The organism is Agarivorans albus (genome assembly GCF_019670105.1).
Lineage (GTDB): Bacteria > Pseudomonadota > Gammaproteobacteria > Enterobacterales > Celerinatantimonadaceae > Agarivorans > Agarivorans albus.
The window spans coordinates 2916767-3032109 of record NZ_AP023032.1 but is presented as its reverse complement, the minus strand read 5'-3'; the positions used below and the strand labels follow the sequence as shown (position 1 = coordinate 3032109).

General features: G+C 42.6%; 104 protein-coding genes and 2 tRNA genes (1 of these 106 cut by a window edge). 95 read left to right on the top strand and 11 right to left on the bottom strand.

Going from position 1 to position 115343, the window contains the following annotated elements:
• Window positions 1-79: 79 nt before the first annotated feature.
• The 6 genes from K5620_RS13665 to ubiG all read right to left on the bottom strand — a co-directional run bounded on the left by K5620_RS13665 (window position 80) and on the right by ubiG (window position 6519).
• The gene (locus K5620_RS13665; protein ID WP_016401729.1) at window positions 80-952 is read right to left on the bottom strand and encodes a hypothetical protein; all 873 of its coding nucleotides are present in this window, start codon (window positions 950-952) and stop codon (window positions 80-82) included.
• Between the two features lie 126 nt (window positions 953-1078).
• Window positions 1079-1366, bottom strand: coding sequence for a class I ribonucleotide reductase maintenance protein YfaE (yfaE, locus tag K5620_RS13660; RefSeq protein WP_016401728.1), 288 nt, complete (start codon window positions 1364-1366; stop codon window positions 1079-1081).
• Window positions 1366-2496 carry a class Ia ribonucleoside-diphosphate reductase subunit beta gene (nrdB, locus tag K5620_RS13655; RefSeq protein WP_016401727.1) on the bottom strand — a complete coding sequence of 377 codons (1131 nt, stop codon included), beginning with the start codon at window positions 2494-2496 and terminating at the stop codon, window positions 1366-1368. The genes yfaE and nrdB overlap by 1 nt, the downstream gene beginning before the upstream one ends.
• Window positions 2497-2546: 50 nt before the next feature.
• The gene (gene nrdA, locus K5620_RS13650) at window positions 2547-4832 is read right to left on the bottom strand and encodes a class 1a ribonucleoside-diphosphate reductase subunit alpha (RefSeq protein WP_016401726.1); all 2286 of its coding nucleotides are present in this window, start codon (window positions 4830-4832) and stop codon (window positions 2547-2549) included.
• A 290-nt stretch (window positions 4833-5122) separates the two neighbouring features.
• Window positions 5123-5797 (bottom strand): HAD family hydrolase, encoded by a 675-nt coding sequence (locus tag K5620_RS13645; protein ID WP_016401725.1) that lies wholly within the window; start codon window positions 5795-5797, stop codon window positions 5123-5125.
• Entirely contained in the window at window positions 5797-6519 is a 723-nt protein-coding gene (gene ubiG / locus K5620_RS13640) for a bifunctional 2-polyprenyl-6-hydroxyphenol methylase/3-demethylubiquinol 3-O-methyltransferase UbiG (RefSeq protein ID WP_016401724.1), read from the bottom strand. The genes K5620_RS13645 and ubiG overlap by 1 nt, the downstream gene beginning before the upstream one ends.
• 205 nt (window positions 6520-6724) lie before the next feature.
• Between ubiG and gyrA the strand changes: the two genes are divergently transcribed.
• The 80 genes from gyrA (at window position 6725) to ppiC (ending at window position 94768) form a co-directional block, all read left to right on the top strand.
• Window positions 6725-9430, top strand: coding sequence for a DNA topoisomerase (ATP-hydrolyzing) subunit A (gene gyrA / locus K5620_RS13635; RefSeq protein WP_016401723.1), 2706 nt, complete (start codon window positions 6725-6727; stop codon window positions 9428-9430).
• Window positions 9431-9536: 106 nt separating this feature from the next.
• Window positions 9537-10625, top strand: coding sequence for a 3-phosphoserine/phosphohydroxythreonine transaminase (gene serC, locus K5620_RS13630; protein ID WP_016401722.1), 1089 nt, complete (start codon window positions 9537-9539; stop codon window positions 10623-10625).
• A 9-nt stretch (window positions 10626-10634) separates the two neighbouring features.
• On the top strand, window positions 10635-11744 hold the full coding sequence (gene hisC / locus K5620_RS13625; protein ID WP_016401721.1) for a histidinol-phosphate transaminase: 1110 nt from the start codon (window positions 10635-10637) through the stop codon (window positions 11742-11744).
• 16 nt (window positions 11745-11760) lie between these two features.
• Window positions 11761-13041, top strand: coding sequence for a 3-phosphoshikimate 1-carboxyvinyltransferase (aroA, locus tag K5620_RS13620; protein ID WP_016401720.1), 1281 nt, complete (start codon window positions 11761-11763; stop codon window positions 13039-13041).
• A gap of 50 nt (window positions 13042-13091) precedes the next feature.
• Entirely contained in the window at window positions 13092-14426 is a 1335-nt protein-coding gene (locus K5620_RS13615; RefSeq protein WP_016401719.1) for an EAL and HDOD domain-containing protein, read from the top strand.
• 223 nt (window positions 14427-14649) lie between these two features.
• A complete protein-coding gene (locus tag K5620_RS13610) occupies window positions 14650-16863 on the top strand; it encodes an EAL domain-containing protein (protein WP_281423314.1) in 2214 nt (737 codons plus the stop codon).
• Window positions 16864-16935: 72 nt separating this feature from the next.
• Window positions 16936-17280 carry a flagellar hook-basal body complex protein FliE gene (fliE, locus tag K5620_RS13605; protein ID WP_016401716.1) on the top strand — a complete coding sequence of 115 codons (345 nt, stop codon included), beginning with the start codon at window positions 16936-16938 and terminating at the stop codon, window positions 17278-17280.
• A gap of 42 nt (window positions 17281-17322) precedes the next feature.
• A complete protein-coding gene (gene fliF, locus K5620_RS13600; protein WP_040307164.1) occupies window positions 17323-19017 on the top strand; it encodes a flagellar basal-body MS-ring/collar protein FliF in 1695 nt (564 codons plus the stop codon).
• Complete coding sequence (gene fliG, locus K5620_RS13595) at window positions 19007-20041, top strand: flagellar motor switch protein FliG (RefSeq protein ID WP_040307146.1); 1035 nt, start codon at window positions 19007-19009, stop codon at window positions 20039-20041. The genes fliF and fliG overlap by 11 nt, the downstream gene beginning before the upstream one ends.
• A gap of 2 nt (window positions 20042-20043) precedes the next feature.
• Window positions 20044-21105: a flagellar assembly protein FliH gene (gene fliH / locus K5620_RS13590; protein ID WP_016401713.1), complete on the top strand. Its 1062-nt coding sequence runs from the start codon at window positions 20044-20046 to the stop codon at window positions 21103-21105.
• The gene (fliI, locus tag K5620_RS13585; RefSeq protein WP_016401712.1) at window positions 21083-22426 is read left to right on the top strand and encodes a flagellar protein export ATPase FliI; all 1344 of its coding nucleotides are present in this window, start codon (window positions 21083-21085) and stop codon (window positions 22424-22426) included. The genes fliH and fliI overlap by 23 nt, the downstream gene beginning before the upstream one ends.
• A gap of 32 nt (window positions 22427-22458) precedes the next feature.
• Window positions 22459-22902, top strand: coding sequence for a flagellar export protein FliJ (gene fliJ, locus K5620_RS13580; protein ID WP_016401711.1), 444 nt, complete (start codon window positions 22459-22461; stop codon window positions 22900-22902).
• Between the two features lie 97 nt (window positions 22903-22999).
• Window positions 23000-25072, top strand: coding sequence for a flagellar hook-length control protein FliK (locus tag K5620_RS13575; protein ID WP_016401710.1), 2073 nt, complete (start codon window positions 23000-23002; stop codon window positions 25070-25072).
• A gap of 83 nt (window positions 25073-25155) precedes the next feature.
• Window positions 25156-25665 carry a flagellar basal body-associated protein FliL gene (gene fliL, locus K5620_RS13570; RefSeq protein WP_016401709.1) on the top strand — a complete coding sequence of 170 codons (510 nt, stop codon included), beginning with the start codon at window positions 25156-25158 and terminating at the stop codon, window positions 25663-25665.
• A 9-nt stretch (window positions 25666-25674) separates the two neighbouring features.
• On the top strand, window positions 25675-26703 hold the full coding sequence (fliM, locus tag K5620_RS13565; RefSeq protein WP_016401708.1) for a flagellar motor switch protein FliM: 1029 nt from the start codon (window positions 25675-25677) through the stop codon (window positions 26701-26703).
• 17 nt (window positions 26704-26720) lie between these two features.
• Window positions 26721-27092: a flagellar motor switch protein FliN gene (fliN, locus tag K5620_RS13560; protein WP_016401707.1), complete on the top strand. Its 372-nt coding sequence runs from the start codon at window positions 26721-26723 to the stop codon at window positions 27090-27092.
• Complete coding sequence (fliO, locus tag K5620_RS13555) at window positions 27092-27496, top strand: flagellar biosynthetic protein FliO (protein ID WP_016401706.1); 405 nt, start codon at window positions 27092-27094, stop codon at window positions 27494-27496. The genes fliN and fliO overlap by 1 nt, the downstream gene beginning before the upstream one ends.
• Window positions 27486-28229: a flagellar type III secretion system pore protein FliP gene (gene fliP / locus K5620_RS13550; protein WP_016401705.1), complete on the top strand. Its 744-nt coding sequence runs from the start codon at window positions 27486-27488 to the stop codon at window positions 28227-28229. The genes fliO and fliP overlap by 11 nt, the downstream gene beginning before the upstream one ends.
• 16 nt (window positions 28230-28245) lie before the next feature.
• Window positions 28246-28515 (top strand): flagellar biosynthetic protein FliQ, encoded by a 270-nt coding sequence (locus tag K5620_RS13545; protein WP_016401704.1) that lies wholly within the window; start codon window positions 28246-28248, stop codon window positions 28513-28515.
• Window positions 28515-29294 (top strand): flagellar biosynthetic protein FliR, encoded by a 780-nt coding sequence (gene fliR, locus K5620_RS13540; RefSeq protein WP_016401703.1) that lies wholly within the window; start codon window positions 28515-28517, stop codon window positions 29292-29294. The genes K5620_RS13545 and fliR overlap by 1 nt, the downstream gene beginning before the upstream one ends.
• Before the next feature lie 18 nt (window positions 29295-29312).
• Complete coding sequence (flhB, locus tag K5620_RS13535) at window positions 29313-30440, top strand: flagellar biosynthesis protein FlhB (RefSeq protein WP_016401702.1); 1128 nt, start codon at window positions 29313-29315, stop codon at window positions 30438-30440.
• A gap of 98 nt (window positions 30441-30538) precedes the next feature.
• On the top strand, window positions 30539-32650 hold the full coding sequence (gene flhA / locus K5620_RS13530; protein WP_016401701.1) for a flagellar biosynthesis protein FlhA: 2112 nt from the start codon (window positions 30539-30541) through the stop codon (window positions 32648-32650).
• A gap of 37 nt (window positions 32651-32687) precedes the next feature.
• Entirely contained in the window at window positions 32688-34115 is a 1428-nt protein-coding gene (flhF, locus tag K5620_RS13525; RefSeq protein ID WP_152781316.1) for a flagellar biosynthesis GTPase FlhF, read from the top strand.
• Window positions 34105-34998: a MinD/ParA family protein gene (locus K5620_RS13520; protein ID WP_016401699.1), complete on the top strand. Its 894-nt coding sequence runs from the start codon at window positions 34105-34107 to the stop codon at window positions 34996-34998. The genes flhF and K5620_RS13520 overlap by 11 nt, the downstream gene beginning before the upstream one ends.
• Window positions 34991-35710: an RNA polymerase sigma factor FliA gene (locus tag K5620_RS13515; RefSeq protein WP_016401698.1), complete on the top strand. Its 720-nt coding sequence runs from the start codon at window positions 34991-34993 to the stop codon at window positions 35708-35710. The genes K5620_RS13520 and K5620_RS13515 overlap by 8 nt, the downstream gene beginning before the upstream one ends.
• Window positions 35711-35837: 127 nt before the next feature.
• Complete coding sequence (gene cheY, locus K5620_RS13510) at window positions 35838-36221, top strand: chemotaxis response regulator CheY (RefSeq protein ID WP_084681816.1); 384 nt, start codon at window positions 35838-35840, stop codon at window positions 36219-36221.
• Between the two features lie 13 nt (window positions 36222-36234).
• The gene (locus K5620_RS13505; RefSeq protein WP_016401696.1) at window positions 36235-36975 is read left to right on the top strand and encodes a protein phosphatase CheZ; all 741 of its coding nucleotides are present in this window, start codon (window positions 36235-36237) and stop codon (window positions 36973-36975) included.
• 11 nt (window positions 36976-36986) lie between these two features.
• Window positions 36987-39158: a chemotaxis protein CheA gene (locus K5620_RS13500; protein ID WP_016401695.1), complete on the top strand. Its 2172-nt coding sequence runs from the start codon at window positions 36987-36989 to the stop codon at window positions 39156-39158.
• 25 nt (window positions 39159-39183) lie between these two features.
• Window positions 39184-40308, top strand: a complete 1125-nt coding sequence (locus K5620_RS13495) for a protein-glutamate methylesterase/protein-glutamine glutaminase (RefSeq protein ID WP_016401694.1) — start codon at window positions 39184-39186, stop codon at window positions 40306-40308.
• Entirely contained in the window at window positions 40301-41047 is a 747-nt protein-coding gene (locus K5620_RS13490) for a flagellar motor protein (protein WP_152781310.1), read from the top strand. The genes K5620_RS13495 and K5620_RS13490 overlap by 8 nt, the downstream gene beginning before the upstream one ends.
• A gap of 1 nt (window position 41048) precedes the next feature.
• The gene (locus K5620_RS13485; RefSeq protein WP_221077383.1) at window positions 41049-41972 is read left to right on the top strand and encodes a flagellar motor protein MotB; all 924 of its coding nucleotides are present in this window, start codon (window positions 41049-41051) and stop codon (window positions 41970-41972) included.
• Entirely contained in the window at window positions 41972-42757 is a 786-nt protein-coding gene (locus tag K5620_RS13480; RefSeq protein WP_016401691.1) for a ParA family protein, read from the top strand. The genes K5620_RS13485 and K5620_RS13480 overlap by 1 nt, the downstream gene beginning before the upstream one ends.
• Window positions 42754-43584, top strand: a complete 831-nt coding sequence (locus K5620_RS13475) for a chemotaxis protein CheW (RefSeq protein WP_016401690.1) — start codon at window positions 42754-42756, stop codon at window positions 43582-43584. Before K5620_RS13480 ends, K5620_RS13475 begins: the two co-directional genes overlap by 4 nt.
• Before the next feature lie 138 nt (window positions 43585-43722).
• Window positions 43723-44211 carry a chemotaxis protein CheW gene (locus tag K5620_RS13470; protein WP_016401689.1) on the top strand — a complete coding sequence of 163 codons (489 nt, stop codon included), beginning with the start codon at window positions 43723-43725 and terminating at the stop codon, window positions 44209-44211.
• Complete coding sequence (locus K5620_RS13465) at window positions 44212-44637, top strand: DUF2802 domain-containing protein (protein WP_016401688.1); 426 nt, start codon at window positions 44212-44214, stop codon at window positions 44635-44637. It abuts the gene before it with no gap.
• 315 nt (window positions 44638-44952) lie between these two features.
• Entirely contained in the window at window positions 44953-45588 is a 636-nt protein-coding gene (gene ccmA, locus K5620_RS13460) for a cytochrome c biogenesis heme-transporting ATPase CcmA (RefSeq protein WP_016401687.1), read from the top strand.
• Entirely contained in the window at window positions 45588-46253 is a 666-nt protein-coding gene (gene ccmB, locus K5620_RS13455) for a heme exporter protein CcmB (RefSeq protein ID WP_016401686.1), read from the top strand. The genes ccmA and ccmB overlap by 1 nt, the downstream gene beginning before the upstream one ends.
• Before the next feature lie 33 nt (window positions 46254-46286).
• A complete protein-coding gene (locus K5620_RS13450) occupies window positions 46287-47039 on the top strand; it encodes a heme ABC transporter permease (RefSeq protein ID WP_016401685.1) in 753 nt (250 codons plus the stop codon).
• A 4-nt stretch (window positions 47040-47043) separates the two neighbouring features.
• Window positions 47044-47250: a heme exporter protein CcmD gene (ccmD, locus tag K5620_RS13445; protein WP_016401684.1), complete on the top strand. Its 207-nt coding sequence runs from the start codon at window positions 47044-47046 to the stop codon at window positions 47248-47250.
• A complete protein-coding gene (ccmE, locus tag K5620_RS13440) occupies window positions 47247-47741 on the top strand; it encodes a cytochrome c maturation protein CcmE (RefSeq protein ID WP_016401683.1) in 495 nt (164 codons plus the stop codon). Before ccmD ends, ccmE begins: the two co-directional genes overlap by 4 nt.
• An 11-nt stretch (window positions 47742-47752) precedes the next feature.
• Complete coding sequence (locus tag K5620_RS13435) at window positions 47753-49762, top strand: heme lyase CcmF/NrfE family subunit (protein ID WP_051147611.1); 2010 nt, start codon at window positions 47753-47755, stop codon at window positions 49760-49762.
• Window positions 49763-50293: a DsbE family thiol:disulfide interchange protein gene (locus K5620_RS13430; RefSeq protein ID WP_016401681.1), complete on the top strand. Its 531-nt coding sequence runs from the start codon at window positions 49763-49765 to the stop codon at window positions 50291-50293.
• 2 nt (window positions 50294-50295) lie between these two features.
• Window positions 50296-50766 (top strand): cytochrome c-type biogenesis protein, encoded by a 471-nt coding sequence (locus K5620_RS13425; RefSeq protein ID WP_016401680.1) that lies wholly within the window; start codon window positions 50296-50298, stop codon window positions 50764-50766.
• Complete coding sequence (gene ccmI, locus K5620_RS13420; RefSeq protein ID WP_016401679.1) at window positions 50766-52037, top strand: c-type cytochrome biogenesis protein CcmI; 1272 nt, start codon at window positions 50766-50768, stop codon at window positions 52035-52037. Before K5620_RS13425 ends, ccmI begins: the two co-directional genes overlap by 1 nt.
• A 161-nt stretch (window positions 52038-52198) precedes the next feature.
• Window positions 52199-52972, top strand: a complete 774-nt coding sequence (locus K5620_RS13415; RefSeq protein WP_016401678.1) for an MlaA family lipoprotein — start codon at window positions 52199-52201, stop codon at window positions 52970-52972.
• Window positions 52973-53192: 220 nt separating this feature from the next.
• Window positions 53193-54194, top strand: coding sequence for a response regulator (locus tag K5620_RS13410; RefSeq protein WP_016401677.1), 1002 nt, complete (start codon window positions 53193-53195; stop codon window positions 54192-54194).
• Window positions 54195-54410: 216 nt separating this feature from the next.
• On the top strand, window positions 54411-55316 hold the full coding sequence (gene cysD, locus K5620_RS13405) for a sulfate adenylyltransferase subunit CysD (protein WP_016401676.1): 906 nt from the start codon (window positions 54411-54413) through the stop codon (window positions 55314-55316).
• Window positions 55317-55418: 102 nt separating this feature from the next.
• Window positions 55419-56840, top strand: coding sequence for a sulfate adenylyltransferase subunit CysN (cysN, locus tag K5620_RS13400; RefSeq protein WP_016401675.1), 1422 nt, complete (start codon window positions 55419-55421; stop codon window positions 56838-56840).
• Window positions 56840-58567 (top strand): SLC13 family permease, encoded by a 1728-nt coding sequence (locus K5620_RS13395; protein ID WP_221077382.1) that lies wholly within the window; start codon window positions 56840-56842, stop codon window positions 58565-58567. The genes cysN and K5620_RS13395 overlap by 1 nt, the downstream gene beginning before the upstream one ends.
• A 32-nt stretch (window positions 58568-58599) precedes the next feature.
• A complete protein-coding gene (cysC, locus tag K5620_RS13390) occupies window positions 58600-59208 on the top strand; it encodes an adenylyl-sulfate kinase (RefSeq protein ID WP_016402541.1) in 609 nt (202 codons plus the stop codon).
• Between the two features lie 14 nt (window positions 59209-59222).
• A complete protein-coding gene (locus tag K5620_RS13385; protein WP_016402540.1) occupies window positions 59223-60182 on the top strand; it encodes a hypothetical protein in 960 nt (319 codons plus the stop codon).
• 262 nt (window positions 60183-60444) lie between these two features.
• Entirely contained in the window at window positions 60445-60954 is a 510-nt protein-coding gene (locus tag K5620_RS13380) for an outer membrane beta-barrel protein (RefSeq protein ID WP_215426438.1), read from the top strand.
• A gap of 199 nt (window positions 60955-61153) precedes the next feature.
• Window positions 61154-63949, top strand: a complete 2796-nt coding sequence (locus K5620_RS13375) for an SLBB domain-containing protein (protein WP_040307346.1) — start codon at window positions 61154-61156, stop codon at window positions 63947-63949.
• 59 nt (window positions 63950-64008) lie between these two features.
• Window positions 64009-64983, top strand: a complete 975-nt coding sequence (locus K5620_RS13370) for a Wzz/FepE/Etk N-terminal domain-containing protein (RefSeq protein WP_016402537.1) — start codon at window positions 64009-64011, stop codon at window positions 64981-64983.
• Window positions 64984-65019: 36 nt separating this feature from the next.
• Entirely contained in the window at window positions 65020-66141 is a 1122-nt protein-coding gene (gene wecA / locus K5620_RS13365) for a UDP-N-acetylglucosamine--undecaprenyl-phosphate N-acetylglucosaminephosphotransferase (protein ID WP_016402536.1), read from the top strand.
• 302 nt (window positions 66142-66443) lie between these two features.
• Window positions 66444-66914 carry a GDP-mannose mannosyl hydrolase gene (locus K5620_RS13360; protein WP_016402534.1) on the top strand — a complete coding sequence of 157 codons (471 nt, stop codon included), beginning with the start codon at window positions 66444-66446 and terminating at the stop codon, window positions 66912-66914.
• A 57-nt stretch (window positions 66915-66971) separates the two neighbouring features.
• Window positions 66972-68372, top strand: coding sequence for a mannose-1-phosphate guanylyltransferase/mannose-6-phosphate isomerase (locus tag K5620_RS13355; RefSeq protein WP_016402533.1), 1401 nt, complete (start codon window positions 66972-66974; stop codon window positions 68370-68372).
• A gap of 16 nt (window positions 68373-68388) precedes the next feature.
• Complete coding sequence (locus K5620_RS13350; RefSeq protein WP_016402532.1) at window positions 68389-69816, top strand: phosphomannomutase; 1428 nt, start codon at window positions 68389-68391, stop codon at window positions 69814-69816.
• Window positions 69817-69868: 52 nt separating this feature from the next.
• The gene (gene gmd / locus K5620_RS13345) at window positions 69869-71002 is read left to right on the top strand and encodes a GDP-mannose 4,6-dehydratase (protein ID WP_016402531.1); all 1134 of its coding nucleotides are present in this window, start codon (window positions 69869-69871) and stop codon (window positions 71000-71002) included.
• Between the two features lie 4 nt (window positions 71003-71006).
• Window positions 71007-71978, top strand: coding sequence for a GDP-L-fucose synthase (fcl, locus tag K5620_RS13340; protein WP_016402530.1), 972 nt, complete (start codon window positions 71007-71009; stop codon window positions 71976-71978).
• A gap of 8 nt (window positions 71979-71986) precedes the next feature.
• Window positions 71987-72997 (top strand): N-acetylneuraminate synthase family protein, encoded by a 1011-nt coding sequence (locus K5620_RS13335; protein WP_016402529.1) that lies wholly within the window; start codon window positions 71987-71989, stop codon window positions 72995-72997.
• Window positions 72990-73631, top strand: coding sequence for an acetyltransferase (locus tag K5620_RS13330; protein ID WP_215426437.1), 642 nt, complete (start codon window positions 72990-72992; stop codon window positions 73629-73631). Before K5620_RS13335 ends, K5620_RS13330 begins: the two co-directional genes overlap by 8 nt.
• Window positions 73628-74473 (top strand): TIM barrel protein, encoded by an 846-nt coding sequence (locus K5620_RS13325; protein WP_016402527.1) that lies wholly within the window; start codon window positions 73628-73630, stop codon window positions 74471-74473. The genes K5620_RS13330 and K5620_RS13325 overlap by 4 nt, the downstream gene beginning before the upstream one ends.
• A gap of 2 nt (window positions 74474-74475) precedes the next feature.
• Window positions 74476-75945 (top strand): aminotransferase class I/II-fold pyridoxal phosphate-dependent enzyme, encoded by a 1470-nt coding sequence (locus K5620_RS13320; RefSeq protein WP_016402526.1) that lies wholly within the window; start codon window positions 74476-74478, stop codon window positions 75943-75945.
• Window positions 75938-76633, top strand: coding sequence for an acylneuraminate cytidylyltransferase family protein (locus tag K5620_RS13315; protein WP_016402525.1), 696 nt, complete (start codon window positions 75938-75940; stop codon window positions 76631-76633). The genes K5620_RS13320 and K5620_RS13315 overlap by 8 nt, the downstream gene beginning before the upstream one ends.
• A gap of 1155 nt (window positions 76634-77788) precedes the next feature.
• Window positions 77789-78535: a glycosyltransferase family 2 protein gene (locus K5620_RS13305; RefSeq protein ID WP_016402523.1), complete on the top strand. Its 747-nt coding sequence runs from the start codon at window positions 77789-77791 to the stop codon at window positions 78533-78535.
• A 458-nt stretch (window positions 78536-78993) separates the two neighbouring features.
• Window positions 78994-80232 carry a lipopolysaccharide biosynthesis protein gene (locus tag K5620_RS13300; RefSeq protein WP_016402520.1) on the top strand — a complete coding sequence of 413 codons (1239 nt, stop codon included), beginning with the start codon at window positions 78994-78996 and terminating at the stop codon, window positions 80230-80232.
• Window positions 80233-80387: 155 nt separating this feature from the next.
• Window positions 80388-81491, top strand: coding sequence for a TDP-N-acetylfucosamine:lipid II N-acetylfucosaminyltransferase family protein (locus tag K5620_RS13295; RefSeq protein WP_016402519.1), 1104 nt, complete (start codon window positions 80388-80390; stop codon window positions 81489-81491).
• A 1-nt stretch (window position 81492) separates the two neighbouring features.
• A complete protein-coding gene (locus tag K5620_RS13290) occupies window positions 81493-82065 on the top strand; it encodes an acyltransferase (RefSeq protein ID WP_221077381.1) in 573 nt (190 codons plus the stop codon).
• A complete protein-coding gene (gene rffA / locus K5620_RS13285; RefSeq protein ID WP_016402518.1) occupies window positions 82052-83188 on the top strand; it encodes a dTDP-4-amino-4,6-dideoxygalactose transaminase in 1137 nt (378 codons plus the stop codon). The genes K5620_RS13290 and rffA overlap by 14 nt, the downstream gene beginning before the upstream one ends.
• Window positions 83154-83777 (top strand): serine acetyltransferase, encoded by a 624-nt coding sequence (locus K5620_RS13280; protein WP_221077380.1) that lies wholly within the window; start codon window positions 83154-83156, stop codon window positions 83775-83777. The genes rffA and K5620_RS13280 overlap by 35 nt, the downstream gene beginning before the upstream one ends.
• 3 nt (window positions 83778-83780) lie before the next feature.
• A complete protein-coding gene (locus K5620_RS13275) occupies window positions 83781-85367 on the top strand; it encodes a capsular polysaccharide export protein, LipB/KpsS family (protein ID WP_016402517.1) in 1587 nt (528 codons plus the stop codon).
• Between the two features lie 44 nt (window positions 85368-85411).
• Complete coding sequence (locus tag K5620_RS13270; protein WP_215426436.1) at window positions 85412-86281, top strand: glycosyltransferase family 2 protein; 870 nt, start codon at window positions 85412-85414, stop codon at window positions 86279-86281.
• A gap of 1969 nt (window positions 86282-88250) precedes the next feature.
• Window positions 88251-88943: a glycosyltransferase family 2 protein gene (locus K5620_RS13265; RefSeq protein WP_016402514.1), complete on the top strand. Its 693-nt coding sequence runs from the start codon at window positions 88251-88253 to the stop codon at window positions 88941-88943.
• A gap of 758 nt (window positions 88944-89701) precedes the next feature.
• Window positions 89702-90778, top strand: a complete 1077-nt coding sequence (rfbB, locus tag K5620_RS13260; RefSeq protein ID WP_016402513.1) for a dTDP-glucose 4,6-dehydratase — start codon at window positions 89702-89704, stop codon at window positions 90776-90778.
• An 8-nt stretch (window positions 90779-90786) separates the two neighbouring features.
• Window positions 90787-91701: a glucose-1-phosphate thymidylyltransferase RfbA gene (gene rfbA, locus K5620_RS13255; RefSeq protein ID WP_221077379.1), complete on the top strand. Its 915-nt coding sequence runs from the start codon at window positions 90787-90789 to the stop codon at window positions 91699-91701.
• Window positions 91702-91720: 19 nt separating this feature from the next.
• Entirely contained in the window at window positions 91721-92260 is a 540-nt protein-coding gene (gene rfbC / locus K5620_RS13250; protein ID WP_221077378.1) for a dTDP-4-dehydrorhamnose 3,5-epimerase, read from the top strand.
• Window positions 92257-93132: a dTDP-4-dehydrorhamnose reductase gene (rfbD, locus tag K5620_RS13245; RefSeq protein WP_016402509.1), complete on the top strand. Its 876-nt coding sequence runs from the start codon at window positions 92257-92259 to the stop codon at window positions 93130-93132. Before rfbC ends, rfbD begins: the two co-directional genes overlap by 4 nt.
• Before the next feature lie 81 nt (window positions 93133-93213).
• Window positions 93214-94380: a nucleotide sugar dehydrogenase gene (locus K5620_RS13240; protein WP_016402508.1), complete on the top strand. Its 1167-nt coding sequence runs from the start codon at window positions 93214-93216 to the stop codon at window positions 94378-94380.
• A gap of 109 nt (window positions 94381-94489) precedes the next feature.
• Window positions 94490-94768, top strand: a complete 279-nt coding sequence (gene ppiC, locus K5620_RS13235; RefSeq protein ID WP_016402507.1) for a peptidylprolyl isomerase PpiC — start codon at window positions 94490-94492, stop codon at window positions 94766-94768.
• Between the two features lie 106 nt (window positions 94769-94874).
• Here ppiC and K5620_RS13230 read toward each other — a convergent pair whose 3' ends face one another.
• Complete coding sequence (locus K5620_RS13230) at window positions 94875-95531, bottom strand: glycine zipper family protein (RefSeq protein ID WP_016402506.1); 657 nt, start codon at window positions 95529-95531, stop codon at window positions 94875-94877.
• Between the two features lie 309 nt (window positions 95532-95840).
• On the opposite strand from K5620_RS13230, the gene K5620_RS13225 reads away from it, so the two are divergent.
• The 10 genes from K5620_RS13225 (at window position 95841) to K5620_RS13180 (ending at window position 106365) form a co-directional block, all read left to right on the top strand.
• Window positions 95841-97148 carry a flippase gene (locus K5620_RS13225; RefSeq protein ID WP_215426435.1) on the top strand — a complete coding sequence of 436 codons (1308 nt, stop codon included), beginning with the start codon at window positions 95841-95843 and terminating at the stop codon, window positions 97146-97148.
• Window positions 97138-98349, top strand: a complete 1212-nt coding sequence (locus K5620_RS13220) for an O-antigen polymerase (protein ID WP_221077377.1) — start codon at window positions 97138-97140, stop codon at window positions 98347-98349. The genes K5620_RS13225 and K5620_RS13220 overlap by 11 nt, the downstream gene beginning before the upstream one ends.
• 9 nt (window positions 98350-98358) lie before the next feature.
• Complete coding sequence (locus K5620_RS13215) at window positions 98359-99273, top strand: glycosyltransferase family 2 protein (protein ID WP_016402502.1); 915 nt, start codon at window positions 98359-98361, stop codon at window positions 99271-99273.
• Complete coding sequence (locus K5620_RS13210; RefSeq protein WP_016402501.1) at window positions 99266-100366, top strand: glycosyltransferase; 1101 nt, start codon at window positions 99266-99268, stop codon at window positions 100364-100366. Before K5620_RS13215 ends, K5620_RS13210 begins: the two co-directional genes overlap by 8 nt.
• Window positions 100367-101572 (top strand): glycosyltransferase family 4 protein, encoded by a 1206-nt coding sequence (locus K5620_RS13205; protein WP_016402500.1) that lies wholly within the window; start codon window positions 100367-100369, stop codon window positions 101570-101572.
• Window positions 101573-102184 carry a sugar transferase gene (locus K5620_RS13200; RefSeq protein ID WP_016402499.1) on the top strand — a complete coding sequence of 204 codons (612 nt, stop codon included), beginning with the start codon at window positions 101573-101575 and terminating at the stop codon, window positions 102182-102184.
• Window positions 102181-102801, top strand: coding sequence for an acetyltransferase (locus tag K5620_RS13195; protein WP_016402498.1), 621 nt, complete (start codon window positions 102181-102183; stop codon window positions 102799-102801). Before K5620_RS13200 ends, K5620_RS13195 begins: the two co-directional genes overlap by 4 nt.
• 79 nt (window positions 102802-102880) lie before the next feature.
• Entirely contained in the window at window positions 102881-104056 is a 1176-nt protein-coding gene (locus K5620_RS13190; protein ID WP_016402497.1) for a DegT/DnrJ/EryC1/StrS family aminotransferase, read from the top strand.
• 26 nt (window positions 104057-104082) lie between these two features.
• Complete coding sequence (locus K5620_RS13185) at window positions 104083-105981, top strand: nucleoside-diphosphate sugar epimerase/dehydratase (RefSeq protein ID WP_016402496.1); 1899 nt, start codon at window positions 104083-104085, stop codon at window positions 105979-105981.
• On the top strand, window positions 105982-106365 hold the full coding sequence (locus K5620_RS13180; RefSeq protein WP_016402495.1) for an AAA family ATPase: 384 nt from the start codon (window positions 105982-105984) through the stop codon (window positions 106363-106365).
• Between the two features lie 42 nt (window positions 106366-106407).
• Here K5620_RS13180 and K5620_RS13175 read toward each other — a convergent pair whose 3' ends face one another.
• The gene (locus K5620_RS13175; protein WP_016402494.1) at window positions 106408-108189 is read right to left on the bottom strand and encodes an AMP-dependent synthetase/ligase; all 1782 of its coding nucleotides are present in this window, start codon (window positions 108187-108189) and stop codon (window positions 106408-106410) included.
• Window positions 108190-108805: 616 nt separating this feature from the next.
• Between K5620_RS13175 and galE the strand changes: the two genes are divergently transcribed.
• The 4 genes from galE to K5620_RS13155 all read left to right on the top strand — a co-directional run bounded on the left by galE (window position 108806) and on the right by K5620_RS13155 (window position 112317).
• Window positions 108806-109825 (top strand): UDP-glucose 4-epimerase GalE, encoded by a 1020-nt coding sequence (gene galE / locus K5620_RS13170; RefSeq protein WP_016402493.1) that lies wholly within the window; start codon window positions 108806-108808, stop codon window positions 109823-109825.
• Window positions 109826-109882: 57 nt separating this feature from the next.
• Window positions 109883-110944, top strand: coding sequence for a UDP-glucose--hexose-1-phosphate uridylyltransferase (locus tag K5620_RS13165; RefSeq protein ID WP_221077376.1), 1062 nt, complete (start codon window positions 109883-109885; stop codon window positions 110942-110944).
• An 11-nt stretch (window positions 110945-110955) separates the two neighbouring features.
• A complete protein-coding gene (gene galK, locus K5620_RS13160) occupies window positions 110956-112119 on the top strand; it encodes a galactokinase (RefSeq protein WP_016402490.1) in 1164 nt (387 codons plus the stop codon).
• Between the two features lie 122 nt (window positions 112120-112241).
• Window positions 112242-112317: transfer RNA gene (locus tag K5620_RS13155), tRNA-Arg, on the top strand.
• A 267-nt stretch (window positions 112318-112584) separates the two neighbouring features.
• Here the strand turns inward: K5620_RS13155 and K5620_RS13150 are convergent.
• The 3 genes from K5620_RS13150 to K5620_RS13135 all read right to left on the bottom strand — a co-directional run bounded on the left by K5620_RS13150 (window position 112585) and on the right by K5620_RS13135 (window position 115193).
• Window positions 112585-112938: an HNH endonuclease gene (locus K5620_RS13150; protein WP_016402489.1), complete on the bottom strand. Its 354-nt coding sequence runs from the start codon at window positions 112936-112938 to the stop codon at window positions 112585-112587.
• Window positions 112939-113899: 961 nt separating this feature from the next.
• A tRNA-Arg gene (locus tag K5620_RS13140) sits at window positions 113900-113975 on the bottom strand.
• 75 nt (window positions 113976-114050) lie between these two features.
• Window positions 114051-115193 carry a flagellar assembly protein T N-terminal domain-containing protein gene (locus K5620_RS13135; protein WP_016402488.1) on the bottom strand — a complete coding sequence of 381 codons (1143 nt, stop codon included), beginning with the start codon at window positions 115191-115193 and terminating at the stop codon, window positions 114051-114053.
• A 108-nt stretch (window positions 115194-115301) separates the two neighbouring features.
• Here K5620_RS13135 and K5620_RS13130 point away from each other — a divergent pair, with 108 nt between their 5' ends.
• Window positions 115302-115343, top strand: the 5' portion of a protein-coding gene (locus K5620_RS13130; RefSeq protein WP_016402487.1) for a FlgO family outer membrane protein. Its footprint extends 543 nt past the window's final position; only the first 42 of its 585 coding nucleotides appear in the window; the start codon lies at window positions 115302-115304; the stop codon falls past the right edge of the window.

Here is a 115343-nt window from a genome sequence, read left to right as displayed (position 1 = left end):
TCCTCTCTCAAAAGTATTAGCCCTAGTGTATAACGAATATGCTCGAATACAACATGCGCTAAGACACATTTGTTAACACTTATAGGGTTTGGGTTAGCTCCGCTGAGTGAATGTAAGCCTGCAAGCAGTTACTTGGCAAATATAAGCGCGGATTGGCACGGCGTAAGTCGCGCAAATGATAATCTAATAGGCGTTTATCTATTGGTGTATTGCTTTCGGTTTGTTGTAACCACTGTACCAAGCTTTGAGTATTTTGTTGGAAGCCCTGTTCTAAGCCAGCAATTTGTTGTTTGGTTTTAAGCATTTCTTCAACATTAAGCGGCGAGCGTTGCACCATATTTATGAGATAAGGCGTAAGTATACTTGCTTGTTTCATGTAGCTATCGTTTACCGGTACCGGTGATAACCTTAAGTTTTGTTGGCGTTCTAGTTGGCCGCAGATATGGTTGGCTTTAAGCAGCGCCACAGTTTGCTGAATAATTTGGTTGGTATCAAAACCTTCACCATACATCTCATGAATGCCAGTAGCTAAATCGTGCTTAGCTAACCGTACTTTGTGAAAGGTGAGTTGCTCTCGGGTAAATAGCCTAACTCGGCTAGGTGCTGCTGGTCGCGGCACAATAATCGCAATCTGATTACGTTTTTGCTCAAAGTACAAATTGGCTATCGCATGTTGTTGCTCGCTAATGCTGATGAGTTGGCCGCTAATTTGGCAGCCCACTGATTTAGGAACATCTCCTAAATGGCTGGCACTGACATATTGATGCGGGTAGTCGGGTAGTGCTTGAATTTGTCCTAGTTGGCGCTGCATAAAGTGAGTCGCGATAGCCGCGCGACATATCGCGTTTTCACCAATCGCAGGCGGATTCAATACCTTCCAGCCAATCAACACAGCGGTAAGCAGCAACAAGCTGCTACTAATTGCTATTAAGGGTTGACGCCGAATGATCATGTTGGCCTCACAAGACAAAGAAAAACACAGATAGTTAAGTTATCTGTTAGTTGCCGAAAAACTAAAGAGATTATTGAAAGTATAGTCCATACATCGCGTAGTTAAGGAGCAATGTAAGGACTACTTTTAGGCAATTTGGCGCTTGAACGGAGGTTGTTCGGCTAACTCAACAATGCCTTTGGGCTTGCTACAACAGCTAAGAATTTGCCCTTTAGGAATGTTAGCTAAAGGCGTGTGGCTATATTCCACTTCGCCTTTTACTAGGGTGGTTCTGCAGGCGCCGCATACACCTTCGCGGCAATGATACTCCGGCGTAAAGCCAGCTTGTTCATACGCTTCTAAGATGCTTTTGTGGTGGCTATCAACCACCACTTCTATTCCGCCTGCAATAACGCGGCCTTCTTTTTGAGACATTACAGCTCAAAGTCCTCGAAGTCGTCGATATCAATACTAGAGTCAATTTGCCCTACTAAGTAAGAGCTGATCTCTGCTTCTTGTGGTGCCACTTGCACGTTGTCTGATACCAACCAAGAGTTAATCCAAGGGATAGGATTGCTGCGATCTTCAAAGCAAGGTAACAAACCAACTGCTTGCATGCGGGTATTGGTAATGTATTCAACGTATTGGCATAGAATGTCTTCATTTAACCCAATCATCGAGCCATCTTTGAACAGGTATTTTGCCCATTCTTTTTCTTGCTCTGCGGCATCGGTAAACATGCGCCATGCGTCTACTTCACACTCGGCAGCAATTTCGGCCATTTCTGGATCGTCTTTGCCTTCGCGCATTAGGTTAATCATGTGCTGAGTACCGGTTAAATGCAGTGCTTCGTCACGGGCAATTAGCTTGATGATTTTGGCGTTACCTTCCATTAACTCGCGCTCTGCAAAGGCAAATGAACAGGCAAAGCTTACGTAGAAGCGAATCGCTTCAAGTACGTTTACCGACATTAAGCAAAGGTATAACTTTTTCTTAAGCTCTCGCACAGTGATGTCATGAACAACACCATCAACCTCATGCTCTCCTTCACCATGCAGGTGGTAAATAGAGGTGGCTTGAATCAGATCGTCGTAGTAGCCGGCAATGTCGTTAGCGCGTTTGATGATCTCTTCATTTTCCATGATGTCATCAAATACTTCACCTGGATTGCCCATTACATTACGGATAATGTGGGTGTATGAGCGAGAGTGAATGGTTTCACTAAAGGCCCAAGTTTCAATCCAGGTTTCTAACTCTGGCAAACTAACTAATGGTAACAACGCCACGTTAGGCGAGCGGCCTTGAATACTATCAAGCAGTGTTTGGTACTTAAGGTTACTAATAAAAATATGCTGTTCGTGAGCCGGCAGCTTGTTGTAGTCAATACGGTCACGGCTTACGTCTACTTCTTCTGGTCGCCAGAAGAAAGACAGTTGTTTTTCGATTAGTTTTTCAAAAATCTCATGACGTTGTTGGTCATATCGGGCCACGTTTACAGGCTGACCAAAGAACATGGGTTCTTTGGTAGCATCGTTGGCATTTTGAGTAAAAATTGAGTAGCTCATCTACATTTTTCCTAAAAATTTCTTAATGCGCTTTAGCGCGTAAACTTGGCTTAAATCTTACATGCTCCGCCAGCGCAATCATCATCTTCTGGCTCTGGCTTCAGGTCGTCTTGTTGGTCGCTAGCACCGTCGCGGGTGTTATGGTAGTACAGCGTTTTAACCCCATATTTGTAGGCGGTTAGCAAGTCGGCAATTAATGCTTTCATTGGAACGCGGTTACCTTCATAACGGCTTGGGTCGTAGTTAGTGTTGGCCGAGATACTTTGGTCAACAAACTTCTGCATTAGGCCAACTAGCTGCAAGTAACCTTCGTTACTAGGAATGTCCCACAGTAATTCGTAGTTGTCTTTAAGTGCTTCAAACTCTGGCACAACTTGTTTCAAAATACCGTCTTTACTGGCTTTAACGCTAATAAAACCGCGAGGTGGCTCAATACCGTTAGTGGCATTTGAAATCTGGCTAGAAGTCTCTGACGGCATTAAGGCAGAAAGCGTTGAGTTACGTAAGCCGTGAGTCACAATCTCTTCACGTAGCTCTTCCCAGTCGTAATGCAAAGGCTCATCGCTAAGCTTGTCTAACGACTGTTTGTAAGTATCGATAGGCAATACACCTTTCGAGTAGGTCGTCTCGTTAAACATTGGGCAAGCGCCTTGCTCTTTGGCTAAGCGCATAGAGGCCTTAAGCAACCAGTATTGAATCGCTTCAAAGGTGCGGTGAGTCAGGTTGTTGGCACTGCCATCGCTGTACTTAGTGCCATTTTTAGCTAGGTAGTAGGCGTAGTTGATAACACCTATCCCTAAGGTACGACGGCCATCAGAGCCCTTCTTAGCGGCTTTGATAGGGTAGTCTTGATAATCTAGCAGGCTATCTAGAGCACGAACAGCAAGGTCAGACAGCTCTTCTAACTCATTTAAGTCTTCAATAGCGCCTAAGTTAAAGGCCGAAAGTGTACAAAGGGCAATTTCGCCATTTTCATCATGTACGTGTTGTAGCGGCTTAGTTGGTAAGGCAATTTCTAAACATAGGTTAGATTGGCGAACCGGTGCTTGTGCTGGGTCAAATGGGCTGTGAGTATTACAGTGGTCTACGTTTTGAATGTAGATACGACCCGTTGAGGCGCGCTCTTGCATTAGCAACGAGAATAGGTCAACAGCCTTAATTTGCTCTTTACGGATGCTTGGGTCTTGCTCGTATTTCACATACAAGCTTTCAAACTTGTCTTGATCTTCAAAGAAGGCATCGTAAAGCCCTGGTGCATCACTTGGCGAGAATAGGGTGATGTTTTCACCTTTTACCAAGCGTTGGTACATCAGCTTGTTAAGCTGCACACCGTAGTCCATGTGACGAACTCGGTTATCGTCTACACCACGGTTGTTTTTAAGTACTAAGAGTGATTCTACTTCTAAGTGCCAAAACGGGTAGAAAATAGTGGCTGCACCGCCGCGAACGCCGCCTTGAGAACAACATTTAACTGCTGTTTGGAAATACTTATAAAACGGAATACAACCAGTGTGGAAGGCTTCACCACCGCGAATTTCACTGCCTAGGGCGCGAATACGACCTGCGTTAATACCAATACCTGCACGTTGAGAAACGTAAGTTACGATTGAAGAAGCAGTGGCATTAATTGATTCTAAGCTGTCGCCACACTCAATCAATACACAAGAGCTAAACTGGCGAGTTGGGGTACGTACCCCCGACATGATTGGCGTAGGTAAAGAGATCTTAAATTTAGACGTCGCATCATAGAAGCGACGAATGTAATCAAGGCGAACCGACTTGTCGTAGTGAGCAAATAAACAGGCTGCTACCAAAATATACAAGAACTGGGCACTCTCGAAAATCTCACCAGTAACACGGTTTTGTACTAGGTATTTCCCTTCAAGTTGCTTAACTGCCCCGTATGAGAAGTCCATGTCGCGCCAATGGTCGATAAAGTCGTCCATTTGGGCAAATTCTTCAGGGCTGTAGTCTTTAAGCAAATGCATGTCGTAGCGGCCAGCTTCACACTGTTTTACTACGTGGTCGTAAAGCTTAGGTGGTTCAAATTGACCATAGGCTTTTTTGCGTAAATGGAATACTGCTAAACGCGCCGCCAAAAATTGGTAATCTGGCGTTTCTTGAGAGATTAAATCTGCCGCAGCCTTAATTATGGTTTCATGAATATCTTTAGTGGCCATGCCATCGTAGAACTGGATATGAGACTTAAGTTCTACCTGCGATACCGAGACATTTTTAAGGCCTTTAGCGGCCCAAGTTATCACTCGGTGAATCTTGTCTAAGTTGATCGCTTCTTGTTTACCGCTGCGTTTGGTTATCAGAAGATCTTTATTCATGAAGGGGAGGCCCTGTTATCCTAATTTCGCTACTGCTGATCTAGTACTGCTATTTTTCCTTAGCCACTAGATATAGTGTTTTCAAATTTTATGGATACAAGATAATGAGGTTTTGGCTTTTTCGCAAGTCTTGGCAAAGTTGAAGATATTGTGTATAACTTGCAAATAACTCGGCTATGTTAGTAGTTACTAACTAGCTATCTATATAAGCTGACTAAGCTTGCATTAATGCAAGTTTTTTTTCGTAAAATTTTACTCAAAAAATTTATTTTTATAAAACTTGAACTTGCTTACAAATCGCCCAGCCAGTCGATTATTGTTTGTTCGAGCTGTTCACTTTTTTGGCAGTGAATATTTGCAGCCCATTGCTCAACTTTGTCTTCTTTAGAGAGATAACCCCAAAGGGCCAATAGGGTAGTCATATTGGTATTATTGCCCGCCTGAATATCGCGTTCAGCATCGCCCACATATAAGCAGTTCTCTGGCTTAACCTTTATGATTTGGCAAGCCAATAGCATTGGGGCAGGATCGGGCTTACGCAGTGGCAGTGTATCGCCGCCAACCAATACGCCAGACTGTTCAAACTCGGGGAAGAAGCGAAGTAACTGCTTACTTAAACCCTCGGGTTTATTGGTAATAACTCCCCAAGGAATCTGGTGTTGGTTAAGCCATTGTAATGTTTGTTTAATACCGGGAAAAAAGTCGGTGCCTTGGCAGATGTTTTGCTCATAGTAGTCAAGCAATTGTTGGCGTAATTCAGCTTGGGGCTGCTGCTCCCAAGTGCTGCCAAAGCCTGCTTTTAGCAAACCGATAGCGCCGTGAGAGCTAAGCTGGCGCGCTTGGGCTAAGCTGAGCGGCGCTTGTTGGTGTTGTTCAAGCACATAGTTAGCAGCAGCGCCTAAGTCTGGTGCAGTATCAAGTAAGGTACCATCAAGGTCGAACAATACCGCCGCTTGCTTATTCATTATTGCTCCGGTTTAGCTAGTTGCACCATGTAGTTAACATCTACGTTTCGACTTAAGCGAAAGCTTTCAATAATAGGGGTAAATTGCACACCACTAATGGCTTCACTACGTAAGTTGCTTTGGTCGGCCCATGCTAGTAGCTCGGACGGGCGAATGAATTTGTCATGCTGGTGAGTGCCATCGGGAACAATTTTTAGTAACTTCTCGGCAGCCAGAATCATATAAAGGTAGGCTTTTGGCGTTCGGTTAATAGTAGAGACAAATACTTTACCGCCCGGTTTAACCATGCTGGCACAAGCCGCAATCACTGAGCCTGGGTCCGGTACGTGCTCTATCATCTCCATGCAGGTTACTACATCGTAGTGCGCTTGATGGGCTTCGGCATGCGCTTCTGCAGTGGTTTGTAAGTAGTTAAGTTGGCTACCGGTTTCTAAAGCATGTAGCTTGGCAACTTCAATTTGTTCTTTGCCCATATCAATAGCAGTAACGTCTGCACCACGAACCGCCATGCTTTCGGCTAAAATGCCGCCACCGCAGCCCACATCGAGTACTTTTTTGCCAAATAAGCCTGCCGCGCCGCGCTCAATATAATCTAAACGCAGTGGATTGATTTGGTGAAGGGTTTTGAATTCCCCTTGTTTATCCCACCAACGTGAGGCTAAGCCTGCAAAATGTGCAATTTCTTGATGGTCAACATTTTCGTTGCTTTGAGGGTGTTCCATAAACTTGTCAATCCACGTCAGTATTTGTAGGCATTATAAGAACTTGTTCATTGCAGTCACTAGCTTTTGTTCAATTCTTGAGTTTTTTCATTTTTCTAACTGAAAAGAGCGACATCAAGCCTGTTAAGGCCGTTATTTTATGGTAAAGTTTGCGATTACGCTGAGTAATTGTAAAAAGCAATAAAAACGAAGGATTTTGTCGTCTATGAGCGATCTTGCAAAAGAGATTACGCCGGTCAATATTGAGGATGAGCTAAAGAGCTCATATCTTGATTACGCCATGAGCGTTATTGTGGGGCGCGCCTTGCCAGATGTACGTGATGGTTTAAAACCAGTACATCGCCGGGTGCTTTACGCAATGAATGTTTTGGGTAACGACTGGAATAAACCCTATAAAAAATCTGCCCGTGTGGTAGGTGACGTAATTGGTAAATATCACCCACATGGTGATAGTGCTGTTTACGATACGATTGTTCGCATGGCGCAGCCATTTTCGCTGCGTTACATGTTGGTAGACGGTCAAGGTAACTTTGGTTCGGTGGACGGCGATTCTGCGGCGGCCATGCGTTATACCGAAATCCGTATGGATAAGTTAGCCCACTCTTTACTGGCCGACTTAGAAAAAGAAACCGTAGACTTCGTACCTAACTACGATGGTACAGAGCAAATCCCTGAAGTACTGCCAACTCGAGTTCCTAACCTATTGGTTAATGGTTCTTCTGGTATTGCGGTAGGTATGGCGACCAACATTCCACCACACAACTTAACCGAAGTGGTTAACGGTTGTTTGGCAATGATTGAAAACCCAGACATCACTATTGATGAGCTGATGGAATTTATTCCAGCGCCAGATTTCCCTACTGCCGGTATCATTAACGGCCGTGCTGGTGTTATTCAAGCTTACCGCACTGGTCGTGGCAAAGTTTCTATTCGTGCTAAAGCCGAAGTAGTTACCGAGAAAAATGGTAAAGAAACCATTATTGTTCACGAAATCCCTTACCAGGTGAACAAAGCTCGCTTAATCGAGAAGATGGCCGAGCTGGTTAAAGATAAAAAGCTAGAAGGTATTTCTGCTCTACGTGATGAGTCTGATAAAGACGGTATGCGTATTGTGGTTGAGCTTAAGCGTGATGCTGTGGGCGAAGTTGTACTAAACAACTTGTATTCACAAACGCAAATGCAGGTATCTTTTGGTATGAATATGGTGGCCTTGGATAACGGCCAGCCTAAGATATTCAACCTGCAAGAAATGATCGAGTGTTTCATTCGCCACCGCCGCGAAGTAGTTACACGTCGAACCGTATTTGAATTGCGCAAAGCGCGCGATCGCGCCCACATCCTTGAAGGCTTAGCCATTGCGCTAGCTAATATCGATGAGATTATTGAGCTAATCAAAACCTCACCAACGCCTGCTGAAGCAAAAGCTGCATTAGTGGCTAAAGGTTGGGATTTAGGCGCAGTATCAGCAATGTTAGAGCGTGCTGGTGATGACGCGGCTCGCCCAGATTGGTTAGAAGCTGAATTTGGTATTCGTGATGGCCAATACTTCATCACACCAATTCAAGCTCAAGCAATTCTAGACTTACGTTTACACAAGTTAACCGGTCTAGAACATGAAAAAATCATTGGCGAATACAAAGACCTGTTGGAACTTATCGCCGAATTACTGCACATCTTAAATAGCCCTGAGCGTTTGATGGAAGTAATTCGTGACGAACTTATCGAAGTGCGTGAGCAGTTTGGTGATGAGCGTCGCACCGAGATTTCTGCCAACAGTGCTGATATTTCTCTAGAAGACTTAATTAACGAAGAAGACGTGGTAGTAACCCTATCTCACGAAGGCTACGTTAAGTACCAACCATTGACTGAGTACGAATCTCAGCGCCGTGGTGGTAAAGGTAAAGCAGCAACTAAGATGAAGAATGAAGATTTCATCGAGAAATTGCTGGTTGCCAATACTCACGACACCGTACTGTGTTTCTCAACGGTAGGTAAAGTTTACTGGATGAAGGTTTACCAGCTGCCGCTGGCGAGTCGCCAAGCACGTGGTAAGCCAATTGTTAACTTACTTCCGTTAACCGAAGATGAGCGCATCACCGCTATCTTGCCAGTACGTGAGTACGAAGAAGACAAGTTCATCTTGTTTGCTACCGCTAACGGTACCGTTAAGAAAACTCCGCTAACAGCATTTAAACGTCCGTTATCAAGTGGTATTCGTGCTATTAACCTTAATGATGATGACAAGCTAATTGGCGTAGATATTACCAACGGTAATAACGAAATCATGCTGTTCTCTGATGCAGGTAAAGTGGTTCGCTTTAACGAGAAGCAACGTGATAGTGAAACTGGCGCGGTGAAGCTGGACCCAGAAACTGGCGAAGAGCTATTGGCATTGCGTCCAATGGGTCGTACCGCTGCTGGTGTTCGTGGTATTTCACTTGATGCTGGCCAGAAAGTGGTATCGTTGATTGTGCCAACCGGTGACGGTGATATTCTTACCGCTACAGAAAATGGTTACGGTAAGCGTACCAAGCTTGATGAGTACCCAGCTAAGAGCCGTGCAACTAAAGGTGTTGTTTCTATTAAGGTGAGCGAGCGTAACGGCCTAGTGGTTGGTGCGGTTCAGGTAACCGAAGCGCAAGAAATGATGCTAATTACTAACGGTGGCACCTTGGTGCGTACTCGAGTAAATGAAGTTTCTCTAGTTGGTCGTAATACGCAAGGTGTTACTTTAATCCGTACTTCTGAAGATGAGAAAGTGGTAGGCCTTCAGCGTATCGATGAAATTGAAGAAGACGAGTTAGAAGAGCTAGCCGAAGGCGAGCAGGCGGCTGAGGTAAGTGATGCAGCACCAAGCGAGGATGCACCAAGTGCAGACGATGCTGGTGAGGCAGAGCCCGATCAGCAGTAAGCTAAAAATATAAAACAACGGGCGGCTTTTAGCCGCTCGTTTTAGTTTAAATAGATTATATGAACCACTTAAGTGGTCGCACACAACATAGAGTAAGAGATGTAGCATGGACAAAATCTATAACTTTTGTGCTGGTCCTGCGATGTTACCTGAAGCGGTAATGAAGCAGGCGCAAGCCGAGTTTTGTAACTGGCAAGGTCTAGGTGTATCGGTGATGGAAGTTAGTCACCGTGGTAAAGAATATATCGCTATGGCCGCCGAGGCCGAGCAAGATCTCCGCGATTTATTAAATATTCCAGATAACTACAAAGTGCTGTTTTGCCAAGGTGGTGGACGTGGTCAATTTGCTGCTGCGCCGCTAAACCTATTAGGTGATAAAAAGTCAATCAGCTTTATTACTACTGGCCAGTGGTCTAAAGGTGCAGTAGCTGAGGGTGAAAAGCACGCCCAAGCGAGTGTATTTGACGCGCTAAGTAGCAATGAGCAAGGACAAATCAGCGTAAAGCCAAGCGCTGAGTGGCAATTAGATAAAGATGCCGCTTATGTTCATTACTGCCCAAATGAAACCATCGAGGGCATTGCCATTGATGACATCCCCGATGTGGGAGACATGGTATTAGTCGGCGATTTCTCTTCAACGATTTTGTCGCAACCTATTGATGTGAGTAAGTTCGGTTTAATTTACGCTGGCGCGCAAAAGAATATTGGCCCTTCGGGTTTAGCGATTGCTATTGTGCGTGACGATTTACTGGATAACGCTCACCCATTAACACCAAATATCTTTAACTACAGCTTATTAGCGGGCAGTGATTCCATGTTTAATACCCCGCCTACCTATTCATGGTATTTAGCTGGCTTGGTGTTTAAATGGTTAAAGCAACAGGGTGGATTAACTGCAATGGCTGAGAAAAATGCAGCTAAAGCCGAGTTACTTTACTCATATATTGATAGTAGTGATTTCTACCAAAATAATGTTGCTCCTGAAAACCGTTCCAAAATGAATGTGCCTTTTCAGTTAGCGAATAGCGAGCTGGATGCCGCCTTTTTAGCCGAGTCTGCAGCCGCTGGATTGGTGACTTTAAAAGGTCACCGAATTGTTGGTGGTATGCGTGCAAGCATTTACAATGCAATGCCAATTGAAGGCGTGCAAGCCTTAGTAGACTTTATGGCTGACTTTGCCCAGCGCAATCGCTAAGGAATTTTCATGACGTGTGATTTTCATGCTTTAGCCAATCAAGGCATACAAGGTTTACACCCTTATCAAGCAGGTAAACCAACCGACGAGCTAGAACGTGAGTTGGGCATTAGTAACATTGTTAAGCTCGCCTCTAACGAAAACCCTTTGGGCATGAGCCCACTGGCCTTGGCCGCAATTGAAAAAGCCACCAGTGAACTAACTCGTTATCCAGATTCAAATGGCTTTTATCTAAAACAAGCGCTGGCTGATAAATACGGCTTGACTGCTGAGCAATTTACCTTAGGCAATGGCTCAAATGATGTATTGGACTTAATTGCTAGAGTATTTGTGAGCAGCGAGCACGAAGTGGTGTTCTCACAACATGCTTTTGTTGTTTACCCAATTGTGACACAAGCAATAGGCGCAAAAGCAGTAGTTGTTCCAGCCAAAGACTGGGGGCACGATTTAGATGCCATGGCCGAAGCGATTACTGATAAGACCCGTTTGGTGTTTATCGCTAATCCGAATAACCCAACAGGTACTTTTCTTAGCAGTGATGCACTATATGGCTTTATGCAAAAGGTGCCAGAAAATGTAGTGGTGGTTTTAGACGAGGCTTATTACGAGTACTTGTCTGAAGACGAGCAGGCACCTTCAACAAGCTGGTTAGCGCAGTTTAGCAACCTAGTGATTACTCGCACCTTTTCTAAGGCTTATGGTTTAGCTGGCTTGCGCGTTGGTTACGCTATTTCTAGCCCTGAGATTGCAGATTTGCTAAACCGCTTACGTCAGCCGTTTAACGTGAATAGCCTTAGCTTGGTGGCGGCAGTGGCGGCGCTAAAAGATCAGCAATATTTACAGCAAAGTATCGCGTTGAATCAGCAAGGTTTGCTGCTGTTAAGCCAGTTCTTTAAGCAAAATGCTATTAGCTATATTCCTTCAAAAGGGAATTTTATTAGCTTTTTAGCGCCAAGTGGCGATGCTCAAGAGCTTTATCAGCAGTTACTCCATAAAGGCGTGATAGTTAGGCCGGTGGGCCCATATCAGATGCCTGGTTATCTGCGTGTAAGCATCGGTACCGAACAAGAAAACCAAACTTTTATTAAAGCTTTAAGCCAGCTAATTGGCTCAATTTAAGTAGAGATTTCGATTCATGGAACAATTAACTTTACAGCCTATTTCTCGTATTAACGGTGAAATTAATTTACCTGGCTCAAAAAGCGTATCAAATCGTGCATTGTTATTAGCTGCACTGGCTGAAGGCGAAACCGTATTAAGTAACCTGCTCGACAGTGACGACATTCGCCACATGCTAAATGCACTTAAAAAGCTTGGTGTAGATTATCAGCTTTCTGAAGATCGTAGCCGTTGCACAGTAACTGGTTTAGGCAGAGCTTTTAAGGTTGCTCAAGCCGAAGAATTATTCTTAGGCAATGCTGGAACGGCAATGCGTCCTTTGTGTGCCGCCCTATGTTTGAGCCAAGGTGAGTTTACCTTAACCGGTGAACCGCGCATGGAAGAGCGCCCAATTGGCGCCTTAGTTGATGCCTTACGCCAAGTGGGAGCCGACGTCACTTACCTAAAGAATGAAAACTACCCTCCTTTAAGTATTAAAGGCACTGGCTTAGCTGGCGGCAAGGTCGACATCGACGGTTCTGTATCTAGTCAGTTCTTAACGGCCTTTTTAATGGCTGCACCTTATGCCCAACAAGACACTGAAATTAGTATTGTTGGTGAACTAGTATCAAAGCCTTATATCGATATCACCCTTAAGATGATGGCTGCCTTCGGTGTCGAAGTTGAAAACGATAACTACCAACGCTTTATCGTTAAAGGTCAGCAAATCTATCAAGGAGCTGGCGAGTTTTTGGTTGAAGGTGATGCGTCTTCGGCTTCTTACTTCCTTGCCGCTGGTGCAATTAAAGGCGGTGAAGTAAAAGTGACTGGCGTAGGCAAAAAGTCTATGCAGGGCGATGTATTATTTGCTGATGTATTGGCTGCAATGGGCGCCGATATCGAGTGGGGCGACGATTACATTATCGCTCGTAGCGGCGAGCTAAGCGCGGTAGATATGGACATGAACCATATTCCTGATGCTGCGATGACTATTGCTACCACTGCATTGTTTGCCAAAGGCACTACCGCCATTCGCAATGTATATAACTGGCGAGTAAAAGAAACCGACCGATTAGCTGCTATGGCCACCGAGCTTAAAAAAGTGGGTGCAACAGTAACTGAAGGGCACGACTTTATCGAAGTTACTCCTCCTGCGAGTTTGAATCACGCAGCGATTGATACCTACGACGACCACCGCATGGCTATGTGTTTTTCTTTGGTTGCCTTAAGCGATACACCTGTAACAATTAACGATCCAAAGTGTACTTCTAAAACATTTCCTGATTATTTTGAGCGCTTGCAGCAACTTAGCGAATAAAACTATCGAAATGTGTTGGTAACTTAGTTAGTCTTAAAAGAGTCACTTTTGTGACTCTTTTTTTACGTCCGTACTTTGGCTCAAGCAAAAAGTTTGAGTTTATTAATATAAAGGCAAAAAGCCACATCATAAAGTACGGCAGAAACGGTAACTGGACTATGAATGTTTATACTGCGCGGCAGGCGATCCTCGATCGCCGGCAGCGGGTGGTAGCCTATGAGCTACTTTTTAGGGATGGACCAGACAATGTCTTTCCCGACATTGATCCACATGAAGCGACCTCCAAGCTGATTATCCGCACTCAGCTAAATGACGGCTTGAATGCGATCACTCAAGGCAAACCAGCCTTAATCAATTTCCCTGAAGAAAGCCTCCATTCTGAAATGATAAAGTTGCTACCCAATAAGCAGGTAGTGATAGAAATTTTAGAAGATGTCAAACCCAGCGACAAGCTATATAAGCGTTGTCAGTCCTTGTTTCATCGTGGTTATAGATTGGCTTTTGACGACTTCATTTATCGGCCTGAATGGGAGCCTTACTTAAAGTTTGTTCGGCTTATAAAGGTTGATATACAGCGTACGCCATTTGATCAACTAGAATCGCTTTTTAGGGCCGTAAAATCACGTAAAAACATCAAATTATTGGCCGAAAAGGTAGAAACGCAAGCGGAATATCAACAAGCTAAAGAAATGGGCTTTAACTTCTTTCAAGGTTACTACTTTTGTCAGCCCGAAATGCAAGTGGCTAAAGACATTGATGCTAGCTATTTGATGATATCCCGTTTGTTCTATGCCGCGACTCGTGAAGACGTAAACATTAATGAAGTTGTACGCTATTTTGAACGTGATACGGGATTAACCTACAAGCTACTGCGTTTTGTTAATTCTGGAAGTTTGCCAATTGTCGAAGACATCGCATCAATTAAGCAAGCCGTGGTGTATATCGGCAATAATCAGTTGCGAAAGTTGGTGGCATTGTTAGCCAATGCCATGACCGTAAGCCACAAGCCGCGTGAGCTGGTGCGTATGTCGGTGCATCGGGCTAGGTTCTGTGAACTAGTAGCGATGCGCAAATCGCCGAGCATGCAAGAAACGGCGTTTTTATGTGGATTGTTTTCCTTGCTTGATGCCATTTTAGATAAACCTCTAACAGATGTTCTGTATAGCTTACCGCTCGATCAAGACATTCGTGACGCCTTGTGTTCAGAACAGCCGTCGATGTTGAGAGCCATGTTACTGACCATAAAATCTTATGAGGAAGGGCATTGGTATAAAACTGAGCGTTTGGCTGAACAACTGCGCATGGACTACACCCAAGTAGAGCAGTTAAATCTTCAAGCGCTGCTTTGGAGTGAGCAATATCAGTCGTTGATTGGGCAAAATTGAGCTAGCTCAATATATGATTTTGCTTACTTTCTTGAAAATTGTGACTCAAGAGCTTAATAAACTAAGTTTTAGTGAATTAAGTTGCACTCAGGTCAACTATTTTTCTTAGCTTTTTGGTATGCTGTCACGACTATGAACTTGGTGCAACGAATGCCAGGTCAGAGCGTTTTTTTAGGAGCTAAATAGTTTGCGGTTGTGCCTCGTTAGATTCTTAACGTTGCTAGTGGTAGGTTGTTGTTGGTCGTTAGGCGCGAACGCCTATATAGTCAATGCGAGTGAATATCAATGGCTCGAAGATAATCCAGAAATCAGGGTTGCTGTTGTGGCAGACCGTTTGCCGCTGGAGACTATTGATCAGGCTGGTACTCCTCAAGGCTACGCGGTAGAAGCGCTAAATCAGCTGGCTTTTCAAACCCGTTTAAAACTCAAGTACACCGCTTATCCTAATATCACTGATGCGATAATGGCCTTACAACATGGCCAAGTGGACATGCTTAGCAGCGCCAGTTCGCACCGCCGTCTTAGCCCTTTTGTTCATTACACCTTAACCACTTGGGTTCAACCACTAGCGTTATTTCATCCGCTAGAGCAAGCGCGTTTCGCTAATATGAAACAATTAGCTGGTAAGAACGTAGCAACGGTTGCAGGGAGTAGTGCTCACGAAGCCTTATTAAGCAAATACCCCGATGTAAACATCATCGTCTATGCAAGCTTGGTTGAAGCCTTGCAATCGGTGGTGGAGCAGCAAAGTGTTGCTTTGCTTGCGGGCAGTGATGAAGTGGCCGCTAACTTACGTGCCCATCCTCAATGGCGCTTACAGCAAGCGTTTCAGCTTGAACATGGCGTGCTGCACCGCTTTGCTATTCGAGAAGATTGGCAGCCTTTAGTGGATTTAATGAACCGCGGCATTCTGTCTTTTGAGGCCGATTATAGCGAACAGACTTATCGACGCTGGCAGGCTTACGCGGCCAATAGCGGCCAAACAGGGCAGTTTTCTTACTGGTGGCTTCTCGGTGTATCGTTGTTGCTTTCGATAGTGACCTCCGCCTTTGTATTAGTAAGGCAGCATCTTAAAAAAGCCAATAACAAAACCTTACAGCTGCGCGAGCAACTTGATTATTGGAAAAACCATGATGAAGTAACCAGCTTGCCTAATCGTCGCCATATTACCCGCTTACTGACCAACTGGTTAGATGATGCAACCCCGTTATCGGTATTAATGTTTGATTTCCCAAGGCAAAATGAAGTATTTGAAAACTTCGGTCAGCGCTTAGGCGAAGTCACTAAAGAAGCCTATGCCAAGCGCGTACAAAAAAGCCTACGTAAGCATTACCCTGAAGCACAATTAGCCTACTGGTATCACCATTACTTTGTAGTGGTTGTGCCAAATGTGAATAAAGACAAAGAAGTCATCGAAATCGCTAAGCAAATTGTGCAAAGCTGTCGCGGTTGGTTGCGTTTAGAACAACTTCAATTGCTGACTCGCTGTCATGTGGGTTACTGCAGTTACCATCCAAGGCGTGAAGCCTTGCATAGCGATACTTTGTTAGCTAATACCTTTACCGCGTTAAATCACGCGGTTAAAACGGGTGTAAGTGTTTGCCGTTACCGACCGGATTTAAGCCAAGCGGGTTTAGTAAAACTCACCTTAGAATCTAAGTTGCGTCGCGCTATTGGCAATAACGAATTAGATTTATTCTTTCAGCCGCAATACTGTTTAAAAACCAATAAAGTGATTGGTGCCGAAGTATTGTTGCGTTGGTTTACCGAAGACGGAGCCATCTCACCCGATGAGTTTGTACCGGTTGCCGAAGAAACCGGTTTGGTACTGCAGCTAGATAAGTGGGTGTTCCAAAATGCTATGCGCTTTATGGCGCGCTTCTCTAGCCAACTACCTGAAGGCTTTAAGCTATCGGTAAACTTTTCTGCTGCCACAGTGTCGCTGGGTCATGCAGAGAAAATTGCGATCAACTATGCCAAACAGTGGCAGGTTAATCCACAGCGTATCTGTATCGAGATCACCGAGTCGGCTATGATGGAACAACCAACAGAAGCTAAAGCCAGTATTCAGCGAATGCGTGATGCAGGCTTTGGTATTGCCATTGACGACTTTGGTACCGGTTATTCTTCAATGGCTTATCTTAAGCATTTGCCAGTAACGGTACTTAAAATTGACCGCGCCTTTGTTAGCGGCTTAGAAGATAATTTATCGGATCAACACATTGTTAAAGCGATGGTGATGATCGCCCGCAGTATGAAGTATCAAGTACTCATCGAGGGTATTGAAACTCAAGTTCAAGCCAACCTTGCTTCGGTAATGGGTTGTGAGCAAGCGCAAGGCTATTTCTTTGCGAGACCTCAGCCAGAAGCTGACTTTGTGAAGAACTATCTGCCTAAAACATCTACAAAAGAGAACCTTCGATTAGTTGTTAATTAATCTTGGCGCGGCTTTTGCTTTTCCCTGTATATCTTAAGAACAATGCCATTTATCTGGCGGTAGAGGGAAATCATGAGAGTAGATTCGGCAAACCTATTTAGCGAACTGCAATCAATGGCTGGCGAAATGAAAACAGGCGGTATCGCCAACGACATTGCTACGCCAAGCAGCCAGATAACGACCTCTTCGGTAAACAGCGATTTTGGTAACCTGCTAAAAGACGCGATAAATAATGTTAATGGCTTGCAATCTAATGCCAATGACTTGCGAACCCGCTTTGATTTAGGCGACCGCAGTGTGGGCATTGGTGATGTAATGATTGCCGCTCAAAAATCTAGCATCGCTTTTGATGCAACGGTTCAAGTAAGAAATAAGCTAGTTGATGCTTATAAAGAAATCATGTCCATGCCGGTTTAATGTGGCTAGGAGAATATTGTGGCTAGCGAAGGAAGTAACGCAATGAGTCAAGAACCGGCACTACTAGGTTCAGATAGCGAAGGTGATAGCTTAGAGGCTACCGAGCAGCAAAGCTCTGCCTTATCATTTTTAAGCAATGGTGACGTGCTGCGTCAAATCATCATGATTTTGGCTTTGGCTATTTGTTTGGCAATGGCTGTCTTCCTATTGATGTGGGCTAAAGAGCCCGAGATGCGTCCGCTGGGTAATATGAATACTAGCGAGTTGGTGGAGACACTCGACTTCTTAGACGCCCAAAAAATTCCTTATACTATTGAAGGCAACACTGTATTAGTGAATGCCGAGCAATATCAAGATATTAAACTTAAACTACGCCGCTCTGGACTAACCGAAGCAGCGCCTGCTGGTGAGCAAATTTTACTAAACGATATGGGCTTTGGTGTTAGCCAACGCTTAGAAGGGGAGCGACTAAAGCTTAGTCGTGAGCGTCAGTTAGCTACCGCCATCGAGCAAATGAAATCGGTGAATAAAGCGCAAGTACTGCTCGCCATTCCTAAAAGCAACGTATTTGCCCGCCGTGAGCAAAAGCCATCAGCTACCGTGGTGGTTAACTTGCGTGGCGGAAATGGCCTTAAGCAGGAAGAAATTGACTCGATCGTCGATATTGTTGCTTCCGCAGTTCAAGGCTTAGTGCCTACTCGCGTTACGGTGACCGATCAAAACGGCCGCTTATTAAACTCGGGTAGCCAAGACCCGCTATCTTCACGCACTCGCAAAGAATTTGAGATGGAGCGTAAGCGCGAAGAAGAATATAAAGACAAAATTGACGCCATCATGATCCCAATCGTGGGCGTGGGCAACTACACAGCTGAAGTAGATGTAACACTTGATTTTACTGCCGTTGAACAAACTCAAAAACGCTTTAACCCAGATTTACCTGCTGTTCGCAGCGAATACACTATTGAAGATAACAATGTTGGTGCCGGCGCTATTGGCATCCCAGGTGCGTTAACTAATCAACCTCCACTGCCAGCAGAAATTCCAGAGCAAGCGGGAGCTGCCAATAACCAAGTTCAATCAGGCAGCAGCCATAAAGAATCTACCCGTAACTATGAGCTAGATACCACCATCAGCCATACTCGCTCTCAAGTGGGAACCTTGAGACGCTTGAGTGTATCGGTGGCCTTGGATTACAACAGTCAAGTTTCTGACAGTGGCGAAACAACCCGCGAGCCGCGCTCGGCTGAACAAATGGCCAGCATTCGCCGTTTATTGCAAGGCGGTGTAGGTTTTAACCTAAGCCGCGGCGATACCTTAGAGGTGGTAAGTGTACCGTTTTCTCGCCCAGAAATTTTCACCGAAGCTGATTTACCCGTTTGGGAGCAAGCTTGGTTCTGGCGAGCGATGCGGATAGCAGGCAGCGTACTGGTATTAATTGTATTGATTGTTGCTGTGGTTCGCCCAATGCTGAATCGCATTCTATCTAGCGGTGAAGAAGACGAGCAGGCCGAAACTGATTTAGATGCAGCATTAGCCGCTTACGAAAATGACGATGATTTACAGCTTATCTCGGCAGATAATACTGAAGTAGACTTTGGTATTCGCGATGGTCAGCTTAAACTGCCAGACTTACATAAAGATGAAGACATGCTAAAAGCGGTTCGTGCGCTAGTAGCAAATGAGCCAGACCTAGCGGCGATGGTGATTAAAGATTGGGTAATTAACGATGCCAAATGAAGATGAAGTAAATCCAGAGGAAGTCCTCGGTGATATGAGTGGTATTGAGCGCGCAGCGATTTTGATGCTGAGCCTCAATGAAGACGATGCCGCTACTATTTTCCGCCACCTTGAGCCAAAGCAGGTTCAGCGTTTAGGTATGGCGATGGCATCATTAGAAGACTTTTCTCACGACCGAGTGGTTGCGGTTCATCGTTTGTTTATTGATGACATCCAAAAATACACCAATATTGGTATTGGTAGTCAAGACTTTGTTCGTAATGCCTTAACCGCAGCATTGGGTGAAGACCGTGCGTCTAGCCTAGTTGACCAAATCATCATGGGTAGTGGTGCTAAAGGCCTTGATTCCTTGAAATGGATGGATGCGCGCCAGGTGGCTAACATCATTCAAAACGAACACCCGCAAATCCAAACCATTGTATTGTCTTATTTAGAAGCTGAGCAATCTGCTGAGATTATGTCGCAATTCCAAGATAAAGTGCGCTTAGACTTAATGATGCGTATTGCCAATCTTGAAGAAGTTCAGCCTGCGGCACTAACCGAATTAAATGAAATTATGGAGAAACAGTTTGCTGGTCAAGCTGGTGCACAAGCTGCAAAGATGGGCGGCCTGAAAGCTGCAGCAAACATCATGAACTTCTTAGATACCAACATGGAAGGCATGTTGATGGACTCTATTCGCGAAAGCGACGAAGAGATGGCCCAACAAATTCAAGATCTTATGTTTGTATTCGAAAACTTGGTGGATATCGACGACCGTGGTATCCAAACCTTGCTGCGTGATGTTCCGGGCGAGTTACTGCAAAAAGCACTTAAAGGTGCTGACGATTCACTGAAAGACAAGATCTTCAATAACATGTCTAAACGTGCTGCAGAAATGCTTAAAGATGACCTTGAAGCCATGGGACCAATCAAGGTTAGTGAAGTTGAAACTGCCCAGAAAGAAATTCTGTCGATTGCTCGACGCCTCTCAGAAGCCGGTGAAATTATGATTGGCGGCGGCGGTGGAGATGAGTTCTTATAAACATGAGCGACCAAGATAAAACGCCAGAACAAGAGAGCGAAGATCTCGCGCAAGACGCTCCAATTGAAGCGTCCAGCGAGATGATGGATGAAGATGAGATAGCTGCGCTTTTAGAGCAAAATGACGCTTCACCAGCCAGTGAAGCGCCAGCAACAGAAGAGCAAAGTAGCGATGTAAGCGACGAACAAGCGGCGATTGACGCGATGTTAGCCGATGCAGCAGAACAGCAAAATATAGCGGCTGAACAGCTAAATAATGAACTACCAAATAATGAACAGGCTGAATCTGAGCCAGAAGACGATATAGCGTGGCCTCTCCCTGACTTCACCGATCCCCACCATGTTGAAGAAGAGCCTACTAGCAACGTATTCAATATGAAGCCAGCGTGGTTCAACGAAGAGCCCGTTGAAGAAGAGCCTGAAATTCAATTTGAGCCGATGACAATTGAAGAGCTTGAAGCGCTTCGACAGTCTGCTTATGAAGAGGGCAAAGCTGAAGGTAAAGCGGAAGGTCACAAAGAAGGTTTGCTAACCGGCCACGAAGAAGGCTTGGAACAAGGCAAGGCACAAGGCCATCAAGAGGGCTTAAGCCAAGGTTTAAGCGAAGGACAGCAACAAATTGATCAGTTAAGCAGCCGTTGGCAAGGGCTTATTGATCAGCTTCATCAGCCCAATAAACAGATTGATGAAGAGGTTGAGCAACAAGTGGTAGAGCTAGCCACTAAACTAGCGGCAGAGATTGTCCAAGTAGAGCTGGTGACTAACCCGAGCATAATCGCCAAAACCGTTAAGCAAGCAGTAGCTGCGCTGCCTTTGCAAAAACAACATATTCGCATTCATCTACACCCAGAAGACATGGCGGTGATTCAAGCTGTGTTTCCTCCAGAAACCCAAGCAAAGAAAAACTGGCAATTATTAGCAGATGGTAGCCTAACGCAAGGTGACTGTTTAATTGAAAACGACCTTTCTTCAGTATCTGTAGATATGAATGAAGTGATTAAACAAAGCCTACAGTCTTTTATTCGCCAAAATGGTCAAGACGATGACGCTGAGCCAACGACTTAAAGCTTATAACACTGAGCATGTTCGCAACGCACCAACGGTTGCGGGTAAATTGACTCGGGTGGTTGGCTTAACCTTAGAAGCCGTTGGCTGTCGCGCGCCAGTAGGCTCGCTTTGTTCAGTAGAAACGCTTGACGGTTTTTTAGAAGCTGAAGTGGTTGGTTTTTCTGGCGATAAGCTTTTCCTGATGCCCAGTGAACAGCTTACTGGAGTGCTGCCTGGCGCTCGAGTTATTCCAATGCATGAACACCACGGTATTCCAGTAGGTATGGAGTTACTTGGTCGAGTAATTGACGGCGTAGGCAAACCACTCGATGGATTGGGTGATATTAATTGCAAGCAAACCACTAACCTTAGCTCCGCGCGTTTAAACCCCATGGCAAGAAAGCCAATTAAACAACCATTGGATGTTGGGGTTCGTTCGATTAATTCGGTACTTACCGTAGGTCAGGGGCAGCGAATGGGCCTATTTGCCGGCTCTGGTGTGGGTAAAAGTGTACTCATGGGCATGATGACGCGAGGAACTACTGCTGATGTAGTCGTAGTGGGGTTGATTGGTGAACGTGGCCGAGAAGTAAAAGAGTTTATTGACGACATTTTAGGTGAAGAAGGCCGCCAACGGGCGGTTGTGGTGGCTGCGCCTGCCGATGCTTCACCGCTTATGCGTTTGAAGGGCTGTGACACTACTTTAACCATTGCCGAGTACTTCCGCGATCAAGGCTTAAATGTTTTACTGCTAATGGACTCTTTAACTCGCTACGCCCAAGCCCAGCGTGAAATAGCATTAGCCATTGGTGAGCCGCCAGCTACCAAAGGTTATCCACCATCGGTTTTTGCCAAGCTACCTCGTCTGGTAGAGCGCGCCGGTAATGGCGGAGAAGGGCAAGGTTCTATCACCGCCTTTTTTACCGTGCTTACCGAAGGTGACGATTTACAGGATCCGATTGCCGATGCCGCCCGAGCTATTCTTGACGGACATATAGTATTGTCGCGCGAGTTAGCCGACTCTGGCCATTACCCCGCGGTTGATATTGAAAAGTCAATCAGTCGGGTAATGCCTGCAGTAACGAGTGAGGGGCATCAGCAACTGGCTCGCCAGCTAAAATCGCTCAATGCTTCTTACCAGCAAAACCAAGACCTTATCGCTATTGGCGCCTACCAACGCGGCGCAGATAAACGCATTGATTTAGCCATCGCTATGAAGCCGCATATGGATCAGTTCTTGCAGCAAGAAATGAAAGAAGTAGTAGCTTATGACGAAAGTCTGACGCGGATGGAACGCACCATGCAAATGGCTAACATCAACGCGCAAGGCCCATTATAAGCAACTAAGATTTAGTTGAGTAGGAGATGGGCATGGCAAGGCGAGCTTTATATTTAATGGTGGAACGCTTGCAAGAACAAGAGCAAGACGCCGCCCGAGACATGGCCGAAGCACAACAGCAACTTAGCGAATTTGAAGCACAACTTGCGCATCTCGAAGACTACCGACGTTCCTATCTCGAGCAAGCCTTAGCTAAGGGAGTTGACGGCTTTTATGCGGATAGTTTTCACCAATATCAATTGTTTATTCAAAAGCTTGAACAAGCCAGCGTTCAGCAGGGGAAAAGCATTGAACAGGTGAAAAAGAACGTGTTGTTGAAGCGCAAGCAATGGCTAGATGTACAAGCAAAGCGCAAAGCTATGGAGCTGCTGATTGATAAACAAGTAAAACAAAAACAGAATAAACAAGCACGTGAAGAGCAAAAACTATTAGATGAATATGCGCTATATGCACATCTTCGAGGTCAAGCGAGCTAATCGGCACGTTTAATGCTTTGAATTTTAGATAATGCTAGCGCGCCTTCAATATGTGGGTCGCGAAACAAATATTTTTATCGCAAGGGTAAGCAAATATATGGAATTACTGTTAACCGACACAGCCAATGCCAAACAGTTTTCTTCACTAGGAAGTGCAGCGCTTAGTCCCTCTGAGAAAAGTGACGATTTTGCTAAATTAGTCAAAGAGTTAGAGCATCTCCCAAAAGCTGATAGCCCAGTAAAGCAAGCGATTGAAAAGCAGCTTTCCGGCTCGAAAAATAATGTGAGTGACGATGCTGAAGCTGGTAAAGCTCAAAGTCCTAGTGATTTATTAAAACAGTTGGATAATGCCAAGCAAGCGGCCGAAGGTATAGATAAAAACCAAGGTGAAACTAATAAAACTGCTGAGACAGAGCTAGTTAACGGTAGTAAAACCCCTGATAGTAAAGACATTACCAGTAGTGAAGAGTCTAGTAATGAGGAATCCGTTGACACTGAAACTCCTAGTAAAAATCTACAAAAACAGTCGCTTGTTGATAGTGACTCTTCCTTAAAACAAGAGAAAACAGCCGTTGGCGATGAAAAACTAGCAGCCGATAAGCAAACGTTAGTTAATCAAACAACACAAAGCGGCAGAGAGTTGCCGCCTACTCAAGCAGAAGCAACCAAAGCGCATTCGAGCGATGCTAAAGACAGTAGCCAAGTGAGCGATGGGAAAGATGCTGCAGCTAAACCCGTTAAAGTAGATATCGCAGCAACTGCTGGTTCACAAAACGCTCAAACAGCTATCTCAAAAGAAGCCGCAGTAGAAGGTCTGAACTCTACAAAGTCAGAAACAACTGATAAAACCACCGCTGGCCAAGAGCAAAGCAGCAATAAACAACAGCTCGCTGGTGAACCAGTGGAACCCAAAAAAGTTGCTGATAAAGACCCAAAGCTTGACCCAAGCAATGAGCGAATTATCAAAGAAAATGCACCAGCTTTAGCGGGTGAGCATAACAAAACCTTAAGTGCTAAAGAGGGTGAGCGTTTGACTTCAAGCGCTAATGAAAAAGCGCCATTAGACAAAGTTGTTGCTACTGTTAGTCGAAGTGATGAGCAAAAAGCGCTTAAGGCTAAAGAGTCCGAAGCCTTAGCTTCTAGCACTACAGAAAAAGCTCTCGCGGATAAATCCCTAAGTGCTGCCCAAGACAAAGCTTCTGAAAAGCCTTTATCTTTAGCAGAGCAAAACCGCTTAAAACAACAGGGTGAAGCTCAAGCTAATCATTCAATGGCTAAACCTCATTTAGACCAAGAGGAAACAAGGGCGAAAGAGCTGAATGCTAAATTAAGCGGCGAAGCTGTGGCTGCTCAGCAAACCAATAAAGTAAGCGACGAGCCTAAAGCTGGCGTCGCTGTTCAGCAGGGCACTAACACTACGGTTAACAGTAAAGTTAGCGCTGCAGATGTTGCCCAGCAAAGCGATAAACTTGCGAGCGCAAGTATTACTGCTGCGAGTAGCAAGCAATCGAGCGGTGAAAATGGTTCCGAGCATAAGGAACAGCAATCATCACAGACCCAACAACAGGGATTACCTAACCAAGCTGAAGCTACTCGACCACAAGAGCACCACAGTCTTTTTAGAGCTGCTTCGGGCGCCGACGTGGTGGCTCGGGCAGAGCAAGGAAGTAATGAAGCTGTACTAAAACAAGCTCAGCAAGCTAATCAAGTTAATGACAAAGCAACGCAGTTCAATGAGCGTTTGAACCCTGCGCAATACCAAGCGCCAGCTGAGTTAAACCAACGGGTACAATACATGTTAAGCCAAGGCATGCAAAAGGCTGAAATTCGTTTAGACCCTGCGGAGCTAGGAAGCATGCAAATTCGCTTGCAAATGAATCAAGACCAACAAGTCTCGGTACAAATTCAAGTACAAAATCCGCAAGCGCGTGAAGCTTTGGAACAAACAATGCCACGTTTACGAGAAATGCTGCAGCAACAGGGAATCGAACTGGGGCAAAATCAGGTTAGCCAACAAAATCAAGGCAGCGCTTCTCAACAAGGTGGAGGCCAAACAACGGCTGGTGGACAATCGACCAACGGCGAACTGGTTGATGATACTACTGAGCAAGACATGAGCGCATTGCTGGCGAATCATGCAAACAGTGATGGCATTGACTTTTATGCCTAGTTTATTTCTATGAGATGCTGTTGAAGCGCCTCTTAACTATGTAATAATAAAAGCAGTTTAGCGATAATTTCATGGAAACGTAGATGGCTGAAGAATCAGAATTAAAAGTAGAAGATGGTGAAGGTAGCAGTAAAAAGAAGCTAATTATCATCATCGCTATTGTAGCCGTATTGGTGATTGGTGGTGTGGTTGGCTTTTTGTTAATGGGCGGCGACTCAGATGAAGCCCCAGCTGCAGCAGAACCAGCAGAGGAAGCAACGTCTTCAGTTACTCATACAGCCTTATATGTAGGTATGCCTAGACCATTCGTATTTAATATTGTGGGCGACCACCGAGATCGCTTAGTACAAATTAAAGTACAATTATTGGTTCGTGGTACTGCCAATGAAGAAGCCGCCAAGCTTCATATTCCATTGATTGAAGGGACCTTATTGAGTGTATTTAGCTCTGCAACCGTAGAAGACTTATCAACTCAAGAAGGCAAAGACAAAATTCGCGAGAATTCGTTAACTGAGACACAAAAAGCATTAAAAGAGATAACCGGTAAAGTAGTGGTAGAAAAAATCCTATTCACCGGCTTTGTAATGCAATAAAGGACCAACGTGAGCGATTTATTAAGCCAAGACGAGATCGATGCGCTATTACATGGTGTTGATGACATAGAAGAGGACATCATAGAGCCAGAAATGTCTGGCAGTGTGGTGGAGTTTGACTTCTCTTCTCAAGATCGAATCGTTCGTGGACGAATGCCAACTCTTGAGTTGGTTAATGAACGATTTGCTAGGCATATGCGAATTAGCCTATTTAATATGATGCGCCGCACAGCGGAAGTATCTATTAATGGCGTGCAAATGATTAAGTTTGGCGAATACGTTCACACGCTATTTGTTCCTACCAGTTTAAACATGGTTCGTTTTCGACCTTTAAAAGGTACTGCTTTAGTAACCATGGAAGCACGTTTGGTGTTCATTTTGGTAGAGAACTTCTTCGGTGGAGATGGGCGTTATCATGCCAAAATTGAAGGCCGCGAGTTTACACCTACCGAGCGCCGCATTATTCAAATGCTGCTTAAAATTATTTTTGAAGACTATGTAGAAGCTTGGGCGCCAGTAATGGACGTTGGCTTCGATTATTTGGACTCAGAAGTAAACCCTGCAATGGCCAATATCGTGAGTCCCACCGAAGTGATTGTTGTTAGCTCATTTCATATTGAGCTGGATGGCGGCGGTGGCGACTTCCATATATCTATGCCGTATTCAATGTTGGAACCGATTCGAGAGCTTTTAGATGCGGGTGTGCAAAGTGATAAACAAGACACTGACCAGCGTTGGAGCTCAGCACTAAGTGATGAAATCATGGATGTGCCAGTGGGTTTACATACCAAATTGTTAGAAACTGACGTAACGCTGCGTCAGTTAATGGATCTTAAAGCAGGTGATATTATCCCGGTTGAGATGCCTGAAACTGCTATGTTATATGTAGAAGATTTACCTAGTTACCGAGTTAAACTTGGTAGACAGAAAGAAAAAATGGCACTGAAAATTGATACTCAGTTAAAACGTCCAGACACTGTGAAGAGTGACCTTGAAATGGTGGTAAGTAGCCGCCGTTCATCACCGGGCGACGAGTAAAGTAATAAGGATAAAATATGAGTGATCAAGATGATATGGCTGATGAGTGGGCAGCAGCAATGGCCGAAGCCGAGCCTGCTCCGCTTGAAGACTTTGTCGATGAATCAAAACCCATAACCGAAGAAGAGCAACGTAAGCTTGATTCGATTATGGACATTCCTGTAACTATTTCCATGGAAGTAGGCCGCAGCAATATTAGCATCCGTAACCTGTTACAACTTAACCAAGGCTCAGTGGTAGAACTAGATAGGGTTGCCGGCGAACCGTTGGATGTTCTTGTTAATGGAACACTGATTGCGCATGGTGAAGTGGTTGTTGTAAATGATAAGTTTGGTATTCGCCTTACCGACGTTATTAGCCAAACCGAACGTATTAAAAAGCTCAAGTAATGCAACAAGTCCTCGCATTCATCATTGCAGCCGGCATTAGTTTGCCAGCTTTAGCTGAACAAGAAACCACTACTCCTCCCAATAGCCAAGTTGAACTGCTTTCGTGGGTAATGTCTTTGGCTTTAGTCTTAGTCACTATTTTTGTTTGTGCATGGGTACTAAAGAAGACTCGGCTTAGCCAGTTTGCTGGTGGCCAGTCTAGAGTGGTCACTAACTTAGCTTTAGGTACGCGAGAGCGGGTGATGGTGGTAGAAATTGGTGAACAGCAGTACTTAATTGGTGTTACTACTCAATCTATAAACCTTTTGGATAAGTTAGATAAACCGATTGTTGCCAAGCCGAAAAAGATGAGTGGCTCATTTACTAAACAGTTACAAGGATTGTTGGCTAAAAATGAAAAGTAAGCTGTTTATTTGCCTAAGTTTGTTGCTAGGTGTTGTTGCCCCTAGTGTTGCTCAAGAAGGTATTTTACCGGCCATCACTATGACCACTAATCCAGATGGTGGACAAGAGTATTCGGTGACCTTGCAAGTCTTGGCCTTGATGACTGCGCTGTCATTTTTGCCTGCATTAGTGATTATGATGACATCCTTCACCCGCATCGTGGTGGTGATGTCTATTTTAAGGCAAGCCATGGGTTTGCAACAAAGCCCGTCAAATCAAGTAATTATTGGCATCGCTTTATTTTTGACCTTTTTCATTATGTCGCCGGTAATCGATGAAGTGAATACTCAGGCTGTTCAGCCATATTTAAGTGAAGATCTTACTTCGATGCAGGCTTTCGAAAAAGCCAAAGAGCCGCTCAAAGAGTTCATGTTGGCGCAAACCCGGCTAACGGATTTGGAAACCTTTGTTAAAATTGCCAAAGTGGAAGTGGGCTCGCCGGAAGAGGTACCTTTCAATGTACTTATTCCTGCCTTTATAACCTCAGAGCTTAAAACCGCTTTCCAAATTGGTTTCATGTTGTTTATTCCCTTCTTGGTTATCGACTTAGTGGTGGCCAGTATCTTGATGGCAATGGGTATGATGATGCTGTCGCCAATGATTGTATCTTTGCCATTTAAGCTAATGCTGTTTGTGTTGGTAGATGGATGGAGCTTGGTGATGGGCACGCTTGCAAATAGTTTTGGCGTATAGACGTAGGAGCCTTTAGATGGAACCGGAAGTCTTTGTTGATGTATTTCGCCTTGCTTTAGGCCAAGTGATGCTATTGGTGTCTGCTGCCATTGTTCCTAGTTTGTTGGTTGGACTAATCGTTGCTATTTTCCAAGCCGCTACCTCAATTAATGAACAAACCTTAAGTTTTTTACCTCGCCTACTGGTTACCTTAGGTGCGCTTATTGTCGCTGGTCATTGGTTTACCGAGAAACTAATGGAGTTGTTTTTTACCATGGTGGATATGATTCCTCAGGTTGTTGGCTAATGGAGTTTCCTGCCAGCGTAGTGATGGCTTGGATTGGTCAGTATCTATGGGCGCTTACTCGAGTAGCTGCGATGCTGATGGTATTAGCAAGTTTTGGAGGTAAATCAGTACCAACTCGGGTGCGATTGTTACTAGCTTTAGCCATCACTTTTGCTTTAGTGCCTATTTTGCCGGAAGTAACTGGAATAGAAGTTTTCTCTTTTCAAGCTGTTATCGTTATTTTGCAGCAGGTACTTATTGGCGCTGCTATTGGATTTATTTCACAGTTATTGATGCAAACCTTTGTTGTTGGCGGACAAATTATTGCTATGCAAACCAGTTTGGGTTTTGCCTCCATGGTCGATCCGAATAACGGCCAAAGTACGCCGGTTGTCGGTCAATTCTATTTGCTTTTGGCAACCTTATTGTTTCTGGCCATCGACGGCCATTTGCAGTTGATTACTTTAATTGCTATGAGTTTTGAAACCCTGCCGGTGGGTATGAACGGCTTAAGCAGTTTGGATTATCAATTACTGGCAGGCTGGTATTCACAATTATTTTTGGCTGCTTTGGCGCTATCTATATCATCTGTAGTTGCAATGTTACTGGTAAACTTTTCTTTCGGTATTATGACGCGAGCAGCCCCGCAGCTGAATATTTTTAGTATTGGTTTTGCGGTAAGTATGTTGTTTGGTTTATTCATTCTTTGGCTCACCATTGGTGGGTTTCTAGCGCATTTTGAACGTCAGTGGGAGGTTGGCCGCAGCTTGGCATGTGACATGCTGCTGATTGGTTGTTAAACCAAGGGTCGAGTTACTATGGCAGACGACGATCAAGAAAAAACGGAAGACCCCACGGGGAAAAAACTCGAAGACGCCCGTAATAAAGGGCAGGTAGCGCGTTCTAAAGAGTTAGGTACCGCTGCGGTACTGATTAGTGCAGCCTTAGCCATCATGGCTTTTGGCGGTATGTTGGCGGAATCCATGGTCAAGGTTTTCCAAACCGCTTTTGTGATGAGCCGAGAAGAAGTTTTTGACGTAAACCTAATGCTAAAAAACTTAGGCATTATGGGCTGGTTATTGTTTAAACCAATGATATGGATCATGGGCTTTATTACTTTAGCCGCGCTTATTGGCAATACTCTATTAGGAGGCATGCCATTTAGCTGGGAGGCTGCTAGGCCAAAAGCCAGTAAAATGTCGCCCATTCAAGGCTTTAAACGAATGTTGGGCATTCAAGCTTTTGTAGAGTTCATAAAAAGCGTCGCTAAAGTGTTGGTCATTGCCGGGGTAGTCTGGTTTGTCCTGCAATGGAAGTTTGCTGAAATTCTTACGCTTAGCATGCAGTCTATTCCTGGTTCAATTGTTAATGCCTTGGATATGCTGCAATGGATGCTGTTAGCTTTAGTATGTAGCTTGATTATTATTGTGATCATTGATGTGCCTTATCAAATTTGGAATCACAACAAGCAGCTTAAAATGTCTAAGCAAGAAGTAAAAGACGAGCATAAAAACATGGAGGGTAGCCCTGAAGTAAAAGGGCGTATTCGCCGCTTACAAATGGAAATGGCTGCTCGTCGAATGATGGCCGACGTACCTCAGGCGGACGTTGTTGTTACCAACCCAACACATTTTTCTGTAGCGCTAAAATACGACAGCAATGGCAGTGGAGCGCCAAAAGTAGTGGCTAAAGGGGTAGATGAAGTCGCCATGAAAATTCGCGAAATTGCACGTCACTATGATGTACCAGTGATGCAAGCGCCTGCTTTAACTCGTTCCTTGTATCACACAACTAAACTTGGCCACGATATTCCTGAAGGCTTGTACGTTGCTGTGGCACAAGTACTTGCTTTTGTTTTCCAGCTTGAGCAATACCGCAAAGGTAAAGGTAAGCGTCCTAAACCGGTTGTGGATGATCTACCTATTCCAGATGATTTGAGATATTAACCTCAGTTTCAGCACTTACTTGGAGTGTTTTATGTGGTTGGCTCAGTTATTGCTTTTCTCGTTTCATCAGTTGTTAGGAAGTCAGTATTTCGTCATTTATGGAAATCATCAATCGCCTCACCAGCTTTAAGCTTCAAGATCTAAAAAAAGTTGATGTCAATGTTATAAAGGGCTTTGGCACGCCTATGGTAGTGCTAGCTACTTTAGGCATGGTGGTTTTACCAATGGCCGCGTGGCTATTGGATATTCTGTTTGCTTTCAATATCTCTCTTGCCTTAGTGGTGTTATTGGTTGCTGTTTATACCAAGCGCCCGCTAGATTTTGCGGTGTTTCCTACCGTGTTGTTAATCGCTACTTTATTACGTTTGGCCTTGAACGTTGCCTCTACTCGAGTCGTTTTGTTAGAAGGGCATAACGGTGGGAATGCTGCTGGTAATGTAATTGAAGCTTTTGGTTCAGTGGTTATTGGCGGGAACTACGCTGTTGGTTTGGTGGTATTCCTGATCTTGATGATTATCAACTTTGTAGTAGTAACAAAAGGTGCAGGCCGTATCGCAGAAGTAAGCGCGCGCTTTACCTTGGATGCCATGCCCGGTAAGCAAATGGCGATTGATGCTGATTTAAATGCTGGCATTATCGACCAAGAACAAGCCCGTGAACGCCGCGCTGACGTAACCAACGAAGCTGATTTTTATGGTTCAATGGATGGTGCTAGTAAGTTTGTTAAAGGTGATGCCATAGCCGGCATATTGATTCTATTCATCAATATCTTAGGCGGTTTCATTATTGGTGTGGCCCAGCATGACCTAACCTTCGCTCAAGCTGCAGAGGTATACACCTTACTGACCATTGGTGATGGCTTAGTTGCGCAAATCCCGTCTTTACTATTGTCTATCGCTGCTGCCTTAGTGGTTACTCGCCAAAATACCGAAGCGGATATGGGTGAGCAAGTAAGCTTACAAATGTTCAAAGATCCACGAGTAATGATTATTTGTGGCTCGATTCTTTTCATTATGGGCATTGTGCCTGGCATGCCTCATTTGGCTTTTCTGAGCTGTGCAGCGGTTTGTTTGGGTGCTGCCTGGATGCGACATAAAGGCGATGCTAAGAAAGCCGCCGAGACTGCATTACAGCCTGCTTCTTCCAGTTCTAATGTTAGCAGTGAGCCAAAAGAGCTAGGTTGGGATGATGTTCAACCGGTTGATGTGATTGGTCTTGAAGTAGGTTATCGCTTAATTCCATTGGTGGATAAATCTCAAGGCGGCGAATTATTGGCGCGTATTAAAGGCGTGCGTAAGAAGCTATCTCAAGATTTAGGCTTTCTTGTGCCTGCCGTGCATATTCGAGATAACCTAGATTTAGGCCCAAACCAGTATCGAATAACCTTAATGGGCGTAACTTACGGTGAGTCGGAAGTGTTCCACGACCGCGAAATGGCGATTAACCCAGGTCAGGTATTTGGTAAAATCGAAGGCCAAGCCACCACAGATCCCGCCTTTGGTTTAGAAGCAGCTTGGGTTGCTACCGAGCAGCGCGAACATGCGCAAACATTGGGTTACACGGTAGTTGATTCTGCCACGGTTGTTGCAACCCACTTAAGTCAGCTTCTTACTAACAATGCGGCCAGCCTACTTGGCCACGAAGAAGTTCAAAACCTACTTGATATGCTAGGTGGCAGTTTGCCTAAATTGGTTGAAGGCCTAGTGCCAGACACTATGACTTTGTCTACGGTAGTTAAGGTACTGCAAAACCTACTGAATGAAGGCGTGCCTATTCGTGATGTTCGCAGCATTGTTCAAACCTTGGTTGAATATGGGCCTAAGAGCCAAGACCCCGATATTCTTACCGCTGCCTGTCGTATTTCGTTAAAACGTTTAATCGTTCAAGAGTTGATTGGCAGCGAGGCAGAACTTCCAGTAATTACTTTGTCTCCAGACTTGGAGCAGATATTGCATCAGTCGATGCAAGCGGCAGGAAACGATGGCGCAGGTATGGAGCCAGGTTTGGCAGAGAAACTCCAAGTATCATTAACGGAGGCGTGTCAAAACCAAGAAATGGCCGGTCAACCCGCTATCTTGTTAACCTCGGGCATACTGCGTTCAAGCATGTCTCGATTTGTTAAAACAGCAATGCCTGCATTAAGGGTTCTGTCTTATCAAGAAGTGCCAGAAGATAAACAAATACGAATTGTGAGTTCAGTGGGGCAGTAGCTTCAGCGAATTAGCAAAAGGAAGGTGAACAGTGAAAATGAAACGCTTTTTTGCAAAAGATATGCGAACCGCACTAGCCGAAGTGAAGGAAACACTTGGCAGCGATGCAGTTATCATGTCTAACAAAAAGGTAACCGGTGGCATCGAGATTGTTGCTGCGGTTGAACCTTCTAGCGCTAAACAAGCTGCACCTAAAAGCGATAGAGAATTGCCTGAAGATAGCGTCAATTTGTCGTCTATGAATGCAGGCGCTGCCAAAAAAGCGCCAACAAAACAGCATCCAAGTCATGATTTTGACGAAAATGCTAGTTTGAAAGATAACCTAACCAACTTTATGCAGCGCCATCAAAAGCGTCAGCAAGAAAACTTGCAACAGTCTCAGCAAAAGCAGCAACAGCAGCGCCCTCGCACCGTTCAAGCGCCACGCTCTTTAGCTCAACAACAAGGTTGGGCGCAGCAAGGCTCCATATCAAATAAACCAACAAATACGTCTCTTGGTGGACAACCAGCTAGCTCAGCATCAGCTGCTGCAGGCAACGAAGTTGGTGAGCTTAAAAAAGAAATGGCCGCCATGCGCAAGTTGCTTGAACATCAAGTATCTGGACTAATGTGGCAGGAAGTAGAGCGCCAAGAGCCGGTACGCGCGATGTTAATTAAGCAGTTGCAGCTAGTTGGTTTTGATGAAGATATGGCTGACCAAATAGCTGGATACATTCCCGAAGAACTCGGCGTTCAAGAAGGCTGGCAGCATTTACGTGAACTATTAGTCAATCAACTACCGGTTGGCCAAGATGAGATTTTGTTAAAGGGTGGGGCTATTGCGTTGCTTGGCCCAACGGGTGTAGGAAAAACAACCACCATCGCCAAGTTAGCAGCACAGTTTGCAATGCGCCATGGCGCCGAAAGTGTGGCGATGATTACTACAGATACCTACCGTATTGGTGCTCATGAACAACTTGCTACTTACGGCAAAATTATGGGCTGCGCCGTACGCGTCGCCAATGATGAAGAAGAGCTTTCACAGTTGCTTTATCAGTTTAAAGACAAAAAGTTGGTACTTATTGATACCGCTGGCATGAGCCAACGAGATCTTCGCTTACACGAACAATTAGATAAGCTAGTAAAAAACAGCCGCGTGAACATTCGCAACTATTTGGTGATGTCGGCCAACGCGCAGCGTCGGGTAATTGAAGAAACTGTGAACCAATTTCAGCGAATTCCCTTAGCTGGTACCATACTTACCAAATTAGATGAAAGTTTGGCTTTAGGCGAAGTGTTAAATGTAACCTTGCGCCATGCCTTACCAATAAGTTACGTTACTCACGGCCAACAAGTGCCTGAAGATATTGCGGTAGCTGCGCCTACCCAATTAATAGAACAAGCATTATCGGTTATCGATAAGCAAAGCCAGCAACATTTCTGGTTTAGTGAAACCGAACAACAAAAGGTTTCAGATGTATTCTAAAGATAATGAATTTGACCAAGCTAGCGGCTTAAGAATGATGCAACAAAAAAACAATGTGAAAGTCATCGCTGTAACTGGCGGCAAAGGGGGCGTAGGTAAAACTAACGTTACTCTTAACATGGGTATAGCCATGGCTGCGCAAGGTAAGCGCGTAATGGTATTGGATGCCGACTTAGGCCTAGCAAATGTAGATGTGCTGCTTGGCTTACGTGTAACTAAAAACCTCTCTCACGTTTTATCCGGTGAATGCACCTTAGATGAAGTATTAGTTAAAGGGCCTAATGGGATCTTAATTGCACCAGCTACTTCTGGTACTCAATCAATGGTGGAACTTAGTCCTGCGGAACACGCCGGACTTATTCGTGCTTTTAGCAGCATGAAAACACCTATTGATGTGTTGCTAGTTGATACTGCAGCGGGCATCTCCGACATGGTGCTAAGTTTTGCCAAAGCGTCACAAGACATATTAGTGGTGGTGTGTGATGAGCCAACCTCTATTACCGATGCTTATGCGCTAATAAAGCTGCTTTCAAACCAGCACGGTGTCTACAAATTTAAAGTGGTGGCAAATATGGTGCGTAGCTTACGCGAAGGCCAAGAATTATTTGCTAAGCTTACTCGAGTTACCGATCGCTTCTTGGATGCTACACTCGAATTGGTATCTTGTATTCCTTATGACAATAACGTGCGCTTAGCCGTAAGAAAGCAGCGAGTAGTGGTAGAAGCCTATCCTAAGTCTCCTGCTTCTTTGGCATTTCGCTCATTAGCAAGTAAAGCTTCTACTTGGCCAATTCCTGAACAAGCAGGTGGACATTTAGAATTTTTCATCGAGAACCTTCTCGAGTTTGGACAACGTAAAAATAGAGAACAGCTTAGTGAATAAAGTTGCCGCTTATGCCAGCGCTAATGACACTAATGTTTTGGTGGAGCGCCATGCAAACTTGGTCAAACGGATAGCCCATCACCTAATGGCTAGGCTTCCGGCTAGCGTGATTGTTGATGACTTGATCCAATCAGGAATGATTGGCTTAATCGAAGCCGCACGTAACTTTGATGGCTCAAAAGGCGCTAGCTTCGAAACCTACGCCGGCATCCGCATTCGTGGCTCTATGCTTGACGAAATTCGTCGTGGCGATTGGGTCCCACGCTCGGTACATAAAAACAGCCGCGCCATTAGTGATGCAATCGCTGAGGTTGAGAAAGAAAAAAACGGTGACGCAAAAGACGCCGAGGTTGCAGCAAAGCTTGGCGTAAGCTTAAGTGAGTATCACTCTATGTTGTCTGATGTAAATTGCGGACGCATTTTAGGTATCGATGATCTAGGTGTGAGTGAAGACGTCATATCAAGTGAAGAAAGTCGAGAGCTAAACCGACCCTTTGAAGGTTTTGCCAATCAACGCTTTCAACAATCTCTTGCCGAATGTATTAAAGGTCTTCCAGAGAGAGAAGCACTGGTTTTGTCCCTCTATTATGATGAAGAACTTAACCTAAAAGAAATTGGTGAAGTATTGAGCGTAAGCGAGTCCCGAGTCAGTCAAATTCATAGTCAAGCGCTTGCTCGAGTTAAAACTCGAATGCGAGATTGGACACAATAGAGAAATTCATCCTTACATTTCTTGTAAAAGATGGACTAAAATTGTGTTTATTAAGGCATAATATCTATATTACATAAATTTTTGGCCTATTTAGTGGCTTGTAAAACATCCTGTTGGGGGACGTACCTTGGATAAAAATATGAAAATTCTGGTTGTTGATGATTTTTCAACGATGAGAAGGATTATTAAAAACCTACTTAGAGATCTTGGCTTCAACAATACTCATGAAGCCGATGACGGAAATACCGCATTACCTATGCTTAAAGGCGGCGATTTCGAATTTGTAGTAACTGATTGGAATATGCCTGGAATGGAAGGCATCGACCTGCTGAAAAATATTCGTGCCGACGAAAGTTTGTCTCACTTACCTGTTTTAATGGTAACTGCCGAAGCAAAACGTGAACAGATTATCGAAGCTGCTCAAGCCGGCGTAAATGGATATATTGTTAAACCTTTCACTGCAGCCACGCTAAAAGAGAAGCTAGATAAGATTTTCGAAAGACTACAATAAGAAAGGAAGATGCGTGAGCACAGATACTCCGATTATTTCATTAGCCGACGCCAAATCTTTGGTTGCGCTACTTGAAGAAGGAAATGTCGCCGAGGCGAATCAACTTGTTAGTGAGCTTTGTGCTCCAAAAGCTAACCTGCTATTTGATAAGGTTGGGCAGCTCACTCGTCAGCTTCATGACTCTTTAAATGAATTTAAACTCGATATTCGAATTAACGAGTTAGCTAATCAAGAAATACCAGACGCTAAAGAGCGGTTAAACTATGTGATAGAGATGACCGATCAAGCGGCCAATAAAACCATGGACGCAGTAGAGTCTGGCCTTCCAATTGCCGATCAATTAACTAACGAAATCAACAGTATCATGCCTATATGGCAAAGTTTGATGGAACGAAGAATTGAAATCGGCCAATTTAAGGCGCTATGTCACCAAATCGATATTTTCCTTAATAGTTCTTCAGCAAATGCCGATAAACTACGTAGCATGTTAACCGAAATATTGATGGCTCAAGATTTCCAAGATTTAACCGGTCAGATGATTCGTAAGGTAATCACCTTGGTGCAAGAGGTGGAAGAAAGTCTGGTTGAAATGCTTACCTTGTTTGGAAATGAGAATGCCGAAGTAGTAGAAAATAAAAAAGTGACTAAATCTGCTATCGAAGCCGAAGGGCCAATATTAAATAAAGAGCAAAGGGACGACGTTGTTAACGACCAAGATGATGTTGATGACTTGTTGTCTAGTTTAGGATTTTAAGGGAGTAGCGCATGTCGTTTGATGTAGATGAAGACATCTTACAAGACTTTCTCGTAGAAGCGGCGGAGATCCTTGAGCAGCTGTCTGAACAGCTGGTTGATTTAGAAAAACGTCCAGATGACAGTGACTTGTTAAATGCCATATTTCGTGGTTTCCATACAGTTAAAGGTGGAGCAGGCTTCTTGTCATTGACCGAACTGGTTGATGTTTGTCACGGAGCTGAGAATATTTTTGACACCTTGCGCAACGGTGGAAGGAGTGTATCGCCTGAGCTAATGGATGTGATTCTTGAAGCGCTAGATTCAGTTAATGATATGTTCGCTCAAGTTCAAGCACGCGAGCCTTTAACACCTGCGTCTCCTGAATTAATTGAAAGCTTACATCAGTTGTCTCGCCCAGAATCTGCTGACGAAGTGGCTGCAGAGCCAGAGCCAGAGCCAGAGCCAGAGCCAGAGCCAGAGCCAGAGCCAGAGCCAGAGCCAGAGCCAGAGCCAGTAGCTCCGAGCGCCGATGCCGGCAACATTGACGAAATTACCGACGACGAGTTTGAGCGTTTGCTTGATGAGCTGCATGGCTCAGCTGCACCTGCTGCTGCCGCAACACCAAAACCTACTCCCGCAGCTCCAGCTGAAAAAGCTGCCAGTGATGGTGATATTTCAGATGATGAATTTGAAAAACTGTTGGATGAACTGCATGGTTCTAAGGCGCCAGGTGCTGGACAAGCGGCTGCCCCTAAAACGCCAGAAGTAACGAAGCCTAGTTCAAATGCTGATGAAATTGGTGATGATGAATTTGAGAAACTGCTAGACCAATTACATGGTGCAGGCAAAGCACCTGACACTAAAGCCGCTCCAGCTAAGCCCGCAGCTAAAGCTGCGCCTAAGCCTGCTGCAAAAATTGAAGCTAGCCCTAAAGCGCCTGCTAAACCAGCGGCACCGGCCAAACCTGCTGCTAAGGCCGCTCCAGCTAAACAAGAGCCTGCAAAAGCGCCAGCCAAGCAAGCTGTACCTCAAGGCGAAACCACCGTTCGCGTAGATACCCGCACTCTAGACGATATTATGAATATGGTGGGCGAGTTGGTATTGGTACGTAACCGCTTAGTGAGTTTGGGCCTTAATAGCAATGATGAGGATATGTCTAAAGCCACTGCTAACTTGGATGTGGTGACTGCTGATCTTCAAGGTGCGGTAATGAAAACCCGCATGCAGCCAATCAAAAAAGTGTTTGGCCGTTTCCCTCGAGTGGTTCGAGATTTAGCGCGAAGCTTGAAAAAAGACATTAACCTTGAGTTGGTGGGTGAAGATACCGACTTAGATAAAAACTTAGTTGAAGCGCTGGCTGATCCTTTGGTTCACTTAGTTCGAAACTCTGTTGACCATGGTATTGAGATGCCAGATGATCGAGTTGCTTCGGGTAAACCTCGTACCGGTGTTATTCGCCTTTCTGCCTCACAAGAAGGTGATCATATCTTGCTTAAAATCGAGGATGATGGCGCTGGTATGAATGCCGATAAGCTAAAATCTATTGCGATTGAGCGCGGCGTGCTTGATGCCGATGCCGCTGCTCGCATGCCAGATAAAGATGCTTATAGTCTTATTTTTGCGCCAGGGTTCTCTACTAAGACTGAGATTTCAGACATCTCCGGTCGAGGTGTGGGTATGGACGTGGTGAAAACTAGCATTACCCAACTTAATGGTTCCGTTGATATTGATTCACAGTTGGGGCAAGGCACTACATTACAGATTAAAGTACCGCTAACCTTGGCTATTTTGCCAACCTTGATGGTCGACGTTGGCAAGCAGACTTTTGCCTTACCACTGACTAGCGTGAATGAAATTTTCCACCTAGACCTTACCAAAACTAATGTAGTTGATGGTCAAGAAACTGTGATTGTTCGTGATAAGGCAATTCCACTGTTTTACTTACAAGATTGGTTAATTAGAAATGGCCAATCTGGAGAGCGTAGTTCTCAAGGGCACGTGGTTATCGTACAAATTGGCCCACAACAAGTCGGTTTTGTTGTTGATAATCTGATTGGCCAAGAAGAAGTGGTGATCAAAGCACTAGACCAATTATTGCAAGGTACTCCAGGTATGGCTGGTGCAACAATCACTAGTGATGGCCGTATTGCTTTAATTCTTGATATTCCAAGCCTGTTGAAACGCTACGCTCGTAAGATGTAAGCCTAGCCTTTAAGAAGAATCTAACATGGCAATAAAAGTACTTGTAGTTGATGATTCGAGCTTTTTCCGACGCCGGGTAAGCGAGATCATCAACGCGGACCCTTCTTTAGAAGTGGTCGATACCGCAAAAAATGGCCGTGAAGCCATCGACATGGTCGCTCGTCTAAAACCTGATGTAGTGACCATGGATATCGAAATGCCGATAATGGATGGTATTACTGCCGTTCGTGAAATTATGGCGAAGAATCCCACCCCAGTGCTTATGTTTTCTTCGCTAACTCACGAAGGCGCAAAGGCCACTCTTGATGCCCTAGAAGCTGGCGCTCTCGATTTTATTCCTAAAAAGTTTGAAGACATAGCTCGTGATAGAGAAGAAGCCGTTAGCCTTCTTCAGCAGCGGGTTAAAGCTATTGCTCGCCGTCGCGTTAGTGCTCGTCGTAGTGTTAGCGCACCGGCTCCAAGCACTCCTGTTCGGCCAAGCGCAGCTACAAGACCTGCAGTAAAAGCTTCGCCAACTACTTCAGCCCCACAACCAAAAGAGCGTGCTACCGCCCGTTTTAAGCCTTCTGGCAAACGCTATAAGTTAGTGGCTATCGGCACTTCCACTGGTGGCCCCGTTGCGCTACAAACTATTCTTACTCAAATACCTGCTGGGTTTTCTAAACCGATTCTATTGGTTCAACATATGCCGGCTACTTTTACTGCGGCTTTTGCTCAGCGACTCAATAGCTTGTCGAGAATCAATGTTAAACAAGCTGAGGACGGTGACGAGTTACGCCCTGGTTGGGCTTATTTAGCACCAGGTGGTAAGCAAATGTTGGTGGAAGGTCGAGGATCTTACGGTCGTCTACGGGTCATTGATGGTAACGATAAAGTAAATTACAAACCATGTGTTGATATTACTTTTGCCTCACTAGCAAAGAGCCACCAGTCTAATGTATTAGCGATGATACTAACTGGTATGGGGGCCGATGGCAGAGATGGCTCTCGCTTATTAAAAGAGCAGGGCTCTACCATTTGGGCGCAAGATGAAGCCAGTTGCGTGGTGTATGGTATGCCTCAAGCGGTTGCTAGTGCTGGTTTAGCGTCAGAACAACTACCTCTTGATCGCTTTTGTGAAGCGATTGTAGCGGAAATAGGGAATGGATAAACTTAGCATTGCTGGCGTGTTTATCGCCTTCTCTGCTGTTGGTTTAGGTCATTCTTTAGCGGGTGGTAGCTTTTCAGATCTGGTTAATTTGCACGCCTTTATTATCGTTGTAGGTGGCACGGTTGGCGCAGTCATGCTGCAAACGCCAGCTTCTCAATTTGTTCAAGCTATAAAATCCATTCCGCGAGTTTGGCAAACTCAACAACTAGATGTTAAAAAGCAAACTCAACTAATTTTAAGTTGGTCTCATACAGTTCGGAAAGATGGTTATCTGGTATTAGAAAAACATCGACAACAAGCCGATGCCTTTAGTGTACTAGGTTTAGAAATGTTGATAGATGGAGCTGAAACCGAGCAGTTAAAACAGTCGCTAGAAGATATAATCGATCTTGAGCAAAACCGCTTAGAAAAACAAGCAGGGGTATTTGAAGCAATGGGTGGGTATTGCCCAACCGTTGGCATTCTCGGGGCGGTATTGGGGCTAATTCAAGCCATGGACTTTTTAACTAGCCCTGAGCAATTGGGTCAAGGAATTGCCGTGGCATTTGTTGCCACCATTTATGGGGTAGGGTTTGCTAACTTTGTGTTTTTGCCTATTGCCAACAAACTTCGTGCTTTAGCAGGAGAGCGAGCAATATACCAAGAAATGACTCTCGCCGGCTTAGTCTCTATTGCAGAGGGTGCCAATAGTATGGAAGTGCAACGACGCTTGCATAGCTTTAATACGGAACTCAGCTAATATGCGTCATCGCTACGCCACGCAGGCTAAGCGTAACGCAAGTACCGAACGTTGGCTGGTGTCTTACGCTGATTATATGACGCTAATGTTTGCCTTGTTTGTTGTTTTGTATGCCATGGCCATTGCTAATGAAAATGAATATCCCGAATTACAAACCCGATTGCAGCAAGCTATTTCACTTTTCGAAACTGATAAAGTCTCAAATCAAGAAATTGTTGCTATCGAGTTAGAAGGTTCCTCAGAGGCCGGCATTTTATCTGGCGGACAATCTATATTAGATGGGGGAGTCTTTAAACGTGTCGAAGAGACTCCAGCAACTAGCGATTATAAAAGCAATGCTGACGATGAAGGATTTATTCAGCTGGCTGAACAACTGGCAACAGAGTTTAAAGATTTTCTAAAAACCGACGATATAGTAATAAGTTATGATGAACAATGGCTCACTATAGAGCTAGATAGTCGACTGTTTTTTGCTAGTGGCAGCGCGTACTTACTCAAACCTGCTGCCCAGGTTATTGATGTGTTGGCAGAAAAGTTACGTCAAGTTGATAACTATATTCGAGTTCGTGGTTACACTGATGAAGACAGCATTGATAGCGAACTTTACCCTAGCAACTGGGAGTTATCTGCAGCGCGGGCAACACGGGTCTTAAGAGAGTTGCAAGTTAGGGGAGTAGCGCCTGCTAGAATGGCATTAGAAGCTTACGCTGAGTTTGCTCCCGATGAATCGAGTACGAGTCATCGCAAAAACCGACGAGTCGTTATCGCCTTAGCGAAAACTTTATGGCAGCCAAAGGCTGAAGTAAGTCCTGAAGAACCAGATAAAGCGGAAGCAGAACCGAAAAAACAACCAGACAGTGAAACCATGTTAGCTGTGCCCTTAGAAGGCGGCGGGGTACGTTTTACAACAAGGCAGGAAGAATAGTGAAAGTTTGGACAGTAGCCAATCAAAAAGGTGGCGTAGGTAAAACCACTACGGTAATTTCGCTTGCCGGTTTGTTGGCGCAGCAGGGTAAACGCGTTCTGTTGTTAGATACCGATCCGCATGCTTCGTTAACCAGTTATTTGGGTTTTGATGTTGATAGTGTGCAAGGCACCCTATACGAGCTTTATCAAAACAGCCAAATTGATGATGCGATGGTTACCCATAGTATTCAGGCCACAGCATTTGATAACCTCGACCTTATCCCCGCCAGTATGGCTTTAGCAACGTTAGATAAAGTGCTAGGTCAACGTGAAGGTATGGGGCTAATTCTCAAACGCATCTTATCTCGCGTTGAAGATAAATATGACCATGTGTTAATTGATTGCCCGCCAGTATTAGGGGTAATGATGGTCAACGCTTTAGCTGCTAGCAATAGGGTGTTAGTGCCAGTACAAACCGAGTTCTTAGCAATTAAAGGCTTGGAGCGAATGGTTAAAACCTTAGCGATTATGCAGCGCTCTTGTCCCGGCCCCTTGCGCTACACTGTGGTTCCAACCATGTATGACAAGCGCACCAGAGCGTCATTAGCAGCGCTTAAAGAACTACAAGAAACTTACCCTAAAAATATTTGGAATTCGGTTATCCCCATCGACACTAAGTTTCGCGACGCTAGCCTTCGTCACACTCCGCCTTCTTATCATATTAAGAACTGTCGCGGAGTTTTTGCTTATCAAACATTATTAGCACATTTACTGCAAATGACAGATGAGCAGGGGCTATTATGAACAGTGACAAGTTGATGGAAGAAGCACTAGGCGACTACTTTGATTCATTACTTACTGAATCTGTGCCCGAGCCAGAAAAACGTCCCGAAGTAAAACCAGCAGCTCAAGAAAAAGCAGCACAACACCTGGAGCCGCAAAGCAAGCCATTGGAAGAGTTGTTTGCAGAAGCCGAGCAGCGCGTGGCTGCAGTCGCAGAAGCGCAACCGGTATTGCTGCCCATAAAAGAGTTGCCGGAACAAGCGCCTGAGGTTGAAGTTGAGGTAAAGGTTGAGGAACTAGAGCAGCAGGTAGAAGAGCAAGAAGTTGAGGTCGAAACCGAAACCGAAACCGAAACCGAAACATCCCTTGCTCCACAAGAAGAGCCAACTGCCGCCGAATGGCAAAATATCGACACTGATAACGACTTTCAGGTGCTATTTTTTGAAGTGGCAGGGGTAACTTTTGGTGTGCCGCTTACTCAGCTTGGAGGTATTCACCGAATCTCCGAAGTGAGCCCGTTGTTTGGTAAGCCTCCATGGTTTTCCGGGATTATGATCGAACGTGAAGAAAAGCTCAGTGTGGTTGATACCGCTAAATGGGTGATGCCAAATCAGCCCTTTGAGCCAGACTATAAGTATTTAGTGATGTTAGGTGAAAGTGCTTGGGGCTTAAGCTGTGAAAAACTATTTGGCACTGAGAGACTTAACCGAGATGACGTTAAATGGCGTTCAACGCCTGGTCAAAGACCTTGGTTAGCCGGAATGGTAAAGCAAAAAATGTGTGCCTTGTTGCATGTTGAAGAACTACAACAAATGCTCGCAGATGGCGTAGATATCGAAGGACATTAAAAATCTGAGAGCCCGATAGGCTTCTCAAGTTGAAAAGGTAGGAAAATCTGCCATTTAGTTTTATAACATATGATATATACTGAATAATATGAGTTGCGAGATCCGATAGGACTCACGAATACTAAAAAGGACACGCAGATGAGCGAGCAGCGTAACATCGCAGAAAATATTGCCGAAGATGAAGTATTACAATGGGTGACTTTTCAGCTAGAAAGTGAAACCTATGGCATCAACGTAATGCAGGTACAAGAAGTATTGCGTTATACCGAAATTGCCCCAGTACCAGGTGCGCCAAATTATGTACTAGGTATTATTAACTTGCGCGGCAATGTAGTTACGGTTATTGATACCCGTTCACGTTTTGGGTTGCCTTCTTCTGATATCACAGAAAATTCTCGAATTGTTATTATCGAAGCAGAATCTCAAGTGATTGGCATCTTGGTTGATAGTGTTGCAGAAGTGGTTTACTTGCGCTCGTCTGAGATTGATATCGCGCCTAATGTGGGTACTGAAGAAAGCGCTAAGTTTATCCAAGGTGTGAGTAATCGCGACGGACAATTACTCATTTTAGTTGATCTAAATAAACTGCTTTCTGATGAAGAGTGGGACGAAGTAAGCTCACTATAAATGGATTGGATTAATCTGATTGCCCTAGTGGCAACCGTTGTTTGCCTTGTTGGTGCTATTTGGTTCAGCAACAAGGCGCAACAGCAATTGAAAGCCAATGAGCAAAAAATGCAAAGCTTAGAGGTAGTCACCAAAAATCTTCTTCAGTCACATCGAGTGGTTGAAAAGCAACTGCAAGAAATTCATCAAGCCAATGCCTCTTTGGTGGGTGAGTTAGAACGGCAAAGTGAACAAGTAGAGCAGGCTTTTCTTCGTACCTCTCAAATTCAATCGCAAGATCCCGACAGCAAATTGTATACTCGAGCGGTAAAGCTGGTTGAATTAGGTGCAGATTTAGATGAAGTTATGCGCGAGTGTGAGCTGCCAAAAGCTGAAGCTGAATTGCTACTAAGTTTACGCAATAAAATGAAAGGGCAAGTGAGTTAAGCTGGTTATAACTAGAGAATGCTTTTGTTTAGCTGTCCGTGTATATACTTAATGGTTTAGACTCCTTAGCCCGATTCAAATTCTTGGTTTTTTCCTCGCTTCTTTTACATTTCTATTTATGGCTTCATCAATTCAAATAAACTGCGAGAGCATGTTAGCGCTCAACTGAAATACCGCTATATACAAACAGGCTATGTTTTTGTTACTTGTATTGCAAAGCGCTGTAAACATGGCGTTAATCCTTATGCTCAATCTAGTTTTTAGGCTTAGCTGTGTTAACATCCTAGCCTGTGTGTTGGGCAAGAAAATAGTTGAATGTTAAAGGTTAATGGACTGTGTTGTGTACGTGAAGAACGAGTATTGTTCGACGACTTGTCTTTCACATTATCACCGGGTGAAATTTTGCAAGTTGCCGGGCCAAATGGCGCCGGTAAAACCAGTTTATTGCGATTGATTTCCGGTTTGTCACGCCCCGAAAGCGGAGAGATTTTTTGGCAAGAAGAAGCCATTTCTCAGCAGGCTGAGCAATACCATCAACAGTGTCTTTATCTAGGCCATCATGCTGGGGTAAAGGCTGAACTAAGTGCAGTAGAAAACTTACGTTTTTATCTAGGATTGGCTGGCGAAAGCATGGAACAAGAACAGCTTTACGCTTTGTTAACCCGTGTAGGTTTAGCAGGATTAGAAGAAGAAGCTGTTGCTCATCTTTCAGCAGGTCAGCAGCGCCGAGTCGGGCTGGCTAGGTTGTGGCTGGTTGCGCGCAAATTGTGGATCCTTGATGAACCATTTACCGCGATAGATAAACAAGGCGTCGCGTATTTGGAACAAGTTATTTTGTCTCATGCTCAAAAAGGAGGAATGGTGTTGTTAACGACTCATCAAGAGTTAAATATTCCTACTTCCGATTATCGAATCTTAGAGATTAAACCGGCCTTTGAGGAAGCGCTTTAATGCATGCGTTTACTACTGTTGTTAAGCGCGAGCTTCTAGCCGCTTTTCGGCAAAAGTCAGATGTGCTTAACCCGCTGTGGTTTATTCTCATCGTTATTACCTTATTCCCCATCGCAGTAGGGCCGGAGCCCTTGTTATTGGCCAAAATAGCGCCGGGTATTTTGTGGGTGGCTGCGCTGTTATCTTCGTTATTGTCTTTGGAGCGTTTATTTCGAGATGATTTTGCAGATGGGTCTTTAGAGCAAATGCTGATGAGTGGCTCATCGCTAGCCTTGATAGCCTTGGCTAAAATCGTGGCTCATTGGCTGATAACAGGTGTGCCTATCTTATTGCTTTCGCCTCTTTTGGCAGTGTTACTGTCTTTAGAATGGCAAAGTTTCCAAGCTACCTTTTACACCTTAGTACTAGGGACCCCAGTATTGAGTTTAATTGGTTCTGTAGGGGTCGCCTTAACTGTTGGTTTACGCAAAGGGGGCGTTTTACTTAGCTTGTTAGTTTTGCCTTTGTATATTCCAGTGTTGATTTTTGCGACATCTGCGATTGAAGCTGCGTCATTAAGCTTGCCCTATGCCGGGCATTTAGCGATCATGGGCGCCATAAGCTTACTTGCTCTCACCTTGGCTCCTTTTGCCACGGCTGCAGCGCTAAGAGTAAGCATTAACTAAATTTAGAATAAGACCGAGAGAGTAAATACCATTATGTGGAAATGGTTACATCCATACGCAAAACCTGAGGCGAGTTACACCCTAGCAGGAAAATTTGTGCCTTGGTTTAGTATTTTTGCCATTGTGTGTTTTTCTGTAGGTTTAGTGTGGGGCCTTTTATTTGCACCTGCCGATTACCAACAAGGCGACAGTTTTAGAATTATCTATATTCATGTGCCTTCAGCAATTATGTCGATGGGTGCATACTCATCAATGGCCATAGCAGCTTTTATTGGTTTAGTTTGGCAAATTAAACAAGCTGATATGTATGTAGCAGCTGTAGCGCCAGTTGGCGCGGTATTTACTTTTGTTGCCTTGTTTACCGGTGCAGCTTGGGGCAAACCAATGTGGGGAGCCTGGTGGGTATGGGATGCGCGCCTTACTTCAGAGTTAATACTGCTGTTTTTATATTTGGGGGTTATTGCCCTGTATAACGCTTTTTCTGATAAAACCATGGCTGGTCGCGCTGCAGGCATTCTTAGCATTGTTGGTGTGATTAATTTACCTATTATTCATTACTCAGTAGAGTGGTGGAATACCCTGCATCAGGGCGCAACCATTACCAAGTTTGATAAACCCTCTATCGATTCTCGAATGCTATGGCCTTTACTGCTTAATATTCTAGCCTTTGGATTTTTCCTTGGCGCGGTGAGCTTGGTTCGCTTTAGAACTGAACTGTTGCGACGCGAGCAACGTAGACCATGGGTACAACAACTTATTCAACGCCATATTCAAGCAAAGGGGTAGCACGATGCAATTTGAATCAGTCGCAGATTTTTTTGCTATGGGTGGTTATGGTTTTTATGTGTGGCTTGCGTTTGGGGTAAGCGCTCTAGCCATGGTAGGTATAGTGATAGACAGTATTGTTAAACGAAATGCCATTTTTAAATCTGTTGCGCGCCAATCTGCGCGACAGCAACGAGTTGAAGCAGCAAAAGAGGTAACTGAACGCTTATGAACCCAAGACGTAAAAAACGCTTAACGATTGTTCTAGCAATTGTAATTGGTTTAGGGGCTTCTATCGGTTTATTGCTGTTTGCGTTACAACAGAATATCGATCTATTTTACACTCCCTCCGAGCTGGTAAATGGCAAAGGAAAAGACGAGATTAAACCCGAAGTAGGCCAACGTTTAAGAATTGGTGGCTTAGTATTACCAGGTACGGTTGAGCGCTCGCAAACTAGCTTGCAAGTTAGTTTTAAGTTGAGCGATGCTGGTGGTGGTATTGTAACCATTAATTATGAAGGCATTCTGCCAGACTTATTTAGAGAAGGACAAGGCATTGTAGCGCAGGGTGAATTAGCCAATGCTACAACCGTAAATGCTTTTGAAGTACTCGCTAAGCACGACGAAGAATACATGCCACAGGAAGTGGCTGAAGCACTAGAAGGTATGGAACACTTTAAACCAGAATATACAGAAGCCCAGCTTAAAGGCTCTGGACACTAGAGACGGTAACTATGATCCCGGAACTTGGACATTACGCATTAATTCTTTCTTGTGCGTTAGCTATTTTACAAAGTGTGTACCCGCTATGGGGCGCGAGTAAAAATAGTGTTTCATTAATGAAACTTGCTCGACCTTTAGCGCTAGCGCAGTTTGCCTTCGTTACATTGTCTTTTGTAGTCTTAAGCTACTCATTTGCTATAAATGATTTCTCGGTAGCTTATGTAGCTAATAACTCGAACAGCCAGTTACCGGTTTACTACCGTTTATCAGCTGTTTGGGGAGCGCACGAAGGTTCATTATTGCTGTGGGCAATGATTTTGTCGGGGTGGGGCGCTGCAGTAGCAATGTTCAGTCGCGGCTTACCGCTCGACGCTGTTGCGCGGGTAGTGGCAGTAATGGGGATGATATGTGTAGGTTTTTACCTGTTCATCTTGCTTACTTCAAATCCCTTCGACAGAACTTTGCCATTTTTCCCAGTTGATGGACAAGATTTGAATCCTTTATTGCAAGATGTAGGATTAATTTTCCACCCACCTCTTCTATACATGGGTTATGTGGGCTTTTCGGTGGCTTTTGCTTTTGCTATCGCCGCTCTAATGGCCGGACGTTTAGATTCCACTTGGGCTCGATGGTCTCGCCCTTGGACAATGGCGGCTTGGATTTTCCTTACCTTAGGTATCTCACTAGGAAGTTGGTGGGCCTACTACGAATTAGGCTGGGGCGGTTGGTGGTTCTGGGATCCAGTAGAAAATGCCTCATTTATGCCGTGGTTAGTGGGTACTGCGCTGCTGCATTCATTAGCGGTAACCGAAAAGCGAGGGGTGTTTAAATCCTGGACTGTGTTGTTGGCTATATCGGCGTTTTCTCTTAGTTTATTAGGAACCTTTTTAGTTCGCTCCGGCGTATTGGTCTCGGTGCATGCCTTCGCTAGCGACCCCGCTCGAGGCTTGTTTATTCTAGGCTTTTTGCTAGTGGTGATTGGTGGCTCCTTATTGCTGTTTGCTATTCGTGGCTCACAGGTGAAAAGTCGCGGAACTTATAGTTTGTTTTCTCGCGAGACCTTCTTGTTAATCAACAATATCTTACTTGTGGCCGCCTTAGTGGTGGTATTGCTGGGTACTTTATTGCCGCTTATCCACAAAGAAATTGGTCTAGGCAGTATCTCAATTGGTGAGGCCTTCTTTAACCGAATGTTTAGCTGGATGATTGTGCCTTTTGCTATTGCTTTGGGTATTGGTCCTTTGCTGCGGTGGAAGCGTCAAGATATTCGCCCCCTTAAAGGTTGGCTGCTGGCTTTAGCAGCATTTAGTTTATTGGTGCCAGCTGCATTATTAGTAATGCTAGCGCCGAAGTTCTACGCCTTGGCTTACATGGCGCTTGCCTTATCATTTTGGGTGATTAGCTGTACAGCTTTAGAAGTATATTTGCGTGCCACTCACCGTCACAGTTTCACCAAAGGTTTGAAAGTACTCAGTCGTTCTCATTGGGCAATGGTACTTGGCCATTTAGGTCTAGCTGTTACGGTAATAGGCGTGGCATTAACCAGTCATTACAGTATTGAACGTGACTTGCGATTAGAGCCAGGTGATTCGGTTACCTTTGCTGCTTACTCTTTCCACTTCAAACAGGTTGAGCCTTTAGTTGGTCCAAACTATGAAGGCCATGTTGGGGTAATAGACGTATATAAAGATGAGCACTTAACAACAACCTTACGTGCAGAAAAACGCTTCTATCGGGTACAACGAAATATGATGACAGAAGCTGCCATCGATGCAGGCTTGTGGCGTGATTTATACGCAGCAATGGGTGAGCAGCTTCCCGGAGGAGCATGGGCAGTGCGGCTATATTACAAACCCTTCATTCGTTGGATTTGGCTAGGTTCAATTATTATGGCAATTGGCGGTATATTTGCCATGTCGGATAAACGCTATCGTTTCAAAGTTAAGCAAGAACAGTTAAGTGGCAAGCCACCTGTAAAAAGTGCAAGTAGTAAAAGCACTGATTTGGCAGAGGAGGCTTAAATGAATAAACGTATTTTTTATTTTTTACTGCCTCTTATAGCTTTCTTGTTTATGGCGGTGTTTTTGTATCGCGGTTTGTACAGTGACGCTACCGAGCTTGAGTCGGTATTAATAGGCAAGCCGGTTCCGCAATTCACTTTGCAAGATATTTATCAGCAAGATAAGCAACACGATGCTGCGATATTTAAGGGTGAACCCTTGTTGCTAAATGTTTGGGCTACCTGGTGTCCTACCTGTCGCGCAGAACATACCTTTCTGAATTCCTTGGCTGAACAGGGTGTTAAGATTGTTGGCTTAAATTACAAAGACGATCGCATTAAAGCGATAAAGTGGTTGGAGCAACTGGGTAACCCTTATCAAGTGAACTTGTACGATGGTAAGGGCCTATTGGCATTAGACCTTGGTGTGTATGGTGCTCCAGAAACCTATTTCATCGATAGCCAAGGCGTAATTCGTTATCGCCATGTGGGTGATGTAAACGCGCGTAATTGGCAAGCAGAGCTTGCGCCAATATTTGCTGGTTTGGATTAATCATGATGAAAACTTTTCAAAGCTTTTTAGCGGTGCTGATACTTAGCCTTCCTATAATGGCGAACGCTGCGATTTCAGCTCACGAGTTTGATAACCCAGAACAGGAAGAGCTGTTTCGAGAGTTAACACGTGAGTTACGTTGCCCTAAATGTCAAAATAATAACATCTCAGATTCTAACGCTGGGCTTGCTCAAGACTTACGCGAGAAAACCTACCAAATGGTGAAGTCGGGTAGTGATAAACAAGAAGTATTGGATTATATGGTAGCGCGCTATGGCAACTTTGTGCGCTACGACCCACCACTTACTCCAGCCGTACTTACCCTGTGGATAGCGCCGGTTTTAATTATATTGATTGGTGGATTTACTGTGTGGCGATTAGCCCGAAGAAGAAAAGATGCAAAACCTGAGCTAGATGTGGCCGAACAAGAACGCCTTGAGCAGCTAATTAAACAAACGGAGCAAGAAAAATAATGACAGTATTTTGGTTGGCTGCTGCCGTTTTAACCCTGTTGGCTGTGGCGGTTGTTGTATTGCCTTTGTGGCGACAACGAGACAGTCGCTCGGTGACTCAAACAGAACTAAATAAAACTCTCTACAAAGATAGATTAATTGAAATTGAACAAGAAAATGCGCAAGGCTTAGCAGAAGACAGCTCAGTGTTAGTGAGCGAACTTCAGCATAACTTGTTGGATGATATTCCCGAAGAAACAGGTGCCAAACGCAGTGCCATTTCCCCTTGGGTTGCGCTGCCCGGTGTGGTTTTTGTGGTGGCTATTTCCATTGGCATGTATATCAAACTAGGCAGTGCTGAAAAGGTTCAAGACTGGCAGGCGATTGTGCAAAAAATGCCAGAGCTGAGTAACAAGGTGTTGCTTGGTCAAGGTGGTGAGGTAAGCGAACAAGACTTAAATGAGTTCGCTTTAGGCTTGCGTACCAAGTTACATAATGACCCCAGTGATACACGCGGTTGGTTTTTATTGGCTAAAGTTGGCCAAGCTCTAAATCGTTTAGACATCATGACCGATGCCGCAGAGCAAGCTTATATGCGCGATTCAAAAAGTGCCAATATTATAGCTGTTTATGCTCAATCTTTGTTCTACAGTGGCGAACCCAGTGAACAAGCGCGAGCTGAGCGACTATTGGTATTAGCCTTACAGCAAGACTCTAGTCAATTAGAGCTTTGGTCCTTGTATGCTTTTATGGCACTTGAGCAACAGCAGTTTCAGTTGGCTATTGATCGCTGGCAGAGAATGCTTAGTTTGGTTGATGCTGATTCTGAGCGTTATCAAATGCTGCAACAAAGTATTGAATTTGCCGAAGCGCAAATTGCTCAACAGCAAGCGCCAGCTGCGGAGCAAACCCCGGCTGTTGAGCAAGCGGTGGTTGAAAACAATCCAGCAAGTGGTCCTAGCTACAGTATCACTGTAGATGTGAAAGAAGGGTTGGAAGTGCCAGGCTCAAGCTTCTTGTTTGTGTTCGCTAAGTCTGTGAATGGGCCGCCAATGCCTTTAGCCGCCAAAAAAGTAGCGCATCCGCGTTTTCCTGTAACGGTGAATTTGTCAGACAGCGATAGCATGATGGAAGGTCTTAAGCTTTCTCAGCAAGGCGATTTTTATATTACCGCACGCTTATCTTACGATAACAATGTACAAACCATTGAAGGTGATTGGGAAGGGCAATCTTCTGCTATCTCTCAGGGTGAAGAACAAGCAATAAGTTTGCTTATCGATACTCCCCTGTAATTATGTATTAATATTGTAAGTGTTAATAGTTTTTACTATTCAGCTCTTAACATAGATGCCATAATAAAAAGAGGTTGCTTAGCAACCTTTTTTTATTTGTATTCGCAAATTATTTGGTGAGTTGATTTGCGATAGGTATCCGACCAAGGAAGGGGGTCTGAGTGCGTAAAGTAGTTACAGCTTTTTTGATGTTTGCTGTTATGTTGTCTACTGCATCTACCACAATGGCTAATGAAGTAGAGGCTTTTGATGAACCTTATCAAGACTTCTCCGATCCTTTCGAAGGCTTCAATCGAAGCATGTGGAACTTCAACTATAACTATTTGGATAAGCCTCTTTATCGTCCTGTAACACATGTGTATGCCGAGTACTTACCCTTTGGCATTCGCGAAGCCATGAACAACGTGATTCGTAACTTGGAAGAGCCCGCTAGTTTTGCTAACCACCTCCTGCAAGGCAAGGTAGAACGTGCTTCTAATAATCTAGTTCGATTTTTGTTTAACTCCAGCTTTGGTATCTTTGGCATTTTCGATTTAATGGGGCGCTCCGGTGTACAGCGAGACATCGAAGAGTTCGGCGATGTAATGGGGTTCTACGGGGTGCCAGAAGGGCCTTATGTAATGTTGCCTGTACTTGGGCCAACCACCGTACGTAAGGAAGTTGGCGACTGGGTAGACGCATTCGCATCGCCATTAACTAACTTAACGTTTGCCGAACAAGTGATTAAGTGGGGCTTAGATGGCTTGTATAAACGTGCGTCAGTTATTGAGCAAGAGCCTCTATTGGATAACTCGCTAGACAGCTATACCTTTGTTAAAGATGCTTACTTACAGTATCGCTTATATCGCTTTTACAACGGTAAGCCGCCAACATCCTCAAAACAAGATATCGATTCAGCTTTAGAAGATTATTTAGACGAGTTAGAAGATTATTAATTAAGCTGAACTATGCTTGTAAGTAGTATCGTTCAGCGCACCTAACGGCTTCTGCTGCTAGTGTTAGCGCTGCCAACCCGGATTTGGTTTTTTACATACCTTTGTGTGGTATAAATTTTATACACGCTTGCTGGCGTTGCTATTACTTTGCTTATATTATCAACACATTAGACCACCTAAATGCTATTAACGTATTAATTAATAAGGATATTTGGAGAGAGTGCTGGAGCGCGACGATAACCCTTTATACGGGATCTCAATTTTAGTTGTAGAAGATGAAGTGGTGTTTCGTCAGCAGTTGCTCGCGTTTCTAACTCAACAAGGCGCAATGGTTGGGGCTGTAGGCGATGGACAAGAAGCTCTTAATGCTATCAATCAACAACATTACGATATTATTTTAATGGATCTCATCATGCCGCGCATGAATGGGGTAGAACTGCTGCAACGCTTAAACAACTTCCCCGGCAGTGTTGTGGTTATTTCCGGCAAAAGCACCATGGCCGATTTACGTAAAGTATTACAGCTCGGCGCTAGTGACTTTTTAGTTAAACCGCTAACCGATTTTAATGAGTTAACCGACACCATTCTTGCTAACCTTTCAATGGCTAACGAGCACAGCCTGCAAATGGAATTTGCCGAGTTCGATGAACATAAAGCCCACTTTAAAGCCAATGATGCTCAAGCGAGCATGGTATTGAATGAAATTCTTCCAGAGAATACCCAAGAAATCATCGGGTTCTTTTGTCATTATCGATTGAAAGGGCAATCTCTGTTTCCCATTATTAAGCAAATTGACGAGCATCATGTAGGTTTTTTGGTGGTTGATATTTGCTTATTAGGTGATGAAGGTGTTGTTGCCGCGGTCATAATAAATGGCTTTTTCCAAGACATGTGGAACCGCTTTTTGGTTAATGATCCTACAGCGCTTCAACCCAGCGAAGCCCTTAGTACGCTTAACCGTATTATTAAAGCGGCCGATTTGCGGGCACCAGTTGCCTGCTTGTATGGTGTGATAGAGCACGATCAAGTATTGTTTGCCAATGCGGGGTTGTTAGATGCACCAACACCTTTTGATGCAGCTCATCCTGGAATGCCTTTAGGTCTTAACGCCGATGCTCATTACTTAGAAAGTATTGGCAAGCTGTCAGACATAGGCTTTAGCTTGCGTTTTAAAAACTTGGCCGACGATCGCATCAACCTAAAACTCTTCCCAGTAAACTAGTGACCAACCTATATAACGTCTTTTAGTGCTACTTAAAGGTGTTACAGAAGTCGCTCATCGCTAATCTACGCTGCTTTTCTATTATTCTTAGAATCCAAAGTTATTAAAAGTAGCATAATGTTATAGCGCGGTTACTAGTAGTAGTCAGCTTTATCAGTTAGTCTGAGCTTGTTTTATATTCTATAACGATATAACGAATTAAGAGCTGAAGACTAAATGGAAAATTATAACTTAACTCATCTTAAAGCATTAGAAGCCGAGAGTATCCATATCATCCGTGAAGTAGCGGCTGAGTTCGACAATCCGGTAATGCTGTACTCAGTGGGTAAAGACTCCGCGGTAATGCTTCATTTAGCGCGTAAAGCTTTCTACCCCGGAAAAATTCCTTTCCCATTACTGCACGTAGATACCGACTGGAAATTTAAAGAAATGATCCAGTTCCGTGACCGCATGGCAGAAAAGTACGACTTCGAATTGCTAGTGCATAAAAATCCTGAAGGTCTTGAAATGGGTATTGGCCCTTTCACTCACGGTAGTGCAGTGCACACTGATGTGATGAAAACTCAAGGCTTAAAGCAAGCATTAAACAAATACCAGTTTGATGCTGCCTTTGGTGGCGCGCGTCGTGATGAAGAAAAATCTCGAGCTAAAGAGCGAGTTTATTCATTCCGTGATAAGAACCACCGTTGGGATCCAAAATCACAACGCCCTGAACTTTGGAATACTTATAACTCAAAAGTAAACAAAGGCGAAAGCATTCGAGTATTCCCGCTATCTAACTGGACCGAGTTAGATATTTGGCAATATATCTACCTAGAAAATATAGAAATTGTTCCTCTTTATTTGTCTCAAGAGCGCCCAGTAGTTGAGCGTGACGGCACTTTAATCATGGTAGATGATGAGCGTATGCCGGTTGAAGAAGGGGAAATTCAACACAAAATGGTACGTTTTCGTACTTTAGGCTGTTACCCACTTACCGGAGCCGTAGAGTCAGAAGCCACCACTCTACCTGAAGTTATTCAAGAAATGCTGTTGACTAAAACCTCTGAACGGCAAGGTCGTGTGATTGACCATGATAGCGCAGGGTCAATGGAGAAGAAGAAAATGGAAGGTTATTTCTAAAGGAAATAGCAGGCTTCTAAACAGTATTTACCCGCTCAAGTTATTGGGTGGGAACTGAACAAGAATTTTGACGCTGGCGAAAGCTAGGAAAGCGAGGATACTATGTCTCATCAATCAACATTGATTGCTTCAGATATCGAAGAGTACTTACAACAACATGAACAGAAACAGCTACTACGTTTACTAACCTGTGGTAGCGTTGATGATGGTAAAAGCACCTTAATTGGTCGCTTACTGCATGATTCAAAAATGATTTTTGAAGATCAGTTAGCAACCATCAAAAATGATTCAAAACGTTTTAATACCACAGATGGTGAGTTTGACTTAGCGCTATTGGTTGACGGTTTGCAGTCGGAACGAGAACAGGGCATTACCATTGATGTTGCTTACCGTTATTTCTCTACAGAAAAGCGTAAGTTTATTATTGCCGACACTCCAGGTCATGAACAATACACCCGTAACATGGCAACTGGCGCATCGAACTGTGATTTAGCTATTGTAATGATTGATGCCCGCTATGGTGTGCAAGTACAAACTCGCCGTCATAGCTTTATCGTATCAACATTGGGTATTAAGCAAGTAATTGTAGCCATTAACAAAATGGACTTGGTTGAATTTTCCGAAGCTCGCTTTGAAGAGATCAAAGCAGAGTATCAAAAGTTTGCTGAGAATTTGAATATCGATAGCATCAAGTTCGTACCAATCTCTGCATTAAATGGTGACAACGTGGTAGAGCGCAGTGAACAAAGCGCTTGGTATCACGGTGAAACCTTGATGGGGATGCTAGAAAGTGCGCCAATTAGTGCCGGACAAAACTTTGATGACTTCCGTTTCCCTGTTCAATACGTTAATCGTCCAAATCTAGATTTCCGTGGTTTCTGCGGCACGATCAGCTCTGGTATTGTGCGCAAAGGCGATGAAGTAACGTCGTTACCTTCAGGTAAAACCTCGAAAGTGAAAAGTATTGTCACCTTTGATGGTGAAATTGATGAAGCCTACGCGCCTATGGCGGTAACTCTTACTTTAGAAGATGAAATTGATGCAAGTCGCGGAAACATGCTGGTACATAGCAACAATAAACCTTGGGTAGCCAGCAGCGCAGAAGCAACCATTGTTTGGATGGCCGAAGAGCCAATGATTGCTAACAAACAATACGATTTTAAACTAGCGTCTAAAACCACTTCAGGCTCTATCGCTAAGATCGAGCACCAAATAGATGTGAATACCTTAGAAGAGCAAGAAGCTGTTCGCCTAGGTTTAAACGAGATTGGTTCTTGCCAAGTTCAGTTTAGCCAGCAAGTTGCTTTTGATGCTTATAACAAAGCCAAAGGTACTGGTTCATTTATTATTATTGATCGTATTTCTAATGTAACTGTAGGTGCCGGTATTATTACCGCAAAGGGTAGTTTAGAAGAAGCCGGGCAGCAGCAAGAGTTCTCTGCATTTGAATTAGAACTTAATGCGCTAGTTCGTAAACACTTCCCGCATTGGGATGCTAAAGACTTAAGCGAATTACTTAAGTAATGAGCATTCAGGCCATATTGGTGCTAGTGATTTTCATTGGCACCATTGCGTCTTTAATTCGTTATCAGCAGTATCCTGCCAAAATCTTTGGCGGGGTAATGCTACTGCTGTTCGTGCTTGATTTAGTTAGTAGCGATCAGCTGTTAGCTAGTGTATCGAATCAAGGTTTAATGACCTTGGTTCTGTTAATGTTATGCTCGATAGCCTTGGAAAAAACACGATTATTGCGAGTGCTGGCGGCCTCCATCATTAAACCATCGCTTCGTTCTACTTGGCTTCGATTATATTCCACCACGGTGTTGTCTTCTGCTGCCTTAAATAATACAGCGGTAGTTGCCACCTTATTGGCGCCAATTCGTAATAATCCGTATCACAGTGCTAGCCGCTTATTGTTGCCCTTATCTTACGCGGCTATTTTGGGCGGGACGCTTACCTTAATTGGCACCTCTACCAACCTTATCGTAAACAGCTTGTTGCTTGAGAGCACTGGTGAAAGTTTAGGCTTTTTTGATTTTACTTTAATAGGCTTGGTTGCCGTGGTGGCTTGTGGTTTTACTTTGGCGTTTTTTTCACGCTATTTACCCGATCACAAGCGCGAAGAAAATCATTATCATCGCTACTTTATTGACGCCAAAATTCAATTGGATTCGGCCTTAATAGGTAAAAGTGTGGAAGAAAACGGGCTGCGTCACTTAGAGTCACTGTTCCTTGTGGAAATTGTTCGAGATGGAAAACTGATTAGCCCGGTAGCTCCCACCGAAGTGATGCAGCAAGCCGACCGGCTTATTTTTAGCGGCGACGTTACAAAAGTTATGCAACTTAATCAGTTTTCTGGACTACAAACCTTTGCGGATTCAAATGGCTTATTGGGCTCTAACCTTACCGAAGTAGTTATTCGCCCTGAAAGCATGTTGGTGGGGAAAAGCTTAAAAGGCGCCGGTTTTCGTGCCCGGTTTGATGCAGCGGTTGTGGCTATTAAGCGAGATGGTGAAAGAGTATCAGGGAAGCTAGGCGAAATAACCCTGCAGGCCGGAGACTTTTTGGTGTTGGCGGTTGGCGCCGATTTTAAGTCGCGAACTAACCTAAGCAAAAATTTTATCGTGGTAAGTGGCGTAGAGCCCGATACTCGTCTAAATGGTGCTTCAGAGCTTATTGCAATTGGTGGCTTTGTTCTAGCCGTGGGTGCAGCAGCGATTGGCTTGGTTAGCCTATTTAAAGCGATGGTTGTGTTGTTAGGTGGTTTAATCTTTTTCAGGTGCTTAACTCCCAGTGAGTTAGTACGCCGTTTTCCTAAAGAAATTTGGTTAATAGTAGCCTCAGCTTTGGCATTGTCACAGGCTATGCACAATGCAGGTTTAATTGAGTTGCTTGAGGGTTTGTTCAACGGCGGCTTAAGTGGCCAATGGTTTATGCTGAGTTTAGTGGCAGTGTACCTACTAACTTGGATATTTACCGAGTTGGTTACCAATAATGCTGCGGCAGCCTTAATGTTTCCTTTAGCTTATGGCTTGGCTAACGCATTAGGAGCTAATCCGATGACCTTTGTAATGACGGTAGCTTTTGCAGCGAGTGCTAGCTTTGTAAGCCCCTATGGATATCAAACTAATTTAATGGTGTATAACGCCGGTCGCTACAGTTTACGAGACTTTGTTAAATTAGGTTTACCGGTAGCCTTGGTTTATGGCTTGGTGGTTTTGGTATTGGTTCCAATAGTTTTTCCTTTATAGTGATTTTATTTAAATAGCAGAGTAGGCGAGTTATGGATAAAAAGAGCGAGAATGTGGTTTGGCATAATCATAGTGTTAATCGAGAATTGCGCATTATGAAAAAAGGCCACAAACCCTGCGTACTTTGGTTTACTGGTTTGAGTGGCTCAGGCAAGTCTACTATTGCTAACGCAGTTGATTACTTGCTGTATCAACGTGGCGTTCATACTTATGTTCTGGATGGTGACAATGTTCGCCATGGGCTAAATGGTGATCTAGGTTTCTCAGATACTGACCGTGTAGAAAATATTCGACGTATTGGTGAAGTAGCCAAGTTATTTGTTGATGCCGGGTTGGTGGTTTCTACTGCTTTTATTTCTCCATTTAAAGCAGACCGTTCGCTGGTTCGCAATCAACTGGATGATGGTGAGTTTTTTGAAGTGTTTATTGATACTCCTCTAGAAGTTTGTGAGCAACGTGATCCAAAAGGCTTGTACAAAAAGGCTCGTAGTGGCGAGATTAAAAACTTTACCGGTATTAGCTCAGCTTATGAAGCACCAGAAGAAGCGGATGTACACGTGGAAACCGATGGTAAGTCGGTTGAGCAATGTGCAGAGTTTGTGGTTAATGCGCTAATTGATGCGGGTATTGTTAAGGCGTAGCGACGAGGTTTAGTTTGCGACACATAGATATTTTCAACGGTGATGCCGATGGCATTATTTCTCTGATTCAGCTTCGTTTAAACGAGCCCCGAAACAGTATTTTGCTTACAGGTGTTAAGCGTGAAAATCAGTTGATGAATGATTTTGATTTTCAGCCAAATGATCAAGTCACCGTGCTCGATATTTCTATGGAAAAAAACCAAGAAGGATTACAGCGAGCATTAAATGTTAGCGCCAATGTGCATTATGTTGACCATCATCGTTCTGGTGACATACCAACGCACCCAAATCTGCTAGTCGATATTAATACCGATGCGGATGTTTGTACTGCACTATTGGTAGACGAAAAGCTAAAGGGAAAATATCACCATTGGGCAATTGCTGCTGCCTATGGTGACAATCTAATCGCGAAAGCTGATGTGTTGTGTCAGCAAGCTCAATTAAGCGAATTGCAAAGCGAGCAATTGAAAGAGCTAGGTACTTTAGTTAATTACAACGGCTATGGTGCTGCGCTAGCCGATCTTCATTATGAGCCTGCTACGCTATTTAAACAGTTGCTTGAATATACTTCCCCATTTGAAGCTATTGCCGATAGCCAATCTGCCTATCATCAGCTAAAAAATGCTTATCAAGAAGATATGCACCTTGCCAACAGCATAAAAGCTCACTACCAAAGCTCCATTGTAAAAGTCACAATTCTACCTAATGCTGCTTGGGCCAGACGGATAAGCGGCGTTTTTAGTAACCAACAAGCAAACCAACACCCCTCACTGGCACATTTGGTTTTAACCGAAATTAATAGTCAAACAGCAGTTGTGAGTTTACGGGCTCCTCTTTCTCAAAAACAAGGGGCAGGGGAAATCTGTAGTAACTATAAATCAGGTGGAGGGCGTGAAGCTGCTGCTGGAATTAATCATTTTGACATTGAGCTACTGAAGCAGTTTATTAGCGACATAGAAAGGTATTATTCTTAACTATATTAGTTTTTCTGTTGGTTATTTAAGCAGTTATTGGTTGTTACATTTGTGCTGCATCAAAAATAGGTAAAATATCCATCTTTTCCAGAAAGGCCTTTCAGTAATCTAGGGTGCTGTTTTTAAAACAATTAATAGTATTTTAACTTTTGTAAAGCGCTTGAATATCAAACTGTTGGAATACTGATGGTATTTATCCATAAAATTGCTGTGTTATACTTTTCACCCATTATTGTATAGTGCAGGGAATCGCTCCGTGGTAGTGTCGAATCGCTTAAAAATCTGTTTCTGTTTTCTCTTCTTTCTATTAGCTAGTGGATTTACGCAAGCCAATACTTATGCTGGCGCTATTTTTTCCTATACATCAACAGAATATAATTCTGATGGTGCCTCAAGCAGTGAAGGCAAACCATGGCTACTACAGGCCCAAGTCGGGCACTTCTTTACTGATTATCTAGCTCTAGAAGGAAGGTATGGCGTCTCTACTGGCCGTTCTGGGGGGATATCTATTGATAGCTTGGGCTCATTATTAGTTAAAGGTAATCTACCTATCACTGAGCAAACCGCAATGTATGTATTGTTAGGTGGCTCAATAGCAAAATTAGATCAACAAAATGTGGCGAGTAGCACAGAAAGTGGAACAAGTTTCGGATTGGGCGCTCACTACGCGTTTAGCCGAAATAGTGCGGTAACTATAGAGTATTTAAATAGTTTAAATTCAAGCAAAGCAAAAATTGGTGGGATCAACTTAGCTTTTCAATATAGGTTCTGATTTTTCATGGGGCTCATATTGTTGATATTAAATAGTGCGACGTATAGATTTTAATCAAATGGATGACTTTGTGGAATTACTCGGGTGTTAATTTCAATTGTAAGTTTACGTAAAGAAGTAAATTGAAGTATTATCGAGCGCGTTGTTAATTGTGATGTTGCTGATTTAATTTGTTGATTGAGAAAGAGAAGAATAAAGAATGAAATTTGGACTTAGAAGTCTCATTGTAGTGTGGTTATTAGGGTTTTCTCAGTTTTCTGTTGCGATGAATCTTAGCCCTGACCAAGTTCAAATGCTCAAGAACTTACCTGCTGATCAACAAGCAGCTTTAGCCAGACAATACGGTGTTGATCTATCGCAGTTTTCTCAATCGGCGGTAACCCAATCTCAGTCATCTCAAAATATAGCTCCCAAACTACCACAAAAGCGTGACCTACAAGCTGAGCAGCAAGCTCTTGCAAATAAAAATAGTGCTGGCGAAACAGCCGAACTTCAACGTTTTGGTCTAGATGTTTTTGCTACTCAACCAACCACTTTCGCGCCTTTAAATAATATCCCAGTTACTGATAACTATCGTTTAGGACCTGGCGATACATTAAATGTGCAGCTATTCGGTAAAGAGAATAATAACTTTGAGTTTCGAGTAAATCGCCATGGAAGTATCAGCTTTCCTGAACTTGGTCCAGTGAATGTTTCTGGCTTAACATTCAACGAAGTTAGAGAGCTTATTACTCAGCAGATTAACGAAAAGAAAATCGGTGTACGAAGCAATGTGACTATGGGGGAGTTACGTACCGTTGAAGTATTTGTATTGGGAGATGCTTATCAGCCGGGCAAGTACCTCGTTAGTTCACTTTCAACAATTACTCATGCTTTGTACGCCAGCGGCGGTATTAACCAGCAAGGTAGTTTGCGCGATATTCGTTTATTGCGAGAAGGCCGGCTAGTTAGCCGGTTCGATTTATATGACTTGCTTATCAAAGGCGATACCAGTAATGACCTCCAATTGCGCAGTGGTGACGTGATTTTTGTTGGACCACTTGGCGATACAGTTAGTGTGGAAGGTGAAGTTGTTCGTCCTGCTATTTACGAAATTAGTGGTAACGAGACAATAAAAGGACTGATTTCATTAGCAGGCGGTTATACAACTAAAGCATTTAAAAGGTCAGCGAGGTTCGAGCGCATCACTAGTGAAGGGTTAATTGACTTATTGACTCTTGATTTGAACGATAGCTCTGACCTAAAACGGAATCTTCAAAACGGTGACTTTTTAACTATCGAGCAAGTGGATAAAAGAACACCAAACTATGTATCACTTAAAGGTAACGTCGCGCGTGAGGGCCGCTACCAATGGCGAAAAGGATTACGCATTTCAGACTTGCTTCCTAGTGTTCAAAGAAGCTTAAATACGAGTAGCGACCTCAATTACAGTTTGGTTGTACGTAAAGAGAAAGACCGTTCAATAACAATTCTGCAAGTCGATTTAGAGAAAGCGATTAATCAAAAGCACTTAGCAGACAACATTCTTCTAAAGCCAGAAGATGAGATTTTAGTTTTTACTAAATATGATTTAGAGCTGTTTAGTGAAGCTTTTCAAATTGGAGCTAAAGAGAAAGACTTGTTAAGTGCTGACGCAGCTAGCCTGAATGCTAAGATGGAAACTGCAGAGCAACTAGCTAACCAAACTGTTGGTGAGCAAGCACAACAAATTCCTCAATACAGTCAGCAAGTTCATGCCGCCACTTTGCCAAACAGCCCGGTGGGTACTTTAAATCAAAATGAAGCAAGCTTAGCTGCGAGTCAAAGGGGCACTTCTGGAAGAGTTGGAGACAGCAAAACTGAAACTGATATAGAGCGAATTGCGCGTATTACTAATATGTCGGTTAACGAAATAGAGAAAGTGCTTAAATCGACTCGTGAAAAGCTATTGGCTCCGATACTGATAATGTTACAGGAGCAATCGAGTATAAATCGTGAGTTGAGGGTTGTTGAGATTTTTGGAGAAGTAAAGTTTCCAGGCATTTACCCAATAACTAATAAAAACACGGTAAAGGATTTAATTGATGCTGCGGGGGGCGTGAAAAATGGTGCCTACGCACTTCACAGCGAGTTAACAAGAACTATTGTGCAAGATGCTGATGCCGATGTTACATTGCTGCGTCTTGATCTTAATGATGTAATAGCTCGAGTTCCTGAACAAAATCTAGTTTTGCAAGCCCGTGATCGGCTAAATGTATTAGCTGTACCTAATTTGCGTAAGCAACGCACGGTTAGTTTACAAGGCGAAGTTCGTTTTCCTGGAACGTACGTAATAAAACGCGGTGAGACACTTGGAGATGTGATCGCTCGAGCTGGCGGATTGACTGAGTATGCACATCAAGATGGGGCAGTGTTCACTCGTGAAGCTCTACGAGTACGCGAACAAAGTCAAATAGATGCTTACGCTGAAAGTATTCGTCAGGAAGTCGCTAAAAAGAGCCTTCGCCAAACAGGACCAGGTAGTTTCACGTCATCTTCTAGCCCAACAGAGCAACTTGAGTTGATTCAGGAAATGAGTGGAACCAAAGCACTGGGTAGGATGGTTGTTGATCTACCGGCTATTCTTCTCGACGACAGCGCTAAAGATTTCATGTTAGAAGATGAAGACATGCTTTATGTACCTCAGTATCGAAACACGGTTACGATTATGGGCGAAGTTCAAATTTCAACTTCTTACCTGTTGGATGAGACATACAGTTTTAAAGACTATATTAACTTTGCTGGTGGCGCTAAAAAACAAGCAGATGAGGATAGGATCTTTGTTGTAAGAGCCAACGGCTCAGTTTACAAACCAGAGTCTGGTTTCTGGTTTAAGAACAATAAACAACCTCTGCAGCCAGGCGATACCATTGTAGTACCTATTGACACCGATTACCGAGATGCTTTGAGTACTTGGACAGCCGCTACACAAATATTGTATCAAATCGGTGTGGCTTACAACGCTATCCAAAAATAACAACTAATGCCCCCGACGTTTAAGGGGGCTTATTTATACAGAAAGTAGACCAGTAAATTATGACTCAATCAATACAGCAGCAACAGCAGACTTATTCACCAGCCTATTTTGACAGCGGCGCTGAAGATGAGATCGATCTACGAGAGTTGCTTGCTGTAATCTGGCGCGGTAAATGGTTGATTGTTGCTAGTACAGTTGTTTTCTCGATAGCAGCTGTAATATTTGCGATAAATCAGCCAAATATTTATCGAGCAAATGCGTTGTTAGCCGCCTCTAACCAGGAGAGCAATAAACTCAGTGGTATGGCTTCTCAATTTGGCGGCTTGGCCTCACTTGCCGGAATTAACCTTGGTGGTGGAGGCGGTACCGATCAAACTACCTTAGCTATCGAAGTACTAAAGTCTCGACAGTTTTTTAAAGAGTTTTTAGATAAGTATCAGATTAAAGCGGATTTAATGGCTGCAAAAGATTGGAACCTTGTTAGCGGAGACTTAAGCTACAATGCTGAGCTATACGATGTGCAATCTAACAAATGGGTTCGCCAGGTCAGTACTCCGAAACAAACTGAGCCTTCTATGCAAGAAAGTTACCAGGTGTTTGAGCAAGTGTTAAGTGTTTCTTCCGATAAAGAAACTGGCCTTATTACTATTGCTGTAGAGCATATTTCACCAATTGTGGCCCAGCAATGGGTTAGCTGGCTAATTAAAGACATTAACCTCGTTATGAAGCAAAGGACGCTGCAAGAAACCTCAGCTAATATTAGCTACTTAAAAGAACAGTTGGATAAAACTTCAGTAGCACAAATGCAAACGGTGTTTTATCAGCTAATTGAAGAACAGACGAAAACCTTGATGCTGGCTGAAGCAAATGATGATTTTGTGTTTAAAGTAGTTGATCCAGCGGTAATAGCAGAGCGAAAAGTAAAGCCTAAACGTGCACTTATTTGTGTATTGGGTACGTTGCTCGGCGGAATGCTAGGAGTGATGATTGTATTGGTTAGACACTTCGCAAAAGGGGGTGAGAATGCCGGGTAGTAAGTTGGTGTTACTCACCTCAAAAGGCTGCGCTTTATGAGTACCTTCATCTTGTCTTTAATGGTTGCTTTTTTAGGTACCTACAGCGCGATTAAAGTACTAAAGCCAATTGCGATTAAGCACGAATTAGTAGACAAACCCAACGAGCGAAAGCTGCATGTAGGCGCAATACCGCTAATTGGTGGGCTAGCCGTTTACATAGGCTTTGTATTGTCTTTATTGGTTATAGCCCAAGGTTATGACATTTCGTTTAAGTACTTTTTATTAGCCTCTGGTGGCATATTGTTAGTAGGCATGCTAGACGACAAATATGACCTTAGTGTTTCTTTGCGCATGTTCTGCCAAATAGTCGCGGCCAGCGTAATGATGTTTGCAAGCGGAGACCGTATAGAAAACTTAGGTAACTTATTGGTAATGGGCGATATTCACCTAGGCTGGGCAGCCGTTCCCTTTACCTACTTGGCCATTATGGGCGCCATTAATGCCTACAACATGGTAGACGGTATAGATGGCCTTGTTGGCGGGGTTACCTTTACCAGTATGTTGTCTTTATCATTGCTGTTCATACTAGAAGGCTTTGTGCTGGAGTCATGGATAGCTCTTTGCCTTGTGGTAGCCCTAATCCCCTACCTTATATTTAATCTCGCTAGAGCTGATAATCCCAAAAGAAGTAAAATTTTTATGGGAGACGCAGGCTCAATGTTTGTGGGGCTTAGTGTAGTTTGGTTGTTGGCGATTGGCTCTCAAGGTGAAGCACCAGCCTTTAAACCCGTTACTGCATTATGGGTAATTGCTATCCCACTTATGGATATGGCAGGTGTTATGATTCGCCGTAAGCGTAAAGGACAATCTCCTTTTAAGCCTGATAGAGACCACCTACATCATATTTTTATGCGTGCAGGGTTTACCTCTCGGCAAACACTTATTTGCATTACATTACTTAGCTTTAGTATCTCTATGGTAGGTGTGCTTCTAAATTGTTTTAATGCTCCTGATTGGTTTTCTTTTGCTTTGTTTTTGGTGGTTTTTGCATGTTACTTAATGGCTTTAAAGCACGTTTGGCGTTTGCTAAAAGCATTCCGACGGGTGACTGCATTTAGGCGTATGCGAAGGGTCAATCAAATAAAGCTTTCTAGAGCTAAGCAAAAAAGTGCTTAGAAAGAGCCAATGGGGACGGGTTTACAAAGATACCGTAAATCAAATGACTACAATAAGATAGCGAAAACTGACTATCTCAAAATGAATAAATAGTGTCTCAGCGTTACAAAAATGCTGAGTCAAAAGAGCAGAGAAATTGAACCCAAAGTAAGCAGTGCGCTAGTGCTTGTTGCTTCGCTTATTCATTACCAAAGTGTTTATGCAAAGGTATGTGGAAGTTATTTTTCTTAAAACAATCCAGTGAGTTTAGGCGTTAAATCACCTAACCTACTTAGCAAATAATGTAAGAAAACAGTGCAGCGATGCTTGAATTAGAAACTTTTCAAACCGTTATACAATCGACACCTTTGGTTTCGATTGATTTTATTGTGCGTAACACTAGCGGTCAAATATTGTTAGGCAAACGCAACAATCGTCCAGCTAAGGGCTACTGGTTTGTACCTGGTGGTCGAATTTTAAAAGACGAGGTATTTAATGTCGCTTTTGCTAGGTTGGTAAACCAAGAATTAGGGCTAGAGATCAACTCTGCACAATTTAAAGGTATTTATCAGCACTTCTACGATGACAACTTTTCTGCTGAGGATTTTACGACTCATTACGTGGTGCTAGCATACGAGTTAGATGTTGAGCAAGAGCTGCTCGCGCTTCCAGAAGAACAGCATTGCGAATATCAATGGGTTGCTGAGAAGGAGTTACTTCTTAACCCCGACGTTCACGAACATAGCAAATGGTATTTTCTAGACTGGAAACAGGCAGACGCAAAGTTTATTTAGGATGCCTGTGTTTATTTTTTACTTTTTAAATACTCATATTTTGAGGTTGGTATTCTAATGATTACTCCTGTGATTATGGCTGGCGGCACAGGGTCGCGTTTATGGCCGTTAAGTCGCTCTTTGTACCCCAAGCAGTTTCTTGCGTTAACATCGCTGAATACCATGTTACAAGAAACCATTAATCGTTTAGAGGGCGTTGCGACAAACTCGCCAATGGTTATTTGTAATGAAGAGCACCGTTTTGTAGTCGCAGAACAGTTGCGTACCATAGACAAATCAGCATCAATTATTCTTGAACCAGTTGGTCGAAATACAGCTCCTGCAGTAGCTATTGCTGCAGAGGCAGCGAAGGATGATGATCCATTACTATTAGTGTTGGCTGCCGATCATGTTATTCAAGATGCTGGCGTTTTTCGAGAAGCATTAAACAACGCTATCCCCTTAGCGCAAGCTGGTAAGTTAGTGACTTTTGGCATTGTGCCAAATAAAGCTCACACCGGTTATGGCTATATTCAACGAGGTGATTCCATGGCTGATGGTAATGGTTATGTAGTAGAGCAGTTTGTTGAAAAGCCTGATGCAGACACAGCCGCTGGATATGTAAATAGTGGTAAATTCTACTGGAACAGTGGTATGTTTTTATTCAAGGCCAGCCGCTACTTAGAAGAGTTGACTCGGTGTAGGGGTGACATCGCACAGGTTTGCACCAAAGCTATGGCCAACACCACTAAGGATCAAGATTTTATTCGTTTGGATGCTCAGGTTTTTGCGCAGTGTCCCGACGAGTCCATTGATTATGCGGTAATGGAACACACCAAAGACGCCGTAGTAGTGCCACTTGATGCCGGTTGGAACGATATTGGCTCATGGTCGTCTTTATGGGAAGTGAACGCTAAAGACGAAAAGGGCAATGTTAGTATTGGCGACAACATGCTCCACGATACAAGTAATTGCTTGGTGCATGGCGGAGAGCGCCTAATCGCTGCGGTTGGCCTTGATGACGTTGTGGTCATTGATACCAAAGACGCTTTGCTGGTTGCTGATAAGGGTCGCGTACAAGACGTAAAAAAAATCGTTGAACAACTTAAAGCGGATAAACGCGGCGAATATGAAAATCACCGTGAAGTGTATCGCCCCTGGGGGAAATATGACTCTATAGGTACTGGTGCTCGCGATCAGGTAAAACGGATCACAGTGAAGCCCGGTGGCAAGCTGTCGATTCAAAAGCATTATCATCGTGCCGAGCATTGGATTGTTGTATCTGGTACAGCCAGTGTGTTGCGAGGCGAAGAAACACAATTGGTGACTGAAAATGAGTCCATTTATATTCCGTTAGGTACAGTACATGCCCTAGAAAACCCCGGAAAAATCCCACTAGAAATGATTGAAGTGCAAACCGGTAGTTACCTTGGCGAAGACGATATTGTTCGCTTTGAAGATAAATACGGCCGAGTATAAGGAGACGAACACACCAATGGTAATTAATCTAACTACGAGTAAAGTCATTAAAGACAGCGGTGTAGCGTTTGGTACCAGTGGCGCCAGAGGTTTGGTGACCCAGTTTACGCCGGATGTATGTGCGGCCTTCAGTCATGCCTTTATAGAAAGTATGTGCGTTAATTTTACTTTCGATACCGTTGCAATAGCGATTGATAATCGTCCTAGTAGTTATGCAATGGCGCAAGCCTGCGTCGCAGCACTTCAACAGCAAGGTTTACAGGTTGTTTACTACGGGGTCGTGCCTACGCCTGCCTTGGCTTATTTAGCCCAAGAGGAACAGATGCCGGCAATTATGGTTACCGGCAGCCATATTCCTTTTGATAGAAATGGCCTTAAGTTTTATCGCCCTGACGGCGAAATCTCCAAAAATGATGAACAGGCCATTATTAACGCAAGCGTTGGGTTTAAAGCGCTTGAAAGTCTGCCTGCACTTGAAATAAATAACCGCGCTGTAGAAGAATACGTCACCCGTTATACCTCGCTGTTTGAACACCCTTTTTTAAGCGGTAAGCGTATTGGTATTTATGAGCACTCTAGTGCGGGTAGAGACTTGTATTACCGGATTTTTGAAGCCTTAGGTGCTGAAGTTGTGGCAATCGAGCGCAGTGATAGCTTTGTACCTATTGATACCGAAGCAGTATCACAAGAGGATAAGCGTAAAGCTAGAGCTTGGGCAAAGCTGTATAATCTTGACGTGGTGTTTTCTACCGATGGTGATGGTGATAGACCGCTTGTATCAGATGAAAACGGCGAGTGGTTACGTGGTGATATCTTAGGCCTGCTTTGTGCTGATGCGCTCAATGTGAGTGCTTTGGCTATTCCGGTTAGTTGTAATACCGCGATTGAGCTAAGTAATAAATTTGAATTTGTAAAACGCACTAAAATTGGCTCTCCTTATGTGATTGCAGAGTTCGCGGCGTTGAACAATGAGTACTCATCAGTAGCTGGCTTTGAAGCCAATGGCGGCTTTTTGCTTGGTAGCGATATTCAGGTGAACGGTAAGCTGTTAAAAGCTTTACCAACGAGAGATGCGGTGTTACCAGCACTTATGTTGTTAGTGGCTGCACAGCGCGCAAACATTAGTACCTTAGTCGAAGAATTACCACAGCGCTTTACTGACAGTGACCGGATCCAAAATTTTGCCACGGAAAAAAGCCAACAAATCGTTGCTGATGGTACTAAAGACCCACATTGGTTAATGCAAAGCTTAGGTTTTGGCGATTTGGCTATTATATCTGTGAACACCACTGATGGCTTGAGAGTTGAGTTGGACAATCAACAGTTTGTGCACTTACGACCATCTGGCAATGCGCCAGAATTGCGCTGTTATGCAGAAGCCGAGACGGTCGAGCAGGCAATAGCAAGCGTTGAAAAAAGTTTAACGAATATTAGGTCACTTTAAACCTAGTATTTGAACGTTTAATAAAGTTGAAATAAAGAATTGGAATACAGTAATGTCAAAAAATAAAGTGGCTTTAATTACCGGTGTGACGGGCCAAGATGGCTCTTATCTTGCGGAGTTACTATTAGAAAAAGGGTATGAGGTACATGGTATTAAACGCCGTGCTTCATCATTAAATACTGACCGAGTAGACCACATTTACCAAGATGTGCATGAATCAAACCCCAAGTTCTTTTTGCACTACGGTGATTTAACCGATTCATCTAACTTAACCCGTATTATTAAAGACATACAGCCAGACGAAGTTTATAACCTTGCGGCTCAATCTCATGTTGCGGTTTCTTTTGAGTGCCCAGAGTACACCGCAGATGTCGATGCCATGGGAACTTTACGTTTGTTAGAAGCTATTCGCTTTTTAGGCTTAGAAACGAAAACTAAGTTTTATCAAGCATCTACCTCAGAGCTTTACGGTGAAGTGCAGGAAATCCCACAAAAAGAAACCACACCATTTCACCCGCGCTCACCTTACGCAGTTGCCAAAATGTACGCATATTGGATTGTAGTGAACTATCGTGAGTCATACGGCATGTATGCCTGTAATGGTATTTTGTTTAATCACGAATCGCCGCGCCGTGGCGAAACCTTTGTAACCCGTAAAATTACGCGCGCTATTGCAAATATTTCGCAAGGGTTAGAGCCTTGCTTATACCTAGGTAATATGGATGCACTGCGCGATTGGGGACACGCAAAAGACTATGTGTGTATGCAGTGGATGATGTTACAACAAGAGCAAGCAGATGACTTTGTAATTGCCACCGGCAAGCAAATTAGCGTACGAGAGTTCGTTAAACTGTCTGCTAGAGAAGCGGGCATAGAGCTTGAGTTTTCTGGTGAAGGGGTTGATGAAATAGCCACTGTAACTGCTATCACTGGTGACAATGCACCAGCGCTCAAAGTTGGTGATATAATCGTTAAGGTAGATCCACGTTACTTCCGTCCTGCAGAAGTGGAAACGCTTTTAGGTGATCCAAGTAAAGCAAAAGCTAAGTTGGGCTGGGAGCCACAAATCACAGTAGAAGAAATGTGTGCAGAGATGGTGCAGCACGATTTGAGTAAAGCAAAGCAACACGCTTTGTTAAAGGCTCACGGACATAATGTAGCTATTGCTGTAGAAAACCAAGGGTAGTTAGATGGAGCTTAATAGTAGAATTTTTGTTGCTGGGCATCGTGGTATGGTGGGCTCGGCCATAGTGCGGCAATTAGAGGCAAGTGGTTATGGCAATATAATTACTCGCACTCGTGATGAGCTCGACTTAACTAACCAGCAAGCTGTGTTCGATTTTTTCAAAACTGAGAATATTGATCAAGTATACTTAGCTGCGGCAAAAGTTGGGGGCATTGTGGCAAACAACACCTACCCTGCAGACTTTATTTATGAAAACTTAATGGTTCAATGTAATGTGATTCATGCCGCGCATCTAGCGAATGTGCAAAAACTACTATTTTTGGGTTCATCTTGTATCTACCCTAAATTAGCGACACAGCCTATGGCCGAGTCTGCTTTGTTAACAGGTGAGTTAGAGCCAACCAACGAGCCTTACGCAGTAGCAAAAATTGCTGGCATCAAGTTATGTGAAAGCTACAACCGCCAATATAGTCGCGATTATCGTAGTGTCATGCCGACGAATTTGTATGGGCCTAATGATAACTTTCATCCTGAAAATAGCCACGTTATTCCTGCGCTAATTAGACGTTTTCATGAAGCAAAGTTGAACGGAGATAAAGAAGTAGTGGCTTGGGGAAGCGGCAAGCCAATGCGCGAGTTTTTATACGTAGACGATATGGCGAATGCTTCAATTCATGTTATGAACTTATCCAACCAAGTGTATAAGGATAATACACAGCCTATGTTAAGTCATATCAATGTGGGGAGCGGTGTCGATTACACTATTCGTGAATTAGTAGAAACAGTAGCGAGTGTGGTTGGGTTTGAAGGTAGTATCAACTTTGACGTAAGTAGACCAGACGGTGCACCGAGGAAGTTGATGGATGTAGGTAGACTTAAGGTTTTAGGGTGGGAATATATGGTAGAGCTCGATCAAGGCTTAAGAAAAACATACAACTGGTTTATTGAACACAACGGTCACATTAGGGTTAAGTAGGGGCATTTATGAGTTGTTATGTAATCGCAGAAATTGGTGTTAACCACGCGGGGTCAGTGGCACTAGCGAAGAAAATGATAGATGCAGCTAAAGCTTCCGGTGCCGATGCGGTGAAGTTTCAAACATTTACAGCTGAAAAATTAGTAAGTGCTGGTACACCAAAAGTCGAATACCAAGAGTCAACAACAGCTAGTGATGAAAGTCATTATGCGATGATTAAAGCGCTAGAGTTTTCTTATACTGATCACATCCCTGTATTTGAATATTGCAATCAATTAGGCATTGATTTCATTTCAACACCTTACGATATCGAAAGTGCAGAGTTCTTAGTATCTATAGGCGTGACCATATTTAAAACGGCTTCCGCAGATATTGTTGATTTATCTCTTCATGAATATATCGCTAAAAATGCTGAGTTGGCGATTGTGTCAACGGGAATGGCAACCTTAGGCGAAATTGAACGAGTAGTTAAAATATATCAACAAGCAGATTGTAAGTTATCTTTATTACATTGTGTTTCAAATTACCCTTGCGCTATTCAAAGTTTAAACTTGAACGTTATTTCAACACTAAAAAATGCGTTCTATTGTGATGTCGGTTACTCTGATCACGCAGTCGGCTTTTTGCCGGCAGTTATAGCCACTACGCTTGGAGCCACTATTGTTGAAAAGCACTTTACATTAGATAAAAGTATGGCTGGACCAGATCATAAAGCGTCAAGTGACCCTGAAGAATTTAAAGAGTTGGTTGAGGCTATTCGTACAACGGAAGTTGCCCTAGGTAGCCCTATAAAAACAGTTCAAACAGAAGAGATGCAAATGCGAAAAATTTCGCGCAAAAGCTTATTTTCTCGTTGTTTTATTAAACAGGACGAGAAGCTTACAGCTGATATGTTTGTATTAAAGCGACCTGGCACAGGTTTGTACGAAAAGGAATTGGATACGATCCTAGGCGCTACAGCGACTAAAGATATTAGTGAAGGAGAAATGCTTAGAATTGGAGATTATAAGCTTGGCTAAGCAATGCCTTGTGGTTGGCTGTGGTTCCCATGCATCGTCAGTGATCTCTGTTCTAGAGTCAGTTGATTATGAAATTGTAGGCTTGGTCGATACTAGTAAAGTCTTTGATCCTGAAGAAGAGAAAAGTGGTTATAAAGTCATTTCAACTCTTGAAATTGTTCTTAAAAATCAGGCTAAGTATAAGCATTTTGCCTGTTTTGTTGCCATCGGAGATAACATTACTCGAAAGCTAGTTTTTGACCAGTTAGTGTTTGCAGGGTTTTCCTTGCCAAACGCTATATCCAAATATGCAGTAGTTGATAGAACAGTTGAAATGGGGGGGGGGAATATTGTTTTCCACAACGCAATTATTAATGCTAATTCAATATTGGGAAATAACAATATTGTAAATAGCGGTGTGATCATTGAACATGATTGTGTCATAAAAGATCATAGTCATTTGGCCCCGCGTAGTGTGTTGTGTGGAGGCGGAATTATATCTAGTTTAGTTTTTTTGGGAGCATCCTCTACAGTTATCCCAAGCATAACCATTTCAGAATCCATCACAGTTGGTGCAGGCGCAGTAGTAATAAAGTCTACAAGTAAAATAGGCTCCTCTCTAATAGGTGTTCCCGCAAAGGAGTATAGGCAATGATATATATGTCCACGGGAGGTTTTCACGAAAAAACTTTTCTTGAAACTTCTAAATTACTAAATAATGGCACAATTAGAGGTTTAGAGCTATCAGCTGGACGCTACTCATCATCGCTAAATGATGATTTGTCTGAAGTTTCAAAAAATTTCAGTATTGCTTTGCATAACTATTTCCCTGTACCCAAAGAACCATTTGTTTTCAATTTGGCAAGTTGTGATAAAGCCATAATAAGTAAAAGCTTATCTCATGCCAAACAAGCGATAGATTTAACCGCTGAGTATGGTAGTAAATATTATAGTTTTCACGCAGGTTATTTATTAGATCCGGCCGCTTCAGAGTTAGGTCGTTCGATTAATAAAAGGCGCTTAATTGAGCGTGCTACAGGACTTGATAACTTCGTGTCTAATGTCGTTTTCTTAGCTAATTACGCTGAGAGCAGAGGTGTAGAGCTGTTGATTGAAAATAATGTTCTTTCACAAGCAAACTATAGTCAATTTAATACTAATCCACTGCTAATGGTTGATAGTGAAGAAACGGAAATGGTTTTTGACTGCGTACCAAATAATGTTGGTTTGTTGATTGACGTTGCTCACCTTAAAGTATCAGCTAATACTCTTGGCTTCGATCCTATTAACTATTTAGATAGATTTAATAAAATTACAAAAGCCTACCATATTAGTGACAACAACGGCTTAGAAGACAGCAATGAGGTTTTCACAGAGCGATCTTGGTTTGTTCAACATATACGTAAAGACTTGGAGTATTACTCTCTTGAGGTTTATACAAGTGATGTAGCAGTGTTAGAAAGTCAATATAGATTGCTATCTGGAGTATTGAGGTAAATATGGTACAACTACAAGACTTATGCATTGAACATACCGAAAGTTTGAAAAATGCATTAATAAAGATAGATGATAATGCGCAAGGCTTACTATTTGTTGTTGAGCAGCAGAAACTATTAGGTATTCTCACTGATGGTGATGTCAGAAGATCGATTATCTCTGGATGTGACATTACTGGCTCTATTACTGAAATATTTAATAAAAATTATGTTTATTTGCATCACTCAGCATCAGTAGAAGAAATTCAACAAACCCTAAATGAAAAAATTAAAGTAATACCTTTATTGGATGATGAAGGAAAGCTTGTTGATTTTTCATCATATTATCGCTTACATAGAACGCCTGTTTTAGAGCCTTTGTTAGGCGGTAATGAGTTAGAATATGTTACTGATTGTATTAAAACTAATTGGGTTTCGTCTCAAGGAAAGTATGTTCAGCAATTTGAGCAAACTATTATGGAGTATACAAGAGCCAAGTACGCACTTGCTGTAAGTAACGGGACTGTAGCATTACATTTAGCACTAGTTAGCTTAGGGATAGGCCCTGGCGATGAGGTGATTGTACCCGATATAACATTTGGCGCCACTTTGAATGCCGTTGTTTTAGCTGGAGCCAAGCCAGTTATTGTAGATGTAGAACCTAATACATGGAATATGTCAATAGAGCTACTAATTAAGGCTCTTAGTAATAAAACTAAGGCTATTATGCCGGTCCATATCTATGGGATTCCGTGTAATATGCCAGATATAATAACACTGGCTAAAAAACATGAACTACTAGTAGTTGAAGATTGCGCAGAGGCTTTAGGTTCTTCAATTAACGGTCAGCATGTAGGTACATTTGGGGATGTAGGCACTTTTTCTTTTTTCGGTAATAAAGTAATCACTTGCGGAGAAGGCGGAGCTGTTATTTTTAAAAGTGCTAGCGCCTATGAAAAGGCCAAAGTATTGCGCGACCATGGAATGACTCCAGGCAAACGATATTGGCATGACGTGGTAGGCTACAATTATCGTCTAACTAATTTACAGGCTGCTATTGGTTGTGCGCAGTTTGAGCAGTTAGAGACGTTTAGGGAAAAGCGGAGCAATATATTTTCATGGTATGAAAAGTACTTGCTTAGCTCAGGTTACTTTTCTACTCAACAGCTACCCGAAAATTATCAATCTAGCCTGTGGCTTTTCACCGCGGTACTAAAATCAACTTGTTTGATAGAAAGAGATAACTTAATTTCAAAATTGGCAAAGCTAGGAATTGATTCTAGGCCGATATTTTATCCCATGTCAGATATGCCCCCATTTAAAGACTATCAATCATTATTGGTTGGAAATGCTAAAGCAATTTCAAAGAGGGGTATAAGTTTGCCCACTTCGGTATATTTGTCTGAAAAAGAAGTTAAATTAATTTCGGAGGAAGTTATCAATTGCATTGCTGGGTTTAATAGTTTTAAGGGAATGGTAAAAAGTAATGCCTAATAAAACTAAGATTGTAGCATTAATACCTGCCAGAGCCGGTAGTAAGCGCTTACCCGGTAAAAATATTCTAGATTTGGCTGGTAAACCCCTTATTGCTTGGACCATCGAGGCTGCATTAGGCTGCGATGAAATAGATAATGTTGTTGTAAGTTCTGACTCTGACATCATTAGAGATGTAGCTTTATCAAATGGCGCTTCGGTGCCCTTTGAGCGACCTGCTAAACTTGCGAGTGATAGTGCTTCTACCGATGATGTGTTGCTACACGCTATCGATGAACTTGACCTAGATTCAGACGATATTTTAGTGTTGTTACAACCAACGTCACCATTGCGGGACAATAACGATATTAGCGAAGCTCTACAATTAATTGAAGGTGATGTAAAAGGAGTGGTGAGTGTTTGCGAATGTGAACATAGCCCTATGTGGTGCAACACCTTGCCCGCCAGTCAATTAATGGGTGGCTTTATTCCTAAAGATATAGCAAGCAAGCGCAGCCAAGATTTACCGCAGTATTATCGCCTAAATGGAGCAATATATGCCTACAGAGTGAGTTACCTTAAGAAGAACTTAGGAAGGGTTTACTCGGACGCTATTAGTGCGTTTGTTATGGAAAATAGTAAGTCGATTGATATTGATGATGTTGATGATTTCCTTTTTGCAAGTTTTAAGCTCGAGAGTCGTAAATAGGTGCCTAAATATTTAGCTATTGTGAGTCACCTTGGTGTTGTTATCTAAATAATATTGAACCTTCAGCTTCTTTGGGTTCTTGTCATTAAACCGAAATAATCAGGTCACATTATCGGCAAAGCAAACAGCAACATCGTTAAGTGGAAACAATACAACAAGATCTTAACCAGCTTGGCTCTATCACTTTCTGGATTGATGAGCCAGCTATGACTAGGACGCAATGGTATAATCAAACATCCACAGGACGCCGTGGGCGCAGTAACACCTATAGTGATACCGTCATCATTACTGGCATTGATTTACTCTCCCGCTTCGAGTCTTGGAGGGCTTCATCAACTCCATCCTCCAATTCATGGGTGTTGGGCCTTCAATCTCCTGGCTATGGTTGTATTAGCCAACGAGCATAGACGCTTAAGGTAGCTTGTCGCCCATTTAGCAGTCGCTCTGGGAGACACATATAGATTGACGCACCAGACTTTTGAGTCTCAACTGATAGAGCTAATGATACGAGGAACTGCTACAAGGTGCTTAAGCGTAAAGGCATTGCCTCAACTATCCAACCATTGAGGAATGTAGGATATTGGGAGGAAAGGCATCCTCGAAACCACGTGTTAACACACTAAAAACTGAAAAGAGGAGGCTCGTTACCAAGAACGCTAATAAGCAGACACGGCGATGTGCCGATACAAGCTACTGGTTTGAGTTTAACTTGCGTAATTACAATGCTCAAGTGGGAGAAGTTATGGCCAGTGCCTGCGCGTTAAACAAAGTGTCTAGACTAGGTAGGCCTGCTCTTTAGGTCAATGCCTAAATAATATTACCAATTAGGATAGGTATACCTTATGCTCGGGTCTGATAAACAAAGCAAGTCACCTTTACAAGCAGGGTGAGAGCATGCGGGACTTAGACTTAAACTGTCAGATAAAAACTTGAATGTTGTTTTAGACAATATGATGAATAATCACCCTGAAGAGTTGAGTGTTATGATTACAAACGGAAATATACTCGTAAGAGATAACTATACCTAGGAAGCCTATGCTAAGAAGTTTCCCGCGTATTAGATTTTTTGAACATAGGTCAACCTGCTCCCGGAGTTGTCTTTTTAGGTAGCTCTTGTAATTGTAATAATGATAATACTAAGTAGAATTACAAAAAATGAAAATAAGTATAATTACTGCCACGTTTAATAGCGAAAGTACTATTCTGGAAAGCATTAAATCTTTAGAATCGCAAACTTATTCAGAAATTGAATATATAGTGATTGATGGTGCTTCAAGCGATAATACAGTAAGTATTGTAAATCAAAATGCTAGCCGTTTAAGCCAAATTGTTAGCGAGCCTGACGCAGGTATCTACGACGCTTTAAATAAGGGTTTAGCATTAGCTACCGGTGATGCGGTTGGCTTTTTGCATTCTGACGATGTTTTTGCTAGTGATGATGCAATAAGAAAGCTAGTCGATTTATTCTATACTTCCAAGGCCGATGCCGTTTATGCAGATCTTCACTATGTCGCAAAGCATGATGTGACTAAAACTGTTCGTTTTTGGAAAAGTGGCGAGTTTGACATTAGTAAGTTAAAGACAGGTTGGATGCCGCCTCACCCGACGTTCTTTATGAAAACTCGGTTATACCGTGAATACGGAAGCTTTGATTTGAATTTTAAGATAGCGGCAGATTACGACTCTATATTGCGGTATTTATGGGTACACAAAGTTAAAATGGCCTATCTACCAGAGGTTGTTACATTAATGAGGGTAGGAGGAGCCAGCAATCAAAGCATCAAAAATTTGCTTCTTAAAACAAAAGAGGATTACATGGCCCTTAAAAAAAATAACCTAGGATGTGTAAAAGCACTTGTAGGTAAAAACTTGTCAAAGATCCCACAGTTTTTCACTGATTAGTGTTAAGTAAACAAAATGCCATCTAAGCCAAGTAATCAAGGTATCCAATTTTTAACTTTGGAATATTTATGGAAATTGAAGTTGCTGGCAATAGGCTCACAAGGTGAGGCTCTAGCTTTTAAACCCGTTACAGCCTTATGGGTAATCGCTGTTCCACTTGTGGATATGGCTGGTGTAACGATTCGCTTTAAGCGGAAAGGACAATCGCCCTTAAAATCAGACAGTGACCATTTACATCAAATATTTATGCGCGCTGCCTTTACTTCTAAGCAGACTCTTATATGTATTACCTTACTAAGCTTTAGCATATCGATGGTTGGGGTATTGCTAAACTGCTCCTGATTGGCTGTCTTTTGGTTTGTTTCTGGTTTGTTTTTGGTGGTGTTTGCTGGCTATTTATTGGCGTTAAAACACGTGTGGATTTTGCTAATAGCATTTCTAAGTAAGAAAGGGTTAAATTGATAAAGAAAATTCTTAAAAATACCGTGGTATACACTATAGGTGACTTTTTAGTTGTCGCAATAAGTGGGATCCTTCTGTTGCCGTATTACACAAGAATAATGTCAGTTGATGAGTATGCTGAATATGGTGTAGTCAACTCGCTTATTGTGTTATTAACATTCGTTATTCAGTTTGGAATTGTATCTACGTTTTCAAGATTTTATTTTTTGCAAGGCTCTGATGAAAGAAAAAAAATATACATTGGGCAATTGTTATTATTGCAAGCTAGTTTGACCATTGTTGTAGTGATTGCACTGCTTCTTATGAAGAGCTTTTTGTTAATGGAGATTATTAGCTCGATTGATAATGAAAAGCTTTTTTACTGTGCAATAATTATTTCTATATGTGGCTTTTTAAATGCTATGTATTCAGCTTATCTAAGGATTTTAGAGCGGCCTAAGTCTTTTGTCTTATTTCAATTGATATCGATAATATTATATGTTTTGTTTATAATTATATTTCGTTTTTTCGAGTTTGATGGGTTAGAGGCAGTTGTTTATGCCCTTATGGTTAGTACAATAATCATGTGGTGTGTGTCTTGGTATGGGATACCCTATAGCTTTAGTTTTGTTGATATCGGAAAAACAGTTAAAGAAACTTTTATTTTTGCAACCCCCGTTTTTATAGCTTATATTATGTATTACTGTTTGAATAAATTTAATATTTTGTTGCTCCAAGGCATTGTTGATAAACGTCAGTTGGCGATGTTTACATTTGCGTTGCAGTTATCAACTATTGTCACTGTTATAGCAGGGTCGGCTGGAAAGGCAGTACAACCAGCTTTATATAAACTGGACAAGATTGATGTTTTTAATGTTTCAAAAAAACTTGCTTGGTACTATAAGTTGGTTATGTCCATGCTTGTATTTATTTTTATTTTTTTCTCTGAAAATATAATTCTTTTTTTTGCGCCGCCTGATTTTTTAGAAAGTCAAAGCCTACTGAGAATTTTGATTCTGAGCGCCTTTATTTATAATATACGGAGTGTTGAGGCTAGTTTGTTTTTCTATTTTAAAAAAACAAGGTGGAGTTTATATATGACCAGTTTTAGTGCGTTGGTTGTTGTTGGTTCATCAATTATTTTTGTGCCAATATACGGGGCTGAAGCTTCCGCATATGCAATCCTACTAGGATCCTTTGCTGGTTTTTTGTGTAATCGTTTCTTTAGCAGAAAGCTAAGAGTCATAGGAACCTAATTGCTAAATATATAACGTTGATTAAAAAAGGTTTTTAAATATACTTGAATTGTTAAATATAAAGAATGTTGAAGAAGTTATAACTTTTAAGTGATTATGATTAGAATCGTTGGGATCTCACCTGATAAATAATAAAACTAAATGAAAGAGAAAAAATGCGAAACCTGAAACATTTGCATATAGTTGGCAATGAAATGAAATTCATAAAGCCTTTCATTCAATATGTCAATTCTAACTTTGATGCCGAAGAACATTTTTTTTTAGTACTAAACTCTAACAAAGAAAGTTCAGTTGAAATGGCTGCTTATAAAAATGTAAAAATAGCAAAGCCATTTGATTGTAAGAACAGTTTTCTCAGAAAGCTGATGTTGGTTTATAAAGTGCCAAGCTCTATGGTCTTATTGTTATGGTATTTTAACAAGGCTAAAAAGATTTACTTACATGGTCTTTTTGACAAGAAAGTTATCATTTTTCTTTATGTTTTCAAATCTTTTTCGAATAAAGTTTATTGGCAGATGTGGGGAGGGGGAGACCTAGATATACCGACAAAAGCTCAAAGTCGAACTCTTTGGTACAGAATTACTAAAAAGGTTAAAGGACGTTTCTCCGGGTATGTTTCTTACTTACCTGGTGATTACAAACTTGCGCAAGAACTTTATGGTTCCAAAGGAGAGTTTTTTGAGGCCTTAATGTATGAAAGTAATACATTTAACGAAGTAGAGTTAAATAAGTTAAATGATGGTATCGTACGTATTCAAGTTGGTAATTCGGCAGATTCTGCAAATAATCATTTTGAAATCTTTAATAAGCTAGAAAAATTTAAAGATGAAAATATTGAAATATATTGCATCTTATCCTACGGAGAAAAGCCTTGGTCTCCAGGGTGGGCTCAGAAAGTAATTAAACGTGGGGAAGACCTATTTGGCCACAAATTTATTCCAGTAATTGATTTTATGAGTTTTGAAGAATATTTAGGTTTTTTGGGGAAAATCGATATAGCAATATTTGCACATAAAAGACAACAGGCTATGGGGAATACTATTTCCCTCCTGGGCTTAGGTAAAAAGGTGTATTTAAGAAGTGATGTCACAAGTTGGGAACTTTTTAAAGATATAGGTGTTAAAGTCTTCGATGTAAATGAATTATCCATTAGCACTATCAATTCATGTGATCAACAAGCTAATATAGAGATGATTAAAAGTAACTTTTCTAAGGAAAAATATCACCAACAATTAAGAGATTTATTCGAGGGTTTTTAACATGTCATATCTAACTAATGCGCAACTGAAAAAAATGGGTTTTAAATTTTTAGGTGAAAACGTAAAAATTAGTGATAAAGCGTGTATTTATGATGCTGATATGATCAGTATCGGAAATGAATCGAGAGTAGACGATTTTTGTATTTTATCAGGTAAAATTAATATAGGCAAATATGTTCATATTACACCAATGTGCCTGATTGCAGGAGGTAAATTGGGAGTGACACTGTCTGATTTTTGCACTTTAGCTTATGGAGTAAAAATATTTTCGCAATCAGATGACTATTCTGGTCTAACCATGGTTAATTCTCTTGTAGATAGTAAATATAAATCTGAAATTTTTTCCCCCGTTCTTTTAGAAAAAAATGTTATTGTTGGTACTAATTCAGTTATTTTTCCAGGAGTTGTTGTAGCGGAAGGGTGTTCTTTAGGCGCTATGACATTACTTCGTAAGTCAACAACGCCATGGGGGATTTATTTAGGCTGTCCCGCTGTTCGTATAAAAGAACGTAAAAAAAACCTATTAAAATTACAACATGAATTTTTAAAAGAGAATAGTAATGATTCCATTTAACAAACCACCGTATACTGGCAATGAAGAGAGACATGTGCTTGATTCTATGTGTAGTGATAAAATTTCTGGTGATGGAAAATATACACAGTTATGTCACCTTTGGTTTGAAAAAAAATTGGGTTGTGCTAAGTCGCTATTAACTCCAAACTGCACTCAAGCTCTTGAAATGGCAGCGATTCTAATTGATATACAACCTGGCGATGAAGTTATCATGCCAAGTTATACCTTTGTCAGCACTGCGAATGCTTTCGTATTGCGTGGTGCAAAAATAGTTTTTGTAGATGTGCGTCCTGATACAATGAACATGAATGAAACATTGATTGAACAGGCTATTACAAACAAGACAAAAGCTATCGTACCTGTCCATTATGCAGGGGTAGCCTGTGAAATGGATACTATTATGGACATTGCTAATCACCACGGATTATATGTAATTGAAGATGCTGCCCAAGGAATGATGTCAACTTATAAAGATAAACCATTAGGTACTATAGGGCATATAGGTGTATATAGCTTTCACGAAACTAAGAACTACACAAGTGGAGGTGAGGGCGGTTTACTTATTATAAATGATGAAGTTTTTGTCAAAAGGGCTGAAATAATTAGAGAAAAGGGAACAAATAGAACTCAATTCTTTAGAGGTATGGTTGATAAGTATTCTTGGGTTGATTTAGGCAGTAGTTATTTACCATCGGATATTCAAGCTGCTTATTTGTATGGTCAATTAGAAAAAGCTGACAAAATTAATGTTAATCGCCTGGCATCATGGAAGTCTTACAATAAAAAACTAAATATGCTAGCTGATAGGAAAAAAGTAGAGTTACCTAGTATACCTAAAAATTGTGTACATAATGGCCATATGTTTTATCTTAAAGTAATTGATATTGATACAAGAACTAAGCTAATCGAGCACCTAAAACTGAATGATATTATGGCTGTTTTTCATTATATTCCTCTACACTCTTCTGTTGCAGGTGGAGACTTTGGAAGGTTGAGTGGAAAAGACCTGTATACAACAGAAGAAAGTGAGAAACTGATTAGATTACCAATGTACTTTGGTTTGGACACTAACGAAATAGACTATATAGTTGACAAAATTAACGATTTTTTCCTTACCTCATAAGCTGATTATGCAATCATTCATAGATTTTAAATCCTCCTTAAGAGCAGACCATTTTAGGAATTTTGGTAAAGTGAGAAGCTCAATCCTTTTTAAACTATTTGATAGAAAATATAAACTTCTATTCCTATTTCGTTTATGCCACTTTATTTATCACTTTAGAACGCAGCATGTAATTTTTAAAATCATATATAAGTTTTTTCTTTTTTTTTACAATCGAATTCAAAGTAAGTTCTGCGTTGAAATTGATCCCCGTACACAGATAGGTAAAGGCCTTTTTTTACCACATCCAAATAGCATTATTGTGCACCCTGATGTAATTATAGGTGAGAATTGTACAATATTGCAACAAGTTACAATCGGCAATGACTTATTCAAGGGAGAAAATGACCTAGCAGTCATCAAAAACAATGTTCTAATAGGTGCAGGCGCAAAAATTATCGGCCCTTGTAGCATAGGAAACAATGTGACTATTGGTGCCAATTCCGTAGTAGTCCGTGATGTTGATTGTGACCAAGTTGTTGGGGGTATTCCAGCAAGGCATCTAAGCTCTAAGGTATCAGTTGTACATAATTATTTTTCAGGCAATTAAGCGATGTTAAAAAAAATATTTAGTAGATTTATTTTTAGAATTAAGAAGTATATATCTAATCGGAAGATGGTTGAGCATTTCGAAAGCAATAACGGCAAATTTTGGACCAATCTTACAGTAAGCCGTGAGTTGAATAAGTCTTCTAAAACTAATCAGGTTGTTTTAGTTGAAATATCCGAAAAAAACCCTTTTGAATTAGAGTCAAATATGAGAGTTGCTAAAACCATTGAACTGAACTCTGATTTGGTCATTGAAGCATTGGTAGCATGTACACTCAAAGTAAAAGAACCATATGTAAAACTCGTGAAATCTTATAACATCGCAAGAGTAATTGCTTTATATAGGGTTTCACTTCTTAACTTATTCCGCTTAATTTACAGTCTGTATGTTGCATTGAGTTTGTTTAGAAAAATAAAGACACTCGATGACATTGAAGAGCTTACTTATAATGGGGTAGTAATTGGTGATTTAGTATACGATACTTATATACGCATGCAAGACGGAAAGTTTAGCCCTAGTAAAGACTATATATTGTTAAAATATATAACTCATGCGATATTTAATTGTCAGCTATATACTGTGTTACTAGGTAAAGGTAATGTAAAATATTTAGTCGTGGCAGATAAGTGCTATATAAATCATGGAGTCCTATACAGGGTTGCGATAAAATTCGGTGTTAAGGTGTTGATGCCAACAAAAGAATTAAAGTGGTTAAATGCTGGAAATATTAAAAAGCACTTCCATCATCCTGAGTTGTCGCTTGATGAAATGAAACTTGAACTCAAAGATGTAGAAATTGAAAAGCAAGTATCATCATATTTTTCGAAGCGATTCTCAGGGGAAATTGACCAGATTGATGTGTTGAGCTCATATAGGAATAAAAGAGTTTATGCCCGTGATGAGTTGATGTCAATAATGTCTCTTGTTCCTGGTAAAAAAAATGTACTTATCATGCCTCACGCATTTAGTGATTTCCCACATATCGCTGAAGGGTTATATAATGATTATTATATTTGGTTAGTTGAGTTACTTAAGGTTGTTAAGGATATTAACAACGTTAATTGGTTGATAAAGCCACACCCAACCTCTTATATCTTTAACGAGATAGGTGTTGTTGAAACCCTATTGAATGATATAGGTGCCACTAATGTGAAGGTTGTTCCTAAGGATATGAATACTGCATCCGTCAAAGATCTAGCTGATGTAATATTAACCGTTCGGGGTACCCCTGGCTTAGAGTTTGCTACATTTGGTATACCTGTTGTTACCGCGGGAGAAGGTTGCTATTCAGGATATGGAATTGATATTACAACCAGCTCAAAACAAGATTACGTAAACACTATCAGGAATGTAACTAATATTCCTAGATTAGATGAAGCACAAATTAGTAATGCAAAAATGGTTTTTTATTACTTATTTATTAAACCGAATGCCATGCTTACTTATTTGATGAAAGATATTGAGAGCAATATGAGTGATTACAATAAGGTTTTAAATAACATTTTGGATAATAACAACTCAGAGTTAATAGAAGATAATGTTTTATATGGTATTACCTTAAAGATGCTGAATCAAATCGAAAATAACTAAGTTTAAGTTTTACGCTGGAAGTGGTAGGTGATGGAATTTTGAATTTGTACTCAGTAATTGTTTGTTATAATCCAGATTGGAACCATGTGTTGTCCAATTTAATACAGGTGCTAAGTAAATCTGGAGTTAAAGCTGTTGTCGTAGACAATAGTGATGAGTCGCTGGAGTTAACTGGTGATTGTGACTTCGAATACCTCTCCTTCAATGTTAACCTGGGAATTGCCGAAGCTCAAAATAGGGGTATTAAACTCGCTTTAAATCAGGGAGCTCAAGCAATTGTTTTTTTTGATCAAGATAGTCTAATTAAAGAGGGTTTTATTCAAACCTTGATTTCACCTGTTATAGATAAAGATGAAGATATCGTTGCCCCTATATTTAAGAGTATTAAGTATGGTTTCTATTATGATATTTTGAGTTGTCTTCCTTCTGGAGGCTTAAAAAAAATTCCTCCTGAGAAAGGGAGGGACTTTTATACAAATATTGCAATATCTTCAGGTACTGTAGTTAACTCCTCTGTATTTAGTAAAGTAGGATTGATGAATTCTGAATTATTCATTGATTACGTAGATACTGAATGGTGTTTGCGTGCTTATCATTATGGGTTTAAAGTTTATGTGAATACGTCAGCGGTAATGGAACATGAAATTGGTGACCATACAATTTCAATTGGTAGATATAGTGTACCTGTCCACAGCCCTCAAAGGCGCTATTACCGATTAAGAAATTCATTTATCTTAGCTAGATTTACTCATGTACCTAGAAAGCTAATGATCCGAGAGGTTATTTTTTCATTTTTACATCATTTAGTTCTGATTTACTTTGAAGGTAAAAAAATCGACTATCTAAAAAGCATGTATTGTGGAGTTAGGGATGGTGTTTTAAACCGTTCAGGGAAACATGATTTATGCGAATAAGATATATATCTATAGTGAATATTGTTTTTTTTCTTTTGTTTTTATTTTCTTTTATATTACCACCGTTGTTTCCAAAGAAAATTTTCTTTGCTTTGTCTTTAGTGTTGCTTTTTCTTGGTTTTCTCTATAGGGGAAGGCTAAGTGTTCCTTATATAAATCCTCTTATTTTCGTATTGTTTTTTTATATATACTGGTGCATGTACCCTCTCGGGAATGTAGATTTCGATGTGTCGACACAATTTTTTTTGTCAACTTTGATGTTGTTTTTATTTTATAGTGTTGTCCATTTTCGGCTTGATGTGAATATTCATTTTAAATACGCTGGATTCTTGCTAGCTTTTATTGCTTTGTATGCGAGCGTAGGCTTTTTTGGTTTTATATTGAACCTCCCTTTTTCCTCAGAGTTAATTGATTTCTATATTTTTCATTCTCTAGGTTTTTTGGGTGAAAGAAACTTTGGGGTAATAGTTTTGCCAATGTTTCACTTCGTATCAACGCCCGTTCTTTTAGTTTTATTAAGTTTGGTCGTTATAAATTCGCATGGCGCTATTAATGCTAGTAGAATGCTAGTAGTATTTGGATTGTTGAGTGTTATTTTTCTGAGTGGCTCTCGAGCTATATTTCTCACTGCTTTTGCTACAACATTTATGTTATATTATTTTTATGCATCCAGAGGTTTCAGGTTTTTTTTACTTCTGTTTTTTGTTTTTTTTATTTTATTTATTCTTCTGACTTTGGACTTTGGAACGGCGTTTTCAGCTAAAGAAGAATCTAACTCTATTAAGTTAGGCCATATTCTTTCATACCTAGAATATGTTGACCCTTATAATATATCGTTTGGTAGTGGTTTGGCTTCAAGGTTCTACACTGTAGGGTTTGGCCGGCTCGCATCATATACAGAAATAACCGCTATTGATTTCCTACGGTACTTCGGACTATATAATACCATTTTTTTGTTTTTCATCATTTTATTTCCGATCCGTATTAGCAGTGGGAAGCTAAAGATTGTTTCGCCTTTTTGTAGACTAAGTGCTCCATATTCAATTACCATGATTGCTTATTTGATAGCATCACTATCGAACCCTATTCTGCTAACTTCTTATGGTATGTTAGTTATTGTTTGGTATTGGTCTAACCTTTTTAGAGTGAGTGCTCATAACAGGGAGTAAGTCGAACCGCTTATTATTAAACCAGAGTGATCGTGTATGGCCTTCATTTTGAAATAGGTACAATCTGTTTAGTGTTATGATTGGCGGAATGTTAGCGCATTAGTTTTCAGAACCGCAAGCTCACTAGTAGAAAGTGAATGTTTATTCGGCTTTTATATAGCTTTGAGTGCTATCTCATGCCCTATGCCTTATGTGCGGAACACAATTCTAATACTAACTATTCCATTTATGTACTTCCCATCCTTCAAAGGTTTTCTTCCGAAAGGCAAAGCTAACCCAAATTGTTCAGGTATAATTTCGGTTAGAATGTGTGGATTATTTACAGTCAGGCCTTGCGAGGCGCTGCGAATTTGGTTATGGCTGTCTATAATTCTTACAAATGTTCGGCTAGCTTATCGATGGTATTCTTTCAGCTGACGCAATCGCCAGAGTAATGGATATATTTAGCCCTAAGCATATGCATGGTAATTTTATCTATTGGGTGAAGTCTGTAATGAATTGATTAACCTCTGTCGAAGTAAAAACTTTTATAAGGCTGGAATCAGAAGTAAGATACTAAAAAGATAACTCGGTTGGGCACTATAAAAAACCAATGGCTTTATCTCTGAAAAATTGGATTGCTTTTTGGGGAGCAATATACGTTCAATTCAATATTGGTATTGAATGGACTATTAGCAATCCTTAAGTTTGTCTAAGGCGGACACGTTAGGTACTAGATTTTTCCATTGAACTTACCTAGGATAATGATAGTTTATATTTTTAGTTATAAAGATTGGTAGGGTATTGTGATTAGTGTATGTATGACTAGTTTTAATGGCGAGAAGTATATTGAAGAACAAATTGTAAGCATTTTAGAGCAGATTACATTTGAAGACGAGCTGTTAATATCAGATGATGGGTCAACCGATGAAACTACAAATATAATAGAATCGTTTGTTAGAAATGATTCTAGGGTGAAATTACTTCATGGCCCCAAAGCAGGCTTGCAGAGTAATTTTGATTTTGTGTTAAGTCAAGCGTCAGGTGAATATATCTTTCTTTCTGATCAAGATGATGTATGGCTTCCAGATAAAGTAAAGTTGACTTTGTCAAAGCTAGAGATATACAACCTAGTAGTTTCGGATTGTTACATTGTTGATGATAAGCTTAGAATTATTTCTGATAGCTTTTATGAGAGCAATGGACTTAGAGTGGGTGTCTTTTCTAACCTATATAAAAACTCATTCCTTGGTTGCTGTATGGCATTCGATAGAAAAATTTTAGATTGTGTTTTACCTTTCCCTAAAAACATTCCGATGCACGATTGGTGGATAGGTCTTGTATCTTCTGTTAAGTTTAACGTAAAGTTTACAGATGAAAAATTAATATACTATAGAAGGCATTCTAGTAACGCTTCCCCAACGTCACAAAAATCAACTAATTCTTTAATAGTCAAAATTAGACATCGGATATTTCTTGGTACACAAGTATTGTTTCGATTGCTGAATTACTAGAAAGTATATTCTTAAGAGGACTACAAAAGGTCCTTGTTTATCAATTCACTGCAGTGCAGTGCAGTGCAGTGCAGTGCAGTGAAAGCAGTAACCTCAAGTTTGCAGTGTATTATGCTGCTATGTGATGTGTAGACATATCTAGCCCGCTAAATCTGGTTTAAAGCCTTCACCCTACTATGGCTTCTTCTACTTGAGTGTGCTAGCGGTGTAAGCTTAACTTATCGCTAAGCAACTGAGATAATCGGTACATTGCTGTACCGGATAGCTAACGTAGATAGTAGCCCAAATCAGTCATACGCTGGCTCAGTTTAACATGCTTAGGATCGTCCATAGCGACGGTTCGTAGGTGGCCATCATCCCAGTATCCTATATTTTTTATTCCGGGAGGGGGCGCATTCGCCGCTAGCGCTGGATTTCCTGATAACTCTAAAGCGCCATCTGCTCTATCCGCGGGTATATTTCTTTAACTATGACACAAGAGCGTTTGTAAAACCTCGGTATTATGACCCCGTCAATTGAAAGCTCTACGCGCACTATTTTTGTTCAAGCTTGAGCTGCTTGAACAAAAATTGATTAAACCATTCTAAATGGACGAAGAGAGAGTTCAAAATCACCAGTAACTATTTAGTGCTCTTATGTAGAGTTTTTTGAGAACGGATAGATTTCGCTTAAAAATAGGGATTCAAAATGCTTATGATTTGCTACTATGCAGTACTTTCCAAATAGTTCTTTATTTTCAATGTTAAGTGACCTTTTAAATGAATAAGATTTTAGTCACCGGCGGCGCCGGTTTTATAGGCAGCGCCGTAGTGCGCCATATTATCGACAATACTAACGATGGCGTACTAAATGTTGATGTGCTGACCTATGCCGGTAATGTAGCCTCTTTAGATAAAGTTTCATCTAATCCGCGTTATCAATTTTTGCAGGCCAGTATCTGCGATAAAACAGCGATGGCCAAAGCGTTCGCTGAATTTAAGCCAACGGCGGTGATGCACTTAGCCGCAGAGAGCCACGTAGACCGCTCAATTGATGGCCCTGGTGAGTTTATTCAAACCAATATCGTGGGCACTTACAACCTGCTGGAGGCCGCTCGTGAGTTTTGGGGTGGCTTAGAAGGCGAGGATAAGGATAACTTCCGTTTCCACCATATCTCCACCGATGAAGTGTATGGGGATTTGGAAGGCACAGAAGATTTGTTCTTAGAAACTACTCCTTATGCACCTAGCTCTCCCTATTCCGCCTCTAAAGCTTCCAGTGATCATTTAGTTCGCGCCTGGCATAGAACTTATGGTTTGCCAGTGGTTATTACAAATTGCTCAAATAATTATGGGCCTTATCATTTCCCTGAAAAGCTTATCCCGCATGTGATTTTAAATGCATTAGAGGCCAAAGCCTTGCCGGTATACGGTGATGGTTTGCAAATTCGCGATTGGCTATTTGTAGAAGATCACGCACGTGCTTTATATATGGTAGTAACTACGGGTGAAATAGGTGAGACCTACAACATTGGTGGCCATAATGAGAAAACCAATATTGACGTTGTACGGACTATTTGCAGCTTGTTAGAAGAACTCGCACCTAGTGAGGCTAAAGCCAGACTCACGGCGGCAGGGCTCTGTCAATTTGAAGATTTGATTACCTTTGTTAAAGACCGCCCCGGTCATGATGCACGCTACGCGATAGATGCCTCGAAAATTGCCAATGAACTAGGGTGGACACCTGAAGAGAGCTTTGATACGGGCATTCGCAAAACAGTAGAGTGGTATTTGTCTCATCAGCCATGGTGGCAAGCGGTGCTTAACGGTGATTACCAATTAGAGCGCTTAGGCTAGGAGTTAACATGCAAGCAGCGAAGAATGCTAAACGCTATAAAGGGATTGTCTTAGCCGGTGGTAGCGGCACCCGCTTACACCCCATCACCATGGGGACTTCCAAGCAATTATTGCCGATTTACGACAAGCCGATGATTTTTTATCCGCTATCGGTACTGATGCTCTCAGGGATAAGAGAGATATTAATTATCTCTACTCCAGAAGACTTGCCTAATTACCAAAAGTTGCTCGGTGACGGTAGCCGATTTGGTATAACATTGGGCTATGCTGAGCAGTCTAGCCCTGATGGTTTAGCACAAGCGTTTATTATTGGTGAGCAATTTGTTGGCGATGATAATGTGGCGCTGATTTTAGGCGACAACATTTTTTATGGCCAGCACTTTAGTGAAAAGTTGCTAAATGCCACGAGTAAGGCTTCTGGCGCGACCGTATTTGGTTATCACGTCACCGACCCTGAACGTTTTGGGGTGGTGGAGTTTGATGGACAAGGTAAGGCCTTAAGTATTGAAGAAAAGCCACTACAGCCTAAGTCCAATTATGCCGTTACCGGCCTCTATTTTTATGATAATCAGGTAGTTGAGATTGCTAAATCTATCCAACCTTCCGCGCGTGGGGAGCTAGAAATTACCGATGTGAACATGGCGTATCTTGAAAAGGGGATGCTGAATGTTGAGCTGCTTGGGCGCGGCTTTGCCTGGTTAGATACCGGCACTCATGATTCGCTGTTAGAGGCCGGGCAATACGTGCAAACTATCGAGCATCGCCAAGGCTTAAAAGTCGCCTGCTTAGAAGAAATTGCTTTTCACCAAGGGTGGTTGAGCGAAGAAGTACTGCAAGCTCAAGCCTATGCTCTGAAAAAGACAGGCTATGGGCAGTACTTAAAACGGCTTTTAGACGAGCAGAGCGCGGCGCTAAACCAGTAATAGGATTAAGGAATGCAGAGTGAACGTAATAGAGACGAGTATCAGTGATGTTAAAATCATCGAACCTAATGTGTTTGGCGATGAGCGTGGCTTTTTTTTAGAGACCTTTCAAGCTGAGCGTTATAAAGCGTTACTAAATATTGACCTAGACTTTGTGCAAGATAATCACTCTCGCTCTGGTCTTGGGGTATTGCGCGGCTTACATTTTCAAAAAACCAAACCGCAAGGCAAGTTGGTGCGAGTGGTACGCGGCAGCGTGTTTGATGTTGCAGTGGATATTCGCCCTGATTCACCTACCTTTGGCCGTTGGGCAGGGGTGACGCTCAGTGAAGAGAATAAACGCCAGTTTTGGGTCCCGCCAGGCTTAGCCCATGGTTTTGTGGTGACCAGTGAGGTGGCCGATTTTGAGTACAAGTGTACCGATTACTACGACCCCAGTGACGAAGGCTGCTTAGCCTGGGATGACAGTGAAGTGGGCATTGTGTGGCCACTTAAGGATGTGCAGCTCTCAGACAAAGATAAGCAAGGCTTAGCCTTAAAGGAGTTATTCGCGCGATGAAAATAATGCTAACTGGCGCAAACGGTCAATTAGGCTCCTGCTTACAAGACTTAGCCGCAAATAGTGATGTTTTTAGTATTATCGCTACCGACTATCAAGAGCTTGATGTTACCAATGAGCAGGCCGTTAGCGAATTCGTGGGGAATGCCCAGCCAGATATTATTGTCAATGCCGCAGCGCATACTGCAGTTGATAAAGCGCAAACTGAAATTGAATTGGCCACTGCGATTAACGCAAAGGGACCTGAATACTTAGCAAACGCGGCGAGGGAGGTTGGCATTCCCACTATCCATGTTTCGACAGATTATGTGTTTGATGGCACTGCCTCCACCCCGTATTTACCTACTCATCCAGCCAAGCCTTTAGGGGTCTATGGTGAGACCAAGTGGCAGGGTGAGGAAGCGGTGCGCAATGCGCTTGCGGAGCACATTATTATACGTACTGCTTGGGTATTCTCTGAGTATGGCAATAACTTTGTGAAAACCATGCTGCGTTTAGGTGGCGAGCGAGAAGCGCTTGGCGTGATTGCCGACCAATATGGTTGCCCCACTTATGCAGGGGATTTAGCCGCCGCTATTTTACATTGTTGTGCGCAAATAAAGGGCGGTAAAACTGCCTGGGGCAGTTATCACCATTGTGGCGATTTACCCACCTCTTGGCATGGGTTTACTCGGGCGATTTTGGCCGAAGGGCTAGCCCAAGGCAAGTTGGCCAACGCGGCGAAGCTAAATGCCATTAAGACCGAAGACTATCCGCTGCCTGCGCCACGCCCAGCATATTCGGTGATGGATTGCGGCAGTATGTTTGATGCTTGGGGAGTGGGTGCTAGTGACTGGCGCAGGGCCTTATCTCGCGTCGTAGCCAAGCTTTAATTGGATGATAAACGTTTTAAGCTGTAAAGTGTCACGATTCATAGCTAACATTATTATGCCCACTTTTGTAGAGAAGAGTTAATGAAAATAGCAGTAGCTGGTACAGGTTATGTAGGCCTGTCCAACTCTTTGTTGATAGCACAGCATCATGAAGTGGTTGCTGTGGATATTGTCCCTGAAAAAGTAGCCATGCTTAACAACAAGCGTTCGCCGATTGCTGATGTTGAGATTGAAGATTTTTTAGCCAACAAAACGCTTAACTTTACCGCTACGCTCGATAAGCAGCAGGCTTATGCCGATGCAGATTATGTAATTATTTCTACCCCTACCGATTACGATCCAGAGACTAATTATTTTAATACTAAGTCTGTAGAAGCGGTAATTAGAGATGTGTTAGAAATAAACCCACAAGCGGTGATGGTGATTAAATCAACCGTGCCGGTCGGATACACTAAATCTGTACGTGAAAAACTCTGCGTAGATTGCATTATTTTCTCGCCAGAGTTTTTACGTGAAGGTCGAGCCTTGCATGATAACTTACATCCTTCACGGATAGTGGTGGGTGAAGAGTCTGAACGTGCGCAAGTATTTGCCGATTTGTTGGTAGAGGGTGCCGTAAAAGAAAACATCGACGTACTGCTAACAGACTCTACCGAGGCAGAAGCAATAAAACTGTTTGCTAACACCTACTTAGCGCTGCGAGTGGCCTATTTTAACGAGTTAGATACGTACGCCGAAACCCATGGTTTAGACAGCCGCCATATTATTGAAGGCGTAGGCTTAGATCCACGCATTGGTAATCACTATAACAACCCTTCTTTTGGTTATGGTGGCTACTGTCTGCCTAAAGATACCAAACAGTTGTTGGCAAATTATAAAGACGTACCCAACAATATTATCGGTGCCATTGTAGATGCAAATACTACTCGTAAAGACTTTATTGCTGAATCAATAGTAAAGCGTAACCCTAAACGAGTGGGGGTGTATCGCTTAATCATGAAGTCGGGCTCGGACAACTTCAGAGCTTCGAGTATTCAGGGAATAATGAAGCGGATAAAGGCTAAAGGTATTGAGGTGGTGATCTACGAACCAGTGATGGAAGAAGAAGAGTTTTTCCATTCTAAGGTTTATCGTGACCTTGAAACGTTTAAACAAGAGTGTGACGTAATTATCGCAAATCGAATGGTTGACGAGATCAAAGATATCGCTGATAAAGTGTATACTCGCGATCTGTTTGGTAGTGATTGAGTCTACTGATTTTTTCTGAAGCTTGAGCCAGGGTATTAGCCTTGGCTTTTTTGTTCTAGTTTGACTCAACTGCGGGTGACGTAGATTATAATCTTTTTTCGGAGTAATTATGGCAAGAACCGCAGCAGCGCTTCATGTTTTGGTTAAGCATAAGGAACAAGCTGAGGACATTATGGCTCAGCTTAAAAAAGGCGCGAAGTTTCAAACCTTAGCCAAAAAGCATTCTAAATGTCCCTCTGGAAAACGGGGCGGTGATTTAGGTGAGTTTCGGCGCGGACAAATGGTGCCGCAGTTTGACAAGGTATGCTTTAGTGGCGAAATACTTGTGCCGCACCTAGTAAAAACTAAGCACGGTTGGCATGTGGTTAAAGTGCTTTATCGAACTTAATCTTCGACTGCTTTCTTGTTTATAGTTAGCGTTAGACTTTAAGAGCTAGCTTCATCGTTATTCTTTTTAGAGCTATTTTTTCAGCTTGTTAAAGTACCTGTTGAAACTACGAGCAGCTTTCTGGCAGGTTGTGTTCAACTCTAATCTGTTTTAGTTTAGTTAAGCTTTCTGACAGCTCAGTTTGAGCTTCAAGTACATTGCTCACTTGTTTGTCCAGCTTGATAATTTCGGCATAGCTGGCGTTCAGTTTTTCAACATCTCCCGTTTCGGCGTAGATTAATGCTTCTAACCATACACCCGCCTCTTGGTAATGAAGCTCACTGGCAGCTTTGGATAACTTAGCTTTACTTAACGCGCTAGAGTAATCACACTTAGCCAATGCAACTATGCCATCAACAGCTGGTTCGCCAATAGCGACAACAAGCTGTTCTTTGCTTGGTAGTTGATTGGTGCTGTTTTCAGTAGTTTGTTGTGGTGCTTCCTTTGCAGAGCTTTGTTTAGCATCTTGTACTGCCCCTACTGCAGCGCCTGATGCTGCACCTACCGCTGCGCCTCTCGCTGCCGATTCCAAAGGATCGCCGCCCCAGATTAATCCCGATACTAAGCCGCCAGCAGCGCCTGCTAAAGCACCTGTTCCAGCGCCTTCTGCGGTATTTGCGCAGCCACTAGTGTTAAAAAGGCTAATGGATAGAAAGCTCGCTGAAGCAAGCTTGAGTAATAGCTTTTTGTTCGGAATAATTTGTTTTAGTAAGCTTTTAGCCATTTTACGTCCTTGGTGTAATAGCGTTCGATTATCCAGGCGTTTGTCGCAGTGGTAACTAGGGATCTCTTTTCTAAATAGTAAACTATGCGTAAGTGAAAAGCTGTTAATTTACTCAATTGATGTTAGCTCACGATTTGGTATTTTTTAGGCAATAACCGAAACATAATATTGGGCTAAACCGAGTTCAGTGGTACATTTGTGCTGCGAAATCATTAAGTTTTTGTTTTGTTTGTTAATGAGTACATTCAGTATGGATACTGAAGAAAGCTAAGGATTGGTTATTAGATATGTAACAACATGGGTAATGGCGTGAAAGTTACTCATATTCTTTGGAACATGCTTGGGTTGCTGTTCCCGCTACTCGTCGCCGCGATCTCCATACCAAATTTAATTGAAAGTATTGGCCTAGAGCGCTTTGGGTTTATAGCCCTTGCTTGGGCTGCTATTGGCTATGCCAGTATTTTAGATTTAGGGATTGGAAGGGCAGTCACGCAAAAAGTAGCAAGCTACATTGGTGCTAATCAGCACCAATGTATTTCTCCTTTGGTATCTACCGCTCTCACTTTAACCTCTATTTTTAGTGTGATTTCTCTGTTTGCTGTAGTTGTTTTTTTAGCAGCTGGCTTACAAGAGTACATTCCACGCGAAGATGTCACTAATGAAGAACTTACATGGTCAATTGCTTTACTTGCATTAGCTATTCCGTTGCAAGCGTTAAGTGCCACCTATAAGGGGGTTAACGAGGCTTATCTAAACTTTAAGGGAATTAGTGTTCTTCGCATGCTGCTTGGCGCTGCAAATTTCGGCCTACCTTTTATTGTTTCTATGTATAGTCAGAACCTAAGCTTGCTTATTGCTAGCTTGGTCGTTTCTCGGCTTGCCGCTTTTTTTGTTTATCGGGCTTTTGCTAATAAACAAATGGATGAAGCTAACTTGCTGCGGGTATTTGTTTTTGAGCTTAGTCTAGTACGAGAACTCTTTACGTTTTCCGGTTGGGTCACTTTAAGTAGTATTATTGGGCCGTTCCTGGTTCAGGTAGATCGCTTCTTTATAAGCATTTTGTTGTCGGCTTCAGCGGTCACGCTTTATGTGATTCCTTATGAGGTGTCAGTTCAATCTTTAGTGGTGGTTGGAGCGATTAGTTCAGTTGCTTTTCCTACCATTAGTCGGCTGCTTACGGCTGATAGGCTGCAAGCTAGCGCTGTTTTTAAGCGTTGGTTAATCATCGTAATTATCGGTATGGCCTTTGTGTGTGGCTTGTTGTTTTGGCTAATGCCTTATCTATTAAGACTATGGGTGGGGCAGTTTGTTGATGATAGCTCAATTCTGGTAGGCCAAATTATGTGTGTGGGTGTTTACCTTAATGCGATAGGAGCAATGTTATATGCTTGGTTACACGCTAACGGTAAAACTAAAATTACTGCGTTAGCGCACTGTATTGAGCTGCCGATTTTTGTCGCTTTACTCTATTTTTCTATTGGCCAGTGGGGCATCGTAGGGGCAGCTATTGCTTGGGTAATTAGGGTGCTTCTTGATACAAGCCTGTTGTCTTTAGCAACATTGAGTTTGGCAAAACAGTATAATGCTAATTCGGAAGATGCTTTAGATGTTTCCTAGCTTACTGTCGGTCATTGCGTGTGTCATTGCCTGCTCCTTTGTGGTGTTTAATAGTGTTGTATTTAAAGACTTTCGACACCCTGCCATTATTCACTCAGTTATGTGGGCGTCTATTTTAGTGCTACATACCTTTGTGCCGCATGGTTTGTTTCCTGCTGGACCTCATGTTCTCTCGGTAGTGTTGTTTTCTTTAGCTTGCTTTACCGGCGGCGCAATTCTTGTTGCTTATTTGTTTCAGCACCGAAATTCCGAAGACATTGTGAGTCGTTATGACGTTCCGTATTTTAGGCGATTTTATATTGGCTACTTTGTTATGGCAGCCTTGGTTTCGCCATTAATGTTTAATCGAGCTCGGTCTATTGCCGCCCATGGCACCACCGATTCATTTATGATGAACCTTCGGCTTGGCTTAAATAACGAAGCCTTTGGTGGCAGTTTTGGTTGGATGGGATATTTAAGCTTAGTGGCTTTGTCGGCTTTGTTTCTTGTTGCTTTAGATATTGGCAACAAGCGAGGAAAACAGTGGTTTTTGCTGATACTTCCTGTTGCGCTGTTCTATGTACTAATGAGTACCGGACGAACTTACTTTTTTCTTTTAGTTATTACTCTTCTGTTTATCTTCTCGTTTATTAAACCCGAAAAATTTGGCTTAAAAGCTTTTGCTAGTGGTTTTTTCCTCATATTTGTTTTCTTTTTTTTAATTGGAACCATTATGGGGAAAGTTGGTGAAGGGTCGGGTGGGGCTCTTTCAGCGCTTTATGTTTATCTGCTCGGTGGCGTATCGGCAATAGATGTTGTTTTGAGCACCCAGCCCGATTTAGCTTACGGTTCAAATACATTTAGAACGTTTTACGCTGTGTTAGCCAAGTTAGGTTTTGAATGGAACCCAGTTAAGTTGGTGAAAGACTACGTATACATTCCACATGCAACTAATGTGTATACGGTTTTTTATCCGTATTATTTGGACTTTGGCTTAAGTTACATACTCATTTCACAATTTGTATTCGGTGTTTTTCATACCGTTTTATACAAAGGTGCAATACGCGGAGGCTATGGGTATATTCTTGCGTACTCAATTAGCGTGTACGCTTTGTTTATTCAATGGTTTCAAGATCAGTATTTATCCTTACTTACCTCTTGGCTCATTGTTTTTGCATTGCTTGCTATGCCACTTATCTTGACTAAAAAAAGCGCGAACTAAGGACTGGTTTTGGCTGTAGATATCGTTATCGTAAATTGGAACTCTAGAGAATTATTAGAAAAGTGTGTTGAGTCGATCATCAGGTTTGGAGGCGAACATCTCGGAAAAATCGTGGTTGTTGATAATCACTCTAGTGATGACTCATTGCGCTTTTTAGCTGATTACCCTGAAGTAGACTTACAACAACTCACTGCCAATAAAGGCTTTGCCAGGGCTTGTAATTTAGGGGCTGCGCAAAGCAGTGCTGAATATCTACTTTTTCTAAATCCCGATGCGGCGTTATACGAAGATACGCTTAACGGGGTTGTCGATTTTATGCAGCACTCCAGTAATCAAAACGTTGGCATTTGTGGGGTCAAATTAATGGATGAGCATAATCAGGTTGCTAGAAGCTGCTCGAGAACTGCCTCTCCTTTAGGCTTGTTTTTTCACTCTTTAGGCTTAGATAGGCCTTGGCCAAAGCTAGGTCAGGCCATGAGGGAGTGGGACCACTTAAGTAACCAAAAAGTTGACCAAGTTATCGGTGCATTTTACTTCGTGAGAGCGAAACTGTTTGCTGATTTGTCAGGTTTTGATGAGCGATTTTTTGTTTATTATGAAGAAGTTGACTTTGCTTATAGAGCACTGAAAAATGGGTATTCAAGTTATTTTCTATCAGATGTTAGTGCCTATCACTTAGGAGGTGGAACCTCCGATCAAGTAAAAGCAAGCCGCTTGTTTTATTCATTACGCAGTCGCTTGCAATATGCTTATAAACATTTTGGTTACGCTCAAGCGAGTTTTGTTGCTTTTACGTCGCTGGCCTTAGAACCTATCGTTCGGTCGTTAAAAGCTTTAATGCGTGGCGATATTCAGAGTATAAAAGAGACCTTCACTGCGTATAAAAAACTAATACTTTGGGGAGTTGGGCAAGCTAGTGAGTAAAATAATTAAGGTGCTAGCGTTAACTAAGTATTCTTCTCAAGGTGCTAGTTCGCGATTAAGAACGCTACAATACCTTCCTTACTTAGAGGGCCAAGGCATTAATGTTGAGGTAAACAGCTTATACGATAACGCTTATCTGAATAAGCTATATGCCACCGGTAAAAGAACAGGCTTTTTAAACCGCTATTTGTTACGGTTAAAAGTATTGTTTAGTGCTGCTCGCTACGATTTAGTGTGGATAGAAAAGGAGGTGTTTCCTTTCTGTCCGGCGCTGATAGAGCGTTTGTTCAAACTGTTTCGTATTCCTTATGTTGTTGATTATGACGATGCTATCTATTCCCACTATCAGCTTTCGAAACATTGGTTGGTAAGAGTTTTACTTAAACATAAAATCAGCAAAGTCATGCAGTTATCTTCCCACGTTAGTGCTGGTAATCAACACTTAGCTGATTATGCAAAATCTTCAGGTGCGCGGGCGGTTTCAATTATCCCTACCGTTCCAGATTTACAGCGTTATCACACTAAAGCACAGAATGAAGAACAGTCTTTAGTAATAGGTTGGATAGGCAGTCCCACCACTCAAGTCTACTTATATGATATTGCAGAGCAGCTAGCTTGGCTTGCGCAAAAGTACTCTGTTCGTTTGCATTTAATGGGAGCGACAGAGGACGCCATTTCGAATCTGCCAAACACTAACATAGAAATTTTTCCTTGGAGCGAAGCCGGTGAAGTTCCATTTATTCAGAATCTAGATATCGGCATTATGCCGCTTAAAGATGGTCCATGGGAAAAAGGAAAATGTGGTTATAAGTTGATTCAATATATGGCTTGTGGCGTATCAGTAGTTGGTAGTCCTGTAGGCGTTAATGAAAAAATTGTTCTTGAAAGTAATAGTGGTTTATTGGCTGATACTCCCGAGTCTTGGCAAGAGGCATTGGTCGCCTTGCTTGAGTCCAAAGATAAGCGAGAAGGGTATGCTAATAACGGCCGTAAGGCGGTGGAGGAGTATTATTCTTTGCAGGTTCAGCAAGTTACGTTAGCTAATGTTCTGCGGGATGTCGCCGGGGCAAAGCAAGGGGAGTCGAATACTTAGATGGCCAAGAAAAGCAAGAGCAGCAAGAGCAGCAAGAGCAGCAAGAGCAGCAAGAGCAGTAAACTGAATTCAAGTAGGGTATTGGTAATCGCCAGCTTTGCTGATTCCATTTTAAGCTTTCGTGGTGATTTGCTTAAAGCGATGCAGCAACAGGGGAAAGAAGTACATATTGCAGCGCCAGACTTTTCTCTAGAGCAGAAAAAAGCCCTGCTTGAATTGGGCATTACCCCGCATGTTTATACCTTGCAGCGTACTGGTTTAAATCCAATAAAAGATGCTGCCAGTGTGTGGTCGCTATTTCGTTTAATTCGCAGACTAAAACCTCAGCAAACGCTTGCTTATACCATTAAGCCGGTCATCTATGGAGCGCTTGCTGCTCGCTTCGCTGGTGTAAAAAGTATTTACTCGATGATTACCGGCTTGGGTTACGTATTTACTCAGCAGAATACAATTAAACAAAAAGTGCTGCATTCCCTCGTTAGTCTTTTGTATAAATCAGGCTTAGCCTGCTCAAACGGGGTGTTTTTTCAAAACCCAAATGACCGTAAGCTGTTTGTTGATAAGAGCTTAGTTCCAAAGCAAAAAACCAAGCTAATTAACGGCTCTGGGGTTAATTTAGCGCGTTTCCCACTGCTAAGTTTACCCGCTTTAGATCGCCAGCAGCCCCAAATACACTTTTTGTTAATTGCTCGGCTGCTTAAAGATAAAGGTGTTGAAGAATACGCCGCTGCTGCCCAAAAGCTTAAACAGCAAGGTTACCAATGTGTTTTTCATTTGGCTGGTTGGATTGATGATAACCCGAGCGCGATTGCTCAAACCGATTTAGATACTTGGGTTGAAGAAGGTACTGTTAAGTATCACGGCCGAATAGAGGATGTGGCAGGATTAATTGCTCAATGCCATGTTTATGTTCTGCCATCTTACCGTGAGGGTACGCCTCGAACGGTTTTGGAAGCAATGAGTTGTGGTCGGGCAATTGTCACCACTGATGCGCCAGGCTGCAGGGAAACCGTGACCGAAGGGTTGAATGGTTACTTAGTGCAGCCACAAAGTGTAGATTCATTAGTTGAGGCTCTAAAACGTTATTTCGAGCAACCTGAGCTGCTTACTCAACAAGCCGCTGAAAGCCGTCAGCTAGCAGAGCAGCGTTATGACGTTCGTTTGGTTAATCAACAAATCTTGCAATACATGGATGGAGAGAGTTAGTTGTTTAAGGACAAGGTGTTTTACTTTTTTGAACGGATCGCTGCGGCAATTTTGTTGGTGTTATTGTCTCCGTTATTTTTGTTGCTCTGCTGGCAGGTAGCATCAAAGCTTGGCAAGCCCATTTTTTTCACTCAGCTGCGCCCTGGTTTACACGGTAAAGCGTTTAATATGATTAAGTTTCGCAGCATGCGCGACGATAAAGATGCTCAAGGTAACTTACTCTCCGACGCAGAACGACTAGGCTCATTTGGCCGCGCTCTTCGAGCAAGTAGCGCCGATGAACTGCCAGAATTGTGGAATATTGTAAAAGGTGAAATGAGCTTTGTGGGGCCACGTCCATTGCTTATGGAGTATTTGCCCCTGTACTCGCCTGAACAGGCAAAGCGGCATGATGTTAAACCTGGGATAACCGGTTGGGCGCAAATTAATGGCCGTAATGCATTAAGCTGGCAGGAGAAATTTGAGCTGGACGTTTGGTACGTTAATAACCGCTCCCTTATATTGGATATCAAAATACTGATACTTACCGTGAAAAAGGTGTTTGTGAAAGACGGTGTGAGCGCAGAAGGCGAGGCAACTATGAGCAAATTTACTGGGAACAGTGAATCATGAAATTAGCTATTTATGGAGCCGGAGGACACGCCAAAGTTGTTGTGGAGTTAGCTAAGCAGTTGGGTTATCAAACTATTTGTTTGTTTGATGAGCGCTGGCAAGAGCTTGACGAAGCCGAAGGTTGCCAAGTGATTGGCGGTTGGGCAGAGATGCTCAGCTTTTTCACCACTAATACCGATTACGATGTGCACGTTGCTATTGGCAATAATTCCACACGCTTGAGCCGTTTACAGCAGCTTCAACGGTTAGGCCTTAAACTACCGATACTGATTCACCCTAAAGCCCATGTGTGTGCCTCGGCGCGACTTGGTGAGGGGAGTGTGGTAATGGCTAATTCAACAATAAGCGTAGGGGTTAGTTTAGGTATCGGTAATATTATAAATCATAATAGCTCAGTTGATCACGATGTTCAGTTAGGTGATTGTGTACATGTTTGCCCAGGTGTTCATCTCGCCGGAGAGGTGAGTGTGGGAGACGAAAGTATGTTAGGAATTGGCAGCTGCGTTATTCAGGGAATTATCATTAAGGAGCGAGTGTTGGTAGGGGCTGGCGCGGTAGTGGTAAAAGATGTGAAGTCTGCTGAAAAAGTGTTCGGTAACCCAGCTAAAACACCTTAATTCACACTACTAAAGTTGTAGATTGAGTAGTTTTACAGCAATATAGGGAAGGTGTTTTAAAGGACTAAAAAAAGTAAAAATGCGAGATTTACCTTCTTGGCCAAGCTTTACAGAGCAGGAAGCTCAAGCTGTAAGTGATGTACTGCTATCAAATAAAGTTAACTATTGGACTGGTACCCAAGGCAAAACCTTTGAGAAAGAGTTTGCTGCTTGGGCTGAAACCAACCACGCAGTCGCTGTAGCAAATGGCACCTTAGCGTTAGAGCTAGCCCTGCGTGCTTTAGGCGTTACCTCAGGCGATGAGGTGATAGTTACCTCGCGAACCTTTATTGCCTCGGCCAGCGCGATTGTAAATGTTGGCGCTAAACCTGTTTTTGCCGATGTTGATTTAGCCAGTCAAAATATCACCGCAGAAAGCATAAATGCAGTTCTTAGCAAAGCAACTAAAGCCATTATTTGTGTGCACCTTGCAGGTTGGCCCTGTGAGATGGACACAATCAATCAGCTTGCAAAACAACATGATTTGTATGTGATTGAAGATTGCGCGCAAGCCCACGGTGCTCTTTATCGCGGTAAGCCAGTGGGTGGATTAGGTGATGTAGCTGCTTGGTCATTTTGCCAAGATAAGATTATGACCACGGGTGGTGAAGGTGGCATGGTCACCACCAATGATAAGAATTTGTGGGAAAAAATGTGGTCGTATAAAGACCATGGTAAGTCTTACGATACCGTGTTTAATAAAGCGCACCCGCCAGGATTTCGTTGGCTACACGAGAGTATTGGTAGCAATTGGCGGATGACTGAGATGCAAGCTGCTATTGGTCGCATTCAATTGACTCGCATGGCCGATTGGCAAAAGCAGCGTCAAGCTAATGCGTTGCAGCTGGCTAAATGCCTAGCTGAATTTTCATTTATTAAAATTCCTCAGCCTCCCAAGCATATTCAACATGCGTTTTATAAGTTTTATGTGTTTGTTGATAGCAATCAACAAACAGTAAGTCGCGATCAATTAATTGACGCACTAAATGCAGCAGGAGTGCCTTGTATGCAAGGTAGCTGCGGAGAAGTGTATTTAGAGAAGTCGTTTGACGGCTTAGATGTGAGGCCGCAACGACCATTAACTAATGCTAAACACTTAAGTGATACAGCCATTATGTTCATGGTTCACCCAACCATTACTACGCAGGATATGCAGTATTTATGCAACCTTGTTGAAGATTGCTTAAGCCGTATATCTTCAGAGATAGCTGTTTGACTGGATTTGTCTAAAAAGGAATTTAGATGTTACCGCAATTTAATTTGATGAGTTTATTCGAGCGGCCAAGCCGTCGACAAAAAGTTGCGCTGATTTTTTCGCTCGACATAGTCTTTTTAAGTTTAGCTTTTTGGGGCGCACTTTGGGTACGCTTTGAGAGCCACCATTACTTTTTTGACACGCCAACCTGGATAACTTTTGGCTCGGTAATTGTCACAACGCTGGTGGGCTTTTGGTATTTTGGCCTTTATCGGGCGGTGCTTCGTTATATCAATGAGAAGAACTTACAAGCAATCTTGTTTAGTTTTGCCAGTGCCACCCTTTTAATGATTGTCACCTCATTTTACTTACAAGCGGTGATTCCTCGTACAGCCCCGTTCATTTATTTAGCTTTTGGCATAATTATGTGTGGCGGAGTGCGCTTTGCTATTCGTTACTTATTTGTGTGGATAGAAAACAGTACTAAACAAAATGTAATTATTTTTGGTGCTGGAGACAGTGGTCGCCAGTTATTACAAGCTATTGGTCAAGGTGATGATTTTCAGGCGGTAGCATTTATTGATGATAAGAAAGAATTGCGTCATTCCTTGATTCACGGTTTAACCGTTTATCCTCCTCAACAATTACCAATGTTGATTCATCGCTTCCATGTCAGCAAGGTTCTATTGGCTATTCCAAACGCCGGTAAAAAGCGTCGTTCCGAAATTCTTACTTCCCTTGCTGATTTAAATACCGAAGTTCTCACGGTTCCTCGTTTAAATGATTTGGTGACCGGTGAAGCTAAAGTTGACCAAATCAAAGAGGTAGAAATTGAAGATTTATTGGGGCGCGAAGCAGTAAGCCCTGATTCTCATTTAATGGACAGTTCTATTCGCCATAAAACCGTGCTGGTAAGTGGTGCTGGTGGCTCTATTGGTTCTGAGCTTTGTCGTCAAATCATCCAGTATAGGCCCAAGCGTTTGTTGCTTGTTGAGCGCTCAGAAGTGGCTTTATATGAAATTGAACGTGAACTAATAAAGCGATGTGAAGCCTTAGCACTTAACGTTGAACTGGTGCCATTGATGATTTCAGTTCAGCATTTACCACGATTAAGTGCCATGATGCAGGCCAATAATGTAGATACGGTGTATCACGCTGCTGCTTATAAACATGTGCCCTTAGTTGAACAAAACGTGGTTGAAGGTGTATGTAACAATGTGTTTGGTTCTTACAATATCGCCCAAGCCGCAATTAAAGCAAAGGTAAGCACCTTTGTATTGGTATCAACCGACAAAGCGGTTAGACCAACCAATGTAATGGGAGCAACCAAACGTTTGGCAGAGCTAGTGATGCAGAGCTTAGCTGAACACCAGTCGGAAACTACCATTAGCATGGTGCGTTTTGGCAATGTATTGGGCTCGTCTGGTTCGGTTATTCCTCTGTTTAAAGAACAAATTCGTAAAGGTGAAGACTTAACCATTACTCACCCAGACATTATTCGCTACTTTATGACAATTCCAGAAGCTGCTCAGTTGGTAATTCAGGCAGGATCAATGGCTAAGGGCGGCGAGGTTTTTGTATTGGATATGGGCGAACCAGTGAAAATTGCTGAGCTTGCTAAACGCATGGTTCACCTTTCTGGTTTAGAAGTAAGGGATGAAGCCAATCCTGACGGTGATATTGAGCTTAAATATACCGGATTGCGCCCTGGCGAGAAGCTGTATGAAGAGTTGCTGGTGGGCGATGATGAGCGACCAACCGACCACCCACGTATTCTTACAGCCAACGAGAGCTTTATGCCTTGGGCAGAGTTGATGGCTTTGTTTGATGAGCTAAACCAAGCGTGTGAAGCCATGGACGAGCAAGCGGTAATTGCATTATTAAAACAAGCACCTTTGGCCTATTGCCAAGAACAAGATAAGCCACAGCTTAAGGCTGTTTCGTAGTTGAACAGCCCGCCGCTAACGCTTACCTTAATCCGAGGTTTACCGGGTAGCGGCAAGTCTACCTTAGCCGCCACTTTAGACGCTGTTCATCTAGAAGCAGATATGTACTTTGTCGATAAACAAGGCACATATAATTATCGCGCCGAAGATATTTGGCTGGCCCATCAATGGTGCCAGCAACAAACCGAGCAGCAATTAGCCTTGGGCAAAAATGTGGTGGTGGCGAATACTTTTGTCAAACAGTGGGAGATGCAAGCTTATCGCGACTTAGCGCTTAAGTATAAAGCTGTATTAGAAGTAAAATGTTGTAACGGCTGTTTTCCCAATATTCATGATGTAAGTGATTCGGTGATAAAAAAGATGCGCGATAACTGGGAAGATTAGGAAATAAAAAAGGCGCTAACAGCGCCTTTTTTATTTGAAGCATTAAGCTGTTTTCGGCTCTGCGTACATTGCGCTTATTTGCTCAGCAAAGCGGCTCTCAATCACTGCTCGTCGCAGTTTTAAAGTCGGTGTTAGCTCACCTTGTTTCATGCAGAATTCGCGTGGCAGTAGGGTAAACTGTTTTACTTGCTCAAACCTAGCCAGGTTGGTTTGTACTTGCTTCAGTCTAGCTTGAATAAGGTTTTTGATTTCTGCATTCTCAAGCAGTTCGTTTCGATGCTGCCATTTAATACCTAGTTGTTTAGCGTGTAGCTCTAGGGCTTCAAAAGCTGGAACAATTAAGGCCGAAACAAAATGGCGTGCGTCGGCAATAATGGCAACTTGTTCAAATAAAGGTTCGCGAATCAAAGCGCCTTCTACTCGCTGGGGGGCAATGTATTTCCCTCCAGAAGTTTTCATAAGCTCTTTAATTCGTTCGGTTAACACTAGGTTACCTTCCGCATCTAGCTTTCCTGCATCTCCGGTATGTAGCCAACCATCTACTATGGTGTCGGCAGTGGCTTGTGGTTTATTAAAGTAACCACGCATTACGGTGTCACCTTTAATTAAAATCTCTCCTTGCTCAGAGATTTTTACTTGTAGCGCTTCTAAAGGCTGACCAATGCTGCCGATGGTTTTTTTAGTTTGGCTGTAACAAGATACCGTAGCGGTAGACTCAGTCATGCCGTAGCCATAGTTAATGGGGATATCAAGGCTTTGAAAAAAGCTGTTAATGTCGTCTGCCAATTTAGCCCCCGAGCAGGGCAGTAACCGAGCTGGGCCAAATATTGCGCGAAGTTTCTTTAGCACAAGTTTGTTGGCAAGCACATAGCGTACCTTTAGCAGCAGGCTAGGTGTTAGGTTATTTTGCTTTGCAGCCAATCGTTGTTGCGCCACGCTTAAGGCCCAATTGAATAGCACTTGTTTAGTTTTTGGGGCCGCGGCAACTTTCTGCAAAATGGCAGCGTGGATTTTTTCATAGAGGCGCGGAACACTGCACATTAAGGTTGCTTGGCTACGTGGCAATGCTTCTTGAATTTGAGCTGGATCCTCTAGGTAAATATTGCTCGCACCACGATATAGGATGTAATAAGTCCAAGCTCGCTCAAATACGTGGCTTAGCGGTAAAAAGCTTAGTGATACATCGTTAGAGCTTACGTCTAGGCGCTGGTCATGCATGGCAAAAGCTGCTGCAAAGTTAGCGTGATCAAGCATTACACCTTTGGGTTCACCAGTAGTGCCAGAGGTGTATATAAGTGTCGCAAGGTCACTCATTTGTTGGTTTTGTTGGCGCAATAACAGCGTTTGCGCTTCGTCTGCTCCACCTAAATCAAGTAACTGTTGCCAGCTCAATACGTTTTCTTGTTGAGTGAGCGGACTTTCTTCAAAACAAATAAGTGTTTCAATTTGTCCTGCATTTAACAGCTTTAAACCTATCTCTATTTGCTCTTGTTGGCCCACAAATAATATTTTGCAGCCCGCATCCTCTAATATGTATTGGCTTTGCTCTAGCGTGTTGGTTGGGTAAATCGGCACTACACAACCGCGCGCCGCTAAAATGCCTAAATCGGTGATAGTCCATTCAGGCATGTTGGGTGACATAATTGCCACGCCTTGTTGTTCTTCATGGCCTAGTTTAATTAAGCCTTTTGCTACTTGCGTCCATTGCTGCGAGAAATCCTTCCATGTAAAACACTGCCAAGCTTGGTTGCGCCAAATTTTTAGCGCAACCTGATCTAACTGTTGCTGAGCTTGTTGGCTAAGCAAGTTAACGATGTGCTGCATGTAATTACCTTTATGAGGATGAGGGCGAATAGCCATAATTAGGGGGCTATTCTAGGTAGTTTTATTTGAGCGAACAAGTGTAAGCTAAACAGAACCGAAATATTATTTGGGTTTTATAGTGAAATTGTGGGCAATTACCGCATATCAATATGACAAATTGGCTATATGGCCAAGTTTTATACAAAAACTTGGGGCTGCTCATATCTAAAGGAAACATAATCGAATTATGTCATTTACTGCTATCCTGATAGTTAGGTAAACGTTGTCTTTGATGTGTTGCAATAAGTTGGTGAGGGTAATAGTTTCCCTTGGTGAGAGCTATTACCCACAAAGAAACATATTAAAAGATTGCTGAAGTGGCTAAGTGACAGCGCTGATAAGCTGTTTTGGCGACGCTACTGTTGTTTACCCAAGGCTATGTTTGTTGGTGCTTGTAAGACGATGTGAGGCTGTTTATTTTGTGCTAAATCGCAAAAATTGCCAATAATTAAATTACTTTATATTTAAAAGTGGAAACGTTTACCCTTTCGTGCTTCAATATACTTATTCGAAGCTGTTAAAGCAGTTTTTTGTAGAACTGGGTGCAGCATAAGCTGTACAGATTTTGGAGAACGTGATGAATAAGGTCTTGGTTACAGGCGGTATGGGCTACATTGGCAGCCATACTTGTGTACAACTGATTAATGCTGGTTTAACCCCCATTATTCTAGATAACCTATGTAACAGTAAGCGTGAAGTACTTGCACGAATCGAAACCTTAACCAAACAACAACCTGCTTTCTACCAAGGTGACGTGCGAGACCGCGCGGTACTAGAAAAGATCTTTAGCGAACACAATATCGACTCTGTCATTCATTTTGCTGGCTTAAAAGCAGTGGGTGAGTCAGTTGAGAAGCCTTATGAGTACTACGACAATAACGTGACAGGTTCATTAGTACTAATAGATGTGATGCGTAAAGCGGGTGTAAAAAGCATTGTATTTAGCTCTTCGGCTACGGTGTACGGCGAGCCAAGTGTTATGCCAATCAACGAAGATACTCCAACCGGTGATGTGACTAACCCTTACGGTCGAAGTAAGTTTATGGTGGAAGAGTGCTTCCGCGATATTCAGCTCGCAGCGCCAGATTTAAGCGTTACCTTACTGCGCTACTTTAATCCTGTTGGCGCTCATCCTAGTGGCTTAATGGGTGAAGACCCTCAAGGTATTCCAAATAACTTAATGCCGTTTATTGCGCAAGTTGCTGTAGGACGCCGAGAGAGTTTGTCAGTATTTGGTGATGATTATCCAACCCCTGATGGCACTGGCGTTCGTGACTACATTCACGTTATGGATTTAGCTGATGGTCACGTTGCAGCCTTAACCAAAATTGGTGAGCAAGCCGGTTTACATATCTTCAACCTCGGAACCGGTAAAGGTAGCTCTGTGCTTGAAATGGTAAAAGCATTCAGCGCAGCTTGCGGTAAAGATATCGCTTACCAAATTTGCCCGCGCCGTAATGGCGACATTGCTGAATGCTGGGCCGCCACCGATAAAGCGGAAAAAGTTTTAGGCTGGAAAGCCACTCGCAGCATTGATGACATGACCGCTGATACTTGGAATTGGCAGTCAAATAACCCTAAAGGTTACGACCAGTAAAAGTTTAGAAAACAGAAAGCACTTTTGTGGGTGCTTTTTATGGAGTAAGAAAATCTCATGTTAGACACTCAATTCGACCCAACAGAGCATCCGCACCGTCGGTACAACCCGTTAACTGGACAGTGGATCTTAGTTTCTCCGCATCGTGCTAAGCGCCCGTGGAGCGGCCAAGATGAAACCCCGTCTACTGCTGAGCTTCCTAGCTACGACGAAGGCTGTTTTTTGTGTGCAGGTAATACCCGAATTTCTGGCGATGTAAATCCAGATTATAAGGGGACTTACGTATTTGGAAATGACTTCGCGGCATTGATGACGGATTCACCCGACGTGCCTAAGTCAGCCGATCCCTTGTTTACCAGTATGGAAGCTCGTGGTTTAAGTCGAGTGATTTGTTTTTCTCCCGACCATAGCAAAACCTTACCCGAGCTTTCGGTACCCGCTATTCGAGGTGTTATCGACACTTGGAATGAACAAATCGAAGAACTTGGTAAAGACTACCTTTGGGTTCAGGCTTTTGAGAATAAAGGTGAAACCATGGGCTGTTCTCAGCCTCATCCTCACGGCCAAATTTGGGCCAACAGCTTTTTACCTAATGAGATTGAGCGTAAAGACAAGCATTTACGAGAGTATTACCAGCAACACGGCAGTAACCTTTTAGTTGACTATGCAGCAAAAGAACAAGCTGATGGTGTACGAACGGTTGTTGAAACCGAGCATTGGCTGGCTGTAGTACCTTATTGGGCTGCATGGCCGTTTGAAACGATGCTACTGCCTAAAGCGTATATTCGCCGAATGAGCGAACTATCTAATGAGCAACGTGATGACTTGTCTCTTGCCATTAAAAAGTTGACTAGTCGCTATGACAATCTGTTTAAGTGTTCATTCCCTTACTCAATGGGGTGGCACTATGCGCCTTTCTTTAAGGAAGGGGACACTTCTACAGAGCATTGGCAATTACATGCTTTGTTCTACCCACCGCTATTACGTAGCGCCAGTGTGCGCAAGTTTATGGTGGGCTACGAAATGCTTGCAGAAAGCCAGCGTGACTTAACCGCCGAACAAGCGGCTGCAAAGCTTCGTGACCTAAGTGACGTACATTACAAAGAACAAGATCAGTAAAGGAGCCGATAATGACAGATCACCAACAACAACTCATTGATAAGGTTGCTAGTGCCTTTACTGAAATGACCGGGCAAGCACCTGCAAAGCTGATACAAGCACCTGGGCGGGTAAACCTCATCGGTGAACATACCGATTATAACGATGGTTTTGTATTACCTTGCGCTATTGATTACCAAGCAGTAGTGGCTGCGTCTCCACGTACAGACAGTATTGTGCGGGTGGTATCAGTAGATTACGGCAATCAAGTTAACGAGTTTGATATAAGCCAACCTTTGGTATTTGACCAAGACCTAATGTGGGTTAACTACATTCGTGGGGTTATTTCAGTATTGCTGAACAAAGGTTTCACTTTTTCAGGTGCCGATATTGCGGTGAGTGGTAATGTGCCACAAGGTGCGGGCTTAAGCTCTTCGGCCGCGTTAGAAGTGGTTATTGGTCAAACGTTTAAAACGCTATACGAACTGGATGTGTCGCAACAGCAACTTGCCTTAATTGGACAAGAAGCTGAAAACAACTTTGTAGGTTGTAACTGCGGCATTATGGACCAACTTATTTCAGCCGAAGGTGAAGCAAACCACGCCTTGCTTATCGATTGTCGTTCATTAGAAACCAAAGCGGTAGCCATGCCAGAAGATATGGCGGTTGTTATTATTAACAGCAATAAAAAACGTGGTTTGGTAGATAGTGAATACAATACTCGTCGTGAGCAATGTGAAGCTGCTGCTAAAGGTTTAGGGGTAAGTTCTTTACGTGATGTTAGTGAAGCGATGTTTGCAGAGAACTCTGCGAGCCTCGATCCTATTGTGGCGAAACGTGCGCGTCATGTAATTACCGAAAATGCCCGTACATTGGCTGCATCGGAAGCGTTAAAAGCCAACGATATGGCAAAACTGAGTGTGCTAATGGAACAGTCTCATGCTTCTATGCGTGATGATTTCGAAATTACGGTGCCGGAAGTAGACGGTCTTGTAGACATTGTTAAGCAAGTGATTGGCGCAGAAGGCGGCGTTCGCATGACCGGTGGTGGTTTTGGAGGTTGCATTGTGGCCTTGATGCCACCTGCTTTAGTGGATGGTGTGTGCCAAGCGGTTGAGCAGAAATACCAAGCATTAACAGGGCTAAAAGAAAGCATTTATGTGTGTAAGGCAATGCCTGGAGCTGGTGCTATTTAACTTCTAAGTGTTCATGCAAAAGCCTCGACTTGTTCGAGGCTTTTTTGTTTCCAGTTATGCTAAATGTTGAAGAGTGACAGGGGTGACCCGCACACTAAATTAGGTGTGCGACTTACTCTAGTGTCCCCTTAGTTCAGCTGGATAGAACAAGGACCTCCTAAGTCTTAGACACAGGTTCGAATCCTGTAGGGGACGCCACAAACAAAGAAACTCGCCAGCAAGGCTGTGCGCCTTTTACCGAGCAGCGACTAGCCTAAGACCCCCAAATTTGCGATTATAACGGTCAAATAAATTAGGAGACTTATTTAGGCAATTTTCTCAACATCATCCTCTAGTTAATAGGAGAGGAGCTCTAAAGTTAACAGTGTCAGCTCGTTTGATTTTGATATCGCTTAATATAATTAATAATATCAGCCATCGCTTCCCGCCTTGCTAGAGAACGTCGATAACTAAGGCGCTCAGACTTCAAGCTTCGAAAAAGCCTTTTTCACCTAAGTTAACCCATGAATCATCGCTTTTGTCGCCATTTATGTGCACTAAATCACCGCTAGGCATTTTCCCCGTCATATAAAGGTATGCTAAGGCGTCTGCGCGATACTTGCCGCCAGCAACACTAATGTAGCTGTAACCATCTTCTAACACTTCACCAGAAAATGCTGATAATATGTCTGGTTCTTCAACCCGCACTAAACGTGAAAACCGGCCATTCTTTGGATCGTATATGAAACGCGCTAAAAGCTGATTTTGAGATATGGTAGGTACTAGTTTTTCGTTTTCAGGGATCTGTGAAGCGAAGTTTATGCCGTTTACGTTTCTCATATTATTCTCCAATTTAAAGGGCGGAGGTTCGACGCTACCCTTTATCTAGTAGCTATTTCTGATCGTATTTTTACTTTAGCGGCGACTGAAACTTAAAATTGACATTCTACGATCCTCTACCCTAATGTCAGTTGAATACTCCTGTTAATTCGCACTACGTGTTCCACCATCGACTCCGGTTGGTGCTCAATGGAATTCATGACCTTAGCTATCAAATTCGTAAGGGACGTCTGCTTTCCTTGATTAGGCTTAATCTCACCTAAAAGTGAAAAGGTAGGCACTGCAATAATCAGTGAGTGAGTTGAGAGGAGGTTGGGTGTAACGATTCCCGCTAGATGGTTGATATCATTGCATTATGCGATTCACCTAGCGTATATGAATTATACATAGTTGAGCAAAGGGTTGCGTGATAACATCTGTGTTGTCAGAAGGATAGTCTGATGAAAAAAGCTAGATAGGAAGTCGCCCAAGGGCGGCTTTTTTGTGCCCAAAAGAAAATTGTAACTAGCAGCCAACAGCGGTACCAGCTTTAGCTCATTTTCTGTGGGTGACTTTAGCGTCAAATAAGTTGAATACATTGGTAACAAGTGTGTGGCTATCTAAGTATTTGCTCGTTACTAATGGCTTATAAAGCACTGTAATCAATATAGTGAGCTAGTTTCACTTTCAAGGCACGCATAATGTAGATTGACGAGGTAAGAACATGAAGGGTGTAAGTTTTCACAAACGAGATGCACTATGGATGGCTCATATAATTGTCGAAGGGAAACGCAAGCATTTAGGGTGTTTTAAGAAGCAGGAAGAGGCTATCGCCGCCCGCAAAGCTGCGGAAAGTGAGTGTGCGAAGGAGGCTGCGTAGCTATATCAATAAAAAAAGCCAAGTGTGCTGTAAATCAATTATGGTGCAGCAAGGTGCGACACACATAAATGAGGGCTAGAGCTTACTTTGTTACGCAGATACTGGCGTCCCCTACAGGATTCGAACCTGTGTCTAAGACTTAGGAGGTCCTTGTTCTATCCAGCTGAACTAAGGGGACACTAAAGTAAGGCGCACACCTCGTTTAGTGCGCGGGTACATTATACTCAGCTTTAACTTTATGAAAAGCAAAGCCTTACTGTTTGCTTACTAAGTCACCAAGTTGAATATTTGCCGTCATGCTTGGGTCAACCGCTACCACGATGGCACTCTCTTGATACACTTGCTCAATTCTTACCATGCTGTCAGCCATAATTTGCTCTTGGCGTGGAATGTCCCAGTTTCCCCAGTGATAGTTTTGATGAATCAAGTTTAACAACATGCCGCGGTTAAGCTGATTCGCTTTCCCTAGGTTTATTTGCCAGCGATCTGGTCCCAGTACTTTCACCACGCTGCCTTGTAAGGGTTGGCAAGCCAGTAGAGCATCTACTTCGGTAACCACTTGTTGCAAGGTCGCGTTTACCGTTTCTCCATAGGCCGATAACCAAAACTCCGCAGAGTGGGGTGATACCACTTCTCTGGCGTCAAACTCCCATGGCGCGTTTACTGAAAAGCGCTTGTTGTATATTTCTTCTAAATCAATGGCGTTGTATACCCTGGCATTCACCACAAAGTAACGTTGCGGATAACTAAGGTTAATAAATTTAGGTTTGTGCACTTGGTCCAGTGAAATGTTCTCGATTTCTAAGCCAAGCAAATATTGTGCGCCATAACGATCGGCAACATCTTTAATGCCCTTGTAGTTATGTTCTCCTGGTTTGTAATAATTTAAAGGTAACTTTGGTGGGGGCTTTACGTTGAACTGATTACCCACTTGGCGAGCAATGTCGTAGGTGCGTTGCTCAACTGCTGGTGATAGCTCTTGTAGTTGGCCCACACGCGCTTGATGTTGCTGTTTTAAGAAGGGAGGGAGCAGCAACATGTTTTTGCTATAGCCACTGGCTTTACACTGGCTGGTAGCCGGGAATACGTCGGCCTGTAAAATTATATAGTATTGTTGGCCGTGATTACCGTCGTCTAATACGGTTAGGTTATGCAAGGAGCCTTTAGAGACCACTTCAATTTGATCAAGCGTGAGTTGCCCGCCAGAGACTTTGCTAATGCTGGTAACAGACGCCCCCGAATACAACAGAAGCTGCTTAACCGCATCTTGGGTAGCTAAGCTTTTGGCTTGCTCAAAGTCGTTGTTTACGATGGTGGCTTGGCCCTTAGCCTCGTACCATATTGCCTGTGTCGACATGCTAATTAGCATCCCAACTAAAAGAATTATCTGTTTCATAAGGCCCTCCTATGTTTCGGAGTAAGCAATAACTATACCCAAAATAAAACGCTATTTTTTTGACTGGAACGGTTATTGCTTGGAACAGGGAAGTCGGAGGAGATTGATATGCGATATACGACACTATTTATTTTGCTGGTAACGCTACAA

Excerpts from the sequence above, each read along its gene's own strand:
- K5620_RS13665 (WP_016401729.1), bottom strand. The coding sequence starts at position 952 with ATGATCATTCGGCGTCAACCCTTAATAGCAATTAGTAGCAGCTTGTTG.
- yfaE (WP_016401728.1), bottom strand. The coding sequence starts at position 1,366 with ATGTCTCAAAAAGAAGGCCGCGTTATTGCAGGCGGAATAGAAGTGGTG.
- nrdB (WP_016401727.1), bottom strand. The coding sequence starts at position 2,496 with ATGAGCTACTCAATTTTTACTCAAAATGCCAACGATGCTACCAAAGAA.
- nrdA (WP_016401726.1), bottom strand. The coding sequence starts at position 4,832 with ATGAATAAAGATCTTCTGATAACCAAACGCAGCGGTAAACAAGAAGCG.
- K5620_RS13645 (WP_016401725.1), bottom strand. The coding sequence starts at position 5,797 with ATGAATAAGCAAGCGGCGGTATTGTTCGACCTTGATGGTACCTTACTT.
- ubiG (WP_016401724.1), bottom strand. The coding sequence starts at position 6,519 with ATGGAACACCCTCAAAGCAACGAAAATGTTGACCATCAAGAAATTGCA.
- gyrA (WP_016401723.1), top strand. The coding sequence starts at position 6,725 with ATGAGCGATCTTGCAAAAGAGATTACGCCGGTCAATATTGAGGATGAG.
- serC (WP_016401722.1), top strand. The coding sequence starts at position 9,537 with ATGGACAAAATCTATAACTTTTGTGCTGGTCCTGCGATGTTACCTGAA.
- hisC (WP_016401721.1), top strand. The coding sequence starts at position 10,635 with ATGACGTGTGATTTTCATGCTTTAGCCAATCAAGGCATACAAGGTTTA.
- aroA (WP_016401720.1), top strand. The coding sequence starts at position 11,761 with ATGGAACAATTAACTTTACAGCCTATTTCTCGTATTAACGGTGAAATT.
- fliE (WP_016401716.1), top strand. The coding sequence starts at position 16,936 with ATGAGAGTAGATTCGGCAAACCTATTTAGCGAACTGCAATCAATGGCT.
- fliF (WP_040307164.1), top strand. The coding sequence starts at position 17,323 with ATGAGTCAAGAACCGGCACTACTAGGTTCAGATAGCGAAGGTGATAGC.
- fliG (WP_040307146.1), top strand. The coding sequence starts at position 19,007 with ATGCCAAATGAAGATGAAGTAAATCCAGAGGAAGTCCTCGGTGATATG.
- fliH (WP_016401713.1), top strand. The coding sequence starts at position 20,044 with ATGAGCGACCAAGATAAAACGCCAGAACAAGAGAGCGAAGATCTCGCG.
- fliI (WP_016401712.1), top strand. The coding sequence starts at position 21,083 with ATGACGCTGAGCCAACGACTTAAAGCTTATAACACTGAGCATGTTCGC.
- fliJ (WP_016401711.1), top strand. The coding sequence starts at position 22,459 with ATGGCAAGGCGAGCTTTATATTTAATGGTGGAACGCTTGCAAGAACAA.
- K5620_RS13575 (WP_016401710.1), top strand. The coding sequence starts at position 23,000 with ATGGAATTACTGTTAACCGACACAGCCAATGCCAAACAGTTTTCTTCA.
- fliL (WP_016401709.1), top strand. The coding sequence starts at position 25,156 with ATGGCTGAAGAATCAGAATTAAAAGTAGAAGATGGTGAAGGTAGCAGT.
- fliN (WP_016401707.1), top strand. The coding sequence starts at position 26,721 with ATGAGTGATCAAGATGATATGGCTGATGAGTGGGCAGCAGCAATGGCC.
- fliO (WP_016401706.1), top strand. The coding sequence starts at position 27,092 with ATGCAACAAGTCCTCGCATTCATCATTGCAGCCGGCATTAGTTTGCCA.
- fliP (WP_016401705.1), top strand. The coding sequence starts at position 27,486 with ATGAAAAGTAAGCTGTTTATTTGCCTAAGTTTGTTGCTAGGTGTTGTT.
- K5620_RS13545 (WP_016401704.1), top strand. The coding sequence starts at position 28,246 with ATGGAACCGGAAGTCTTTGTTGATGTATTTCGCCTTGCTTTAGGCCAA.
- fliR (WP_016401703.1), top strand. The coding sequence starts at position 28,515 with ATGGAGTTTCCTGCCAGCGTAGTGATGGCTTGGATTGGTCAGTATCTA.
- flhB (WP_016401702.1), top strand. The coding sequence starts at position 29,313 with ATGGCAGACGACGATCAAGAAAAAACGGAAGACCCCACGGGGAAAAAA.
- flhA (WP_016401701.1), top strand. The coding sequence starts at position 30,539 with ATGGAAATCATCAATCGCCTCACCAGCTTTAAGCTTCAAGATCTAAAA.
- flhF (WP_152781316.1), top strand. The coding sequence starts at position 32,688 with ATGAAACGCTTTTTTGCAAAAGATATGCGAACCGCACTAGCCGAAGTG.
- K5620_RS13520 (WP_016401699.1), top strand. The coding sequence starts at position 34,105 with ATGTATTCTAAAGATAATGAATTTGACCAAGCTAGCGGCTTAAGAATG.
- K5620_RS13500 (WP_016401695.1), top strand. The coding sequence starts at position 36,987 with ATGTCGTTTGATGTAGATGAAGACATCTTACAAGACTTTCTCGTAGAA.
- K5620_RS13495 (WP_016401694.1), top strand. The coding sequence starts at position 39,184 with ATGGCAATAAAAGTACTTGTAGTTGATGATTCGAGCTTTTTCCGACGC.
- K5620_RS13490 (WP_152781310.1), top strand. The coding sequence starts at position 40,301 with ATGGATAAACTTAGCATTGCTGGCGTGTTTATCGCCTTCTCTGCTGTT.
- K5620_RS13485 (WP_221077383.1), top strand. The coding sequence starts at position 41,049 with ATGCGTCATCGCTACGCCACGCAGGCTAAGCGTAACGCAAGTACCGAA.
- K5620_RS13475 (WP_016401690.1), top strand. The coding sequence starts at position 42,754 with ATGAACAGTGACAAGTTGATGGAAGAAGCACTAGGCGACTACTTTGAT.
- K5620_RS13470 (WP_016401689.1), top strand. The coding sequence starts at position 43,723 with ATGAGCGAGCAGCGTAACATCGCAGAAAATATTGCCGAAGATGAAGTA.
- K5620_RS13465 (WP_016401688.1), top strand. The coding sequence starts at position 44,212 with ATGGATTGGATTAATCTGATTGCCCTAGTGGCAACCGTTGTTTGCCTT.
- ccmA (WP_016401687.1), top strand. The coding sequence starts at position 44,953 with ATGTTAAAGGTTAATGGACTGTGTTGTGTACGTGAAGAACGAGTATTG.
- ccmB (WP_016401686.1), top strand. The coding sequence starts at position 45,588 with ATGCATGCGTTTACTACTGTTGTTAAGCGCGAGCTTCTAGCCGCTTTT.
- K5620_RS13450 (WP_016401685.1), top strand. The coding sequence starts at position 46,287 with ATGTGGAAATGGTTACATCCATACGCAAAACCTGAGGCGAGTTACACC.
- ccmD (WP_016401684.1), top strand. The coding sequence starts at position 47,044 with ATGCAATTTGAATCAGTCGCAGATTTTTTTGCTATGGGTGGTTATGGT.
- ccmE (WP_016401683.1), top strand. The coding sequence starts at position 47,247 with ATGAACCCAAGACGTAAAAAACGCTTAACGATTGTTCTAGCAATTGTA.
- K5620_RS13435 (WP_051147611.1), top strand. The coding sequence starts at position 47,753 with ATGATCCCGGAACTTGGACATTACGCATTAATTCTTTCTTGTGCGTTA.
- K5620_RS13430 (WP_016401681.1), top strand. The coding sequence starts at position 49,763 with ATGAATAAACGTATTTTTTATTTTTTACTGCCTCTTATAGCTTTCTTG.
- K5620_RS13425 (WP_016401680.1), top strand. The coding sequence starts at position 50,296 with ATGATGAAAACTTTTCAAAGCTTTTTAGCGGTGCTGATACTTAGCCTT.
- ccmI (WP_016401679.1), top strand. The coding sequence starts at position 50,766 with ATGACAGTATTTTGGTTGGCTGCTGCCGTTTTAACCCTGTTGGCTGTG.
- cysD (WP_016401676.1), top strand. The coding sequence starts at position 54,411 with ATGGAAAATTATAACTTAACTCATCTTAAAGCATTAGAAGCCGAGAGT.
- cysN (WP_016401675.1), top strand. The coding sequence starts at position 55,419 with ATGTCTCATCAATCAACATTGATTGCTTCAGATATCGAAGAGTACTTA.
- K5620_RS13395 (WP_221077382.1), top strand. The coding sequence starts at position 56,840 with ATGAGCATTCAGGCCATATTGGTGCTAGTGATTTTCATTGGCACCATT.
- cysC (WP_016402541.1), top strand. The coding sequence starts at position 58,600 with ATGGATAAAAAGAGCGAGAATGTGGTTTGGCATAATCATAGTGTTAAT.
- K5620_RS13375 (WP_040307346.1), top strand. The coding sequence starts at position 61,154 with ATGAAATTTGGACTTAGAAGTCTCATTGTAGTGTGGTTATTAGGGTTT.
- K5620_RS13370 (WP_016402537.1), top strand. The coding sequence starts at position 64,009 with ATGACTCAATCAATACAGCAGCAACAGCAGACTTATTCACCAGCCTAT.
- wecA (WP_016402536.1), top strand. The coding sequence starts at position 65,020 with ATGAGTACCTTCATCTTGTCTTTAATGGTTGCTTTTTTAGGTACCTAC.
- K5620_RS13360 (WP_016402534.1), top strand. The coding sequence starts at position 66,444 with ATGCTTGAATTAGAAACTTTTCAAACCGTTATACAATCGACACCTTTG.
- K5620_RS13355 (WP_016402533.1), top strand. The coding sequence starts at position 66,972 with ATGATTACTCCTGTGATTATGGCTGGCGGCACAGGGTCGCGTTTATGG.
- K5620_RS13350 (WP_016402532.1), top strand. The coding sequence starts at position 68,389 with ATGGTAATTAATCTAACTACGAGTAAAGTCATTAAAGACAGCGGTGTA.
- gmd (WP_016402531.1), top strand. The coding sequence starts at position 69,869 with ATGTCAAAAAATAAAGTGGCTTTAATTACCGGTGTGACGGGCCAAGAT.
- fcl (WP_016402530.1), top strand. The coding sequence starts at position 71,007 with ATGGAGCTTAATAGTAGAATTTTTGTTGCTGGGCATCGTGGTATGGTG.
- K5620_RS13335 (WP_016402529.1), top strand. The coding sequence starts at position 71,987 with ATGAGTTGTTATGTAATCGCAGAAATTGGTGTTAACCACGCGGGGTCA.
- K5620_RS13325 (WP_016402527.1), top strand. The coding sequence starts at position 73,628 with ATGATATATATGTCCACGGGAGGTTTTCACGAAAAAACTTTTCTTGAA.
- K5620_RS13320 (WP_016402526.1), top strand. The coding sequence starts at position 74,476 with ATGGTACAACTACAAGACTTATGCATTGAACATACCGAAAGTTTGAAA.
- K5620_RS13315 (WP_016402525.1), top strand. The coding sequence starts at position 75,938 with ATGCCTAATAAAACTAAGATTGTAGCATTAATACCTGCCAGAGCCGGT.
- K5620_RS13305 (WP_016402523.1), top strand. The coding sequence starts at position 77,789 with ATGAAAATAAGTATAATTACTGCCACGTTTAATAGCGAAAGTACTATT.
- K5620_RS13295 (WP_016402519.1), top strand. The coding sequence starts at position 80,388 with ATGCGAAACCTGAAACATTTGCATATAGTTGGCAATGAAATGAAATTC.
- K5620_RS13290 (WP_221077381.1), top strand. The coding sequence starts at position 81,493 with ATGTCATATCTAACTAATGCGCAACTGAAAAAAATGGGTTTTAAATTT.
- rffA (WP_016402518.1), top strand. The coding sequence starts at position 82,052 with ATGATTCCATTTAACAAACCACCGTATACTGGCAATGAAGAGAGACAT.
- K5620_RS13275 (WP_016402517.1), top strand. The coding sequence starts at position 83,781 with ATGTTAAAAAAAATATTTAGTAGATTTATTTTTAGAATTAAGAAGTAT.
- K5620_RS13265 (WP_016402514.1), top strand. The coding sequence starts at position 88,251 with ATGACTAGTTTTAATGGCGAGAAGTATATTGAAGAACAAATTGTAAGC.
- rfbB (WP_016402513.1), top strand. The coding sequence starts at position 89,702 with ATGAATAAGATTTTAGTCACCGGCGGCGCCGGTTTTATAGGCAGCGCC.
- rfbA (WP_221077379.1), top strand. The coding sequence starts at position 90,787 with ATGCAAGCAGCGAAGAATGCTAAACGCTATAAAGGGATTGTCTTAGCC.
- rfbD (WP_016402509.1), top strand. The coding sequence starts at position 92,257 with ATGAAAATAATGCTAACTGGCGCAAACGGTCAATTAGGCTCCTGCTTA.
- K5620_RS13240 (WP_016402508.1), top strand. The coding sequence starts at position 93,214 with ATGAAAATAGCAGTAGCTGGTACAGGTTATGTAGGCCTGTCCAACTCT.
- ppiC (WP_016402507.1), top strand. The coding sequence starts at position 94,490 with ATGGCAAGAACCGCAGCAGCGCTTCATGTTTTGGTTAAGCATAAGGAA.
- K5620_RS13230 (WP_016402506.1), bottom strand. The coding sequence starts at position 95,531 with ATGGCTAAAAGCTTACTAAAACAAATTATTCCGAACAAAAAGCTATTA.
- K5620_RS13220 (WP_221077377.1), top strand. The coding sequence starts at position 97,138 with ATGTTTCCTAGCTTACTGTCGGTCATTGCGTGTGTCATTGCCTGCTCC.
- K5620_RS13205 (WP_016402500.1), top strand. The coding sequence starts at position 100,367 with ATGGCCAAGAAAAGCAAGAGCAGCAAGAGCAGCAAGAGCAGCAAGAGC.
- K5620_RS13195 (WP_016402498.1), top strand. The coding sequence starts at position 102,181 with ATGAAATTAGCTATTTATGGAGCCGGAGGACACGCCAAAGTTGTTGTG.
- K5620_RS13190 (WP_016402497.1), top strand. The coding sequence starts at position 102,881 with ATGCGAGATTTACCTTCTTGGCCAAGCTTTACAGAGCAGGAAGCTCAA.
- K5620_RS13185 (WP_016402496.1), top strand. The coding sequence starts at position 104,083 with ATGTTACCGCAATTTAATTTGATGAGTTTATTCGAGCGGCCAAGCCGT.
- K5620_RS13175 (WP_016402494.1), bottom strand. The coding sequence starts at position 108,189 with ATGCAGCACATCGTTAACTTGCTTAGCCAACAAGCTCAGCAACAGTTA.
- galE (WP_016402493.1), top strand. The coding sequence starts at position 108,806 with ATGAATAAGGTCTTGGTTACAGGCGGTATGGGCTACATTGGCAGCCAT.
- K5620_RS13165 (WP_221077376.1), top strand. The coding sequence starts at position 109,883 with ATGTTAGACACTCAATTCGACCCAACAGAGCATCCGCACCGTCGGTAC.
- galK (WP_016402490.1), top strand. The coding sequence starts at position 110,956 with ATGACAGATCACCAACAACAACTCATTGATAAGGTTGCTAGTGCCTTT.
- K5620_RS13150 (WP_016402489.1), bottom strand. The coding sequence starts at position 112,938 with ATGAGAAACGTAAACGGCATAAACTTCGCTTCACAGATCCCTGAAAAC.
- K5620_RS13135 (WP_016402488.1), bottom strand. The coding sequence starts at position 115,193 with ATGAAACAGATAATTCTTTTAGTTGGGATGCTAATTAGCATGTCGACA.